Consider the following 95,017-nt stretch of genomic DNA (forward strand, 5'->3'; position numbering starts at 1 on the left):
AAATAACCGAAGTCATTTGTATTGGTCACTCAGTTCATTGAAATCAATTTTGATTCCGAAGAATCTGTTTTATCTAACGATAAAACGTTTTGATATTCATCAACGAGTGCCCACACAGATTGATAGGTTTAAATTGTTAAAGAGCTTTTCCTTTTTGAGCTTCGCTCAAATCGGACGGCCATTTTAGCGATTTAAGTTTTAGTGTCAACCACTATTTTCAAAACTTTTTTCAAGCGCTTAGCTTGGCTAATTTGACCTGCTGATTCGTTTTGGTTTCCTAAGAAGCCATCCCGTGTCAGCGAGGTGGCATTATAGAGATTTCGATCACACTGGCAAGCCCTTTTTGAAGTTTTTCTCGTTTTTTTATTCGTTCGATTAAAAAGAGCACAAAACGCCTCAAAAGTAGGCTTTTCTCTTACATATCTTGCAGTTTCTTAGAGAATAAAGAGACTTTTTCCCAGTTTGTGTATTCGACTTCCTTGGTTGTATCCGTTTCACCACCTGTCATATTCATAATGAAGCGAATCATGGTTTTATCGAACCAGTTATAACGTGGATAATAGAGTGCGCCAGCAAACACACCGATTAGAGTCGGCTGCCATGGGGACTTTAGAAGAAACTTCTTAATATAGGCGCTACCTTCAGGGGTATCTTTTCCTTGGTCTTCTTTACGCGCTGTTAAGTTAACGCAAAAGAAGGCAACCTTATTTGATTGCAGCTGAGCAAGGTTGGCATCAATGAACTGATATAGCTTCTTATTGAGATGCCCATAGCGAATAGATGCGCCAATCAACACCCTGTCGTATTGAGCAAAGTCGACATTACCAATGGTGTGCAGATCTTGAAGCTCACATTCGAACTCATTCATTTCTTCTTTTATATAGTTCAAGATTTTCTTGGTCTGCCCTTCACGGCTTGAATACAAAAATAGAGCTTTTGCCAAAATGTTGTCCTTAGCTACGCCAAAACGTAGGGGTCAATAAAATTAATAAGGTGAATATCTCTAAACGACCAAACAGCATAGATACGATCAACACCCACTTAGCCTTGTCATTCACATCGCCGAAGTGCATTGCCACTTCACCTAAGCCCGGGCCAAGGTTATTCAATGTTGCCGCTACGGCAGAGAAAGCACTCAGCTCATCCATACCGGTTGCAATCAGAGCCAACATACAAACCACAAAAACCAATGCGTATGCAGAGAAGAAACCCCAAACTGCATCCACGACACGCTGTGGTAGTGCCGAACCGCCAACCTTGATGGTATAGACAGCTCGCGGGTGGACAAGGCGCTTCATTTCACGAGCACCTTGCAAGGTAAGCAGTAATATTCGAATGACTTTCATACCGCCACCCGTTGAACCTGCACAGCCCCCTATAAAAGAAGAGAACAGAAGCAGCACAGGTAAGAATAACGGCCACTCGGAAAAACCGGTAGTAGTGAATCCTGCGGTCGTCGAGATAGAAACGGTTTGGAACAATGCTTGATCAAATGCATCGTAATAAGAGTCGTAAGAATGATGATTAAGCAGTAATAAGAAGCAGACTAAAAACAGTAGCGCTTGAATAAAGATAAAAGCGCGAAACTCAGGATCCTTCCAATAGTACTTGGGATGCACACCACCAGACGCAAACGCGGCAAAGTGAAGAGAGAAGTTACAAGCAGATATAAGAAGGAATACAACGGTAATCATGTTTATAGCAGGGCTATTGAAATATCCCATGCTGGCATCATGTGTCGAGAAACCACCAATAGCAATGGTAGAGAAACTATGACTGATTGCATCAAAGAAGCTCATACCTGCCAGCCAAAACGCCACCGCACAAGCAATCGTTAAACTGAGATAGATGTACCACAGAGCTTTTGCCGTTTCAGCAATACGCGGTGTCATCTTACTGTCTTTTACAGGACCTGGGATTTCAGCACGATATAACTGCATACCACCGATACCCAGAACGGGAAGGATGGCTACCGCCAATACGATGATACCCATACCACCAAACCATTGCAGGAATTGGCGGTAAAATAGAATTGCTTTAGGTAGGTCATCGAGGCCAACAATGACGGTTGCACCCGTGGTCGTTAATGCAGAAAACGATTCAAAAAAGGCATCAGTAACAGAAACGCTCGGATTATCCGCGATCAAAAACGGCAACGCACCTGCACTGCCGATTACCGTCCAGAACAACACCACAATGAGAAAGCCATCTCGCGCCTTCAATTCATGTTTATAGCGTCGGTTTGGAAACCAGCAAGTTGCTCCACAAAATAATAGAACGAAGAAAGTCGTCACAAATGGCACACCCGCACCATCTCTATAGATCAGTGCGACGAGCGCAGGTGCGAGCATTGATACACTAAAAAGTGCTAATAATAATCCGACGATTCGAATAATTGAGCGAAATTGCATGAGCTATTGAACGAAGCGAAATGCTTCACACTTCCTAGTTGTCTTTGACTTTCGTTACCAGTGCCTTGGCACCGCTTTTATTGATCATGGTTTGGGTAAACGAATCTACCTGAAGGAGCTCTATTTCAATAATAAGCTCAACTTGAACACCATAATCCGCTTGGACTTCAACAGCCTGATGTTGAGCCATAATGGATTGCGCGATTGGCACAAAGCCATAGTCTAACTCTAGCCGTAATTTTGTGGTTATTTTTTTCTCGATAGTTTGAAGCAGCTTGAGAGCTTGTTGCACTCCTCCACCATACGCCTTTACTAGCCCACCCGTTCCAAGCTTGATTCCGCCAGAATAACGAGTGACAACGGCAGTCAGTTCACCGACACCAGAACCAGACAGTTGCGCCAAAATAGGCTTACCCGCAGTACCAGATGGCTCTCCATCGTCACTAAAGCCCCATTTCATTGAGTCTTCAGGTCGCCCTGCAGCAAAGCCCCAACAATTATGTCGTGCTGATGAATGCTCTTTTTTTACCTGTTCTACGAACTGTTTAGCAGCTTCTACACTTGGAGTATGAGCAAGATGAGTAATGAAGACGCTCTTCTTTATCTCTTCTTCAAACAGAACCGACGCTGACGGTATTAAATAGGGCTGTTCATTCATATCGTTAACTTAATTAATAAGAGCGGCGAAGTGTATCACGCGTGAATAATAAGGGTTAGAGGATCTGTGCCATCGCACAATGTTAAACAATTGTTTAAAAAATGTATTGAAATTCACCAAGCAGAGGTACAGACTAGAATGACTGGTCTTACCAGGTATTCTACAATAATAGAAAGATAACAAGATTCTCTCAAACAATCGTGGATTGTATGTCATGGAGATAGACAATGATTTACCAAGCTAACACCTTACAGGTAAAGGAATTACAAGATGGTATTGCAGAACTTAGCTTCTGTGCGCCGGCCTCTGTAAACAAACTCGACCTTGCTACTTTAGAATCACTAGATAAAGCGTTAGATGCTCTTAATGCTCACGCTGGATTACGTGGTTTAATCTTAACTTCAAACAAAGACGCGTTCATCGTAGGCGCAGACATCACTGAATTTCTTGGCTTATTTGCTAAGCCAGAAGCAGAACTTGATGAATGGTTAAGATTCGCTAATTCAATCTTCAGCAAGCTCGAAGACCTTCCTGTCCCAACTCTTTCAATGATGCGTGGCCATGCCCTTGGCGGCGGCTGTGAATGTGTACTCGCTACCGACTTCCGTATCGGTGACAAGACCACCAGCATAGGTTTACCAGAAACCAAACTTGGCATCATGCCTGGTTTTGGTGGTTGTGTGCGCCTACCTCGTGTTATCGGTGCTGACAGCGCAATGGAAATTATCACGCAAGGCAAAGCATGCCGTGCCGATGAAGCACTTAAAGTTGGCTTGTTAGATGCGATTGTTGAAACAGACCAACTATTAGAATCAGCGATCAACACAGTTTCTTTGGCAGCCAATGAGAAGCTCGATTGGCAGCTGCGCCGTAAACAAAAAACATCAGCGCTTTCACTAAGCAAACTAGAAGCGATGATGAGCTTTACCATGGCTAAAGGTCTCGTTGCTCAAAAAGCAGGACCTCACTATCCAGCGCCAATTACTTCGGTAATTGCTATTGAAGAAGCAGCACGTAGCGATCGCGATGCAGCACTCGACATCGAACGTAAACACTTCGTTAAGCTAGCAAAATCTGAAGAAGCGAAAGCACTGGTTGGCCTGTTCTTAAATGACCAATACATTAAAGGCTTAGCAAAACAGGCTGGTAAATCTGCGAATAAAGCGACTGAACGTGCTGCGGTACTTGGTGCTGGCATCATGGGCGGCGGTATTGCTTACCAGTCAGCATTAAAGGGCGTACCAGTGATGATGAAAGACATCGCACAGGCATCTCTTGATCTTGGTATGAACGAAGCTTCTAAGCTGTTGAATAAACGCTTATCACGCGGTCGCCTAGATGGATTCAAAATGGCAGGCATTCTGTCTTCTATTACTCCAAGTCTACATTACGCAGGTGTTGAACAATCAGATGTGATTGTGGAAGCCGTTGTAGAAAACCCTAAGGTAAAAGCAGCAGTATTAAGCGAAGTGGAAGGTTTGGTTGGTGAAGACACGGTTCTTACATCAAACACCTCAACGATTCCGATCAACCTGCTAGCAAAATCTTTGAAGCGCCCAGAAAACTTCTGTGGCATGCACTTCTTTAACCCTGTGCATCGCATGCCTTTGGTTGAGATCATCCGAGGCGAGCATACTTCAGAAGAAACCATTAATCGCGTAGTCGCTTACGCAGCGAAAATGGGCAAATCCCCAATCGTTGTTAATGACTGCCCGGGCTTCTTCGTAAACCGTGTACTTTTCCCTTACTTTGGCGGTTTCAGCATGTTGCTACGTGACGGTGCTGATTTCACTAAAATCGATAAAGTCATGGAACGTAAGTTCGGTTGGCCGATGGGCCCAGCATACTTGCTAGACGTTGTGGGCCTAGATACAGCACACCACGCACAAGCAGTAATGGCACAAGGTTTCCCAGAGCGTATGGGCAAAGAAGGTCGTGATGCGATCGACGCGCTTTATGTCGCTGAAAAATACGGCCAGAAGAACGGTAGCGGTTTCTACACATACAGCGTAGACAAACGCGGTCGTCCTAAGAAGACCTTCTCTGAAGACATTCTTCCTATCTTGGCTGACGTATGCCAACAGCCACAAGACTTTGATGACCAGACCATTATCCAGCGCGTGATGATTCCAATGATCAACGAAGTGGTGCTTTGTCTAGAAGAAGGCATTATCGCGACACCGCAAGAAGCGGATATGGCACTGGTTTACGGTTTAGGCTTCCCTCCATTCCGAGGCGGCGTATTCCGCTACTTAGACAGTGTGGGTATTGGTAACTTCGTTGAAATGGCGAAAGGCTACCAAGACTTAGGTGCAATGTACCAAGTTCCTCAACTATTGCTTGATATGGCAACTAAGGGCGAAAGCTTTTACGACAGCCAACAAGCCAGTTCTCTGTAACCCACATTTGGAAAAGGAATAGCAAAATGAAAAATGTAGTTGTTGTTGATTGCCTTCGTACCCCAATGGGACGTTCCAAAGGTGGAGCTTTCCGTCACACTCGTGCTGAAGATCTGTCTGCACATTTGATGAAAGGCATTTTAGAGCGCAACCCAGAAGTAAACCCTGTCGAAATTGAAGACATTTACTGGGGCTGTGTACAACAAACACTAGAGCAAGGCTTCAACGTTGCACGTAACGCTGCCTTGCTTGCTGGTCTACCGATTGAGATTGGTGCGGTGACGGTCAACCGTTTATGTGGCTCATCTATGCAAGCTCTGCATGATGCAACCCGCTCTATCATGGTTGGTGATGCTGAAATCTGCCTGATTGGTGGTGTGGAACATATGGGTCATGTACCAATGAACCACGGTGTTGATTTTCACCCTGGCATGTCAAAACACGTAGCGAAAGCTGCGGGCATGATGGGCCTAACGGCTGAGATGCTAGGTAAAATGCACGGTATTAGCCGTGAAGACCAAGATGCATTCGCAGCGCGCTCACATGCTCGAGCTCAAGCCGCGACGGTTGAGGGTCGTTTCAAAAATGAAATCTTACCAACAGAAGCTCACGCTGCAGACGGCTCTCTATTTACCCTAGACTACGACGAGGTGATTCGCCCTGAAACCACGGTTGAAGGCCTATCTCAGCTTCGCCCGGTATTTGACCCGGCAAACGGTACGGTAACAGCAGGTACTTCATCAGCATTGTCTGATGGTGCTTCTGCAATGCTTATCATGAGTGAAGAGAAAGCCAACGCACTTGGCCTCAAGATTCGTGCTCGCGTGAAGTCTATGGCTATCGCAGGTTGCGATCCTTCAATCATGGGTTACGGCCCTGTCCCAGCAACCCAAAAAGCACTTAAACGTGCAGGCCTAACCATTGAAGATATGGGTGTGATTGAGCTAAACGAAGCGTTTGCCGCTCAATCTCTTCCATGTGCGAAAGACCTAGGTCTATTGGATGTGGTTGACGAGAAAGTAAACCTTAACGGCGGTGCCATTGCTCTTGGTCACCCACTAGGTTGTTCTGGCTCTCGTATATCTACAACCCTAATCAATCTAATGGAAGCACAAGACGTGAAATACGGTTTAGCGACCATGTGTATTGGTTTAGGTCAAGGTATTGCAACGGTATTTGAACGCCCATAGCGATCACTGACGGTAATACTTGAAGAGTAATCTTTTGTGCAGCTATATTTATATAGCTGCACTTTTTATTACTCGACATCCAACAATACATAGATTCGTTCACCGAATTTAGCGAAAGAAAATCACTACTTACATCTATGCACAAAACGCATAGATTCAATGTTGATGTTTCATTATTTTTTCTCGGATGATTCAACTACAGTTACTTCAGTTTCCTAATATTTCTCCCATGGAGCAGATCATGTTTAAAGCACTTGTACTAAACCAAGAAGACAAAAAAACTATCGCATCAGTTTCTCAAATTGAAGAGTCTCAATTACCAGAAGGCAACGTGAAGATCGATGTAAGCTACTCTTCTTTGAACTACAAAGATGGTTTGGCGATTACAGGTAAAGGACGCATTGTTCGCAACTTCCCGATGGTTCCTGGTATCGACCTTTCTGGTGTGGTTTCACAATCTGATGACCCTCGCTACAAAGCGGGCGACGAAGTAGTTCTGACTGGTTGGGGTGTTGGTGAAGGTCACTGGGGTGGCATGGCTGAGAAAGCAAGCCTAAACGGTGACTGGTTAGTGCCTATGCCTAAAGGTCTAAACGCGAAAAAAGTAATGGCAATCGGTACTGCTGGCTTCACCGCTATGCTTTGTGTGCAAGCAATCGTAGATGCAGGCATCAAGCCAGAAGACGGGGAAATCCTAGTAACAGGTGCAAGTGGCGGCGTAGGCAGTGTGTCTATCACTCTACTAAACCAACTAGGTTACAAAGTAGCAGCAGTAACAGGCCGAGCTTCAGAAAACGGTGAACTACTAAAATCACTAGGCGCGACACGCATTGTTGAACGTGCTGAACTAGAAGAACCAGCTAAACCACTAGAAAAACAACTGTGGGCTGGTGCTATCGATACAGTAGGTAGTAAAGTACTTGCGAAAGTATTGGCACAAATTGATTACAACGGTGCAGTTGCGATGTGTGGTCTAGCAGGCGGTTTTGACTTACCAACAACGGTAATGCCATTCATTCTGCGTAACGTTCGCCTACAAGGTGTTGATTCAGTAATGTGCCCTCGTGAGAAACGTATTAAAGCGTGGGAACAGCTGGCTGAGCTACTACCAGAATCTTTCTACGCTCAAGCAACCAAAGAAGTGTCTTTAGACGGTGCAATTCAAGCCGCAGAAGACATCACTAACGGTCAAATCACTGGTCGCGTTGTTATTAAACTGTAATTGTGAATTAAACTCCCGTAACCCAAAATAACAAAGGGCTGATAGTAATCAGCCCTTTTGCGTTTTTGTCATTTAGGTCGAGTGAGTCCAAACTAAGTCTCAATTAACCCAAACCTACATCCGCAATCCGTTTTTGAATCAGCTCGCCACACTCTTCTTTGACCACTCTTCTTAACCATTGCTGTGAAGCAGAAGAGTCGCAACGAGCATGCCATATCAGTGAGTAATCAAACGGCATAAACTCAAATGGCAACGGTTTAACGACTAAGTCATAACGCTCTGCTACCAAATAAGCCAAATCAGCAGGTACTGTGATCACTAATGGCATTCTATCGACAATCGCTAATGCCGCTTCAAGATGATAAGCGCGCAGCACCATTTTACGAGGCTGTTGATTAGCTAAAGCGTTGTCTAATAAAGATTTAACACCATCACTGATCGCAATCATCGCATGAGGTAAAGAAACATAATCCTCAAGGCTTAAAGGCTGTTCGGCCAATGGGTGGTTTTTAGATAACAAACACGATACACCAACCGGTCCCAAGACCTCTTGATGAAGTGGTGAAATGCTGCCACTCGGACGACAAATCGCCATATCAACACGTTCGGTACTGAGCTGCTTAAACAAATGCTCATGCTGCAGTGGTGCAAACTCCAAAGAGATATTCGGCGCTTGCTCATATATCTTAGGCAATGCATAAGGCAATATGGTTTGCATCGCGTAGTCAGTGGTCGCAATCAGGAAGCGCTCACTGCAGTAATAGGGGTCAAAATCACTCGGGCTAAGTAATTGGCGAAAAGACTCCAAAGGTTGATCAATGCGCTGACTGATCTCGAGGGCTTTCTTGGTAGGAATAAGGTGCTGACCTTGGCGTGTAAACAGCGGATCGTTAAGTAATTCTCTTAAGCGCCCTAACACTCGACTGGTTGCCGATTGACTTAAGTTAAGACGAAGCGCGGCTTGGCTAACACTACCCTCTTCAATCAATACTTTTAAGGCGACCAGTAAATTCAGGTCTCTACGATAGATGTCTTCTAATTCCACGCCACTTACCTAGCTGTATACAATTATCATTGGTCACTAAGTTGTTTATAGCATGCTTTAGATAAAAAAAATCCCGCAATTACGCGGGGAAGCCCAAGAAAATCTGGGGATAGTGTCGGAATGTTGTCGTATCGGAATTTGCTTGTTGTATCCGGGTTAGTGCTCTTGCTCCTCGGCTATGCCTTGCCAACGGCGCATCTCTACCCAAATACCAATAATCGTTGCTACTATGCCAAAGATTGGCATCAGTGAGGTCTCTGTCGATGAGCGTAGTACTAACGCACAAAAAGAAATAAAACAGAGAACCGAATAAATTGTTAATCTATCTAATCCTGTCAACATCGCCACTCCTTAGCTAGTTGCCTTTGTTTCAAGTTGTTATCAACTTGTTAACTAAGTTATAGGAAATGATTCTGTTTGCCAAGCACTTATTGCATATTTTTTCTGCAGACGTATTATTCACTCGTTAGATAGATATAGAGATACAAACCATGACATTCAAACCTGAACTGGCAACCCATACTTTAGAAGCTGAAGGCCTGCGTTGCCCAGAGCCAGTAATGATGGTCAGGAAGACAATTAGAAACATGCAGGATGGCGATGTGTTACTGGTAAAAGCTGACGACCCTTCGACAACTCGAGATATTCCGAGCTTTTGTCGATTCATGGATCACCAGTTGGTAGGCCAAGCAACAGAAACGTTGCCTTACCAGTATTTGATCAGAAAGGGATTGGAGGCGTAGCGCCCCACCGACTATCAAGTATCAAAAAAGCCGCTGGTACCTTATGTTCTTAAACAGAACTCAGAGTACCAGCGGCTTTTTGTTTATTCGCTTCTAGACTTGTTTTGCAGATGCTCCAGCTGATGCTGAATTTCTCGGATATCTTTGCGCATCGGAATAATATGCGCGACCCGAATCCAAGCCTCTACCGCAAGCGCAGTCATGATGATGGCACCCGCGACCATTGGCAGCCACATGTCCGTCAACACCATGCCTAATAATGTAAGTGCAAGACCAAAGGTAAATAGATAACTTTGGCTTTGTGGAGTAATACCCATATAACGCGTCAACATAATCATGCCCTCGTGTTCTTAACTCACAAGATTAAAATATCATGACAAGTATGACAGTTATATGTCCGTTCGCTCGATAAACCCCACAATACTGTAAGAGTATGACCTACAACACATTACTCTACTGATTGAGTATAATAAGACTCAATACCACCTATCAATAGAAAGCCGCAGCGATAGCTAAACCCACGAATAACAAGGCTGTGATCTTACGAATCAGATCAAGAGGCATCTTATCAGCAGACAGCTTACCGATGATCACCACAGGCACATTTGCCAGCAACATACCAATGGTTGTACCCAGAATCACCCACGCTAATGCATCCGCATATTGAGCCCCTAGGATAGAGGTCGCAATTTGGGTTTTATCGCCGATCTCAGCAATAAAGAAAGCGATAAAACTGGCGACAAACGGTCCTCGGTTTGAGATCTGTTCATCGTCATCTAACTTATCGGGAATCAAAATCCAGCCAGCCATCGCAATGAAACTGACCACCAGCACCCACTTTAATACTTCAGGTGAAAGATAATCAGCAACCACGACCCCGAGCCATGCTGCAAGGGCATGATTGGCAATGGTGGCAAAGAAGATAGCTGCGATGATAGGTATCGGCTTGCGATATCGACTGGCTAATAAAAGAGATAGCAACTGAGTCTTATCACCGATCTCGGCTAAGGCGACAGTTGTAATTGAAATTGCTAAAACGCTCACGACATGCTCATTTGGGATGGGGATTATTATATTTAACCAAAGACAAACCTCGCGCCCCATCCCGGTTCACGATGCTTGTCTATGGTCTTGCTAAACACCACCAAGGTGGTGGTTGCCTCGAACGCCATGATGATTTTGCATCAATTATGTTGACGAACGAACTCATTCAATAGGATATGAATAAGTAAGCTACTCCCCAAAGACCGCGAGATTTTAATAGCCCATGCTTTCAAACACAAGTGTCAAAGTTATCAAAATATCCACTTGTGCCGAAAAACAAACATTAAAGGCACAAAAATCCACTAAACGACATTTTAGACCACTAATTAAACAAGATTACCCCTACTCGCTTTACAAATATCTCGGTATACTCAGAGGTTATTTTTCTCATTCATTTAAAAGAATCGCGCGAACCTGACTATGCAAAAATACGATATCAAAACCTTCCAGGGAATGATCCTCGCGCTGCAGGATTACTGGGCACAAAACGGTTGTACCATTGTTCAACCACTAGATATGGAAGTAGGTGCTGGCACCTCTCACCCAATGACATGTCTACGTGCACTTGGCCCAGAGCCAATGTCTACGGCATACGTTCAACCTTCTCGTCGTCCGACCGATGGTCGTTACGGTGAAAACCCGAACCGCCTGCAGCACTACTATCAATTCCAAGTAGCTCTAAAACCTTCTCCAGATAACATCCAGGAGTTGTACTTAGGCTCTCTTGAAGTTCTTGGTGTCGACCCGCTTGTTCACGACATTCGCTTCGTTGAAGATAACTGGGAAAACCCAACACTAGGCGCATGGGGCCTTGGTTGGGAAGTATGGCTAAACGGTATGGAAGTGACTCAATTCACTTACTTCCAACAAGTTGGCGGTCTTGAGTGTAAGCCTGTAACAGGTGAGATCACTTACGGTATCGAGCGTCTAGCAATGTACATCCAGGAAGTAGATTCTGTTTACGACCTAGTATGGAACATAGCACCAGACGGTTCTAACGTAACTTACGGTGACATCTTCCACCAAAACGAAGTTGAGCAATCAACCTACAACTTCGAGCACGCAGACGTAGATTTCCTATTCACTTTCTTCGACCAGTGCGAGAAAGAGTGTAAAGAGCTACTTGAGCTTGAGAAGCCACTTCCGCTTCCAGCTTACGAGCGCATTCTAAAAGCAGGTCACGCATTCAACATCCTTGATGCGCGCAAAGCTATCTCTGTAACAGAGCGTCAACGTTACATCCTTCGTATCCGCAACCTGACTAAATCAGTTGCTGAGGCGTACTACGCGTCACGTGAAGCGCTTGGCTTCCCAATGTGTAAGAAGGACAAATAATCATGGCGAAGAATTTTCTAATTGAACTGGGTACGGAAGAGCTTCCACCAACAGCACTTCGTTCTCTAGCAGAAGCATTTGCTTCTAACTTTGAAGCAGGTCTTAAAACGGCTGAGCTTTCTCACGAAGGCATCAAGTGGTACGCAGCACCTCGTCGTCTAGCACTTAAAGTAACAGCACTGGCTGAAGGACAAGCAGACAAAGTCGTTGAAAAACGTGGTCCTGCTGTTTCTGTTGCATTCGATGCTGAAGGCAACGCGACTAAAGCAGCACAAGGTTGGGCTCGTGGTAACGGCATTACTGTTGATCAAGCTGACCGTCTAAAAACAGACAAAGGCGAGTGGCTTCTTTTCAAACAAGAAGTGGCTGGTAAACCTGTTCAAGAATTGGTGATGGACATCGCTGCGAAAGCACTAGCTGGCCTACCAATCCCTAAAGCAATGCGCTGGGGTAACTCAGACATTCAATTTATCCGTCCAGTGAAAACACTGACAGTACTACTAGGTGATGAACTTGTTGAAGGCGAAATCCTTGGCGTAGCATCTGCTCGTACTATCCGTGGCCACCGTTTCATGGGCGAACAAGAGTTCACAATCGATTCTGCTGACCAATACCCTGCGATCCTAGAAGAGCGCGGTAAAGTAATGGCAGACTACGAAGCGCGTAAAGCGATCATCCTTGCTGACTCTCAAAAAGCGGCAGCAGCGGTTGGCGGTAAAGCTGACCTAGAAGATGACCTTGTTGAAGAAGTAACGTCTCTAGTTGAATGGCCAGTAGTACTTACAGCGAAGTTTGAAGAAGAGTTCCTAAAAGTACCTTCTGAAGCTTTGGTTTACACCATGAAGGGTGACCAAAAGTACTTCCCTGTTTACGACGAAAACAAGAAGCTACTTCCTAACTTTATCTTCGTATCAAACATCGAGTCTAAAGAGCCTCGTCACGTTATCGAAGGTAACGAGAAAGTGGTACGTCCGCGTCTTGCTGATGCTGAGTTCTTCTTCAACACCGACCGTAAGCGTCCGCTGATCGATCGTCTTGCTGAGCTAGACCAAGCTATCTTCCAGAAGCAACTTGGTACTATCAAAGACAAAACAGACCGCATCACAGAACTTGCTGGCTACATCGCCGAGCAAATCGATGCTGACGTTGAGAAATCTAAGCGCGCAGGTCTACTGGCGAAGTGTGACCTAATGACATCTATGGTATTCGAATTCACGGATACACAAGGTGTAATGGGCATGCACTACGCGACTCACGATGGTGAAGACGAGCAAGTTGCACTAGCACTTTACGAGCAGTACATGCCTCGTTTCGCTGGTGACGATCTACCAAGCACAGGTATCTCTTCTGCAGTTGCAATGGCAGACAAGCTAGATACTATCGTAGGTATCTTCGGTATAGGCCAAGCACCAAAAGGTTCTGACCCATTCGCGCTACGTCGTGCATCACTAGGTGTACTACGTATCATCGTTGAAAACGGCTACAACCTAGACCTAACCGATCTGATCGGTAAAGCGAAAGAGCTACTAGGCGACAAGCTGACTAACGAAAACGTAGAAGCTGACGTTATCGACTTCATGCTAGGTCGTTTCCGCGCATGGTACCAAGATGCTGGTTTCAGCGTTGATATCATCCAAGCGGTACTAGCACGTCGTCCAACTAAGCCAGCTGACTTTGACCAACGCGTTAAAGCGGTTTCTCACTTCCGTGAACTGGAAGCAGCAGAAGCACTAGCAGCAGCGAACAAGCGTGTAGGTAACATCCTTGCGAAATTCGATGGCGAGCTACCAGCTGAAATAGACCTAACGCTTCTTCAAGAAGACGCAGAGAAAGCACTGGCTGAAAACGTTGAAGTAATGACAGAAGCACTAGAGCCAGCATTCGCAACAGGCAACTACCAAGAAGCCCTAAGCAAACTTGCTGACCTACGTGAACCTGTTGATGCATTCTTCGATAACGTAATGGTGATGGCTGATGACGAAGCGCTTAAGAAGAACCGTCTAACGCTACTGAACAACCTACGTAACCTGTTCCTACAAATTGCTGACATCTCTCTACTGCAAAAATAAGCACGAGTGAGACAGTTGCTCTAAGCCATACTCTGAGTAACTAACGGTAAACACCCAAAGGGAAGCGAAAGCTTCCCTTTTTGTTTTTGTGAACCAAGCATTTGTTTGTAGAGGTGTTATTGATTATCTGAATGAATCAGCGCTCAGACTGTAGAGGGCATTGTTTGCTATAACTGACCTGTTTATTCAGGGGAAGGGAACAATGAAAAAAACAGTACTCGCGCTTTCAATACTCGCACTCAGCGCATGCAGCCAAACCAGTGATGACAGCTTATTGCTGACGATTGATAACAACACTGTCATATTTGAATCGACAGGAAAAGGCACTGTTATTGCTGAACAGGAACTCGCCAAAGGTAGCTATACCTTCTCTATCAGCGATACTCAAAATACCTGTGGCACCAACTATGCGCTGGCTGAAGAAAACCGCATCAAGTTCAATAAACCCCTTCGCCTAGACGACTGTGCCGAGAAATCTGAGATCGCCATTAAAGTCTTTCGCGCTAACACCTATCAATTCACGCTCAACCCACAGACTAATGAACTCACAGTTCAGATAAAGCCGAAGCAACAGCAGGTACAAAGCTTTGCCTGTCCAGAGCCTAGTGACGAGCCAACTACCATCGACGTTGCTCAAACCTTTGATGATGGCACCGTGGTTAGAGATGCCCTTTCAGGCACACAAGCGACTGTAACTAATGGCAGCGTTACCATGCAGCCTGCAGAAAACAGCCAAGGTGTCTTGTTACTAGAAAAGGTTGAGCCCGAAACCAAAGCTGAATTTAGTTGGGATAACGCCACGGTTTACTTCGTGATGACCGACCGCTTCCATAACGGCAACCCTAACAACGACAACAGTTACGGTCGCAGTCAAGACGGACAAGACGAAATCGGCACCTTCCATGGTGGTGATTTAGCCGGCTTAACCGAAAAACTCGATTACATAGAGTCACTCGGTGCTAACGCCATCTGGATAACATCTCCGTTAGAGCAGATTCACGGCTGGGTTGGCGGTGGTGACAGAGGTGACTTCAAGCATTATGGCTACCATGGTTACTACCATCAAGACTGGACTAAGCTCGATGACAACATGGGTACCGAAGACGAGCTAAAAACCTTCATCGATACCGCGCACAGCAAAGGCATTCGCGTTGTTTGGGATGTGGTAATGAACCACACAGGCTATGCGACACTTGCCGACATGCAAGAGTTTGATTTTGGTAAGCTCAACCTAACAGATGAACAATCCAAACAAACACTTGGCGAAAACTGGACAGACTGGCAACCCGCTAAAGGTCAGAACTGGCACTACTTCAATAACTACATCTCATACAGCGATAAAGAAGCGTGGGAGAAATGGTGGGGTAAAGCTTGGTTACGCAGCGATATCGGCGCTTACGACTCTCCGGGTTACAACAACCTGACCATGTCTTTGGCGCACCTGCCCGATTTTAAAACCGAATCAACAGAGACCACTGGGCTACCGAACTTCTATAGCAACAAATCCACCAGCGCGACCGATGAGCTTAAAACACCTCGCGACCACCTAATCACTTGGTTATCTGATTGGGTGCGTGAATACGGCGTTGATGGCTTTAGGGTTGATACCGCCAAGCACGTAGAACTCGAAGCGTGGGCAGAGCTTAAAGCCAGCACCAACCAAGCGCTTGCTGAGTGGAAGCAGAACAACCCAGAAAAGGCCTTGGATGACTTACCATTCTGGATGACTGGTGAAGTCTGGGCACACAGCGTCGTGAAATCAGATTACTTCGCTAACGGCTTTGATTCGATCATCAATTTTGAATTCCAGAGCGACATCGCCCCTAAGGCGCTGAAGTGCCTGTCTGATCTCGATGCCGATTACCTCCGTTATGCAGAGAAGATCAACACTGACAGTGAGTTCAACGTGCTGAGTTACCTATCGTCTCACGACACCTCGCTATTCTGGACGCAGCACGGCAGTGACTTTGCCAAACAGACCAAAGCAGCGAATGCATTAATGCTGGCTCCAGGCGCAGTGCAGATCTATTACGGAGATGAAATCGCCCGTGACTTTGGCCCAACAGGATCGGACCCAATGCAAGGTACTCGCTCAGACATGCCATGGGATCAAATCACCGGCGAACGTGCAGAGTTGCTAGAACATTGGCAAGCGCTTGGCCAATTCCGCCAACGCCACCCTGCTGTCGCGCAAGGAAAGCACATCATCCGCAACAGTAAGGGCTACTATGCGTTCGAACGCCAATACCAAGATGACAAAGTATTGGTTGTTTATACCGGTTCTAAGTAAACGCCGAGTGACATAAAACAGCAGAAACTCAAGGAGAAGCTTAGGCTTCTCCTTTTTTTTATCCTAAGCTAGTGTAAGCTCTATGTAGTTGAATCTTATTGTATATAGGGATATTGAATGCTGGTTGTTTTGGTTGAAGATAATGAGATATTAAATCATCACCTCTCGTCTCAACTTGGTGATCTTGGCCATACCATTTACGCAGAGAAAACTGCATCAGCCTGTCTACAAACCATTCAAAAACAACCCAATACCGATGTCATGATCATCGATCTTGGCCTGCCAGATTTCGACGGCTTTACGCTGATTAAGCAGATACGCCGCAAAAAGATTACAGTTCCTATTCTGATTTTAACCGCTCGCGGTGACTGGCAGGATAAAGTTGAAGGGCTCAACTGTGGCGCCGACGATTACCTAACCAAGCCATTTCAATTTGAAGAACTACTCGCCAGACTTGAAGCACTTGTACGTCGAAATCAAGGATTTGCAGCCTCTCAAATCAAGGCGCAATCACTGACTCTTGATACTCAAGCCAAAAGCATTACCTACAATGAAATGCTGCTCGACCTCACGGCACTCGAATACCAAATCTTCGAGTATCTAATTCGTCATAGTTTGAAGATCGTCTCCAAGCAACAAATCTTGGACTCGCTATACGACCAAGGAGAAGGCATTCAGCTTAATAACATTGAAGTGATCGTTTCGCGGCTGCGTAAAAAGCTTGCTCAACATACCGAAGAAAAACTGATCAGCACGGTTCGAGGACAAGGCTATCGATTCGAAATAGAAGCGAAATGATATGAAAAGACTGTATAAAACCCAGTTTAGACGACGTACCTTTGCCACTGCTGCTTCCATTCTTTTTACTATGGTACTGACTAGCACTTGGTTCTATTACAACACCCAAAAACACCAGCTGTTTGAAGACTATTCTAAAAATACGCTCCGAGAGTTACCTTCAATTGTCAACGAACTCCTCTCCTCGGGTGAGATCCCGCCACTCACTGAGTGGAATAGCTTTTATGCCAAAGAGTCACCTAATACCAGCGTCATCTTATGTGACCACAACAGCCATCAAGTTTGGACTTCAATCGACGTTGAGCGAAGAACCAAACAGCTGGCAAAGTTAGGTATCTCACGTCCTCAAATAGACAACCTGTGTACTGATCTCAATTTTCCAATCGATACAATTCGGCTAGTAGAGAAACCGAGTGGGGCCGCGTTTATCGTCCACACAATGCTTTGGAAAGGGTTTAAAGATCAAGAAGATGGAAAGGTAATCCTTACTCAAAGAGTCGAACATAAGATGGAACCAATAAAGCAACTAAAATACACCACGATAGGTGTATTGATAGTAGCCCTGACATTAATCAGTGCCCTGCTTTTACTCTTCTATCGCATCAGCTTTGCCCCCTTTGTTCGCTTAGAAAAAGAGCTGCACGAAATAAAACAGGGTAAGCAGAACCAGCTAGCAGAAAGCTACCCAGAAGACCTGCACAATGTGACTAGTGCACTGAATGAGCTATTGTTCCAACAAAAGGAAAATCAGGAACGTTATAAACGGTCACTGAACGATCTCGCCCATAGCTTGAAGACTCGTGTTGCTGTATCCCAAGCACTACTAGACGATTCATCACCCACTAAAAACCATCAAATCAATCAACAATTACTCGAAATGGATAGCCTTATCCAAGGTCAGCTAAAGCGAGCATCATTAGGAGTGAAAGGTATCACCACCAATGACACCCTACTTAAGCCTGTATTAGATAGCTTGGTTGGTATGTTCACCAAGATTTATACTGACAAGTCGATCCAATTTGTCTCTGACTATCCAGATAACCAAACCCTGCCATTAAGTAAAGATGACCTAATGGAAATAATGGGTAACATATTAGAAAACACCTACCGTTTTGCTGATCAGTCGATCTTGTTCAAGGTTACTAATATTGATAATCAGATTATGGTTGAGATCAGTAATGATGGCCCAGCTATCGACAGTAATACTAGCCAGAGCTTATTTCAACGAGGTGTAAGAGCTGACCAACAAAACCCAGGCACAGGGTTAGGCTTGGCACTATGTGATGAGATAATTCACAGCTACAAAGGGGCAATTTGGTTTGAGACACCAGAAGACCCATCCATGGGTGTCTCACTGAGGATTTTACTTCCGCAGCCCTAGCTATAAGCCATAAATTAAAGATAGGTTAAGATTGAATATCGACTCTACGATTCAGATGACGGCCAGTCTCCAAGTCATTACTTTGAATCGGAGCTTTCTCACCTTGCGAGGTTACCGTAATTTGTTCAACAGGAACCCCATGCTCACGCAGATACGTAACAACTGACTCTGAACGCTTTAAACCCAAGCTCAAATTGTATTTCCCCGATCCTTTCGAGTCGGTGTTACCCACAACACTCAATTCGGGCACCTGTTGCTCTAACTTCGCTCCGAGCTTAAGTAACAAATAGCGCGACTGTTTATTCAGTTCATCCTTATCAAAATCAAACAACACTCTGGCAACCAGGTCACTGGTTTGATTTTCATCTTCGATGACGGCTCTGCTCAACAGAAACTGAGTACAGTTATTGCTGAGATCAGATTGAGTAAGCTTGCCTTGAATTAACTCAACCAGAGCCTGATTATCAACCGTTGCCGATACCTGCATGAAAGGCCCCTGATGGTACATAACCTTAGTACCTTGCCCAACCGTAACCGACTGCTCAAACTCGGAGCGGCCAGTATCACAATATTGGTAAAGTAACTCGTTGGTATCCAAGTTAGATGGCGATGCGATTGCTGAAAAAGGTAACGCCACTAAAAGCGCTATCAATACAAAATTTTTCATGTTCATTCTCTCGGTATTCATTCTATTGTCTCGAATCATTAACACAGGTTACTGTGCTAAGTGACCAACTTCTTCGGTGACTAGGGCTAAGATTTTATTCAAGATGTCTTGCTTATTTTCAGCCTTAAAAACGTTGTCTTTACCTACGCAATTAAGTAGCCCTGTGTTGGCATGTAAATCATAATCAAAGCCGATCACCGACATACGAGCGTTCATCGCCTCGCCCCAACTAGTAAACTTCCCTGGGCTCACTCCATCGACAACAGCGATATCATCATTAAGATTATCTGCTGAAACCTTGCCACCATTGATCATATTCTTGATGTTGGTGCACATACCTTTATTCACTAACTTGTTGGTTTGTCCAGCGTAGTGATTCCAATCCTCACCATCCGACAAGATGATAATCAGTTGGTTCGGGTTCTTCGCCAATGACGTCACAATCTGCCCTGCGCGAATAATTCCTTGTAACGAAGCAGTACCACCAGATGCCTTGAAGGTTCTGACTTTTTTCATAAACCCATCAAAATCCTCGGTATAGAAAATATCGGTAAATACCGCGTCTTCATCTCCGTTCGGAATTCGTTTGGCAGCTCCCTTCACCTTGAATTGTTGCTCAATTGTCTTGTTAAAGTTCACTACATCATCTTTGTCATACTCACCCATTTTGGTAACGATGCGTTGATCTCGAAATACCAGTTTGCCAGCAGTATTAGCGTTCACGGTACGTCGGTTATACCCTGTGAGAGAAACTCGGTGCTTTATACCTGGCGTCACCGCATTAAATTTTCCTAGTTCATCAGTCACCAGTTCTAGCGTGTCTTTGAGGTCTTCAATCTTACTTTTTTTACCGCCACTCCAGTCATCGTTCATTGATGCAGAGAAATCGACGACAAAGGTGATATCAACAATCTTGCTTTGAAACTTTCGAGCCTTTGAAGAACCAGTCACATCAAAGGTGTCACCAAATCCCACGATCACACCTTGCCCCGGAAACCACGATTGGTGCTGCGTTCGACCGGCAACTCGGTATTCAAAATAGCGAGCTCCACCTTGTTCAGCCTGCTGGGTACAATCTGCAATTTGATCGCACGATAGCTTATTAACCTCAACATCAAGCAAGGTATCCATATCGTAGAGGTAGTGATCGATATAAGACTGAGCCAATGAGTGGTTTTCACTGTCTTCTGCAGATACCGCCAATACTGCCGCTTCTGCTGCTTCTTCTAATCTCGCTTTTGTCTGTAAAGCACGTGCGCCATCAGAGCCCAACATAAACACACCAAATAACACGGGGATACATATCGCGAGCAAGATCGCAGCATGGCCAGACTGTTTAGCCAAAGATAGACTCATGTTTACCTCCCAATCACGACAGAATCTGACATCACGTCGGTAAAGTCAGTACCAACCAGTTCACCAAACCAATTATTAGTTCGATAGCAGAGCGTTACACGATAAAGAGGCATCTGGTGCCCCCAAACACTCACCACAGACAGATGCTGTAATTCACTAATGGGCTTGGCAACACTGCAGCTTAGATCTCCACGACGTTCCCGAATGCTCGGTGAAGCTTGGCCAATCCCAGTAAAGCTTTGCTCTTCAACCAACAAGCCATAACGCGAAGCGTCATAATTACCAAAGGTACGTTGTAAGGAGTGACGAGCTATCGTGTCTATTTCATCAACCTGCTTAGAGGTTAAGAGCACACTAGAGTCATAAAGCTGCGTGCGTTCTTTGACAACATTCACCAGCGAATAGGACAAACGATCCAACTTACCTTTAACGGAAAGCTTGATGATCACGTCACCACTGAATACCAACAGCAAACTAAAAAAGAACCCGACAATGGCAAACTCAATACTGAATATGCCTTGCTGACACTTTCGCGAGTTAGACTTCAAACTTAGATCTTTCATACTCTTGAACCACGACCATTTCTCGGCTTAATAATCCGTCTAGACCTAAGAAGTAACTAAAAATTGGGGTAAACGGATAGGTGAGTCGATAAATAGCCAACGACGAGTTCTGCTCATCACCACACTCTTTATATGGCTCACCCGGTGCTATCTGGCATTGATTGGTGACTTTCACCAACTCATCCACCGATGTGAGATAGTGAATGGTTACCTGAAAATCATCACCATCAATCACACTATTCCACATGCTGCCGTCTCTATGTAAAACCTGATCTACCGTAGCCAGATAATCGTGTGAGCCTTTCTTTGCTTCACGGGCAACCTCAGAAATAGCCAGATCGTTGATCGAAGAAATGTAAGACATATAACTCATTTCAACCCACGCCATGCACATCAGCCAAAACGCAAAGAAGCCCATCACAAACTCGATGCTGGCCACACCACGCTGCTTAGTTTTCATATTGGACGCTCGTTAACGCATCCATGCGACGATCAGCACTCATAGGTTCAAACTGTCGTAAAGCTCGATAGATGCTTTCGACTTGGTGTTGGCTGTATTTATCGCTAAGCACTTGCTTCACGAATGCATAGTGACCTTGCTTCGCCATACTTAACGTCAAGTTAGCCATCACCATTTCATCCGCTTGCTGGTTTTTATACAACGGCATTAAGCGCTTGGCCGCGGCAAGATAATCACCTTCAGCGATGTCCAGTACGGCAAGGTTATTGTTTACTGTGACGCCGTCATAGAAGTGATCACGAGCGCGTTCAAAGTAGCGTCTCGCTAGCGTCGTTTGAAAGCTGTAACCATAGTAGGTACCTAATAAATTCTCGGTGCGGCTGTTACTAGGATCTAACTCCAATGCCAGTTTCGCTGCAGCGATTGCTGCTGGATATTGGCCCATATCACCGTATGCCTGCGCTTGGATTTGGTAAGCTTCAAGTGAGGCTTTCTCACTCTCTATAACAGGAGTTATGTAAAAAAGAGCGGATTCTGCATCGGCCAATTTTAAATAGCTGTTCGCCAGTTTTTGCCTAATATCGGCGATATCTTCACGCTGGAGCTGAACTTTATAAAGAGCAACCAGTTTCGTGTGATTATTGGTTTGTTGGTAAATCGCTTCCTTCGATTCTTCTTGTTGCCAGTTATTGGCAGTTGAACTGCAAGCCATTAACCACAATGGCAACATACATATCAGAATTTGTTTAAACACTTTGCATTAACCTCATTACCCCTGGAGCGGCAATAACGAATACGATCGGAATCAAGATGAATACAATCAATGGTATCGACATCTTGGCGGCTAACTTCCCTATCTTTTCTTCCAGTTCTAGCATTTGTACTTCACGCACATCACTCGCTAACACGGTTAACATGCGATAAATCGACGAGCCGTGTTGCATGCTTTGAGTCAACGTCATCACAAAACTACGCATTTCACTGCTTGGCACCTGTTGATAAAGCTCTTCAAGCGCCTCTTCCATCCCAACAACTCGCGCGCGATGATTGGTTTTATTCAGTAGATAAGCCAAGTCACAATCAAAACCCTGCATTTCCTGCGCTAAATACTTCATGGATGCTTCAATCGTCATCCCGCTTTGCACACAGATCGCCGTTAGGTCAATCAAGTAAGGCAACTGACCCACTAATTTTTGATGTCGCCGCTTAGTTCGCTGAGCGAGCACCATATCGGGCAACGCAATAGAAACCATTGCCCAACCACATATCAGAGCGACAGCCTGATTAACAGCGACACCGGACCACCAGCACACACCAATAACCATCACTTTACCTATCGCAAGAACCAGATATTTTAGTGGCATATACACTGAGCTATAACGTGTTTGATAAATACCGGCACCAATAAAGCGCTGCTGCATCTGTTGGTCGGATGCATTAACCAATTGTGTCAGCGGACATAAGAGGCTATCTATTTGTTGCTGTCGTTGACTGCGTTGTTGAGTCATCGATTTAAACTGGCTGGCGATACTGGCCAGCTTTTGCTGCGCGATGTACTGAGTGATTAACCAATAACAGAGCAACAAGACGCCAAATGACAAGCAAGTCCAAATCAACAATGACTGCGACTGAGGCTCTATTAAAATCGAAATAATATTGGCCATTACTTCACCCTCTTCATCAACATCCAAATGATCGCTAAACCAATACTTTCGCTGATCAACAGGTAATACAGAACCGGACGACCCTCGTCGGTAAACATCAAGAAATCAAAATTCTCAGGGCTCAGTATTGGCAGCATTGAGATAAAGACAAACGGCGTTGCACTGACTATCTTTGCGGAAATACGCGCCTCTGAAGTCATCGCAAACTTCTTTCTTTCCATCGCTCTCGCTTCGAACATCTGACGGTTCAGACGCGACATCACCTCTTTCAATTGCCCACCACGCTGCATGTTGGCACGCAGGGTAATCACAAAGAAATGAAATGACGGATAGGGAAATCGCTGGCAAGACTTACGGAAAACCTCGTCCAGCGGCTCACCGAGCTTCAAGCGTTCTGCCATTCGTTTAAACTCTTTGCCAACCTCACCAGGAAGCTTATTGCCGACAAAACCAATTCCTCGACCAATACTCTCTCCGGCAGATAAGGAGCTAGCTAGCATGTTCAATGCATCGGGAAAGCTCTCTTCAAATTGCTTGCGGTCACGCTGCTTTAACCACAAGAAACCCCATACCCAAGTAACAACCAGCGCGCTACCAAGGACTAGCCAAGCTGGGAAACCAAATAGGTAGCGATTCACTGCACCGGCTAAAACACTCACACAACCACTAAATAAAACCACCTTCACACCAGCAAAAGAGCCCAACTGTCGCTTAACTTGATGAAAAGGGCTCACTATCGAAGACCAACCTAAGCCATTGGATATCTGACTGAGTTGAATCGCTTGGCGAGGGGCTGTTGACGCTGTTTTTGTCTTATCCTTTGATGGAAAATAATCATCAATTGAGTGACTCTTATTAGAAAAAATTACAACCAGCAGCAGGACAACGCCCCAAAACATTAATAGCCAATACACACTGCTACCCCACTAATTCGATCGCATGAATCAACTGCTGTAGTTGTTGTTCACACCCAAAAAAGCGCGCTTTTTTAAAGAGTACCGAGCGGCTCATGACCCCTGAAGTGACATAGCGTCCCGACAACTTTCCATCACTCAACGCACCTTCGATTTGGAAGGTAAATAGTTCTTCAAGAACCACGCTCTCTCCCTCAAGGCCTACAACTTCGGAGATACTGATAATTTTTCTTGAGCCATCATGCAATCGAGTAACTTGCACGATGATATCGACCGCACTCACCACAGAGCGACGAATCGCATCGATAGGTAAATTATTGGTCGCCATCATTACCATCGCCTCAACACGTGATATTGCGTCTCGAGGACTGTTGGCATGCAATGTCGACATCGAACCATCGTGTCCCGTATTCATCGCTTGCAGCATCTCAAAAGCTTCCGGGCCACGGCACTCACCAACAATGATACGATCAGGGCGCATACGCAGTGAGTTAATCACCAAGTCACGAGAAGTGATGGCACCAGTGCCTTCGGTTCCTGCGAGTCGAGTTTCCATTCGAGCAACATGAGGCTGCTGTAATCTTAATTCTGCGGTGTCTTCAATCGTGACAATTCGCTCAACCTCAGAGACATGCTGTGACAACGCATTGAGCAAGGTTGTTTTACCAGAACCCGTACCGCCAGAGATTAAGATATTCAAGCGACAACGAGCAGCCAATACCAATAATTGCGCCATCTCTTCACTAAGCGCTCCTAGCTCCGTTAACTTGTCCAAGTTAATCGCTTGATGGCGAAACTTACGAATTGAAATCAAGGTTCCATCAAGAGCAATCGGTGCGATCACGATATTAACGCGACTGCCATCTTCCAAGCGGGCATCGCATGTTGGTGATGACTCATCAATACGACGCCCTACTCGACTTGCAATACGCTTGGCAATCTCGATTAGCTGTTGTTCATCAATGAACTGCACCTGTGCACGCTCTACCAAACCATTACGTTCAATAAAGACCTGTTGATGGCCATTGATCATAATATCGCTGATGCTGTCGTCATCCATCAGCACTTGAAGTGGCCCTAAACCAACGAGCTCATTGATTAAACTGGTAACATACTCTTGCTTAGCCAATGTTGAAACAGGAAGCTGTTCACGATTAACCAACACCTCAATGGCGTGGCTCAGCTGCTTCTCTAACTCTTGAGTGGATAAAGACTCAATGGCACTCGCATCCAAAGCTTCAAATATTTGCTGACGAAGTTGAAGATAGACTTGTTTTGACTGTTGCATGCGAACTACCTCTTAAGCCAAGAGAGCCATGACGTTTTGCTTTTTTGGACGACTTGCTCACCAAGAAGTATCGCCACCAACTGCGTTAAACCCAATTGCATCTCAGATCGAGTTTCAGTGATCAATTCGCCCTGAAGAAGGTATTGATTGGCCTTGTGATCGAACTCAACGTGGCAATTAGCGGCTTGTCCAAAGTGCTTCTCAACATCGGCTTTTGATACCGAGGCGGCATTACTCGGACGAGTGTGATTCATTACCGTCACTATGGTCATTGTTGGCAATTCAGCTTGTACACTGCCAACAATTCGATTGAGCTCTCTCAACGATGAAACGGTAGCATCAAATACCAAAACTAATGAATCAACATCAGCCAGTGCTCGAGACAACTCTTGTTGGGTCAGCGCACTGTGCGAATAGTCTTCAATGATGAATGAACTGTTCTGCTCTACTTGCTTAGTCAGTGCTTGAGTGTATTCATGCAATTCGCCACGACTGAAGTCTTGGGACTCGACCGCCAAAATAGAAAGATTGTTCTCTAAGCTCTGCACCAAATTCGAAGCCAAAGCCGTATCAACCGCAGAAACTAACGTCCCTTTTTGTACGTTACGCTTTTGGAATTTTTTCAAACCGAGCATTACGTCTAGGTTGCTGCCGGTATAGGTGTGGTCAACCAACAAAGTTGGTAGTGAGTGCTGCTTGGCTAAACAACGAGAAACTTCACTCGCAATCAATGAGGTGCCCACTCCGCCTTTCACCCCAACAAAAGCAATTTGCTTGGCCTTACGGTTTCGAGCCACACCTTGACGCTGCATATGATTGTGCAAAACACTTCGGTAAAAATCGGTCACCTCAACAACACTCGCAGGCCAAAATAGATAGTAGAAACCTAAGTCCTTTAACGCACGGATAGTGGTGATCGCATCTTCACTACCAATAACCACAACCGATAAGTGTGTCGGGAGTTGTAAGGCGATCTGCTGAGCATCTCGAACCACATTGTCGCTATCGTTGAGATCAATCATCACCACTTTTAAATTCACGAATTCAGCCAGCTTTAAAGCACTTGCCGGTTGGTTTTCAAAAGCGACAGGCTCAGGCAGGCCTTCAAAACGAAAGGCTTTGTATAAATGAGCTCGGCAATCTTCACTCTGAAAAAGCACGGCACAATGGTTATCTACTTGAGGAGTTTGCTCATCCTTAGCACTCAACTTATCGACTAAATTAAACATATTCGTAAACCTAAAACTTGTTGAAGGAGCTGTAGTAAACGGAGTTACAGTGACTTTTCAGGGTTAACCATTGATTGCCAGCGGTTACCGTCGGTATAGCAACCAAGTTTGCTATACCCATAATGCCCGACCTTTTGTTGCTGACAGACCTCTAGACGAACCTGCATATCCGTTGCAATCACAGACACGCTAAAACGATTTGATGTGTTGTTAACTTGATGCTCCACCTGCGACTGAGCAATATGGTTATTGGCAAGTACCTCATCCAGCACTGACACTAGCGGCTGAGGTGATGAGCCATTCACGATAATTTGCCACTGAGCAGTACTGCCCTCTAATTGATAACGCTGAATAAAGGCTTCAAAGCGCTGCTCAACTACAGTGTGATCCTGACTCTGTGCATTAAATTGATAATGAATCGGCACCACTTCGATAGAGGTACCTTCAGGTTCAACGACATGGTCAGCGCATCCGGTGATGCCAAAGGCACATAACATTCCTAGTAAATAACGTTTCACTGTTTAAAGCCTCCGGCAGATAAAATTTCGCTCGCCCAACGCTGTTCGGCTTTGTCATATTCACTGTCTAGCGCTAAGAAGCGCTTCAAAGTACCCGTTTTTTCCATTATCGGCAGTTGGATCTGATTCGCTTTAACGGGGTGAACTAAGTTGACCGTCGCCACTATTACGAGCTCGGTCTTATTACGTTCCGTTCCTGTGTGTCGGAATAACGCACCAAGAATTGGGATGTCGCCAATAAACGGGATTCGAGTCAGCGATTCGCGCTCTTCACTATTCAGCAAACCACCCAGTACAAAACTTTGCCCATCCCCCAGCTCAACCGTCGTTTGTGCGCGTCGAGTCTTTAGAGCCGGTAAATCGTAGAGTTCGTTACTGTATTGAGCATCTAAAGAGCTCACCTCAGGGGTCAGTGCTAGCTTAATTTTGTCGTCTCTTAGCACCTTCGCCATCAACTCCAATCGAACACCAAACTCTTTATAGTCCACATTGGTGCCACCATCATTACTGGTCACGACCGGTAACTCTCCACCGACAAGAAAGCTCGCTTTCTCACCAGAGATCACCGATAGATTAGGCTCCGCTAGAATCTGACCAACCTGATCCGATCCCACCGCAGAAATCACAGAGACAATATCGCTAGCACTAAAATGGGTAAGCTGATCAACAAACATTCCTGCATTACCTGCAGTGCCCACTTTGATGCCGAAGTCTTGGATAAAAGAGTGAGATACTTCAGCAATAGTCAGCTTTACATTGACCTGCTTGGTAGCGTTCACTTCAATGTTATTCACCACCCCTCGATAGCGACGCTTGGTCATAAACTCAATGCTTAAGTCATCAACTGGCGCTTCATTTTCAGAAGAGAAGTTTTGTTCAACCTCTTCCTTTCCCAATAATTCACCGACCATCTGGTAAATATTGTCTTTCTCTAGTTCGGAAGATACAGGGCCACTCAAGATGATGTTTTCACCAATGCCATAAACAGTCACTTTGGCTTGTGGATACTGAATTTTTATCTGCTGTTCGACATCGGTATAGCTGCGATTCACAACCAGTTGCTGATTCACCAGTTCATTGCCTTGTTGATCAAAAGCGATGAAAGTCGTAGTTCCTAGATGACGGCCAAACACCACAATTTTGTGTTCATCTATCACCTGATAGTCCGCGACCTTTTGGTCAGAAATGAAGACTGAAGCCACATCACCAGTAACCTTCACGGTTGTAGCCTGCCCCTCAGCAAGGTTGATTAAGCTAGCCGCGACTACTAGAGGCGATAGCAACCAAAGCCCAGCAAAGGCTAATATTCGTTTTGTCATCATGATTCGCCCTACTTAAACCGATATTCGCGTATCTCGTCACGTTGACCAGACAAACTGATCACATCACTTGAATCTGCTTCCAGGTCGTCCGAAAACTCTTCACCAATTGATTTATGCACTTCAATCTCAGCAATGCGCTTGGCTATCGTTAATTGAGCAACCTGTCTATTGGTAACTTGTAGTACCAAGGTCACCTCGGTCACTTTTTCACTGCTTAAAGTACTCACCGAACGCTGTCGACTGACCATATCCAAAACAGGAACCAGAGCGAGCAGCGGAGTCATAGTCAGGTGTTGAATGTCATCGACTCTCTTATCATTGGCCAAGTTTTGCTTAGGTGCCGACAACACTGAAATATCGACCAAGTCTCCAACACTGATCGTGCCACCAACGACATCCTCTCCCGGAACCGTCACGTTAAAAGGCACAAACCCTGGCTCAATCACTGTATTCAAGTAATCGGCTTGACCTGGGGAGGTCAATAACTCAGGTGTCACAATGCCACCTTGTTGCAAGGCCTGTTTGGCAAACAAACTTTGCTGCCAATTAAAACGAGTATCTTCAGTTAAGCCGTGTGAACCAGCTTGTTGACGCGTAAAGTAAACGGCTTCAACGTCGCGACGGACAAGCTTGTCACCCTGAGCGACGTCCCGCTTCAATTGCCAAGCAAGTATCTTCGTTTCTACTTGATTTACTGACTGCGCAGGAATTTCTTTCGTAGCAGGCGTTTGTGTCACACCATAAAGCCCAATAGATATAGCAACAACTGCTAGACCAAGAATGATTTTTGAATTCATTGTTTAACCTATAATGATGCAGCTATAGCTAATAAGCTTGCCAAACAGATTGGTACTGCATAGGGGACGCCACGCTGTGTCCATCGAATATCGGCAGTCATTCGTCCTAACCACCACTGACTAATTGCTAATACACCACCTAAAAAGCCAATAAGCAGCAGCGTAACGGCTATAAACTTAGAGTCGATCGCTAAGCTCAGTACCGCGAATAGTTTGCTGTCGCCTGCCGCGAGTATATTCATCTGAAATAACACACCACCAGCAAGTAGCACGGCAATCGGATGTATTAGGTGTTGAGCCTCACTGTGAAACTCCAGTCGCGATAAGGTCCATAACGCCATGCACAACACCAAGCGGTTGCTGATCTCTCGGTATCGACAATCCGTGTAACAGGCGTAGATTGCCATGGCGGCTAAAATAATTAGCCACCATAAGTTTTCCACTAAAAGCCTTCAGAGCCAGCAGTAGAAAGTTCAACTGTATTTGCATCTGTAATGTTTTGAGAAATAGCAGCAACAGCATCGTTCAGAGCTGCTGTTAAACCGTCACCAAATACAGCAAGCACGATTGCAGACATGCACACACCAAGAATTGCGTATTCAATCGCAGTAACACCACGTTGGTCGTTTTTAAATGCCGCAGTAAACAATTGAGCTTTAACAAATAATTGAGTAATCATTACTTTCTCCAAAAAAGATAAATAGGTTGTTTTGTCTTCGGGAGAGAGAATATTCATTGCGCTATTTTTGAGCAATAAAAGAGTGACCAACTTCACGTTGTTCTGGCGTTTACTGTCGTTCTATTCAGTTTGGGTTCAGTTTGAGGGTGTTAAATCGTGATATTTAGCCTAGGTAACAAGAAAAGTTTTTTCCGTGTTAGAGCATTTGGCGCTATGCGTCGCAAAAACATTGCGGTATGTTCAAGGAATACACTGATGGCAGACATAAGGTCTGCCTTAATGACACGTAACAAGCAATCACAATGAATTAGGTAAAATAAGTAATGCAGTTCTCTAAGTTTGGTGAAAAGTTTAATCGTTACTCTGGAATCACTCGTTTAATGGATGATTTGAATGATGGCCTGCGCACTCCTGGCGCAATCATGCTTGGTGGTGGCAACCCAGCCGCTATCCCTGCCATGCTCGATTACTTTAACCAAGCCAGTGCCGACATGCTCGCCAGTGGAGAACTCATCGCCGCCCTCGCCAACTACGATGGCCCACAGGGCAAAGACAGCTTCATTAAGTCATTAGCTGCAATGCTAAAAGAGACCTATGGCTGGGACATCAGCGAGAAGAACATCAGCCTGACTAACGGCAGCCAAAGTGGTTTCTTCTACCTATTCAACCTGCTAGCTGGTCAACAACCTGACGGCTCACACAAGAAAATCTTGCTGCCGATCGCTCCTGAATACATCGGCTACGGTGACGCAGGGATTGATGACGACATCTTTATCTCTTACCACCCGGAGATCGAGCTGCTAGAAAACCGACAGTTCAAATACCACGTCGATTTCGAACAGCTAAAAGTCGATGACTCAGTAGCTGCTATCTGTGCGTCTCGCCCAACCAACCCAACCGGTAACGTACTGACCGACGAAGAAGTACGTAAACTGGATAAGCTGGCGCGTGAGAACAACATCCCACTGCTGATCGATAACGCCTACGGCCTGCCATTTCCAAACATCATCTTTGAAGACGTTGAACCGTTCTGGAATGAAAATACAATTCTGTGCATGAGCCTATCTAAGCTTGGTTTGCCAGGCGTACGCTGCGGTATCGTGATTGCGAGCGAAGAGGTTACCCAAGCGCTAACTAACATGAATGGCATCATCAGCTTAGCACCAAGCAGTGTTGGGCCTGCAATCGCCAACCACATGATTGAGAACGGTGACCTGCTGCGCTTAAGCAGCGAAGTGATTAAACCTTTCTATAAAGAGAAGTCTTTGCGCGCCGTTGAGCTGCTACAACAAGCGATCGATGACCCACGTTTCCGTATTCACAAACCTGAAGGCGCTATCTTCTTATGGCTATGGTTTGATGAACTGCCAATCACCACAATGGAACTGTACGACAGATTGAAAGCTCGCGGTGTATTGATTGTTCCGGGTGAATACTTCTTTATCGGCCAAGAAGACGAGTGGGATCATGCTCATCAGTGCCTACGTATGAACTACGTACAAGACGATGAAGCAATGCAAAAAGGTATTGCGCTTATTGCTGAAGAAGTGAAAAAGGCTTACAGCGAAAGCAAATAGAGATTTCCTAATCGGTCGTTCCTCCCTCTATGGAATGACGTTAGAAGGACAAACAAAAAGAGCACCTCATGAGGTGCTCTTTCACTTTTACTTCCCGATAGTTTTTAGCTCTAAGGAGCTAACAGTAATTAACCTTCTAGTAGGCTATTACCATTGATAGCAATCTTACGTGGTTGCATCGCTTCTGGGATTTCGCGCTCTAGGTCGATATGAAGAAGACCATTTTCCATGCTCGCACCTACCACTTTTACGTAGTCAGCCAGTTGGAATTTGCGTTCGAAATCGCGCTCTGCAATACCTTGATATACGAAGGTTTTCTCTGCTTCGGCTTTACGCTCACCCTTCACAATTAGCATATTCTCTTTCTGAGTCAGGTCTAATTGGTCATCAGCAAAACCAGCAACGGCCATAGTGATACGGTAGTTGTTCTCGTCTTTTTGCTCGATGTTGTATGGAGGGTAACCGCCAGAAGTGTTCTTCGATGTGTTCGCTTCCATCATGTTGAATAGACGATCGAAGCCGATTGCGTTGCGGTAAAGTGGAGTGAAATCTACAGTTCTCATAATGCTATCCTTTTAGTAAGCAATAGTCTTAGCTGCGAATTTTACTTAGATCGAACCTGTGTATGACCAAGTAAGCAGCTAAGAGATTCAATTCGTATTCCTCGGGTTTCACCTCTGTTGGCGACAACACTGGGACATGACAATGAATCAATTTTTAAGTTGTGTGCTGCTAAAGTTATCCTCTGTTGAGCGATACTTCGTCAGCGGTAATGAAGGTTCTGTTTCTTCTCTTATGAGCAAGACAGTCATCCTCTTCATAAATAGATATGTGGATTCAGCAAATCAGTTTCAAGCGTTTATTTTCAATTATTGTTCCAACCCAATATTTTTCAATCACTTAAAAACAAAAAAGACCGTCATTTCTGACAGTCTTTTCAATAATATATTGAGTTTTTTGAGACGAAGCTATTTCGTTTTAGTTCAAGGAAGAGGCGCGGAGCATACGAATGTATATGAGCACCTCTGACACAGAAATTAAGCGAAAGAGCGAAGTATCAAAGGTACTAAACGTCTAGGTTAGCTACTTTAAGTGCGTTCTCTTCGATGAAGTTACGACGAGGCTCAACTTGATCACCCATTAGCGTCGTAAACAATAGATCAGCACCAACAGCATCTTCAATCGTTACTTGCATCATACGGCGAGTTTCAGGATCCATGGTGGTTTCCCAAAGTTGATCTGGGTTCATCTCTCCTAGACCTTTGTATCGCTGTAGGCTTAGACCACGACGAGACTCTTTCACTAACCAGTTCAGAGCTTCAACGAAGCTAGACACTTCTTGAGTACGCTCACCACGCTTAATGTAAGCGCCTTCTTCAATCAAGCCATCAAGAGCTTCAGACAAATCAGCTAACTTCGCAAACTCTTTAGAGTTAATCAGGTCAATGCTCAGTACGTGTTCATGAGTCACACCATGAGTACGAACCACAATCTTAGGAACGCTTAAACCTAATTCTTCGTGTTTTTCAACTTCAAGGCTGTATTGGCTTGCACCTACTTCTTTCGCATTTAGCTGCTCAACAAGCTGCTTACCCCAAGCTTCAACTGCCGCGTCATCATGACACTGCTCAGCAGTTAGACGAGGAACGTAAATCAGTTCGTGAACCAATGCGCGTGGGTAACGGCGGCTCATACGATCAACGAGCTTGATGCCTGCATTGTATTGCTGAACAAGCTTCTCTAAACCTTCACCTGCAAATGCTGGCGCTTCAGGGTTTACGTGCAGTTCTGCATTGTCTAAAGCTAAAGATACTTGATACTGGTTCATCGCATCTTCATCTTTAATGTACTGCTCTTGCTTACCTTTCTTCACTTTGTAAAGTGGTGGTTGAGCAATGTAGATGTAGCCGCGTTCAATCAGCTCTGGCATTTGACGGTAGAAGAACGTCAATAGCAGAGTACGGATGTGAGAACCATCGACATCGGCATCGGTCATGATGATGATGTTGTGGTAACGCAGTTTATCTGGGTTGTATTCGTCACGGCCAATACCACAACCAAGGGCTGTGATTAGCGTTGCTACTTCTTGAGAAGACAGCATTTTATCGAAACGTGCTTTCTCTACGTTAAGAATTTTACCTTTCAGCGGTAGGATTGCTTGGTTCTTACGGTTACGCCCCTGCTTAGCTGAACCGCCAGCAGAGTCTCCTTCCACAATGTATAGTTCAGACAGTGCAGGGTCTTTTTCCTGACAGTCAGCAAGCTTACCTGGAAGACCCGCTAAATCTAATGCGCCTTTACGACGAGTCATTTCACGAGCTTTACGCGCTGCATCACGAGCACGTGCTGCATCAATAATTTTAGAACAAACTGTTTTCGCTTCACCTGGGTTCTCAATCAGGAACTCAGACAACTTCTCACCCATTGTAGATTCAACGGCAGACTTCACTTCTGAAGAAACCAGTTTATCTTTAGTTTGGCTTGAGAACTTAGGATCAGGCACTTTAACAGAAACAATCGCCGTCAAACCTTCACGAGCATCATCACCAGAGGTCGCAGTCTTCGCTTTCTTAGAGAAGCCTTCCTTGTCCATGAAGCTGTTCAGAGTACGCGTTAGCGCCGCACGGAAACCCGCTAAGTGAGCACCACCATCACGTTGAGGGATGTTGTTGGTGAAACAGTAGATGTTTTCTTGATAGCCGTCATTCCACTGCATCGCAACTTCAACGGTAATACCGTCTTCACGCTCAGAGTTGAAGTGGAAGATTTTTTGGATGATTGGCGTTTTGTTGGTATTAAGGTGTTCAACAAACGCTTGGATACCGCCTTCGTATTCGAAGTGATCCATTTTGTCTTCTTCGCGCTCGTCAATTAGCTTAATTGACACGCCTGAGTTCAAGAATGATAGCTCACGTAGACGCTTAGCTAAAATGTCGTAATGGAACTCGATGTTAGTGAAGGTTTCTTCACTTGGCCAGAAACGAATCTCTGTACCTGTTTTATCCGTGTCACCGATAACTGCTAGTGGCGCTTGAGGCTCACCGTGGCTGTAGGTTTGAGTGTGGATTTTACCACCACGGTGGATAGTAAGAGTAACTTGCTTAGAAAGTGCGTTAACTACTGAAACACCAACACCGTGCAGACCACCAGATACTTTGTACGAGTTATCATCGAACTTACCACCAGCGTGAAGAACCGTCATGATTACTTCTGCTGCTGATACGTTTTCTTCTGGGTGCAATTCTGTTGGAATACCACGGCCGTCATCGCTCACAGACACAGAACTATCTTCATGGATAGTTACAATGATGTCATTACAGTGACCAGCTAGCGCTTCATCAATAGAGTTATCTACCACCTCAAAAACCATGTGGTGCAGACCGGTACCATCATCCGTGTCGCCAATGTACATTCCAGGACGCTTACGTACCGCATCCAGACCCTTCAGTACTTTAATACTCGATGAATCGTAATTATCTGACATAGTTACTCTCTGACTAATTATCCTTGCTCTATTTTGCCATGTTCCACATGAAACATCCTGCTATTTTCGTCATGCATATCTGCAATCTGATCAGCGGTAATAGAGCTTACAAAAACTTGAGCCTCGGTCGCCTTTAAGCACTCAGCAAGACGTGCGCGGCGTTGGCTATCTAATTCGGAAGCGAAGTCATCTATTAAATAGATACACTGCTTACCTGTCATTTGAGTGAGGTGTTGCCCTTGTGCTACTCGTAGCGCGCACACCATCAACTTCAATTGACCTCGTGACAAGACATCTTCCACTGGAGTGCCGTTCACTTTTATCTTCAGATCCGCTTTGTTTGGCCCACTAAAGGTGTAACCAAGCTGCTGATCCCTTTCAAAATTCTTTTCTAATATCTCAGCGTATGGGGTGTCTTTGTCCCAGCCACGATAATAGTTAATCTTTATCTCAAACTCAGGAAGGAAGGTCGCACAGATTTCTTCGGCGACTTCTTTGAGCTGATCAACGTAGGTGGCACGCCACTGACTGATGCTTTCGGCTAAACGGGCTAGTTCTTGGTCCCAATAGCTCAGCTCTCGATAGTGCGTTGCCGTTTTCAATAAGGCGTTTCGCTGCTTATTGAGGCGCTTTACCCTACCCCAAGCATCATAGAAGCCCGACTCACTGTGGAAAACTCCCCAGTCAATGAATGCTCGGCGATGCTTAGGCCCATCTGTCAGTAAATCAAACCCTTCGGGGTGAATCAACTGCAAAGGTAAGACTTGAGCTAACTGAGCCAACTTTTGCCCAGTTTGACCGCTTATTTTAACCTCTGTCGTGCCATCGCGCTGCTTATTAATGCCAATTGGCAGCTCAAATTGATCCGAGGTCATAAAACGGCCATGCACAAACAGCTCACTACACTCATTTTGTATAATACGACCGGTGAGTGAACTCTTGAATGAGCGACCGTGTCCGAGCAGATACACAGCTTCAAGGACACTGGTTTTGCCGCTTCCGTTAGCCCCTATAAGAAAGTTAAAGCCTGATGACGGTTGAATGTCACAGGCTTCAATATTTCTAAACTGCTTAACGATTAAGCGCGATAAAGGCATAACGTCTTCATATTAATCTTCAATCACGACTCGATAGGTCAACATTTGGCAGCTTATAAGCGAATAGGCATAACAACGTACATCGCGCTGTCATCTTGTGCGTTTTCGATAAGAGCACTCGCATTTGCGTCTGACATTGAGATGCGAACCTGTTCACAACGCAGTGTGTTCAGAACATCCAATACGTAACTTACGTTGAAGCCAATCTCTAGTGCGTCGCCGTCGAAGTTAACATCGAGTACTTCTTCTGCTTCTTCTTGCTCTGGGTTGTTCGCTGTAATACGCATCTCACTATCAGCAAGGTTAACGCGAACACCACGGAATTTTTCATTGGATAGAATCGCAGCACGAGAAAATGCTGAACGTAATTCATCACAACCCGCTTCAAGCGTCTTGGTGGTATTTTGCGGCATTACGCGGCGATAATCAGGGAAACGACCATCAACCAGCTTAGAAGTGAAGACATAGTTGTTCACTTCAGCACGCACGTTAGAGTTACCAATTTGCAGCGTTACTGGTTGTTCAGGTGCATCCAATAACTTCACTAGCTCTTGAACACCTTTACGAGGAACAATGATCTGCTTCTGAGCAAAATCTGCCCCTAGCTGTGCTTGAGATACTGCCATACGGTGGCCATCGGTCGCCACGCTGCGCAAGATAGAACCTTCAATCTCAAACAACATACCGTTGAGGTAGTAACGAACATCTTGGTTCGCCATTGAGAATTGTGTTTTCTCGATAAGACCGCGAAGTTCAGCTTGTGTCACTGACACTTCAACTTCGCTGCTCCAGTCTTCAATATTTGGAAAATCTGCCGCAGGTAATGTTGCTAATGAGAAGCGGCTACGACCAGAGCGAACCTGAATGCGGTCACCATCCAATACCACAGTAATCACTGAGTTATCTGGCAATCCACGACAGATATCCAGAAACTTACGTGAAGGTACGGTGATACTGCCTGCTTCGAAATCACCTTCAAGCGTTACACGGCTGATCAGTTCAACTTCTAGATCCGTCGCTGTCATCGACAACACGTTATCTTCTACTTTAATCAGTAGGTTTCCTAGAATTGGAAGCGTTGGCCTGCCACCGAGTGCGCCAGATACTTGTTGTAATGGCTTAATCAGATGACTACGTTCAATGGTAAATTTCATATCTTGCTCTTACGGTCTAAATGGCACTGCGTAATAGTACGTGGCCAAGATTCTGCTTATTAAGGTTAAGAATACTGTGTATTAAGAAGAAAGGGTACGAATCAAGTTCGAATAATCTTCTTTAATGTCGTGACTCTCTTCACGCAGCTGAGCAATCTTACGACAAGCATGCAGCACAGTTGTGTGGTCACGACCACCGAATGCATCGCCAATCTCAGGCAAACTGTGGTTTGTTAGCTCTTTAGCCAATGCCATCGCCAATTGACGTGGACGAGCAACTGAACGAGAGCGACGTTTAGACAATAGATCAGCGACTTTGATTTTATAGTACTCGGCTACTGTCTTCTGAATGTTATCAATGGTTACCAGCTTCTCTTGCAGTGCAAGTAGATCACGCAGTGCTTCACGCACAAAATCAATCGTGATCGGGCGGCCAGTGAAGTTTGCATTTGCAATAACACGGTTCAATGCGCCTTCCAGTTCACGAACATTAGAACGTAAACGCTTAGCAATAAAGAACGCCACTTCATCCGCAAGGTGAATTTGGTGGTCTTCTGCTTTCTTCATCAAGATCGCAACACGAGTCTCAAGCTCTGGTGGCTCAATCGCTACCGTCAACCCCCAACCGAAGCGAGATTTAAGACGATCTTCTACCCCATTGATCTCTTTTGGATAACGGTCTGAAGTGAGGATGATCTGTTGGTTGCCTTCAAGCAGCGCATTAAAGGTATGGAAAAACTCTTCTTGAGAACGCTCTTTATTAGCAAAGAATTGGATGTCATCGATAAGCAATGCATCAACACTACGGTAGTAGCGCTTAAATTCTTCGATCGCGTTGTTTTGCAGTGCCTTTACCATATCCTGAACAAAACGCTCTGAGTGCATGTAAACCACTTTCGCATTCGGCTTATTATCAACAATGGCGTTACCCACCGCATGCAACAAGTGCGTTTTACCTAGACCAGTGCCACCGTATAAGAACAACGGGTTGTAGGCTGTTCCTGGGTTATCAGAAACCTGACGTGCCGCAGCCAAACCTAGTTGGTTCGACTTACCTTCAACAAAGTTGTTGAACTTATGTTTTGGGTTCACGTTTGAGCGGTGGTTAAGGTCAACCGCTACAGGCTCTTCATCACGCCAGTTATTATGGACAGGCTTGCGAGCTTGTAATTGCGCAGGTGCCGAAGACTCAGCGGCCACGTCGGCTGCAGTGCGAGTACGAGTCGGGGCCGGTGTCGCAGGCTTTGGTGCAATCACACGCTTGCTTCCCACTTCAAAATGAAGATGTGGGATATCGTTACCGCAATATTCTTGCAGTAAGCGGTTAATGCTATTTAGATACTTATCACGAACCCAATCGAGTACGAAACGGTTCGGGGCAAATAGAGTTAGAGTATTGTCATTGAGTTCCGCTTGTAACGGACGAACCCACATACTGAATTCTGTAGCTGGTAACTCTTCTTGAAGCTGTTGCAAACACTGCAACCAAAGCGAAGATGACACGGTGCCCTCACTCTATTTAAGTAATATGAAATGACTGCTAATTTTACCTGTTGATAAGTCAGATCACCAGCAATTGATCACAGATCCAGTGAATAAGATCCAAGTTATTCACAATAAATTTGTAATTTATCGGTGGATCCACACATCTTGCCCCTAATTTACTCACACAATGATCCACTTATGCCCGGATCCTTGCTAGTTATCCCCAAATTGGGAATTCAATCTGGTTATGGTTAATAACATCTGGTTATTTATTCTATTGAGCATTTTCCCAGTAACATCCAATCCCATAAATATAAGGAGTTACCAAATGAATAACTGGATTAAGGCTGCAATTGCGGCTATCGCACTCTCTGCTGCTACTGTTCAAGCTGCGACTGAAGTTAAAGTCGGCATGTCTGGTCGCTACTTCCCATTTACTTTCGTTAAGCAAGACCAGCTACAAGGTTTTGAAGTGGATTTATGGGATGAGATCGGTAAACGTAACGACTACAAAGTTGAATACGTAACAGCTAACTTCTCTGGTCTGTTTGGTCTTCTTGAAACGGGTCGCATCGACACCATTTCAAACCAAATTACAATGACGGATGCACGTAAAGCGAAATACCTATTCGCAGACCCATACGTAGTAGACGGCGCACAAATTACCGTTCGTAAAGGTAATGACAGCATTAAGGGGATCGAAGACCTTGAAGGCAAGACGGTTGCAGTAAACCTAGGCTCAAACTTTGAACAACTGCTTCGCAGCTACGACAAAGATGGCAAGATCAATGTAAAAACCTACGATACAGGTATTGAGCATGATGTCGCACTGGGCCGTGCCGACGCATTCGTAATGGATCGCTTATCAGCACTAGAGCTTATCAAGAAGACTGGTCTACCATTACAACTAGCAGGACAGCCATTCGAAACCATTGAAAACGCTTGGCCTTTCGTGGACAACGATAACGGCAAAAAACTGCAAGCCGAAGTAAACAAAGCATTAGCAGCAATGCGCGCAGATGGTACGTTAGAAAGTATCTCTCAGAAATGGTTTGGTGCAGACATTACTCAGAAGTAATCACTCACTTTCACCATTCAAGGCCCACTGCTTTATACAGCGGTGGGCTTTTTGCTTTTGTGCACTGATTAAAAAACCTGATAGAACAGTACTTCCAAATAGAACAACACTTCCAATAAAAATACGAGATAGATTATGGGATTTGACTTTAATTACATGCTAGAGCTGTTGCCGATACTACTGAAGTATTTAGGCACCACGATGGAGATGGCGACTTGGGGCTTGTTCTTTGCTCTGATCCTGTCTCTGATACTGGCGAATATTCGTGTATTCAAAATCCCAGTACTTGACCAATTGAGCCAGCTGTACATTAGCTTCTTCCGAGGTACACCATTGTTGGTACAGCTGTTCCTCCTTTACTATGGCTTACCACAAGTATTCCCGTGGATGGTTGGGTTGGATGCATTCAGCGCCGCTGTGATTGGCTTAACCCTGCACTTTGCCGCGTATATGGCAGAAAGTATTCGTGCCGCGATTATCGGTATTGATCGCAGCCAAATGGAAGCCAGTCTTTCGGTAGGTATGACCACCAGTCAAGCCATGCGTCGCGTGATCTTGCCACAAGCAACTCGCGTGGCACTGCCATCATTGATGAACTACTTCATCGACATGATTAAATCGACTTCACTTGCATTCACCCTAGGTGTCGCCGAAATCATGGCTAAAGCTCAGATGGAGGCTTCTTCAAGTTTCCGCTTCTTCGAGGCTTTCTTAGCGGTGGCGCTGATTTACTGGGGCGTGGTGGTTATCCTCACTCGTATTCAAATCTGGGCCGAAGTGAAACTGAATAAGGCATATGTACGATGATCAAATTACAAAATATCCACAAGCAGTTTGGTGACACCGAAGTTTTGAAAGGGATCGACCTAGAAATCAAACAAGGTGAGATTATTGTCATCATAGGCTCAAGTGGTACTGGTAAGTCTACCCTGCTGCGTTGTGTGAATTTTCTAGAGCAAGCCGATCAAGGCACGATTTCGATTGATGACATCAAGGTAGATGCTCAGAAACACACTAAGGCGGAGGTGCTTGCACTGCGTCGTAAGACCGGTTTTGTATTCCAAAACTATGCACTGTTCGCTCACCAAACCGCGAGACAGAATATTGCTGAAGGTTTAATTACCGTTCGTGGTTGGAAAAAGCAGCAAGCCCATGAAAAAGCACAACAAATACTTGATGATATTGGCTTAGGTGATAAAGGTGATAGCTACCCAGCCGCGCTCTCAGGTGGCCAACAACAACGGGTGGGTATTGGCCGTGCAATGGCACTACAACCAGAGCTTTTACTGTTTGATGAGCCGACTTCAGCGCTCGATCCTGAGTGGGTTGGCGAAGTGCTTAACCTAATGAAAAAACTGGCAAATCAGCATCAAACTATGCTGGTGGTTACCCATGAAATGCAGTTCGCTAGAGAGGTCGCAGACCGAGTGATCTTCATGGCTGACGGTCATATTGTCGAGCAGGGATCTCCACAGGATATTTTTGGTAATCCACAGGATCCTAAATTAAAAAAATTCTTAAATAAGGTTGGGATCGACTAAGGATCCTTGTGATTTTAGTTATTCTACGTATAATCCCCCGACCGGAATTTTAGTTAACCCAATCATTGACACTTTTTGTGACAGTGATTACAATTCCGCCTCTTTGTTGAGAGGCGTCGGTTTTCCTTTCTTATATAAAGAAGAGAAAAAATGCCCACGCCGGGTTTAACAAAAACCTAAAACTACTGATCAGTAAGGTAATTACAATGAAACGCACTTTTCAACCTACAGTTCTAAAGCGTAAGCGTACTCACGGTTTCCGTGCTCGCATGGCTACTAAGAACGGTCGCGCAACAATCAATGCACGTCGTGCAAAAGGCCGTAAGCGTCTTTCTAAGTAATCTTTGATTATTTTGAATAAGCTAGCCTTCGGTCGGGAGTTACGCTTGTTAACTCCCGAACATTATCAAAATGTCTTCAAGCAAGCTCATCGAGCAGGCTCCCCTCATTTCACCATCATTGCCCGAAATAACTCTCTTTCAAATCCTCGTCTTGGATTAGCCGTTCCGAAAAAGCAGATTAAAACCGCCGTGGGTCGTAACCGATTCAAGCGTCTTACTCGTGAAAGCTTTCGTAACACTCAACACAAACTTCCTAACAAAGATTTTGTTGTAATCGCTAAGAAGAGCGCGCAAGATTTAAGCAATGAAGAAATGTTCAAGCTACTCGACAAATTATGGCTTCGCCTGTCTCGCCCTTCGCGTGGATAGCGCTAATACCCATCTATTTTTATAGATGGTTTATTAGTCCACTCATCGGCCCACGCTGCCGATTTACTCCAACCTGCTCTTTATATGCGATAGAAGCGTTGAAAGCTCACGGTTTTGTAAAAGGGTGTTGGTTATCAGGCAAACGTCTATTAAAATGCCATCCTTTGAACGAAGGGGGCTTTGACCCCGTTCCACCAGTCCAAAAACAAGACAGAGATAAATAACGATGGATTCTCAACGTAATATCCTGTTAATCGCATTGGCTTTGGTTTCTTTCCTACTGTTCCAACAATGGAACGTAGCTCAGAATCCAGCACCACAAGCGGTTGAGCAGGCACAATCTGGCAGCACCCTACCAGCGCCATCTTATGCAGATGATCTAGACCCGGCTCCTGGTCAAGTTGCTTCTTCTGCTAAAACTATCACAGTAACAACTGATGTACTGACTCTGTCAATTGATACGGTTGGTGGTGATGTCGTTAAAGCAAACCTAAACGATTACTCTGCTGAGTTCGATTCTGAAGATACGTTTGTTCTTCTTAAAAATGAACCAGGTCACCAATTTATCGCTCAAAGCGGTCTAGTGGGTCCTCAAGGTATCGATTTAAGCAGCACTAACCGCCCTAGCTACACGGTTTCAGCAGATAGCTTTACGCTAGCTGAAGGTCAAGATGAACTACGCATCCCAATGACTTACCAAGCGAACGGCCTTGATTACACAAAAACATTCGTACTTAAACGCGGCAGCTACGCGATTGACGTTGAATACGATGTAATCAACAACTCTGGCAATAACGCAACATTCGGCATGTACGCTCACCTACGTCAAAACGTTATGGATGACGGTGGTAGCCTAACAATGCCAACTTACCGTGGTGGTGCTTACTCTACGGAAGATACGCGTTACAAAAAATACAGCTTCGACGATATGCAAGATCGCAACCTGTCTCTTAACCTAGCAAACGGTCAAGGTTGGGCAGCGATGATTCAGCACTACTTTGCAAGTGCTTGGATTCCACGCGACGAAGCAGGCAGCAACCTTTACACTCGTGTAATTGGTAACCTTGGCGATATCGGTGTTCGCATGCCGAACAAGACCATTGCTACTGGCGACGAAGCAAGCTTCAAAGCAACGCTTTGGGTTGGTCCTAAACTTCAAGACCAAATGGCTGCTGTTGCACCAAACCTAGACCTAGTAGTTGACTACGGTTGGTTATGGTTTATTGCTAAACCACTTCATACTCTGCTTTCATTCATTCAAGGCATCGTTGTGAACTGGGGTCTGGCAATCATCTGTCTAACTTTCATCGTTCGTGGTGCTATGTACCCACTAACGAAAGCTCAGTACACGTCTATGGCGAAAATGCGTATGCTTCAGCCTAAGCTGACTGCAATGCGTGAGCGTATTGGCGACGACCGTCAACGCATGAGCCAAGAAATGATGGAGCTTTATAAGAAAGAGAAAGTAAACCCACTAGGTGGCTGTTTACCTATCCTTCTACAAATGCCTATCTTCATTTCGCTATACTGGGCACTAATGGAGTCTGTTGAACTGCGTCACTCACCGTTCTTCGGTTGGATTACTGACCTTTCAGCACAAGACCCATACTACATCTTGCCACTTCTGATGGGTGCTTCAATGTTCCTAATCCAGAAGATGAGCCCGACAACTGTAACGGATCCAATGCAGCAGAAGATCATGACCTTTATGCCGGTTATGTTCACATTCTTCTTCCTGTTCTTCCCTTCAGGTCTGGTTCTTTACTGGCTAGTATCGAACATCGTAACTCTGATTCAGCAAACGCTTATCTACCGCGCGCTGGAAAAGAAAGGCTTACATTCTAAGTAAGTTCGATAATAGAAAGAGATAAAGAAAGGCGACCAAAAGGTCGCCTTTTTGTTTTTAGCTGATTACAATTCAGCTAATTGATTAATCGTGAGCGCCCCTTTTTGGCTTTCACATGCTAGCAGGCACAACTATGACTACAGATACGATTGTTGCTCAAGCGACTGCACCCGGCCGTGGCGGCGTCGGTATTATTCGCGTTTCAGGCCCACAAGCAGCCCAAGTTGCGCTTGAAGTTACCGGCAAAGTGCTGAAACCACGTTACGCTGAGTACACCCCTTTTAAATCTCACGATGGTTTAGAGCTAGACCAGGGCATCGCGCTTTACTTCCCTAACCCGCACTCGTTTACCGGTGAAGACGTATTAGAGCTACAAGGCCACGGTGGCCCTGTGGTAATGGATATGCTCATCAAACGCATCCTCGCGATTCCAGGGCTACGCGCAGCACGCCCAGGTGAATTTTCGGAGCGTGCCTTCTTGAACGACAAGATGGATTTAACCCAAGCAGAAGCCATTGCCGACCTCATTGATGCCAGTTCAGAAGAAGCGGCGAAATCAGCCCTGCAATCGCTGCAAGGTGAGTTTTCAAAACGCATTAATACGCTGGTGGATTCTCTGATTCACTTACGCATCTATGTTGAAGCCGCTATCGACTTCCCAGAAGAAGAGATTGATTTCCTTGCTGACGGTAAAGTAAGTGCTGACTTACAAGCTATCATCGACAACCTCGAAGCGGTTCGCCAAGAAGCCAATCAAGGTGCCATCATGCGCGAAGGCATGAAGGTGGTGATTGCAGGTCGTCCTAATGCCGGTAAGTCGAGCTTACTGAATGCATTATCGGGTAAAGACTCCGCGATTGTGACTGATATTGCTGGTACCACGCGTGATGTACTGCGTGAACATATCCATATTGATGGTATGCCACTGCACATTATTGATACCGCAGGCCTGCGTGAAGCCTCGGATGAAGTAGAAAAAATCGGTATTGAACGCGCTTGGGAAGAAATTGCCCAAGCCGATCGCGTTTTATTTATGGTCGATGGTACCACTACCGATGCAACCGACCCGAAAGATATCTGGCCCGATTTCGTTGATCGTCTACCGAATAATATCGGAATGACCGTGATTCGTAACAAAGCCGATCAAACAGGTGAAGATCTTGGAATTTGCCATGTTAATGATCCAACTCTGATTCGACTGTCAGCAAAAACGGGACAAGGCGTTGATGCACTACGTAATCACTTAAAAGATTGCATGGGCTTTGCTGGCGGTAATGAAGGTGGCTTCATGGCACGTCGTCGCCACTTAGATGCCCTAGAACGCGCATCTGAGCACCTAGATATTGGTCAGCAACAGCTCGAAGGCTATATGGCAGGTGAAATCTTGGCAGAAGAGCTACGTATAACGCAGCAACACCTTAACGAGATTACTGGTGAGTTCAGCTCCGATGACCTACTCGGCCGTATCTTCACCTCTTTCTGTATTGGTAAATAACCTTTAAAGGCTAGCTCATGCTGGCCTTTTTCTTTAGTAAGGACAGCTTAATGATCCACATTATTACAGGTAGCACCTTAGGTGGTGCTGAGTACGTTGGCGATCACCTTAATGATCTTCTTGAAGAACAAGGTCATGAGATAAGCCTTCATAATCAACCTGAATACAATGACATCCCCCAACAAGGTTTTTGGTTGCTGGTGACTTCTACTCATGGTGCTGGCGAATTTCCAGATAATATTAAGCCATTTATCGACGGACTGACCCAGCAATCTCCAGATTTAAGCCAGGTTCGCTTTGCTGTCGTGGCGCTTGGAGATTCGAGTTACGATACCTTCTGCTTGGCGGGTAAATCAGCCCACAGCCAGATGAAAGAGCTCGGTGCTCAACCTATTTGTGACTGTTTTACCATCGATGTATTGGAAACTCCGGTACCAGAAGACGCTGCAGAAGCGTGGTTTAACGATCATAGCGACCAGTTTTAACCTCTACCTTCTCTCAAAAAGCGGCTTATGCCGCTTTTTTTGTCTCTGAACAACGCGATTGTGAATAACTTTTTTTCAAAAATATCGAAAATTAGCGATCTATTTTCAATTTCTTCTGTGGATAAGATCATACATATACGGTGATTAACCTATAGTTATCCAAATAACAAGTTTTAGGCTAATTTCCTCCTGTGAATAAGTAGCTATTTTGATCCCAGCTAATCCTCATCCTGATCAAAGTTAGATCACATCATTTGATCCAAAAAAGATCCATGATCTCGTTGATCATTTTCGACTTATCCACAGATGACCTCGATCCTAATAATAGATCTAATAAAAGATCTCCTTAAAGATCTTATCTATATTAATTAAAAACAGCTTTTTCGAAAAATCCCAAAAACGTTTTCTCAGGCTATGAAAACAGGTAGAATATCGCTCCTTTTTATCAATCTAGAAAACGTTTGAATACCTGAGGTCGGTTCATGCTTTATCACGAAAAATTTGACGTCATCGTTGTTGGTGGTGGCCATGCAGGAACGGAAGCCGCACTCGCATCTGCACGTACTGGTCAAAGTACGTTATTACTTACTCATAATATCGATACATTAGGACAAATGTCTTGTAACCCAGCTATTGGCGGGATCGGTAAGGGCCACTTGGTAAAAGAGGTCGATGCAATGGGTGGATTAATGGCGCAAGCTATTGATCATGCAGGTATTCAGTTCAGAACATTGAACGCATCAAAAGGCCCAGCAGTTCGTGCTACTCGTGCACAAGCTGACCGCGCACTTTACAAAGCTTTTGTTCGTAACGTTCTTGAAAACACGCCAAACCTGACTTTGTTCCAACAGTCGGTTGATGACTTGATCGTTGAACAGGATCAAGTGGTGGGTGTGGTAACACAGATGGGTCTTAAGTTCCGCGCAAGAGCTGTGGTTCTGACTGTGGGCACATTCCTAGGTGGAAAGATCCATATAGGTATGGAAAGTTCTTCTGGTGGTCGTGCTGGCGATCCACCATCGATCGCACTGGCTGACCGTCTTCGTGATCTTCCATTCCGAGTTGATCGCCTGAAAACAGGTACACCTCCTCGTATCGATGCGCGTAGCGTTGATTTTTCTGAACTTGAGGTTCAGCACGGTGATAATCCGACGCCTGTTTTCTCGTTCATGGGTAGCCGAGCTCAACAACCTCGTCAAATTCCATGTTACATCACGCATACCAATGAAAATACGCATGACGTAATTCGCGCTAATCTCGATCGTAGCCCAATGTATGCGGGTGTTATTGAAGGTATTGGCCCTCGCTACTGTCCTTCAATTGAAGACAAAGTGATGCGTTTTGCTGACAAGAACAGCCACCAGATTTTTATTGAGCCTGAAGGTCTAACGACTCATGAGCTATACCCGAATGGTATCTCTACCAGTCTGCCTTTTGATGTACAGGTTCAAATTGTTCGTTCGATGAAGGGTTTTGAAAATGCTCATATCGTTCGCCCTGGCTATGCGATTGAGTACGATTTCTTTGATCCTCGCGACCTTAAGCTGACTTACGAAACTAAGTTTATCAAAGGTCTATTCTTTGCGGGTCAAATCAACGGTACCACTGGCTACGAAGAAGCAGCTGCACAAGGCTTAATGGCGGGTCTGAACGCGAGTTTGTTTACTCAAGGCAAAGAAGGCTGGAGTCCGCGTCGTGACCAAGCTTACATGGGCGTGCTTATTGACGACCTATCGACCATGGGTACCAAAGAACCTTACCGCATGTTTACGTCTCGTGCGGAATACCGTTTGCTGCTTCGTGAAGACAATGCTGATATCCGTTTGACTGAAAAGTCGCGTGAACTTGGCCTTGTCGATGACGCTCGTTGGTCTCGTTTCAACGAGAAGATGGAAAACATGGAGAAGGAGCGTCAACGTCTGAAAGAAACATGGATTAATCCAAAATCTGAAGATATTGATCAACTGAACCAAATTCTGAAAACACCAATGTCTCGTGAAGCGAGCGGTGAAGATCTTCTTCGTCGCCCGGAAATGACTTATTCACAGCTAACCGCACTGGATCGTTTTGGTCCTGCATTGGAAGATCAACAAGCGTCTGAGCAAGTTGAGATCCAAGTGAAATACGATGGTTACATTCAGCGTCAACAAGACGAAATTGAAAAATCACTGCGTCATGAAAACACCAAACTGCCTGCTGATATCGATTACAGCAAGGTGAAAGGACTTTCTAACGAAGTGGTTCTTAAACTAACGACAGCTAAGCCTGACTCAATTGGTATTGCTTCGCGAATCTCAGGTATTACACCTGCAGCAATCTCAATTCTGTTGGTCTACTTGAAAAAACACGGCCTGTTGAAAAAGGGTGAGGAAGCATAATGAGCGCATTACGCGAAAAACTGGATCACCTGATTGGCCAGACTGAACTTGAAGTATCTGAAAAACAACGTGGCCAATTGGTTGGCTACGTTGAGTTACTGAACAAGTGGAACAAAGCTTATAACCTAACATCTGTTCGTGACCCGCAAGAAATGATGGTGAAACATATCTTAGATAGCATCATTGTTAGCACTCACTTACAAGGCAAGCGCTTTATCGACGTTGGCACGGGACCTGGTCTTCCTGGGATTCCGCTCTCAATCATGAATCCAGACTGCGAGTTTTACTTGCTAGACAGCCTAGGTAAGCGTATTCGTTTTATCAAACAGGTGATTCATGAATTGGGTATCGACAACGTGGTACCGGTTCAAAGTCGCGTTGAGGAGTTTCAACCAGAAGAAAAGTTTGATGCAGTGCTCAGTCGCGCATTTGCGTCAATGACAGACATGGTAGAGTGGTGTCACCATTTACCTAAAGAGCAATCCGGTGTATTTTTGGCTCTTAAGGGACAACATCCTAGAGATGAAATCGACCTGTTACCTGAATGGTGTTCAGTGACAGACATTAAAGCTTTGCAAGTGCCAGAGCTTGATGGAGAGCGTCATCTAGTTACTTTATCGCGTCAGGGATAATCAGCGAGGCCATAGTGGGTAGAATCGTAGCAATTGCCAACCAAAAGGGTGGCGTAGGAAAAACAACAACTTGCATTAATTTGGCAGCATCAATGGCGGCAACAAAACGCAAGATATTGGTTGTTGACCTCGATCCTCAAGGTAATGCCACTATGGCGAGCGGTGTCGACAAGTATCAAGTTGAAGCAACTGCTTACGATTTGTTGGTTGAAGACACCCCATTTGATGAAGTAGTTTGCCGAAGTACGTCTGGCAATTATGACCTCATCGCCGCGAACGGTGATGTTACTGCAGCAGAAATCAAGTTGATGGAAGTGTTTGCTCGTGAAGTTCGTTTAAAAAATGCACTCGAATCCATTCGCAATAACTATGATTTCATCTTTATTGATTGCCCGCCCTCATTAAACCTTCTTACAATCAACGCGATGGCTGCGGCCGACTCCGTATTGGTTCCTATGCAATGTGAATACTTTGCTTTGGAAGGTTTGACTGCATTGATGGATACCATCAGTAAGCTAGCGGCTGTTGTAAACGAGAACCTGAAGATTGAAGGTCTTCTGCGTACTATGTACGATCCTCGCAACCGCTTATCGAACGAAGTATCTGATCAACTCAAAAAACACTTTGGTAGCAAAGTCTACCGAACTGTGATCCCTAGAAATGTGCGTCTGGCAGAAGCCCCAAGTCACGGCAAGCCAGCAATGTACTACGACAAATATTCCGCAGGAGCTAAGGCTTATCTTGCTCTTGCAGGCGAAATGTTGCGTCGTGAAGAAGTCCCAGTATAGGTCCAATCAAAGGAATTCGCTCAATGTCTAAGCGTGGTTTAGGAAAAGGGCTAGATGCATTGCTTGCAACTAGCTCATTGGCTCGTGAAAAACAGCAAGTTGCTTCTCATAGTCAGGCGTTGTCGGCTGATGGTGAGCTTATCGAACTGGCTGTTGGTTGCTTGAAGCCTGGTGTATATCAACCGCGTAAGGATATTGCGCCTGAAGCGCTAGAAGAGCTGGCTGCATCAATTCAATCTCAAGGCATTATCCAACCTATCGTTGTTCGCCCATTGGCGCACGACCAGTTCGAGATTATTGCTGGTGAACGTCGTTGGAGAGCGGCTCGTCAAGCTGGCCTTAAACAAGTGCCATGTCTGATCAAGAGAGTCGAAGACAAGGCTGCGATCGCGATGGCATTGATTGAGAATATTCAGCGTGAAGACCTGAATGTCATCGAAGAAGCACAAGCGCTAGAGCGCTTACAGAACGAATTTGAACTGACACACCAACAAGTCGCTGAAGTGATTGGTAAATCGAGAGCGACGGTTAGTAACTTATTACGTCTAAATCAATTAGAAAATGAAGTAAAAGGTTTAGTTTCAAATAAACAACTGGAAATGGGGCATGCTCGAGCATTGCTTGCGCTTGAAGGTGATACCCAGGTTGAAGCAGCAAACACTGCAGCGACCAAAAAAATGACCGTGCGTCAAACCGAGCAGCTTGTTAAAAAGTGTTTAAAACCAGACGTTGAGCCAGAATCGAAGCCTGAAGACACAGAAGCTATCGAACTTTCACGAAGACTCACGGAAAAATTGCAAGCAAACGTTTCAGTCACTCGTTCTGTTAGCGGTAAGTCAAAAGTAATAATTACTCTTGATGAGCCTCACAAATTAGAGCAACTTATTGCTAAACTAGAGTACTAAATGAGATAATTGATTTAGGTCAATTATGTAATAAAAAAGTGATTTCGTACAAAAGTTGTCGGTTTGTATGCAAAAATGTAAATGATTGCTGCGTTGTTGTTGCAATCAATTTGGCTGAACGTATAATTTTCGCCAATTTCTCGGCACGCTTTTAAGCGAGTGGTAAAGTGGGCTTAAAAGAGGAACGAATACATGGTAGCGGCGTTAGCAAGACCAGGACGAGTGCTTGCAAAGCAAATGTTATTGATCGAGCTTAGCGCGGTTATATTAGTGGCGGTAGGGTTAGGTTTAGCTGTTAATCCTGATTGGGGTTTTGCTGCATTAATCGGTGGCGGTATTTTTGTCATCGCGAATGTAGTGTTTTGTGTGTGTGCTTTCCTATTTTGTGGAGCTCGTGCAACTAAGTTAGTTGCGGCGTCGTTCTATGCAGGCGAAGCGCTAAAAATTCTAATCACAGTTCTACTATTCTCTATTGTCTACATGTATATGCAGGTGGAATTAATTCCCCTCAAACTGACCTATTTACTGGTTCTAGGTATTAATATCTTTGCGCCAGTGCTTTTCATTAACAATAAAAAATAGGATGAGTTATGGCTGCGCCAACAGCATCCGGATACATTGAACACCATTTACAAAACCTTTCTTTAGCTAAGTTTGGTCTTGTAGAGGAGACAAGTTTCTGGAACGTACATATAGACAGTCTGTTTTTTTCGGTGTTGACAGGGATGTTATTCCTTTGGGTTTTTCGCTCAGTCGCTAAGAAAGCAACAGTAGGTGTACCTGGTAAGCTTCAGTGTTTTGTTGAAATGGTAGTGGAATTCGTTGGTGACAACGTTAAAGAAACTTTCCATGGCCGCAACCCTCTGATTGCCCCACTAGCACTGACTATATTCTGCTGGATTATCATTATGAACTTGATGGACTTAGTGCCTATTGATTTCTTACCATATCCTGCAGAGCATTGGCTAGGTATCCCTTACTTGAAAGTGGTTCCTACTGCTGATGTTAATATAACAATGGCAATGGCTTTAGGTGTTTTTGCTCTGATGATCTACTACAGCATCAAAGTAAAAGGTCTAGGCGGATTTGCTAAAGAATTGGCACTGCATCCATTTAATCACCCAATCATGATTCCATTTAACTTGGTACTTGAGGTAATTTCGTTACTAGCGAAGCCACTATCTCTAGGTATGCGTTTATTTGGTAATATGTTTGCGGGTGAGGTGGTGTTTATTCTTATCGCGGCAATGCTACCGTGGTATTTACAATGGGTAGGTGCACTACCTTGGGCTATCTTCCATATCTTGGTTATTTTGATTCAAGCGTTTGTTTTCATGATGTTGACAATCGTTTACTTATCAATGGCTCATGAAGATAGTGATCACTAAAAAAATTTTTAAGCTTTATTCTAACTATTAATGTTAATCGGAGAACGTAAATGGAAACTGTACTAAGTTTTTCAGCAATCGCTGTTGCTATTATTGTTGGTCTTTGTGCCGTAGGTACTGCAATTGGTTTTGCTATTCTTGGTGGTAAATTCCTAGAAGGCGCTGCGCGTCAACCTGAAATGGCTCCAATGCTACAAGTTAAGATGTTCATCATCGCTGGTCTACTGGATGCTGTTCCAATGATCGGTATCGTAATCGCACTACTATTCACGTTTGCTAACCCATTTGTTGGTCAACTAGCAGGCTAATTAACTCTTAATAGTTAATTAAATTTTTGTAGTTGATTCTTAACGAGGGGTAGCTGTTGTGAATATGAACGCAACTCTGTTAGGTCAAGCAATTGCTTTTTCATTGTTTGTTTGGTTCTGCATGAAATATGTATGGCCACCAATCATGCAAGCAATTGAAGAACGTCAGAAAAAAATTGCTGACGGTCTAGTAGCCGCTGAACGCGCTGCTAAAGACTTGAACCTGGCACAAGCCAACGCTTCTGAGCAAATGAAAGAAGCAAAGCGCACTGCAACTGAGGTTATTGATCAGGCAAACAAACGTAAAGCTCAAATTATTGATGAAGCTCGCGAAGAAGCTCAGGCAGAACGCCAGAAAATCTTAGCGCAAGCTGAAGCAGAAATTGAAGCAGAGCGTACACGTGCCCGTGATGACCTGCGCAAACAAGTCGCAACTCTGGCTATAGCTGGTGCTGAGAAAATCCTTGAGCGTACAATCGATAAAGATGTACACGATGATCTTCTTAACAACATTACTGCAAAACTTTAAAGCAAGGGGCTGTATATGTCTGATTTGACTACAATCGCACGCCCCTATGCTAAAGCAGCGTTTGACTTTGCGGTAGATAAAGGTGAGCTAGACCAATGGGGTCAGATGCTTACTTTTGCTGCCGAAGTGGCACAAAATGATGATGTTCATAATTTATTAAGCGGTTCTATGACTGCTGAAAAATTAGCTGAAGTATTCATTGTAATTTGTGGCGAACAATTTGATGAATTCGGTCAGAACTTGATTAAAGTGATGGCAGAGAATGGCCGCTTGATGGCTTTTCCTGATGTTTGTAAACAGTTCTTATTGCTCAAACAAGAGTATGAGAAAGAGATCGACGTTGAAGTAACTTCAGCGGTAGAACTTTCTGAAGAACAACGCGCAGAGATCAGCAGCAAATTGGAACAGCGCTTAGCGCGCAAAGTTCAGCTGAATTGCAGTATAGATGAGACTCTACTTAGTGGAGTTATTATTCGAGCCGGAGACCTAGTCATCGATAACTCAGCGCGCAGTCGTTTAGACCGCCTGAGCGATGCATTGCAGTCTTAATGGGGATTGGAGCATGCAACTTAATTCCACTGAAATTAGCGATCTAATTAAACAACGTATTGAATCTTTCGACGTTGTTAGTGAAGCTCGCAATGAAGGTACTATCGTTTCTGTAAGCGATGGCATCCTTAGCATCCACGGCCTAGCGGACGTGATGCAAGGTGAAATGATCGAACTACCGGGTGGCCGTTACGCTCTAGCACTAAACTTGAACCGTGATTCGGTTGGTGCTGTTGTAATGGGCCCGTATGCTGACCTACAGGAAGGCATGAAAGTTACAGGTACTGGTCGTATTCTAGAAGTACCAGTAGGTCCTGAAATGCTTGGTCGTGTTGTAAACACGCTAGGTGAGCCAATTGATGGTAAAGGTCCAATCGAAGCTAAATTGACTTCGCCTGTAGAAATTATCGCACCAGGTGTAATCGACCGTAAATCGGTAGATCAACCTGTTCAAACTGGTTACAAGTCGGTTGACTCAATGATCCCTATCGGTCGTGGTCAACGTGAACTAGTAATCGGTGACCGTCAGACTGGTAAAACAGCAATGGCGATCGATGCGATTATTAACCAAAAAGATTCTGGTATTTTCTCTATCTACGTAGCTATCGGCCAAAAAGCGTCGACTATTGCTAACGTAGTTCGCAAACTAGAAGAGCACGGCGCACTAGCAAACACTGTTGTTGTTGTTGCATCTGCTTCTGAATCTGCAGCGCTGCAATACCTTGCACCGTATGCTGGTTGTGCGATGGGCGAATACTTCCGTGATCGCGGTGAAGATGCACTGATTGTTTATGATGATCTATCTAAGCAAGCTGTAGCTTACCGTCAAATCTCGCTACTACTTAAGCGTCCACCAGGTCGTGAAGCGTTCCCAGGTGATGTTTTCTACCTTCACTCTCGTCTACTAGAGCGTGCTGCTCGTGTAAGCGAAGTATACGTAGAAAAATTCACTAACGGTGAAGTGACAGGTAAGACAGGTTCTTTAACTGCTCTACCTATTATCGAAACGCAAGCTGGTGACGTATCTGCATTCGTACCAACGAACGTAATCTCGATTACTGATGGTCAGATCTTCCTACAAACTGAGCTATTCAACGCGGGCGTACGTCCAGCTGTTGACCCAGGTATCTCAGTTTCTCGTGTAGGTGGTTCGGCGCAGACTAAAATCATCAAGAAGCTATCTGGCGGTATCCGTACTGCTCTAGCTCAATACCGTGAACTTGCAGCATTTGCTCAGTTCTCTTCGGATCTTGATGAAGCGACTAAGAAGCAGCTAGACCACGGTCAAAAAGTTACAGAACTGATGAAGCAGAAGCAGTACGCTCCTATGTCTGTATTTGACCAAGCTCTAGTAATCTTCGCTGCAGAGCGTGGATACCTTCAAGATGTTGAACTTTCTAAAGTTCTAGATTTTGAAGCTGCTTTACTGTCGTTTGCTCGTGGTCAATATGCCGATCTAGCAACACAGATCGACACAACGGGTGCTTTCAATAAAGAAATCGAAGCTGAGCTGAAGAAGCTTGTTGACGATTTCAAGGCAACCCAGACCTGGTAATTGGTAGGTGGTCTTAGGGCCACCTCATACCATTAACGGAGAGTAACGATGGCCGGCGCAAAAGAGATACGTAATAAAATCGGTAGTGTTAAAAGCACACAGAAGATTACGAAAGCAATGGAAATGGTAGCAGCTTCAAAAATGCGTCGTTCTCAAGACGCAATGGAAGCTACTCGTCCATATGCAGAAACAATGCGTAAAGTGATCGGTCATTTGGCTAATGGTAGCCTCGAGTATAAGCATCCTTATCTTGAGGAACGTGAAGCCAAACGTGTTGGTTACATCATCGTTTCTACAGACCGTGGTCTTTGTGGTGGTTTGAACATTAACTTGTTCAAAAAAGCCATGAACGACATGAAAGATTGGTCTGAGAAAGGTGCTGACGTTGAACTTGCAATTGTAGGTTCAAAAGCGACAGCATTTTTCAATAACAGCGGCGCGAAAGTAGCAGCTCAAGTTTCTGGTCTGGGCGATCGTCCAAGCCTTGAAGACTTGATTGGCTCTGTAAGCGTTATGCTGAAGAAATATGATGAAGGCGAATTAGATCGCCTGTTCGTAGTGTTCAACAAGTTTGAAAACACTATGGTTCAAGAACCAACGATCGATCAATTACTTCCTTTGCCTAAATCAGACAGCGAAGAAATGAAACGCAGTCATTCTTGGGACTACATTTATGAGCCCGAGCCAAAACCACTACTAGATGCACTATTGGTTCGCTATGTCGAATCTCAAGTGTACCAAGGTGTGGTTGAGAACCTTGCTTGTGAGCAAGCGGCTCGAATGATTGCAATGAAATCAGCAACAGATAACGCTGGTGACATTATTGATGACTTAGAACTTGTGTATAACAAAGCGCGTCAAGCGGCGATTACACAAGAACTTTCTGAGATCGTTTCAGGCGCAGCTGCGGTTTAAGCTTAGGTAAAACTAAATAGTTAGAGGATTAACGATGGCTACAGGTAAGATCGTACAGATCATCGGTGCGGTAGTCGACGTAGAGTTCCCACAGGGTGAAGTACCTCGTGTATACGACGCTCTGAATGTTAATGAAGTACAAGAACGTCTAGTTCTTGAAGTTCAGCAACAACTTGGCGGTGGCGTAGTTCGCGCAATCGTAATGGGTAGCTCTGATGGTTTACGTCGTGGTTTGACAGTTGAAAATACTGGCGCTCCAATCTCAGTACCAGTAGGTACTAAGACATTGGGTCGTATCATGAACGTCCTAGGTGACGCGATTGATGAGTGTGGTGAGATCGGTGCTGAAGAGCATTACGCCATTCACCGTGAAGCTCCAAGCTACGAAGAGCAGTCTAACGAGACAGCTCTTCTAGAAACTGGTGTTAAAGTAATCGACTTGATTTGTCCGTTCGCTAAGGGTGGTAAAATCGGTCTATTCGGTGGTGCTGGTGTAGGTAAGACCGTTAACATGATGGAACTTATCAACAACATCGCACTTCAACACTCAGGCCTATCTGTATTTGCAGGTGTAGGTGAGCGTACTCGTGAAGGTAACGATTTCTACTTTGAGATGCAGGAAGCAGGTGTTGTAAACATCGAAAAACCTGAAGAATCAAAAGTAGCGATGGTTTACGGTCAGATGAACGAGCCACCAGGTAACCGTCTACGTGTTGCACTGACTGGTCTAACAATGGCAGAGCGCTTCCGTGACGAAGGTCGTGACGTTCTACTGTTCGTTGATAACATCTACCGTTACACACTAGCAGGTACTGAAGTATCAGCACTTCTAGGTCGTATGCCTTCTGCGGTAGGTTACCAACCTACACTAGCTGAAGAAATGGGTGTTCTACAAGAGCGTATCACGTCAACTAAATCTGGTTCTATCACGTCTGTACAGGCGGTATACGTACCAGCGGATGACTTGACTGACCCGTCTCCAGCAACAACGTTCGCTCACTTGGATGCAACGGTTGTACTTAACCGTAACATCGCATCTATGGGTCTATACCCAGCGATCGACCCGCTAGATTCTACTTCACGTCAACTGGATCCATTGGTAGTTGGACAAGAGCACTACGACATCGCTCGTGGCGTTCAGTCTACTCTTCAGCGCTATAAAGAGCTGAAAGATATCATTGCTATCCTAGGTATGGACGAGCTATCTGAAGAAGATAAGCAAGTTGTATCTCGTGCTCGTAAGATTGAGAAGTTCCTAACTCAGCCTTACCACGTAGCGGAAGTATTTACAGGTGACCCAGGCGTTTACGTACCTCTTAAAGAGACTCTACGTGGCTTCCAAGGTCTTCTATCTGGTGAATACGATGACATTCCAGAGCAAGCGTTCATGTACTGTGGTGCAATTGACGAAGCTATCGAGAATGCTAAGAAGCTATAAGGCTAACTAGGAGGCGATATGGCAGCAATAACCTTTCACCTAGACGTTGTAAGTGCAGAGAAACAAATTTTCTCAGGCCTTGTTGAGACGTTTCAGGTGACCGGTAGTGAGGGTGAGCTTGGTATTTTCCATGGTCATACTCCACTGCTGACCGCTATCAAGCCTGGTATGGTGCGTATTGTTAAGCAGCACGGCCACGAAGAAATCATTTATGTTTCTGGTGGTATGGTAGAAGTTCAGCCTGGTACAGCGACTGTACTGGCTGATACAGCTATCCGTGGTGAAGAGCTAGACGCAGCAAAGGCGGAAGAAGCTAAACGCAAGGCTGTGGAGAATATCCAAAATCAGCATGGCGACATAGACTTCGCACAAGCGGCCGGTGAACTGGCTAAAGCCATTGCTCAGTTACGAGTTATCGAACTGACAAAACAGCGTCGCTAATCTTTTATAAGATTATAGACTCTGAGATAAAGGCGACCTAAGGGTCGCCTTTTTGCATTTCTAGATTCTCAAAAATGCCTCTTTTACGTATCACTACTGGTTAAATGGTTATTGCGATTTAATTTTTTGGCCAAAAACGGTTACAATATCGGCTTAATAAAAATAACGTTGGATAGGTTTACAATGAAGTTTAGCGCGGTAATTCTCGCGGCGGGCAAAGGCACTCGCATGTATTCAAACACACCAAAGGTTCTGCATACGCTTGCAGGTAAGCCAATGGTGAAGCATGTTATCGATACATGTAATGGTTTAGGCGCTCAAAATATCAACCTGGTTTACGGCCACGGTGGTGATCAGATGAAGGCTACTCTAGCTGAAGAATCTGTAAATTGGGCACTGCAAGCTGAGCAGCTGGGTACAGGCCACGCTGTGGATCAAGCATCTGCACATTTCGCTGATGATGAAAAAGTATTGGTGCTATACGGTGATGTTCCACTGATTTCACCTGAAACCATTGAAAACCTATTAGACGCTCAACCAAACGGTGGTATCGCGCTACTTACGGTCGTGCTAGACAACCCAATGGGATACGGTCGCATTATTCGTCGTAATGGACCTGTTGTGGCTATCGTTGAGCAGAAAGATGCAACGGATGAGCAGAAGCTTATCAAAGAGATCAATACTGGCGTTATGGTGGCGACTGGTGGTGATCTGAAGCGTTGGTTGTCTGGTTTAAGCAACGACAACGCACAGGGTGAATATTACCTGACTGACGTTATCGCAGCCGCTCACGATGAAGGTCGTGCGGTTGAAGCTGTGCACCCAGTAAGCCCAATTGAAGTAGAAGGTGTTAACGACCGCTCTCAACTGGCTCGTCTAGAGCGTGCTTACCAAGCAGAACAAGCTGACAAATTATTGAAGCAGGGCGTTATGTTACGCGATCCTAGCCGCTTTGATCTACGTGGCGAACTGCAATGTGGTATGGACGTTGAAATCGATACCAACGTTATCATCGAAGGCAGCGTAAGCATTGGTGATAACGTGGTTATCGGTACCGGCTGCGTGTTGAAAGACTGTGAGATTGATGATAACACCATCATTCGCCCATACAGCGTAATTGAAGGCGCAACGGTCGGTGAAGACTGTACGGTTGGTCCATTTACTCGCCTACGTCCAGGTGCAGACATGCGTAACGATTCGCACGTTGGTAACTTTGTTGAAGTAAAGAACACTCGCCTTGGTGAAGGTTCTAAAGCGAATCATTTAACGTATTTAGGCGATGCTGAAATTGGTCAGCGTGTAAACGTGGGTGCGGGTGCAATTACTTGTAACTACGATGGTGCGAATAAGTTTAAGACCATCATTGGCGACGACGTATTCGTTGGTTCAGATAGTCAATTAATCGCGCCTGTTACGATTGGTAATGGTGCAACTGTTGGTGCTGGCTCTACAGTAACACGTGATGTTTCTGAAAATGAGTTGGTTATCAGCCGTGCGAAAGAACGTAAGATTGCTGATTGGAAACGTCCAACTAAGAAGTAAACTCTAACGTTCAAAATATATTTTTATGAAAGCCAGTAGCATCGCTACTGGCTTTTTTGTATCGGCCACTCACTGCTAACAAAATAATCAATTTGGCAATTGTATTTTTTTAATAGATTGTTAATATTCGGGCTGTGGTTCGGTATAAATAGGTTGATGTACGGTGATATTGGTTGAAAAGAAATGGCAAACATTGCCGATCATTATTTTGTCTTTTTCAATGTTAATAGGTCTCTATGGCTTTTATGTAACGCTGGAAAAGTTGGTTGTTGAAAATGAGCGTGATCATCTTGTCTCTTTGATGTCAGATGTCGTGTTCGAGGTCCGTGAAGATAGTCGTTTATTCTCGGAAGGCGTAGATGTTGATGATTATATTGGTAATCTTACCCAAGCTAGTACACGATTAAGAATTCAGGTTATTAATCCTGATGGTGTTGTGATTGGGGATACGGACCTTTCTGATCATGCGCTTGCAGGCGTTGAAAACCACAGCGATCGACCTGAATTTCAACAAGCTCTAAAAACAGGCTTCGGCAGTGACGTGCGTTTTAGTACGGTCACTTCGGTTGATCGTATCTATTACTCCCATAAAGAATCTATGAACGGTAGCAGTTTCGTTATCGTTATCTCTTCACCGATGCATCAACTGAAACAGATGAACTTCCAATTGATGGGGATTCTGGTTGGTATGGTTGTGTTGAGTTTGAGCTTCTTGATTGGCACCTCATACGTGAGCAATCGCCAAATTGTTCATCGAGTGGAAGAAGAACAGAAAAAGCAAGACGAGCGCATTCGCCAACGAACCCATGAAATCGAGTTGATGCACCGCCTCGCGAATATGCTTGCCGCATGTAATAACATGGTCGAGGCACAACAGATCGTTTCGGATATCTTGCCGCGAATTCTCGGTAACGTGAACGGCAGTGTTTCTTTGATGCGTGCATCGCGTAACCAGTTGATCACTCAGCTCGATTGGGGAGAGACTTGGCCGGGAAGCGCGAGCTTTGCTCCAGAAGAGTGTTGGTCACTGCGTAAAGGACGTGCACATCAATCGAATGATGATTTCCACTCGTTAACCTGTGGTCACATGCATGAGATGGAAAACAACCAAACCTTGTGTATTCCGTTGACGGCACATGGCAACACCATCGGCATCATGCACCTTTATTTCGGTGTTGGTGACATCAAGATTGATCCCATTACCGAGCAATTAGCCTTCAGTGTTTCAGAGCATTTAGGCTTAGCATTAGCTAACTTGAGCTTACAAGAGAAGCTTCGCTCACAAGCATTGAGCGACCCTCTTACTGGCTTATTCAACCGTCGTTTCTTTGAGCAGAAACTGGAAGAGCACTCAATGAATTCGGCCACCAGCGAACAGCCATTATCGCTATTGATGCTCGATTTGGATCACTTCAAACGTTTTAATGACAACTTTGGTCATGATGCAGGTGATTTCGTATTAAAAGAGATCAGTGCGCTACTTAAACAGAGCGTCAGTGAAGATGAGATTGCTTGCCGATTAGGTGGTGAGGAGTTGGCGGTACTGCTTCCACATTATTCAATGCAAGAAGCGACTGAGTTTGGTCAAACCTTGTGTGATGCTGTGCGTTCGATGCACCTTGAACATAAAGGTTTGTCATTAGGTCAGTTGGGTGTTTCGATAGGTGTAGCTACTTACCCTAAGCCAGCCTCTGATACCGAGTCTTTGGTTAAGATGGCCGATAACGCTTTGTACATGGCGAAAGACATGGGCCGCAGCCGAGTGGTTAACTATGATGAATATAGCCGCCATAAAGCGCCAGCGTTAGAAATTGTCGACGGTGAAGCTGCTTCGAAATTGTCTTAAACTGAGACTGAATTTAGATATAAAAAAAGAGCGAGTAACCTCGCTCTTTTTTGTTTTCGTTAAACGAGGAACTAGTCTTGTTTCTCGTCTGCTACTACTCGAGAGTTGTCTGGCGTAGCGAAGTGTTCTGAAAGCTCTTTGTTCGAAACAATGTAGCCAACCCACAATGCACCCAAACAAATCACAACTGCGATACCTGTTGCGCTTAATGCTTGGCTAGCCATTGCCGCTACCAATGCACTTGATAAGCCACTGATGCTGATTTGCAGGCTGTTTTGTAGACCAGCAGCTGTTGCTGGGCTCTGTTTAGCGCTTGATAGGGCACGGTTAACTACGATTGGGTAAAGTGCACCATTTGCTACAGCAATCAAACAGAAAGGCGCAAGTAGAGGCCAGATGGAAGTCAGTTCCCACTGTGATGCGATAAAGATAAGCATCGCTGCTACGCTGAACAAACCAATAAGGTTTCTTAGTACAATACTATCGCCATACTTCTTCACCGCTTGCTTACCGAAGTAACCACCCGCCATGAATGCGATTGTTTGTGGGATGAAACTTAGGCCGATGTCTTTTGCTTCATAACCTAGTTGAGCCATGATCTCTGGCATACCCGTTAGGTAAGCGAAGAACGCCGCAGATGCCGAAGCAAACATTAAAACATTACCCATGTAAGGTTTTGATTTAAGCAACATCTTGATGTCTGTCTTAATCGATGTCTGCTTTACTTCAGGCGCTTCTTTTGGCTGAGCCATTGTTGTCGCCACTAGCAGTGCACCCATCAAGGTTAATGTGATGAAGATACTATGCCAGCCAAAGCTATCCGCAAGTAAAACACCTAGCTGAGGTGCTAGTGCAGGAGATAGTGCGACCAAAGGCATGATGGTTGCAAAAATTTGCTGGCTACTGCTTTGTGAGTAACGCTTGATAACCATGGCTTGCCAGATTACCGCCGGAGCACATACACCGATTGCTTGAATGAATCGTAGTGTCAGTAGGTGCCATACCTCGGTGCTGAATGCTAAGCCGAATGAAGCTGCCGTAAAGATTACAAGACCAACCGCTAGCGTATTGCGGTGACCATACTTGTCACTTGCCAGACCCCAAAGAAGCTGACCCATTGCCATACCGCCAAGGAATACGGTTAGAGATAGAGCAATCTGCTCCGGGCCGGTTGCGAAATCAACTTCCATTGCCTTAAATGCAGGAAGGTACATATCGGTCGCAATAAAGCCAAGCATTGAAAGAACTGCAAGGTAGACCAATTGAAATTTAGAAATATTCATAAGATGCCATTAAGCTAAAGGTAGTGATGTTTTTATCATCAAAAAAATTGTTTGATATACAGAAGTTAAAGCCCCTGTTTATTTATGCTGACATTCTATTTTTCAGACCTGATAAAATAAAACGCTAAAATATGTAGTTATCAATCAAAAAATTTGAAGGCTTATGTTCTCTAAATCCTCTTTAGAAATGCTCGATACTGTGGCTCGCTTGGGTAGTTTTACCGCAGCTGCTGAACAGTTGCACAAAGTACCGTCTGCGATCAGCTACGGTGTTAGACAGGTTGAGCAAGAACTGGATGTTCTACTTTTCAGACGGTTACCGAGAAAGGTTGAGCTGACACCTGCTGGTGAGTTGTTCATTGAAGAGGCTCGTGCGTTGTTGAGACAGATGGAAGAGGTCAGTGCCCAGACTCGCCGCGCGGCTCGTGGTTGGAAGAAAACCTTGCGCCTAACGCTCGATAACGTGGTTAAGCTCGATAAGATGAAGCCGATGATTGAAGAGTTCTACCAAACCTTTGAGTTTGCAGAGCTCCAGATCAACATGGAGGTGTTCAACGGCTCATGGGAAGCCATTGCACAGGGTCGAGCGGACATCGTGATTGGCGCAACCTCTGCGATTCCGGTCGGTGGTGACTTTGAGGTGAAAGATATGGGACGGTTAGATTGGGCGTTTGTAATGTCGCCGAGTCATCCGTGTGTGCGAGAGCAAAACCTCAATGAAGAATTTGTTAGCCAGTATCCCGCAATATGTTTGGACGATACCTCTAGTGTGCTCCCTAAGCGACACACAGGGCACTACTCTAATCAAAGACGCCTATTGTTACCTAACTGGTATAGCGCGATTGAATGTCTTAAAAATGGAGTAGGGGTGGGTTATATGCCAAGACACATTGCTGCACCTATTATCGAGCAAGGCTTGCTGGTGGAGAAAATACTGCCTGAACCGAGCCCGCAGAGTCATTGTTGTTTAGTGTGGCGAAAAGACGATAACCATAAGCTGATCGAATGGATGGTCAAGTACCTAGGATCGAGTGAACAACTTCATCAAGATTGGCTGGATCATCGCAAGGCGATCTAATGATCTTAGCGAGAAGATCCTTTTCAAGTTTGAGCTGAATCTTCACCCACAAAAAGAGCGAGTAAATACTCGCTCTTTTTGATTCGGTCGTTAACTCTTAAGACAAGAAGAACTTGTAGGAAGGGTTATCGGTTTCATCTTTACATTGATAGCCAAGCTCTCGTAGATGTGTTGAGAACTGAGCTAAATCATCATCACCAAGTTCGAAGCCACACAATACGCGACCGTAATCGGCACCGTGGTTACGATAGTTGAACAGGCTGATATTCCAGTGAGTACCTAAGGTATCAAGGAATTTAATCAATGCACCTGGGTATTCTGGAAACTCGAAGCTGTACAGACGTTCTTTCAGTGGTTTCGATGGTTTACCGCCAATCATGTAGCGAATGTGCAGTTTTGCCATCTCATCATCAGACAGATCGACAACCGGGTAGCCACCGTCACGTAGGTCATTGATGATGTGCTCGAGTTCTTCTTGTCCACCTTGTAGACGTACACCAACGAAGATATTCGCTAGGCTTTCGTCGTTTTGGCGGTAGTTAAACTCAGTCACCGCTCGACCACCAATAATATTACAGAACTCTAGGAATGCCCCTTGTCGCTCAGGGATAGTGACCGCAAGCAGGCCTTCGCGCTTCTCACCCAACTCACAACGTTCAGACACATACCGCAGGCCATGGAAGTTGGTGTTAGCACCTGACAGTACCGTTGCCAATTGTTTGTCTTGCAGTTGGTTCTGCTCAGCAAACTTCTTCAAGCCAGCCAGAGCAAGCGCTCCTGAAGGTTCGGCAATCGCACGAGTGTCTTCAAAGATGTCTTTTACCGCCGAGCAGATCTCATCACTAGACACGGCAATGTGACCGTCGATGTACTGCTGACACAGACGGAATGTCTCTTCACCAATGCGTTTAACCGCCACACCATCAGCAAACATGCTGACCTGATCCAGTACTACTGGTTCACCAGCATCCAGTGCTGCCTTCAAGCAAGCCGAATCTTCTGGTTCTACTGCAATGACTTTAATCTCTGGCATCAGCTGTTTTACTAACACAGCAACACCTGCCGCTAAGCCACCACCACCAACAGGCACAAAGATATAATCCATGTGACCGTTTTGCTGCAGCATCTCCATGCCCATGGTGCCTTGACCAGCGATCACCAACGGGTGATCGAATGGAGGAACAAAGGTGTAACCATGTTCAGCAGAAAGGCGCTCGGCTTCAGCCTTAGCTTCATCAAAGTTGCTGCCGTGCAGAACGACGTTACCGCCAAATCCACGCACCGCATCGACCTTGATATCTGGAGTGGTTTTTGGCATCACAATTGTGGTTTGAATACCAAGCTTTGAACCGGACAGCGCCATACCTTGAGCATGATTACCCGCCGATGCAGCAATCACACCTGCGGCTTTTTGCTGCTCAGAAAGGCTTGATACCATGTTGTAGGCACCACGTAGCTTGAACGAGTGCACCGGCTGGCGGTCTTCTCGCTTAAGCTGCACCTGATTTCCAATGCGCGCGCTTAAACGTGGCATATCCTGTAGAGGTGTCACGATTGCCGCTTCGTAAACCGGCGCTCTCAGGATCTGACGCAGATAATCTGCGCCAGTTTGTTTTTGGGGACTGGAGGTGTCATCACTCATAGTTAGCCCTCAAGTTTAGACTTATCGCGCACTGCGCCTTTGTCGGCACTGGTCGCCATGCTTGCGTAAGCTTTCAGTGCGAAAGATACTTCACGCTGACGGTTTTCTGGTTTCCAGCCTAGTGCATCTTGTTTAACACGACGCGCTTCTAGCTCTGCTTCTGGCACATCAAGTGTGATTGAGCGGCTAGGGATATCGATAGTGATGATGTCGCCAGTGTTTACTAGACCAATCACACCTCCACTTGCTGCTTCTGGAGAAGCGTGACCGATAGATAGACCTGATGTACCACCAGAGAAACGTCCGTCAGTTAGAAGAGCACAAGACTTACCTAGCCCCATAGATTTTAGGTAAGTGGTTGGGTAAAGCATTTCTTGCATACCCGGACCACCCTTAGGTCCTTCGTAACGAATAACAACTACTTCGCCCGCTTTCACTTTGCCACCTAAGATGCCATCAACAGCACTGTCTTGGCTTTCAAATACGATAGCAGGGCCTTGGAATTTAAGGTTTTCTTCATCAACACCCGCGGTCTTAACGATACAACCATCAACCGCGATGTTACCTGAAAGTACCGCTAGGCCACCTTCTTGGCTGAATGCATTCTCTTTAGTACGGATACAACCTTCTTTGCGGTCGTCATCAAGACGATCCCAACGGCAATCTTGCGAGAAGGCTTTAGTAGTACGAATGCCTGCTGGGCCAGCGCGGAAGAACTTAAGTATCGCTTCGTCTTCTGTCTGCATGATGTCGTATTGAGCAAGCTGCTCTTGCATGCTTAGGCCAAGTACTGTACGAGTTTGGTTGTTCAGTAGGCCAGCACGGTCTAGTTCACCTAGGATAGCCATTACACCACCAGCGCGGTGAACGTCTTCCATGTGATATTTCGGTGTTGAAGGAGCCACTTTACATAGGTGTGGAACGCGGCGAGACATCTCGTCGATATCACCCATATCAAAGTCAATTTCACCTTCTTGAGCTGCCGCTAAAAGGTGAAGAACGGTGTTACTTGAACCACCCATCGCGATATCTAACGCCATTGCATTATCAAAGGCTGCGCGATTTGCGATGTTGCGTGGCAGTGCTGATGCGTCGTCTTGCTCGTAGTAACGCTTGGTTAGATCAACGATGCGCTTACCGGCATTGATGAACAGCTCTTCACGGTCTGCGTGCGTCGCCAGCATAGAGCCGTTACCTGGCTGAGATAGGCCAAGTGCTTCTGTTAGGCAGTTCATTGAGTTGGCTGTGAACATACCTGAACATGAACCACAGGTTGGACATGCAGAACGCTCTACTTGTTCGCTTTGCTCATCTGAAATCGTTGGATCGGCACCTTGGATCATTGCATCAACAAGGTCGAGCTTGATGATCTGATCTGAAAGCTTGGTTTTACCTGCTTCCATTGGGCCGCCTGATACAAAGATCACAGGGATGTTGAGGCGCATTGCAGCCATCATCATTCCCGGAGTGATTTTGTCACAGTTCGAGATACATACCATCGCATCCGCACAGTGTGCATTGACCATGTACTCTACTGAGTCTGCGATAAGCTCACGTGATGGCAGTGAGTACAGCATGCCGCCGTGACCCATTGCGATACCATCATCAACTGCGATGGTGTTGAATTCTTTAGCGATACCGCCCGCTTTCTCGATTTCACCCGCAACCAATTGACCCATGTCTTTAAGGTGAACGTGGCCTGGAACGAATTGAGTGAAAGAGTTTACAACTGCGATGATTGGCTTACCGAAGTCATCATCTTTAACACCAGTTGCACGCCATAAAGCGCGCGCACCAGCCATGTTGCGTCCGTGGGTAGTCGTTGCTGAACGATAGATTGGCATTGCTTAAATCCTTATAAAATATTTGGCTGTTGCTTACTTAGTTGTTTGTGTTTGGTTTTCTGAAGTTTGGTATGCTGGGTACACATAGTCTAACCAGCCCCACTTATCTTCAGTGGTTCCATTGAATAGACCAAAGTAAGCCGCTTGAACCTTTTCAGTGATAGGGCCGCGTTTGCCTTCACCTACTGTAATTTTGTCTACACTGCGAACCGGAACGATCTCTGCAGCTGTGCCTGTCATGAATACTTCATCGGCAAGATATAACGCTTCGCGAGCAATGTTCTCTTCACGGATCTCATAACCCATGTCTTTTGCTAATGTCATGATCGAATCACGCGTGATGCCCGGCAGAATTGCACTGGTCGCTGGTGGTGTCGATAGCACGCCGTTACGTACTACAAAGATGTTTTCACCTGCGCCTTCAGAAAGGTAACCATCAACACTTAGTGCGATACCTTCATCGTAACCATGACGACGTGCTTCACCACCAACCAGTAGTGAAGATAGGTAGTTGCCACCCGCTTTAGCTGCGGTTGGGATGGTGTTTGGTGCTGCACGGTTCCAACTTGAGATCATCGCGTCTACGCCATTTTCTAGTGCTTCTTCACCTAGGTAAGAGCCCCAAGGGAAAGCGGCGATGATCAGCTCCATCTCAGTGTTTTCTGGTGGGCATACACCTAAACCAACGTTACCAACGAAACCTAGAGGGCGGATGTACGCTGACTCTAGCTTATTTTGACGTAGCGTTTCGCGAGTCGCTTCCATAATTTCTTCCTCAGTGTAAGGAATCGGGAAGCGGTAGATTTTTGCTGAGTCTTTTAGGCGCTTAGCGTGTTCAGGGTGACGGAAAATCACCGGACCCTTTGGTGTGTTGTAGCAACGAACACCTTCAAACACAGAAGTACCGTAGTGCATTGCGTGAGTCAGGACGTGAACGTTCGCCTCTGCCCAAGGAACCATCTCACCGTTAAACCAAATATAGTCTGCCGTTTTAGCTGTCATGTTTGCGGTTCCTTATGCGTTTATCTTTTGTTGTAAGTTATTGTTTGGCAATTCATTACGACTGATAGAGATAACGTCAACGGTACGCACATCCCACAGCTTTTCGATTTGATTGACCAAGAAAGAGATCGGACGGTCACTGTCGACAATGATCTCAACACTCGCCACTTTGCTTTCGTGGTTTTGAGTGCCTGCGACTTGCTTAACAATAAAGCCACGGTGGCGGATAACACGAAGAACACGCTCTAGTAGTACAGGCTTATCATCGGCTTTGATGTCTAATAGGTATCTTTTCATGTTATGTGTTCTCCAACATCTCACTGTTTGAAGCACCTGGCGGTACTAGTGGCCATACGTTCTCTTCTTCATCGATAAGAACATGAAGTAGGTAAGCGGTTTTGCTCTCAAGCATCTCTTTCAATGCTGGTTCTACTTCTTCTTTACGCGTGATGGTTTTACCCGGGATATCGAAGGCTTTCGCTAGCATCACGAAGTCTGGGTTGTCATCTAGGATGGTTTCACTGTGGCGGCCATCGAAGAACAACGATTGCCATTGGCGAACCATACCCAAGCGAGAGTTATTTAGAAGCACCATCTTCACTGGGATTTGGCGGCGTTTCAGCGTGCCAAGTTCTTGCACGTTCATCATGAACGACCCATCACCAGAGATAAGTATAGATTGGTCATCAGGACGCCCAACCGACGCACCCATAGCGGCTGGTAAGCCAAAGCCCATGGTGCCTAAACCGGCAGAGGTGATGAAGTTCTGTGGATCGCGAGGTTGAATGTGTTGAGCTGCCCACATTTGGTGTTGGCCAACATCGGTCGAAACAATAGAGCTTGCTGGCATCATGTCTGACAGTTGCTTCAACAGTAGCGGAGCAAAGATCAGATCACCTGGGTGGTCGTAGCGCCATTTGAATGAGCTACGAAGTCCTTCAGAGTGGTGAACCCAAGATGAGATGTCTTGGCTTAGTTCCAACTGAGGCATGATCTTGTTGATGTCACCACGAATTGGCGCATTAGCAAGACGCAGTTTGCTGAACTCAGCGGCATCAATATCGATATGGATAACTTTCGCGTGTGGTGCAAAGGTATCAAGCTTACCGGTTACTCGGTCATCGAAACGAGCGCCAACAACAATCAGCAGGTCACTCTCTTGAACCACTAGGTTAGCGGCTTTGGTGCCGTGCATGCCCAACATGCCAAGGTAGTGTGGGTCGTCACGTTCGATAGTACCCAAGCCTTTCAATGTACTTACTGCAGGCATCGGGTTAAGGCGTAAGAACTCACGAACAGCATCGGTCGCTTTAGCGAGTTGAACACCACCACCTACGTATAAAACAGGGCGGGTAGCTTGAGACAAAAAGTACTGTGCCTGTTCAATAGCATCGGTTGTTGCAACAGGAATCGCTGGTGGAGTAAATTCTGGGAGAGTTTTAACAGGAGCTTCTGCTAGTTGAACATCTTTAGCAATATCGACGATAACTGGACCTGGGCGGCCAGACTTCGCTACTACAAAGGCTTCAGCTAGGGTTGGAGCCAATTCTTCAATGTCGGTAACTAGGTAACTGTGCTTGGTACATGACAGAGACATACCAATCACATCCATCTCTTGGAATGCATCGGTACCAATGTGGGAACTTGCAACCTGACCTGTGATAGCAACCAATGGGATTGAATCCATAAAGGCATCTGCAAGGCCAGTGACTAGGTTCGTTGCACCTGGTCCCGAGGTTGCCATACAAACAGCGACATCTTGTGTTGCACGAGCCATCCCGATCGCGGCCATTGCAGCGCCTTGCTCATGACGACATAGGATATGCTCAACCCCGCCATCATAAAGTGCATCGTAGATTGGCATGATGGCACCGCCTGGGTAACCAAATACGGTCTCAATTCCTTGTTGCTTGAGTGCGGATACGACTAGTTCTGCGCCTTTCATCGGAATTCTCCCGTATTACCTTTATTTTGGTAACTGTTTCCTTTGTCTCTGCACATCTTGTGCTCCCATTCTTCCTGTAAATCGGCAAAGCCGAAAATGCTCAAAAATATAAAAATCGAATGTTTAAATTAGAAAAAACCCCCGGACTTGTCAGTGCGGGGGTTTTTTCTAATTCGTGGTTACTTTCTTCCCACTCGCCCCCGCGCAGTCTTAATAATGACTACGATAATCAGGTTAATCAGTGCGTAAATGCGAGCGTTAAAAATCATAATATTCGAGTTTTCTCGTTTATTGTCTTCAGTAAAAGTCTATATCTCTAGTGTTATCACACAAATCTGCCGCATGACAAGGAAAATGTCATTCTTTTTTCACATTAAAACACCATTCCATCAAGCTATATAACAACCTTATAGCTTTGGTGAGCAACGAATATCCAGAGCGAATACTTTTAAATCAAAGACAAAGGAAAGTTATGGGACTCGCGATAATTCATAGTCGAGCTAGTGTTGGTGTAGAGGCGCCAGAAGTGACTGTTGAGGTGCATATAAGCAATGGAATGCCTGGCTTTACGTTAGTGGGTCTACCTGAAACAACGGTTAAGGAATCTAAAGATCGAGTAAGAAGTGCGATCATCAATTCTCGCTTTGAATTTCCATCAAAAAGAATCACGGTCAACCTCGCTCCTGCCGATTTACCCAAAGAAGGAGGTCGTTTCGATTTGCCAATCGCGCTTGGGATTTTAGTGGCATCTGATCAGCTTCCGACATCAAAGATCGCACAGCATGAATTCATCGGTGAGTTGGCGCTGTCTGGAGAGCTGCGTTCAGTAAAGGGCGTGTTGCCTGCGACGTTAGCTGCCGATAGCGTCGAACGATGCTTAGTTGTTCCACACCATAACGGTGATCAGGCTGCGCTAGTGGGCAAGGGAGCCCATAAATCTGCGCAAACCTTGTTGGAGGTTTGTGCTGACATGTGTGGACAGACTCAGCTTGGCCTATATAGAACGGAACATCATCAGGCTGATGTTTCAGTGCTTCGCGACCTACAAGATATTATCGGCCAACAACAAGGCAAGCGAGCTCTGGAGATAGCAGCCGCTGGAAATCACAACTTACTTTTCCTTGGCCCTCCAGGAACTGGCAAGACTATGTTGGCGTCTCGTCTGCGTGATTTGTTACCTGAAATGAGTGATGACGAGGCGATGGAAACTGCATCGGTCGCTTCGTTAACGCAGCAAGAGATCAATCAGTACAACTGGAAGCAACGACCTTTTCGATCCCCTCACCATTCAAGCTCAATGGCGGCATTGGTGGGAGGAGGCTCAGTGCCTCGCCCCGGAGAGATCTCTTTGGCGCATAACGGCTTATTGTTCTTGGATGAGATGCCAGAGTTTGAGCGTAAGGTGCTCGATTCATTACGTGAGCCACTAGAGTCGGGCGAGATTATTATCTCCCGTGCTGCGGGCAAGACGCGTTTCCCTGCGCGCTTTCAGTTGGTCGGTGCACTCAACCCAAGTCCAACAGGTTACTACGAAGGTAATCAAGCGCGGGCTAACCCACAGATAATCTTGCGCTATCTCAACCGCTTATCTGGCCCCTTGCTAGATAGGTTCGATATGTCATTGGAGATACCTCTATTGCCCAAGGGAATGTTGGCCGAAGGAGGTGACCGAGGTGAAACCACCCAAGTCGTAAAGCACAGGGTCAAACAGGCTCGTCAAACAATGTTATCTCGCAACCATAAATCAAATGCTTTACTCGGCAGTCGAGAAATTGAGAAGTATTGCCCACTGCGACGTGAAGATGCGGAGTTTCTTGAGACAGCACTCCATCGATTGGGGCTGTCGATTCGTGCCTATCACCGAATCATTAAGGTAGCGCGAACCATTGCTGACCTTGACGGTAACGAGCAGATAGAAAAGAAACACCTATCGGAAGCGCTGGGCTATCGAGCGATGGACCGATTGTTGAAGCAACTCACGGCTCAAGCTGTTTAGTAGTAAATAGAAAGCCTGCTTGTGTGCAGGCTTTAGTTTGATAATTTATTGGCGCTGGCTGGAGTTAGAACTTGTAGTTCAGGCCGAGTGAGACGATGTATTGAGACTCATCATAGAAGGTAATGTTCGAGTCACTAGTACCGTAGCCTGCAAGAGAAACAAACGACCAGTTTTCCCAATCCATGAATTGATCATATTCATACGCGGCGAATAGATTGATGTTATCGTCACTGCGTTTCTTTTGGAAAGTAATGCTGCTCGCATCGTAAGAGCGTTGGTTGTAACCCGCCGTTAGTGCGTATTGATGACGTCCCATGCCGCCAAATAAGCTTACCTCACCGCCAAACTGTTCATAAGAGGCAGCTTTGCCATCCGCAGAACTTGATTGGTAGATCAGTGACGGTACTAACATCATGGTACGACTGATTGGCTGACGATATTGACCTTTCAGGTAGAAAGTATCGGCGTCGCGTTTTAGCGCGTCTTCAACTCGATCATCTTTCACATCTTTGGTGGCGTAGGCCATGTCTAAAGAGAAAGCAGAGTCAGCGATGCTCTCTAGTGTTAAACGAAAGGCATTACCCGTCTCGTCGGTTTTGCTGCGAGCTGACGTCGTGTTGTACGGATCGGCCCAAGTCTCGCCAGACATAATAGTTGGCAGAATCGAAGCATCGATGGTCATGCCTGACTCTAGTTGGTATTTATAACCAACCTCAAGCACAACAGTACCCGTCGCCACATCATCACGCGCGGTACCTGTGTAAACCTGATGGTTCAGCTTTTCACCAAAGGTGTAAGCAATGCTACCGAGAGGCGCAACTAAAAACGAGCTCTCAGACGAAGCTTTCTGGTTAGTCGATGAGATCTTACTGTCAGCGTCGGTATTAAAATTTGAGGTTGAAGAAGTGACACCGGCGTTGATAGATATCTCACCACTGAAACCTGGCTCATCAGCAAGCTTGGCTAACGCGGGCGCAGCGGCAACGCTTAACGCTAATAACGTATATTTGATTTTCATTCAGAGGCTCCTTGCCCCAGTGATTGGTAGCAATAAATAGCTGTTAATAAAAGGTTATAGAAAACAACAGAATATAAAGGTTCACTTTATCGTACACCTTATAAAGGTTAATTGGATAAATGGGAAACCGAACAGCATCCCAAGATAGTGTCTCTTGCAAGAAGTCATTAAAAAGCGTCAGGTACAAAAAAGGAAGCCGAAGCTCCCTTATTTTGTATTTTTGATTGTTTTTTTACTTTTTCAGTAAGAAGTTAACCAATTCAAAGTACTCGTCTAGGCTGCTGATGCCTTGCGCTTCTACTAAGTAACGGTTGTTAACTACAACAGCAGGTACACCAGAAAGGCCGCTGTCTTTGAATGCTTTGTCGAAGCGACGAACCATCGAATCTACTGCAAAGCCGTTGTATGCCGCATCGAATTTCTTAGCATCAACACCTTCGTCTAGGAAGATTTGACGCAGTTCGGCTTCATCACGTGGTGGCTTGTTCATGGTGTGGATGCGATTAAACATCACTGGCACCATTTTGTCTTCAACTTTCAGTGCAATCATGGTCGCGTAAGCTTTGCTCATTGGCAGCCCCATGTTGCCACCCATGAATGAAACATGGTTCTTCTGTAGCTTAGCGTCTTTAGGTAGCTGTTGTTTTAGCTGCTGGATGATTGGCTCAAAGCTATTACAGTGTGGGCAGTAGAAAGAGAAGAACTCTGTCACCATTGGTTTTTTTGATGCTTCTAGATCGAGAACTTTGTAGTGTTCACCTTCGTTAAATTTCGCAGCGTGAGCTGAAAGGCTCAACATGATCAATGAGAAAAATGCGAATAGCTTTTTCATTTATCCAATCTCCATTATGTTTGAATTTTTATCTAGTTGTATGTTGCGATTGCGTTTACCACTGAGGCATTAACGAAAGTGGTGGCTCTTGCAGGGTAGCAATTTGCTCTTTACAAGCAAGTACTTGTTGCTCCCAATATTTCGGGTCATTAAACCATGGGAAGGCTAAAGGAAACGCCGGATCGTGCCATCGCTTCGCCAACCATGCCATGTAATGCACCATACGTAGACCGCGTAGCGGTTCGATTAGTTTCAGTTGTGCGGTATTAAAATCGCAAAACTCTTGATAACTCTCTAGCAGAATATCCAGTTGCATCAGCTTATCTTGGCGCTCGCCATTGAGCAGCATCCACAGATCTTGTATCGCAGGGCCGTTACGTGCGTCATCAAGATCGACGAACATTGGCCCATCGCGCCACAAAATATTGCCAGGGTGGCAGTCACCGTGCAGGCGGATATTCTCAATGTTGCTCGGCCACTGGCTCTCTAGCTCTTTTATCAGAAGGTCAACGTCATTGAAGAACGCGTTTTCTAGGTGCGTCGGGATAAACTGAGAATTCTCTAGAATCTTACGTGGCTGATAAAGGTATTCATCTAAGCTGATTGTCGGGCGATGTTGGAATGTTCTTCCCGCGCTGGCTTTATGAATACGACCAAGAAAACGGCCTACGCCTTCCAGTTGGTCTAGGTTATCCACTTCATACTGTCTGCCGCCGACACTTTCAAACAAGGCAAATAGGTAGCCTTGGTATTCATGTAAGGTTGCACCGTTGATTCGCATTGGAGGTGCAATTGGCATCTCTTGTTCGATAAGCTCGAGTGCGAAGTCATGCTCTTCTTGGATCTGTGCTTTGTTCCAGCGTTGCGGACGATAAAACTTAACGACGTAGCGCTTACGATCTTCATCGGTGAACTGATATACACGGTTTTCGTAACTGTTGAGAGCGAGAAGCCCGGATTCAGCGCGAACTCCGATGCTCTCCAGGGCGTACCACATGAAGTCAGGAGTCAGGTTATCAAAGTTAAAGGCTTGCATCGTCATAGAATAAAAAAGGCTCATTACTGAGCCTTTTTCCATTTATTGGGTTGTTATACCAAGCACTAAAGTGCAGGTATCAGAGCTTCTTGATAAAGCGGCTTTCGACTTCCATCGTAAACTCTTCATTATCCGAGAGTATAAACTGAATTGTCGAAACTGGTGAGCTCAGTTTTTCTGGGTCGGCGCCTAAACTGATAGGTAGGTTCAAAACCTCGCCTGGATCGACAGTAATCGTCTGTTTGCCATACCAGATCGAATCGGGCAGTCCGCTAACATCGAGTTTGTACTCTTGCTCTTGTTGAGTCTTGTTGATCACTTTCAAGGTGTAGGTGTTTTCAACCAACCCTTGGCTATTGACCCTAAACAGCTGATTTCTGTCACGTAGAACACTTAGGCCAGCAGGATCAACACTCGCGATTTGCACGAAGAATAGGCCCAGCATCACGATTAAGATGGCTCCATAGCCCAACAGCTTAGGACGCATTACCTTGGTTGAGTGGCCTTCAAGTCTGTGCTCGGTGGTGTAGTTGATCAGGCCTTTTTCATAGCCCATTCGTTCCATGGTGTTGTCACAGGCATCAATACACGCGCCACAGTTAATGCATTCGTATTGTAGACCGTCACGGATATCGATACCCGTTGGGCACACTTGAACGCATAAATTACAGTCAATACAGTCGCCTAGACCAAGTTCTTTTGGATCGGCTTTACGAGAGCGAGGACCACGGCTTTCACCACGTTCTGTGTCGTAGCCTACGATGAAGGTGTCTTTATCGAACATTGCCGATTGGAAACGCGCGTAAGGACACATATGCAGACAAACAATTGAACGCATCCAACCTGCATTAGCATAGGTGCAGCCTGCAAAGAACAGTACCCAAAAAACCGGCCAGAACGATGAATTAAAGGTAAAGAAGCCAACCACTAACTCTTTGATTGGGATGAAGTAGCCAACAAAGGTTAAACCGGTCGCAATGGCAATTGCCCACCACGCAATGTGTTTGAGGGTTTTTCTGAGGATTAAATTGGTTGTCAGTTTGCCTGAGTCTTGTTTTCTTCGCTTATTGGCAGCCCCTTCTAGTTTCTCTTCGAACCAAATGTACATGAAGGTCCAGACGGTTTGCGGACATAAATAGCCACACCAGACACGGCCTAAGAAGGTGGTTATGAAGAATAAGCCAAACGCGGCAATCATAAATAGGATCGCGAGTAGGGTCAGATCTTGTGGGTATAAGGTGGTGCCAAAGAAGTTGAACTGTTGGCTGCCGATATCGAGCAAGATCGCTTGGCGTTCACCAAATGGAATCCATGGGATAAGCGCAAAAAGTAAAAGTAAGAACCAACCGCCATAGCGACGCAGTTGTTGGAATTTACCTTTGCTTTCTCGAACATAGATTCGGTTACTTGGGTTAAATCGATCTCCATTACCTTTATGTGTTTTCGGGTTAAAGGTTTTAGGAGTCACATCTTTGATATCGATTTTATCCTGACTCATGGACTATCCTTTTTGTGGCTTGTTTGCCCGGTTAAGTTGGGCATGACGACATTACTTGAAAGTATGGTTTAGAGAACCTGTTGAAATAGAGCTTGGTGCATTTGTTGTTATCGCACTCACTCTTATTATTTTAGAAGATTCTTATGGATGGCGATTATAGCGACAATCTTGTTCTCATTTCTTTAACGCTATCAACCTTTAACAACAAAAGTCATAACAGTTGTGACGAAAAAATAGCGAACAGAAACAAAAAAGCGACCGAGTGGTCGCTTTTTAAAATTGAGTGTTTTATCTATAACAGCAATTGAGTTCTAAACAAATCGGCGACTAAAGAAGGCCACGCGCTTTTAGAATTGCGGTTTTGAAATCATCTTCTTGGTCTTTTTTCAGACCCGGGATCATTTCATCTTTTTCGCTGTTACGCATTTTAAGATGGTAGATAAGAACATCGTCAGTCAGTTCTTCAAGTTTGCCTTGGTAGCCTGCTTCTTTTGATAGCTTAATGATGAACTCTAATAGGTTAAGCTCTTGATCTTTTTGCCACTCAGGCTCCATCAGTTCAAGCAGTTCTTCAATGCGGTGACACTTCATACTTTACTTCTCCACAAATTTTATAATGATTTGTGGTTAAGGTATCAAATTGGATAGGGAATACCAATGTGTAAACACATTTCAAGGCGGGTCTGGGCAAGAAAAAAGCGCAGTAAAAACTGCGCTTTTTGTTAAGCGGCTCTAATCACTTTTGTTGTAGTCGGTGCTAATAAAGCAGTCTTCTCAACTAGAGTCATTGTAGGAGCCAATTTCTTAGCCGTTGGAGCAGCAGCAAAGCCACTACGACGACGCATCGCACTACGGTTGGTGTGCGAGAACCTGACAGCTGTTGGGCGCATTAATTTACCTAACGGTCAGGCATATCCATTGCCAATCTAATGGCCTGATTTACCATGAGCTCTACCTCAATTGCTTGAAGCGTCACTCGTCTGGCTTTCGCCAATCCGAAGAATAAATCAGGATAATGACATGCATGCATATCAAGGCTTAGATTATCACTATCTAAGTTATCGATCGACGTCTGAGTGATAATTAAACGATATTAGAGCTAAAATAGTGTGAGCAGTATATTTGAGTTTGAACCTCTTTCAGGCTTAAGATGATGCTTTAAAGGAGGTGCATATGTCGTTCTTAAAGAAAACGTTAGCAAGTTTTGGTATTGGGTCGGCCAAGGTCGATTCTGTGTTGCAACAGGAAGTGCTGTATCCAGGGCAGAAGGCGAGCATTATTGTGCATGTGTATGGTGGCGCTCAGCCACAGGAGATCGACAATATCGATCTTAATCTGTGTTGTCGTTACGTAAAAGAAGTCACCATGAACTCACAAAGGCAAGAGGGCGGTCAAACACGCCGTATGCACCAGACCTATTCATTAGCAAAATGGAGTCTGCCGTATGCCTTTGTTATTCAGCCGGGTGAAACCCGTGATTTTGAATGTGAGTTTGATGTCCCGCTGAATACACCGGTCACGATTGGTGACTCAAAGGTGTGGCTTGAAACCGGGCTGGACATTGCGATGGCGATTGATCCATCGGATAAAGATATCTTAACGGTTCGTCCTGATGCACTCCTCGATGGTATTTTTAACGAACTTGAAGCTCAAGGCCTGCGCATTCGCCAAGTGGAATGTGAAGCGGTAGAAGGCTTTGAACTGCCGTTCGTTCAAGAGTTTGAGTTTGTCCCGACGACGGGGCCTTATCATGGCCGCTGGCGTGAGCTTGAGGTTGTTGCCCATCGTGATAAAACTGAGCTGAAGTTGTGGTTTGAGATAGACCGTAATCGCGACGGTGCCAAAGGCATGTTGGCGAGTTTATTGGGAGTGGGCCAGCTACAGCGTCAATTGAGTGTGCCATTGGATACCTCACCGGAAGAAGCCGGCAAGATGGTGCTTGAGTATCTAGATAGCGCCTCTTAGTCAGCTCTTTGGTTCTTTAGCTTTAGAGAGCCTAGCCTCATCACACAGTTTAGGCGTTATTAATACCATAAAAGATGTCATAAAAATTTAAGCTTACACGTGTAAGCTTAATGTGTAATACTAGGTCAATTGAACATATACTCTAGTAGGATACTCATGTCTGCATCATCAGTCAGCGAATACAGCGACATCGAAGAACGCGCTAATGCGATAACCCATGGCTTGGGCGTCGTGCTTGGCGTGGTTGGTCTGATCTTGTTGCTGGTTCGCGCGTTTGATTACCAAGCCGACATGTTGACTGTTGCTAGTATGGCAATCTATGGCAGCAGCATTATCCTGCTCTTTCTTGCTTCCACGCTCTATCACTCGATCACCACAGAGAAGACCAAGCGTTTATTGAAAACCCTCGATCACTGTGCGATTTATTTACTGATCGCAGGTAGCTACACCCCGTTTTTATTGGTTGGTTTAAGAACCCCACTGGCGATGGGCTTGATGGCGGTTATTTGGGGAATTGCGCTGGTCGGTATCACCATGAAGATTGCCTTCGTCTACCGATTTAAGCGCTTATCGCTGTTCATTTATTTAGCTATGGGCTGGCTGTCGTTGATTGTGGTGTATCAACTGGCTATGAATATCGATATAGGCGGCTTGGTGTTATTGGCGCTCGGTGGCGTGATCTACTCGTTGGGTGTTATTTTCTATGTGACAAAACGCATCCCTTACAACCACGCCATCTGGCACTTGTTTGTTTTGGCGGGCTGCGCTTGCCATTTCTTCGCTATTTATTTGTACGTGACTCCGGTTTAGCGAGCCAGTACCTCAGTAATCTCAGCTTTAATCTGATATTCAGGGTGTTGTTCTAGGTCAAGTTTGATTAGTTTGCCTTCTTCACCCGTCTTTGGTCGTAGGTATGTGTCGGCCATTCGTTTGATTGACTTCCACACTGCAACTTCTTCTTCTGCCAACAACTCACCTTCTGCAGTAAATACGCTGATGTTAAGTGATACCAAAATGACAGCTTGAGTGCCTTGGTTGGTGATAGCTGTCGGAATGATAAGCTCACCATCTTCATAGCGACTTGCACCCAGTACAACATCCACTCCTGATTGAGAGAGCTGTAAGCTTGGCTTCTTACTATTAACCACAATCGTAGTGCCACGCGTGTTCGTTGAGACAGGTACGGCTACGACAGGTGCTGCTGCAATAGGCGCTGCTGAAACAGGCACTGCAATCTCTGATGTTATCGCTGCTGCTTCCGTTTGCTTTGGTGCCACGTATTGCCAAGTAAAATCATCTTTGAGTAACACTTGTTTGCCATCTGGCAGTGTGACCATTTGCTCAGCAAAGGCAGAACTTACGAATACTGAGTTTGCGAGCAATGCGCTTGCGATAAGTAGGTATGATTTCATCTCTGTTTCCTTAAATATTCGTGCAATTAGCGTCGCCAGAAGGCTGGGAAGAATAGAACGATCAGCGTCAGTATCTCGAGTCTTCCCATCAACATGCCAAGGCTTAATAACCACTTAGCAGCGTCTGGCAGCGGCGCAAAGTTCCCCGTTGGACCGATCACACTGCCCATGCCTGGACCAACGTTGGCAACGGCTGTGATAGCGCCAGATATACTGGTCACGGGATCAAGTCCCATCGCGCTCAAGCCACCTGCAATTAAGATAATCGTAATAAAGAACATCAAACCAAATGCGACCAGTGAACGCACAATGTCGTCATTTACTGGTCGTTGGTTATAGCGTTGAACAAAGACACCCGACGGGTGAATCAGCTTCATCATTTGTTTATGAAGCATGGTCATCGCGATCTGGAAACGGAAGATTTTGATACCGCCAGAGGTTGAACCTGAGCAAGCGCCCGCCATCATTAGAAACGCAAATAAAGTGGTTGGTAGTGCGCCCCACGCGGTGAAGTCTTCTAAGCCAAAACCGGTTGTGGTGACCACGGATACGATATTGAACATCGAAACACGCATCGCATCCATGACTGTGTAGCCATCTCTAACCACCAACCATGTCGATATTACGGCACTGGTGACCAAGAATAGATACGTGAACCCTTTCACTTGCGCATCTTTGTAGAGGATTGAGAGCTTTCTACCACGCAGTGCGCTAACGAACAATAGGAAAGGCAGGCCGCCAAGGAACATGAACAGCGTTCCCACCCAGTGAGCACTGTTAGAGAAGTGGTTCATCGAGCCATCGGATGTTGAGTATCCCCCCGTCGACAGTGTTGTGAAGGCGTGATTGATCGCGTCAAAGATGCCCATGCCTGCAAACAGGTAGCTAATAATGCACAAGCCAGTCAGAACCAGATAAACCGCCACGATGTTCTTCGCGACCGTTTTCGCTCGTGGGCTGCTTTTATCTGACCAATCGGATGATTCGGTTTGGAACAGGCGCATACCACCGACGTTGAGCATTGGCAGAACCGCTACCGCCATAACGATGAAGCCGATGCCACCTAACCATTGCAGTATGGAACGCCACAACAGAATGCTTGGTGCCATGCTGTCTAAGCCGCTTAATACGGTTGAGCCTGTCGTGGTGATACCAGACATGGTTTCAAAATAGGCGTCGGTGAAGCTGATGTGGTTGATGAAGACAAACGGCAGTGCAGCAAAGGCACTGGCTATAGTCCATACCAGAGAGGTGATCAGGAACATGTCCCGCACACCAAGCCGGAACTTAGCTGAACGGCCTAAACTCAAGCAGATGAACGCCACTATGTGCGTGATCACTACCGACTGACCAAACTCGAGGAAGCCACCGGTGCCTGTGAAAAATGCAACCAATGTAGGGATGTACATGAACAGGGCCAGTTTTGATAACACTAACCCTATCACTAATAATATCGGACGAAAGTTGACCATAGCTTAATAGACCATCGCTTTGTGCCGGAGCGTCGCTCTCACAACGAAGAAGGTTGTGAGAAGAAGCTTACGAGAACAAGGCTATAAGAAGAACGGACTCGGTTGGAAAAGAGACTCAACATCAGGCACGTATTTCTTGTCCACTAGGAACATTACTACGTGGTCATCTTGTTCGATTACAGTTCTATCGTGCGCGATAAGTACCTCTTCTCCTCGAACAATCGCACCAATAGTGGTGCCCGGTGGTAGTTTGATGTCGCCAATCGCTCGGCCAACGACTTTAGATGTGGTTTCGTCACCGTGAGCAATGGCTTCGATCGCCTCTGCAGCGCCGCGACGTAGGGATGATACGTTTACAATATCAGCACGACGAACGTGAGTAAGCAGCGCAGAAATGGTCGCTTGCTGTGGAGAGATCGCAATATCAATCACACCACCCTGAACAAGGTCTACGTAAGCACCGCGCTGAATCAGTACCATTACCTTCTTGGCACCCATTCGCTTAGCCAGCATGGCTGACATGATGTTGGTTTCATCTTCATTGGTTAGGGCAATGAACACGTCGACCTGATCGATGTTCTCTTCAGTCAGCAGTTCTTGGTCGGCTGCATCACCACAGAATACGATGGTGTTTTCTAATTCTTCAGACAGCTTCTCGGCGCGAGTGTAGCTGCGCTCGATAAGCTTTATGCTGTAGCTTTGCTCAAGGCGTTTTGCCAAGCTTGCACCAATGTTACCACCGCCAACAATCATGATGCGACGATACGGTTTCTCTAGGCGTTGCAGTTCACTCATTACTGAGCGGATATGGTTACTCGCCGCGACAAAGAAAACCTCATCATCGGCTTCAATGATGGTAGTACCTTGTGGGCGAATAGGGCGACCTTGACGGAAGATAGCGGCAACACGAGTATCAATGTGCGGCATGTGCTCACGCAAAGCAGACAGTGCGTTACCAACCAATGGTCCACCGTAGTAAGCTTTTACTGCGACTAGGCTAACCTTCTGTTCAGCAAAGCTCACAACCTGCAGTGCGCCTGGGTATTGAATCAAGCGCTCAATGTAGCTGGTCACTAACTCTTCGGGTGCGATAAGGTGATCGACTGGGATCGCGCCTGATTTGAATAGCGCTTCTTTCTCTTCCAGATATTCTGGAGAACGAATACGGGCAATTCGGTTCGGTGTATTGAAAAGAGAGAAGGCAACCTGACATGCAGCCATGTTGGTTTCATCCATGTTGGTTACTGCAACCAACATGTCGGCATCTTGCGCACCCGCTTCACGTAGTGTGTTTGGGTGGCTGGCATAACCGTTTACAACCCTAAGGTCGTACTTATCCTGAAGTTCACGCAGTCGGTCAGCATTACGGTCGACAATGGTGATGTCATTGTTTTCACCAACCAGGTTTTCAGCAAGGGTACCGCCAACTTGTCCAGCACCTAGGATAATGATCTTCATAGCCTTTCTCTTTTCTTTACCGTGGTAATTCTAGTTATCTAACTTTGTTTTGATAATGCACTAGAAAGAAACAGCGGCTAAGAAATAAATTCTTAGCCGCTGTTAGTTGTTATGCCTGTTTTACTAGAACTGCATAGTAGAAGCCATCCATATCTTCTTCTCCAGGTAGTATTTGACGACCCGGATTTTCGATATCAGACCCAACCAGCGTTGCGTTCTCAGTACGCTCTAGGAATGCTTTCACTTGCAGCACGTTTTCTTGCGGCGTGATAGAACATGTCGCATAAACCATGGTGCCGCCTTCTTTCAGCTGACGCCACATGGCATCCATAATTTCGCTTTGCAGTTCAGCCAGCGCATCAATGTCAGATGCACGACGTAGCCACTTGATGTCAGGGTGACGGCGAATTACGCCGGTCGCTGAACAAGGTGCATCAAGTAGGATACGGTCGAACTTATCACCCATCCACCACTCTTCAGGGTAGCGAGCATCACCACAAATTACGTCGGCACGCAGTTGTAGACGTTCAAGGTTATCGTAAACACGGTCTAGGCGTTTAATGTCGCAGTCAATCGCAACCACTTCAGTGTCGTTGGTATGCTCAAGAATGTGTGCCGTTTTACCACCTGGCGCAGCACAACAATCTAGGATTAGCTCACCATCTTTTGGTGTTAGATAATCAACTGAAAGCTGAGCGGCAGCGTCTTGTACTGATACCCAACCTCTGTCGAAGCCAGGAAGTAAAGTAACATCACAAGGTGCAGCTAATTTTATGGCATCTGCTGCTTCAGGGTGCAATGTGTATTCAATGTTTTCGTTTTTAAGCAGTTCAACATACTCGTCACGAGTGTGGTGTTGGCGGTTAACGCGCAGCCACATTGGTGCCTTGCTGTTGTTTGCTTCAACCAGTTGCTCCCATTGATCTGGGTAGCTCTCTTGAAGCATTTTTAGGATCCAGCTTGGGTGGCCATATTTGCCTGCATTGTGGCTAACGGCTTTCTCGTCTAGTTCTTCTTGGTCACGTAGGTAGCTACGTAATACCGCGTTGATCAAACCACTTAGGCTTGGACCGCGCAGTGTTTTGGTGCCCTCAACTGTTTCCGCAACGGCAGCATGCGAAGGGATACGCATGAAGCTCAGTTGGTAAATGCCCACCAAAATCAGGTGGTGGAATACACGCTTTTTACCTTTAAGCGGGTTTTCCATTAGTTCGTTAGCGATTGACTCTAAACGAGGCAGGTAACGAAGTGCGCCGTAGCAAATCTCTTGCAGTAGAGCATGGTCTCGCGGGCGGATCGTTTTTTGAGCCGCAGGGAGAGCGTGTGAAAGAGAGTGGCCTTTATCGACAACTTGAAATAGGACATTTGCAGCAGCAGCGCGAACATTCATGAGGGGTACCGAATATTTATTTGAATACATGAGGGCATCTCTGCCCTCGTAAAGGTTTTCTAAGCTGCGCTTATGGCAGCTTTAAAAGCGGTTAAGAAAGTTGAGTTCCAACTTCAAACCAGCTTGCACGAGAGTTCAAGATATCCTGAACTGACATGGCTTTTTTACCAGGCACTTGCAGCTGTTCAAGAACAAGTACACCTTGTCCTGTTGCTACGTAGATACCCGTTTTATCGGCTTGCAGAATAGTACCTGCAGGCTTATCAGAGGTTTGCTCTGCTACACGGCTTTGCCATACTTTGATGCTGTTTTCCGCAGCTTCAAAGTGGCTCATTGGCCATGGGTTGAAAGCACGAACGCAGCGCTCAATATGAGCTGCGTCATCACTCCAGTTGATACGCGCTTCTTCTTTACTTAGCTTCTTCGCGTAGTTAGAAAGTTCGTCGTCTTGTTTTTCAGCCACCGCTTTACCAGAAGCGATGTCAGACAAACACTCAACAAGCGCATCAGGGCCAAGACCAGCTAGCTTTTCGTACATTGAAGCACTGGTATCAGTCGCTTCAATTGGTAGTGTTGCGATACTGAGCATGTCACCCGTATCTAGGCCGATATCCATCTGCATGATCGTCACGCCTGTCTCTTTATCACCCGCCCAAATAGAGCGTTGGATAGGAGCAGCACCACGCCAGCGCGGCAGGATAGAGCCATGCACGTTGATACAACCTAAGCAAGGCGTATCTAAAACCACTTGTGGAAGCAATAAGCCGTACGCTACAACCACCATGATGTCAGCATTCAAATCCGCTAGCTCTTGCTTAGCTTCATCTGACTTGAAGTTTTCAGGTTGGTAAACCGGAATATTGTTTTCAAGTGCGATGTTTTTTACTGGGCTCGCAGTCAGTTTTTTACCGCGGCCTGCTGGACGATCTGGCTGTGTGTAAACAGCAATAACTTCATGCTCCGAAGACAACAACGCCGCCAAGTGACGGGCGGCGAAATCCGGAGTACCTGCGAAGACAATTCTTAAAGACTGACTCAAGGTAGGCTTCCTTCTAATTTAGTAATAGCAGCGGTGATTAACCTTGTTTCTCGTTGAAACGTTTAATCTTCGCTAGCTTATCTTGGATACGTTTACGCTTTAATGGCGATAGGTAATCAACAAACAACTTGCCTTCTAGGTGGTCAAGTTCGTGCTGAACACAGATAGCCAGAAGGTCATCAGCGTCGAATGTGAATTCGTTGCCGTCACGGTCTAATGCTTTAACCGTTACTTCTGCAGCGCGAGGTACTAGAGCTCGAGCGCCAGGTACAGATAGACAGCCTTCTTCGATACCATCTTCGCCGCGCTTTTCAGTGATTTCAGGGTTGATCAGAACCATAGGCTCATCACGCGTCTCTGAAATATCGATAACAACGATGCGCTGGTGGAAATCTACTTGCGTTGCCGCAAGGCCGATACCTTCTTCGTCGTACATGGTTTCAATCATGTCATCAACGAACTTTTGAATCTCTGGGGTAACTTCTTTTACCGGTTTCGCCACGGTACGTAGACGATCATCTGGTAATGTTAATACTTGTAATACAGACATATACACTCGAAATATTGAACTGTGCCGAAACAGCTTAAACCTTGTTGGCTCAATTCTAGACATTTTAGAGGCCAAATGACAGCATCCTGAAGGTAATTCTCCAATCAGATGTCATATATTCAGACCAAGGAACCTAGGTCATGCGTCATTTATTCCCTGCTTTATCTCTTGTTTGTGCCTTGATTTCGTTCGCCGCTACGGCGGAAAATAGTGAGCAACCTTTAACCATTAAACAGGGCGCACCTGAGGCGTATGTGGTGGTTAAGGGTGATACCTTGTGGGATATTTCTGCGATGTATCTCGATAGTCCATGGTTGTGGCCAAGGTTATGGCAGGTGAATCCAGAGATTGAAAACCCTCATCTTATTTACCCCGGAGATAAACTGTCTTTGGTTTGGATTAATGGCGAGCCTGTATTGAGCCTCAAGCCTGTTATCAAGCTGAGCCCTAAGATTCGTGTCTCTGAGAAGAAAGCAGTACCTACCGTCAATGAGGGGCTAGTTTTGCCGTATTTACAGTCTGATCGCTTGGTAGAGCAGCAAGATATCGAATCGGCGCAACGGGTATTAGGAACCAGTGATGGAAAGAGATTCTTATCGGGTGCAGACCGGTTATTTATCTCAGGTAACCAGCAGCATCAAAAATGGGGTATCTACCGCGCCGTTGAAACTTACCAACGGCAGCAACCCCAAGCGACTATTACCTCGTTGCGCTTGGTTGCCACTGCGCGCTTAAAAGAAGTGGATGCTGAGTTCAGTAGCTTGCAGATAGACACTCAATTGCAAGAGGTATTGCTTAACGACCTGGTGCTCCCTGAACTTGGTGTTGATCAGGTGAAGCTCTCTACCACGTTTTACCCTGCACCTAGTGCGGCGGGTCAGTTTGCTAATATCTTGGGTTCGTTAGATGGCAGCCAATACAGCGCGAAGAATCAGGTGGTAGTGATCAACAAAGGTTCACAGGATAACCTTCGCCAAGGCTCTATGTTTACCCTCAGCGAAAGCGGTGCAGTGGTGTTTGGTAAGCAAGGTGAATACAGCTATAAAGAGTCGGCGGCGAGCGATAAGGTGCAATTGCCAAGTACCTCGCTGGGTAGCTTGATGGTTATTCGTCCCTATCAATATTTTAGCCTCGCGTTGATTACTCAGAGCTCTAAGCCTGTTAGTAATGATATTCTGGCGGTATCGCCTTTGGACCTTGCTTTGACGGAAGAGATTAAGGGTACCGAGTGAATGAGCAACAACTGAGTGCTTGGTTAACTCTAAGTTTTGTTCCGCAATTGGGTGGCAAACGCCTTTCTCGCCTGCTGAGTATCGATTCCCCTTCGAACATTGTTGGCTACTCAAGTCAGCAGCTGCAAGCGATGGGTTTGTCAGCTAAGCAAATATCCTATCTAAGAGAGCAAGCCCCAAGAGAAGTGGAGGCTTGCTTATCATGGCAAGCAAAACAGCCTAACCATCACATTATTACCCCGAATTGCTCATATTATCCCAAACTGCTCAATGAGATTGCCTCTGCGCCCAGTGTTCTTTTCGTTAAAGGTCACGTCGAAAAGCTGATTGAACCTCAAATCGCTATGGTCGGCAGTCGCAATGCCAGTCTTGAAGGGCTGCAGACAGCGAAGTCCTTCGCCAAAGAGTTTGTCCAAAACGGTTTGATTGTCACCAGTGGCTTAGCTTTAGGTATCGATGGCTATGCTCATGATGGTGCTCTGGATAAAGGAGGGGAAACTTTTGCAGTGTTGGGTTCTGGCTTGGACTCCATTTATCCTGCCCGCCACCGAAATCTAGCGGAGAGGATCTGTGAGAATGGCGCGCTGATTTCAGAGTTTCGCCCAAGTGCTAAACCGAGACCTGAACATTTCCCCCGTCGTAACCGTATTATAAGTGGCTTGTCTTTGGGAACTCTCGTTGTTGAAGCGGCAGAAAAGAGTGGTTCTTTGATTACGGCTCGTTATGCGATGGAGCAAGGTCGAGAAGTGTTTGCGCTTCCCGGTTCTATTCATAGCCCAACCAGCCGCGGAGGTAACAGTCTCATCAAAGCTGGAGCATGTTTAGTGCAAAATGCTCAAGATGTTCTGATTGAAATAAAGAGTCTGTTAAACTGGTCTATAGAGCAGCAGCCGAGCTTATTCGAACCTACGCAGAATAAGGGTGAAAATGAACAATTGCCATTTCCACAGCTGTTAGCTAACGTAGGATTAGAGGCGACACCCGTTGATATTTTGGCACAGAGAACCCATATACCTGTGCATGAAGTCATGATGCAGCTTTTAGAGCTTGAGCTCTCAGGGCATGTTGTTGCAGTTTCCGGTGGCTATATTCGAAAGGGGAGAGGCTAAGCTATGATGATGGACATACTGATGTACTTGTTTGAAACCTACATCCATAGCGATTCTGAATTGCAGGTGGATCAAGACGAGCTGGAAGATGAGCTTCTTCGAGCAGGGTTTCACCAAGACGATATTTATAAGGCCCTCCATTGGTTAGAAGATCTTGCGGCACTGCAAGATACCGACAACCAAGCGGCGATTACTATGTGCTCCAATACCTCGATGCGTGTTTATACCAGTCGAGAGATTTCACGTATTAATATGGAGTGTCGAGGTTTCCTACTATTCCTAGAGCAGATCAACGTGCTCACGACAGAGATTCGTGAAATGGTGATTGATCGTGTAATGGGGCTTGAGACCAACGAATTTGAATTGGATGATCTGAAATGGATTATCTTAATGGTGCTATTCAATGTACCGGGTAATGAAAGTGCTTACACGCAAATGGAAGAGCTGTTGTACACCAAAGAGCAAGGTATCTTGCATTAATACAGGCTTGTCATGAGTAGTAAGATTGATAATCAGCTTTTTTCAGCACATGAACATGCGTTAGAGCATGAACCTTGTCCACAGTGTGGTGGGGAGCTTCAGCTTCGCCATGGTAAGCACGGCCCATTTTTAGGCTGTAAGCAGTATCCGAGCTGTGATTACATCAAGCCTCTTCATCAAAATGATGGTCATGTGGTGAAAGAGCTGGGCGTACCGTGCCCTAAATGCCAAAACGAGTTGGTATTAAGGCAAGGTCGCTTTGGGATGTTCATTGGTTGTAGTAGCTACCCAACGTGTAATCACATCGAATCTTTAGATCAACCGAAAGAACAACCTGAAGAGCAGCCACTTGTTGCCTGTCCTGAGTGTGGCCGAGGTCATCTGGTTGAGCGTAAATCTCGCTATGGCAAAATCTTTTATGCTTGTGATAACTACCCTAAGTGTAAGTTCGCCGTTAATCAGCCACCAGTTATAGGTCGTTGTGAAGAGTGCCAGTTCCCGTTGTTACTTGAGAAGAAAACAGCTCACGGGATGAAAAAGCAATGTGCGGACCGCAAATGTCATCACATTCAATCTGAATAGCCTCAGGTTATAGAAATAAAAATGGCGCTCACTGAGCGCCATTTTTGTATCTAAACTAACAAAGCCATGCTGGTCTATTTCATCTGATCAGCAAATTCATGAATAGCTGGATAAGCTTTTTTGTCGAGGATATTAGCCAGAGAACATAATGTTCTTTGCAGTTCGGCGTTGTAGTCTGCGCTCACGTTAATGTGACCCATCTTACGGCCTGTTCGTTTTTCTTTACCATACCAATGCACATGACAACCGCCTTGAGCCAAAATAGCGTCAGGTAGAGTATCTTCACCAAGGATGTTAATCATTGCGGTTGGACGAATCAGCTTGGTACTGCCTAGTGGCATTCCACAGACCGCACGAAGGTGATTCTCAAACTGACAAGTCTCAGCACCTTGCTGTGTCCAGTGACCTGAGTTATGAACACGTGGTGCAATCTCGTTAACCAACAATGAACCTTGAACGTCAAAGAACTCAAGTGCTAGCACACCAACGTAATCCAAGCGCTCAGCAACCGCAGTAAACATGGCTTTCGCTTGTTCTTGCAACTCAATATCATCAATTGCGGTCGATAAGCTCAATACGCCATCGGTGTGAACATTTTCTGCCAATGGGTAAACTTGAACCTCTCCATTAGTTCCACGAGCACCAACCAGTGATACTTCACGATCGAACGGAACAAACTTTTCTGCCACAATTGCTTGATTGTCGGTTGCAGCAATGCACTCGGCCATTTCTGTCCAAGTTGCTTCAACGCTGTCTAATGTTTTTAAACGCCACTGGCCTTTGCCATCGTAGCCGCCAAGTGTGCTCTTCAACACCATCGGTAGGCCAACATGAGCAATTGCAGCGTCAAAGTCTTCGCGAGAGTTAATCACATAGTACTTAGCGTTCTTCACGTTCGCTTCGTCTAATAGCGCTTTTTCGAGGCGACGGTCACCGCCAGCTTTGATTGCTTCTGTGGTCGGTAAGAACTTACCGCTGCGCTCACATACTTCAAGCACATCATGAGGGATGTGTTCGAATTCAGCAGTAATCACGTCCGCGCGCTCAATCGCATTTTCTAAGCCGTTGCCTAGAATCGCTTGCGTTAATGGATGAACAATATTTTTGCTGCCAACATCAAAAGCAGAAATTTCAATATTCAGCGGTGCCCCAGCTAGGGACATCATGCGAGCAAGTTGGCCCGCGCCTAACACAAGAACATGCATGGGAATTAGTCCTCTGCAGGGTTTGGATTAGCAAGTACCGTTTCTGTTTGCTCAGAGCGGAATGCTTCTACTTTTGCCATTACTTCTTCATTGTGTGTACCAATGATTTGAGCAGCTAGGATGCCAGCGTTCGCTGCACCCGCTTCACCGATAGCTAGAGTACCTACAGCAATACCTTTTGGCATTTGCACGATAGAAAGCAGAGAATCCATTCCTTTCAGCGCTTTAGACTGAACTGGAACACCAAGTACAGGTACGCTTGTGAAAGCAGCTGCCATGCCTGGTAGGTGAGCTGCACCGCCAGCACCAGCAATAATGACTTTAATACCGCGCTCTTTTGCACTGGTTGCGTAGTCTGCAAGCAACTGAGGTGTGCGGTGAGCTGAAACCACTTTTGTTTCGTACGCTACGCCAAACTGATCCAACATGTCCGCAGCTAGCTTCATTGTTGGCCAATCAGATTTAGAACCCATGATAATACCGACAGTCATCTCAAACTCCTTCAGGTACGATTTAATTAGTGATTAGATATTTTGCGCGCATTATACGGGTAAAATTGCTTTAGGAAAACGTTTGCGTCAGTCTAAATTGCCATTTGATACATTTTATAAACAAATAGCTTTAGTAACAGTGAGTGATAATTTGTACACTTAGCGAGTTCGATAACTGACTTAATGAGGCAACCCGTGGATAACTTTCAACATACATTGCAGGCATTACAACAGGGCGAAGTCATTGCTTACCCGACCGAAGGCGTTTTTGGGGTTGGTTGTGATCCTGATAATCCACATGCCATCAAGAAATTACTCGAGTTAAAACAGCGTCCAGTTGAAAAGGGCTTGATCTTGATTGCGGCAAGTTACGAGCAGCTGCTTCCTTATATTGATGAAAGCCAACTGACCGATGAGCAACTAGCGACGGTTAAAGCAACATGGCCGGGACCGGTCACTTGGATCATGCCAACCAGTGCTAAAGTGACTGATTGGGTGAGTGGTCAGTTTGATTCAATCGCTGTGCGAGTGACGGATCACCCTTTGGTTCAAAGAATGTGTAATGAATTCGGTAAGCCGTTAACCTCTACCAGTGCTAACCTGTCGGGCGAACCGCCTTGTATGACGACTGAAGAAGTACAACAGCAACTTGGTCAACACTTGGTTGCGATTCTTGAAGGGAAAACGGGTGGTCGAGATAAGCCAAGCGAAATCAGAGATGCAAAAACGTCGAAAATATTAAGACAGGGTTAAACCCTGCAAAGGAAAGTAAAATGTCAGCAATTGATAAAGAAGCAGTAAAGCAGTTTTTACTGAGCCTACAAGATTCGATTTGCCAACAGCTTGAACAAGCTGATGGTAGCGCACTATTTAAAGAAGATGCATGGGAACGCGAACCTGGCGATCGCCTTGGTGGCGGTGGTCGTACTCGTGTTATGACTGACGGTGCGGTCTTTGAACAAGGTGGTGTAAATTTTTCTCACGTTGCAGGTAAGGCAATGCCCGCTTCAGCAACGGCTCATCGCCCTGAATTAGCCGGACGTAAGTTTGAGGCAATGGGCGTATCGTTAGTTATCCACCCTAAAAACCCTTATATCCCAACCTCTCATGCTAACGTTCGATTCTTTATTGCCGAAAAAGAAGGCGAAGACCCTATCTGGTGGTTCGGTGGTGGTTTCGATTTAACACCATTCTATCCTTTCGATGAAGATTGCCAATCTTGGCATCAAATTGCTAAAGATCTGTGTACGCCATTTGGTGATGATGTGTATCAAGAACACAAAGAGTGGTGCGATAAGTACTTCTATTTACCTCACCGCGATGAAACGCGCGGTGTTGGTGGCTTGTTCTTTGATGACTTAAACGAGTGGGGCTTTGAAAAGAGTTTTGCTTACATGCAGGCTGTTGGTGAAGGCTATGCTGCGGCGTACTTACCTATTGTTGAGCGTCGTAGAGAGACACCTTATGGTGAACGTGAGCGTGACTTCCAGCTTTACCGCCGTGGTCGCTACGTTGAATTCAACCTAGTCTATGACCGTGGCACCTTGTTTGGCCTACAAAGTGGCGGGCGCACAGAGTCTATCTTGATGTCTATGCCGCCATTGGCTCGCTGGGAGTACCGTTACGAACCTCAAGCAGGGTCACCAGAAGCGTTGCTTTATAGTGACTACCTAAAACCTCGAACTTGGTAGTTCTTCCTTCCTTATAGGGATAGTGATAGGGTCATCTATATAGATGACCCTTTTTATTATTTCTGTTAGGTAAGGATATGACACAGCAAGTAGATCGTTATGCCGTTTTCGGTAACCCTATTGGGCAAAGCAAATCGCCATTCATCCACACGTTATTTGCTCGCCAAACCAGCCAACAACTTACCTATATAGCATTACAGCTAGAGCATGGTGAATTTATCACTGCTGCCAAAGCCTTCTTCAGTGAAGGTGGTCGAGGATGTAATGTCACAGCACCTTTTAAAGAAGACGCCTATCAGTTTGCTAATCGCCTAACTGAGAGGGCTGAACTGGCCGGTGCCGTAAATACCCTTAAGAAATTAGATGACGGAGAAATCATTGGTGATAACACCGATGGTGAGGGCTTAGTTCAAGACCTGCTTCAACATCAAGTTGCTCTAAAAGGAGCACGTGTTCTTCTTCTTGGCGCTGGTGGTGCTGCAAGAGGAGTGATTCAACCTCTTCTCGACCAAAAGCCACAACAGTTGGTGATCGCTAACCGAACCAGTTCAAAGGCTGAACTTCTGGCCGAGATGTTTTCTTCACATGGAAACATCAAAGGAATGGGGTTAAGCGATGTTAATGAAGGGTTTGATGTCATTATTAACTCGACTTCGTCTGGCCTAAGTGGTCAGCTTCCTGAAGTTTCTGAGATTATCTTCAATTCTAATAGTGCCGTTTATGACATGGTTTACGGATCGGGTAACACGGTATTCAATCAGTGGGCATTAGATAATGGTGTTCATGCTGCTTATGATGGTTTGGGTATGTTGGTAGGACAGGCCGCTGAGAGCTTCATGCTATGGCGTGGCCTTCGTCCGGGAACAAAACAGATTTTAAGAGAACTACGTAAAAACCTAGAGATGTAATGAGGTATTTATAAAAAATGAATCAATCAATTCTATTTCCTGATATCCAAGATTGGGATGAAGAAGATCAATCAATCATCTTCCCAGCACAGCAGTCTGGCGCACTGATTGAGTGTGTTATGTCTATTGAAGAGCTGTCTCGATTGGCAGGTAAAGATATAGAAGAAGGCGATCAAGCTTTAGTTATCTTTTCAGAGTTACGTTTTGATATTGAAGAGCTAGCTGAAGAGTTAATAGAAGAAGAGGAGTATGACTCCTCTAATCGGATTCAGATCAAAGTGTTTTAGACTGGCGACACAGAGTCTAGATAGTCGTTTTTATTCTGAACATAGTTGTCAGCTGACTTCTGTAAAAAGGCACGCTCTTTATCATTTAATGGGCGTGCTTGTTTTACTGGGCTTCCTACATAGAGATAACCGCTTTCAAGTACCTTATTAGGCGGAACCAAGCTACCAGCACCAATCATCACATCTTCTTTAATAACCACGCCATCGAGCACGATAGCTCCCATACCAACAAGTACACGATCTTCAATGGTGCAGCCATGCAGCATTACTTTATGCCCGATAGTGACATCATTACCTATTAGTAGAGGATAACCCTCTGGGTTTTCTGCATTCTTATGGGTGACGTGCAAAACGCTGCCGTCTTGGATATTTGTTCTATCTCCAATATGAATGTGGTTCACATCTCCTCGAGCTGCAACTAAAGGCCACACACTAGAGTCGTCACCGATTTTGATATCCCCAACCAGTACCGAACTTGTATCTATATAGACACCTTGTCCAATCTGAGGGGATATTCCTTTATAACTGCGCATTGAACTCATAAATCCTCCTTTATATAGGCACCTTAAGCCCTTAATTAAGGGGAATACTAGTGAAAATGGGGTGTTTTGAACAAAAAACGCTCGAACAATCAAAAAAGTAAGAAAAACTTTAAAAAGGGCTTGCCAGTGTGATCGAAATCTCTATAATGCGACCTCGTTGAAACGGGATGGCTTCTTAGGAAACCAAAACGAATCAGCAGGTCAAATTAGCCAAGCTAAGCGCTTGAAAAAAGTTTTGAAAATAGTGGTTGACACTAAAACTTAAATCGCTAAAATGGCCGTCCGATTTGAGCGAAGCTCAAAAAGGAAAAGCTCTTTAACAATTTAAACCTATCAATCTGTGTGGGCACTCGTTGATGAATATCAAAACGTTTTATCGTTAGATAAAACAGATTCTTCGGAATCAAAATTGATTTCAATGAACTGAGTGACCAATACAAATGACTTCGGTTATTTGGCACAGTCAATTCATTAYCATTCTGTTGGAATGRTAATAGCTTTAGAATTACATGTTCATGTTTACATGAATATTAGTTTTGAAGTCAGTATTCGTTGAGTCACACCTATTAGTTTAGGTAATCAAAACTTTAAATTGAAGAGTTTGATCATGGCTCAGATTGAACGCTGGCGGCAGGCCTAACACATGCAAGTCGAGCGGAAACGACACTAACAATCCTTCGGGTGCGTTAATGGGCGTCGAGCGGCGGACGGGTGAGTAATGCCTAGGAAATTGCCTTGATGTGGGGGATAACCATTGGAAACGATGGCTAATACCGCATAAYGCCTACGGGCCAAAGAGGGGGACCTTCGGGCCTCTCGCGT

General features: G+C 45.4%; 93 protein-coding genes, 1 rRNA gene and 1 riboswitch. Of the genes, 47 read left to right on the forward strand and 47 right to left on the reverse strand.

Translation table 11 applies throughout. The annotated features are described in order from the left end of the window. Positions 1-415: 415 nt before the first annotated feature. The 3 genes from hemG to L4C44_RS20595 are packed head-to-tail and all read right to left on the reverse strand — an operon-like array spanning position 416 to position 3,069. Positions 416-943: a menaquinone-dependent protoporphyrinogen IX dehydrogenase gene (gene hemG, locus L4C44_RS20585; protein ID WP_060983437.1), complete on the reverse strand. Its 528-nt coding sequence runs from the start codon at positions 941-943 to the stop codon at positions 416-418. A 10-nt stretch (positions 944-953) separates the two neighbouring features. Next, positions 954-2,411 (reverse strand): TrkH family potassium uptake protein, encoded by a 1,458-nt coding sequence (locus L4C44_RS20590; protein ID WP_048657784.1) that lies wholly within the window; start codon positions 2,409-2,411, stop codon positions 954-956. A gap of 34 nt (positions 2,412-2,445) precedes the next feature. Then, complete coding sequence (locus tag L4C44_RS20595; protein WP_428805642.1) at positions 2,446-3,069, reverse strand: YigZ family protein; 624 nt, start codon at positions 3,067-3,069, stop codon at positions 2,446-2,448. Between the two features lie 227 nt (positions 3,070-3,296). Between L4C44_RS20595 and fadB the strand changes: the two genes are divergently transcribed. The 3 genes from fadB (at position 3,297) to acuI (ending at position 7,880) form a co-directional block, all read left to right on the forward strand. Further along, on the forward strand, positions 3,297-5,468 hold the full coding sequence (gene fadB, locus L4C44_RS20600; protein ID WP_146492805.1) for a fatty acid oxidation complex subunit alpha FadB: 2,172 nt from the start codon (positions 3,297-3,299) through the stop codon (positions 5,466-5,468). A gap of 26 nt (positions 5,469-5,494) precedes the next feature. After that, on the forward strand, positions 5,495-6,658 hold the full coding sequence (fadA, locus tag L4C44_RS20605) for an acetyl-CoA C-acyltransferase FadA (RefSeq protein ID WP_017058821.1): 1,164 nt from the start codon (positions 5,495-5,497) through the stop codon (positions 6,656-6,658). A 241-nt stretch (positions 6,659-6,899) separates the two neighbouring features. Further along, positions 6,900-7,880: an acrylyl-CoA reductase (NADPH) gene (gene acuI, locus L4C44_RS20610; protein ID WP_086712375.1), complete on the forward strand. Its 981-nt coding sequence runs from the start codon at positions 6,900-6,902 to the stop codon at positions 7,878-7,880. A 103-nt stretch (positions 7,881-7,983) separates the two neighbouring features. Here the strand turns inward: acuI and L4C44_RS20615 are convergent, their stop codons facing one another. Together L4C44_RS20615 and L4C44_RS20620 are read right to left on the reverse strand one after the other, a co-directional pair. Beyond that, positions 7,984-8,925, reverse strand: coding sequence for a LysR family transcriptional regulator (locus L4C44_RS20615; protein ID WP_428805643.1), 942 nt, complete (start codon positions 8,923-8,925; stop codon positions 7,984-7,986). A gap of 156 nt (positions 8,926-9,081) precedes the next feature. Further along, positions 9,082-9,267: a hypothetical protein gene (locus tag L4C44_RS20620; RefSeq protein WP_004736674.1), complete on the reverse strand. Its 186-nt coding sequence runs from the start codon at positions 9,265-9,267 to the stop codon at positions 9,082-9,084. Positions 9,268-9,416: 149 nt separating this feature from the next. Between L4C44_RS20620 and tusA the strand changes: the two genes are divergently transcribed. After that, positions 9,417-9,668: a sulfurtransferase TusA gene (tusA, locus tag L4C44_RS20625; RefSeq protein WP_004736675.1), complete on the forward strand. Its 252-nt coding sequence runs from the start codon at positions 9,417-9,419 to the stop codon at positions 9,666-9,668. Between the two features lie 83 nt (positions 9,669-9,751). Here the strand turns inward: tusA and L4C44_RS20630 are convergent, their stop codons facing one another. Together L4C44_RS20630 and L4C44_RS20635 are read right to left on the reverse strand one after the other, a co-directional pair. Then, positions 9,752-10,006: a hypothetical protein gene (locus tag L4C44_RS20630; RefSeq protein ID WP_017058818.1), complete on the reverse strand. Its 255-nt coding sequence runs from the start codon at positions 10,004-10,006 to the stop codon at positions 9,752-9,754. A gap of 151 nt (positions 10,007-10,157) precedes the next feature. Further along, positions 10,158-10,712: a TMEM165/GDT1 family protein gene (locus L4C44_RS20635; protein WP_017058817.1), complete on the reverse strand. Its 555-nt coding sequence runs from the start codon at positions 10,710-10,712 to the stop codon at positions 10,158-10,160. Between the two features lie 34 nt (positions 10,713-10,746). Next, a riboswitch (yybP-ykoY riboswitch) is annotated at positions 10,747-10,922 on the reverse strand. Positions 10,923-11,132: 210 nt separating this feature from the next. On the opposite strand from L4C44_RS20635, the gene glyQ reads away from it, so the two are divergent. From glyQ to L4C44_RS20660, 5 genes are all read left to right on the forward strand, one after another. Then, entirely contained in the window at positions 11,133-12,047 is a 915-nt protein-coding gene (glyQ, locus tag L4C44_RS20640) for a glycine--tRNA ligase subunit alpha (protein ID WP_285953983.1), read from the forward strand. A gap of 2 nt (positions 12,048-12,049) precedes the next feature. Next, positions 12,050-14,116: a glycine--tRNA ligase subunit beta gene (glyS, locus tag L4C44_RS20645; protein ID WP_285953984.1), complete on the forward strand. Its 2,067-nt coding sequence runs from the start codon at positions 12,050-12,052 to the stop codon at positions 14,114-14,116. Between the two features lie 202 nt (positions 14,117-14,318). Continuing rightward, entirely contained in the window at positions 14,319-16,406 is a 2,088-nt protein-coding gene (locus L4C44_RS20650) for an alpha-amylase (RefSeq protein WP_285953985.1), read from the forward strand. Between the two features lie 117 nt (positions 16,407-16,523). Further along, entirely contained in the window at positions 16,524-17,204 is a 681-nt protein-coding gene (locus L4C44_RS20655) for a response regulator (RefSeq protein WP_428805644.1), read from the forward strand. Between the two features lies 1 nt (position 17,205). Continuing rightward, positions 17,206-18,585, forward strand: a complete 1,380-nt coding sequence (locus L4C44_RS20660) for an ATP-binding protein (protein WP_048657795.1) — start codon at positions 17,206-17,208, stop codon at positions 18,583-18,585. 25 nt (positions 18,586-18,610) lie between these two features. On the opposite strand, the gene L4C44_RS20665 is transcribed toward L4C44_RS20660, so the two are convergent. The 14 genes from L4C44_RS20665 to L4C44_RS20730 are packed head-to-tail and all read right to left on the reverse strand — an operon-like array spanning position 18,611 to position 30,042. Next, positions 18,611-19,252, reverse strand: coding sequence for an OmpA family protein (locus tag L4C44_RS20665; RefSeq protein ID WP_428805645.1), 642 nt, complete (start codon positions 19,250-19,252; stop codon positions 18,611-18,613). Between the two features lie 48 nt (positions 19,253-19,300). Beyond that, on the reverse strand, positions 19,301-20,608 hold the full coding sequence (locus L4C44_RS20670) for a pilus assembly protein TadG-related protein (RefSeq protein WP_428805646.1): 1,308 nt from the start codon (positions 20,606-20,608) through the stop codon (positions 19,301-19,303). A gap of 2 nt (positions 20,609-20,610) precedes the next feature. Beyond that, positions 20,611-21,171, reverse strand: coding sequence for a tight adherence pilus pseudopilin TadF (gene tadF / locus L4C44_RS20675; protein WP_048657798.1), 561 nt, complete (start codon positions 21,169-21,171; stop codon positions 20,611-20,613). Further along, complete coding sequence (locus L4C44_RS20680) at positions 21,146-21,631, reverse strand: TadE/TadG family type IV pilus assembly protein (protein WP_428805647.1); 486 nt, start codon at positions 21,629-21,631, stop codon at positions 21,146-21,148. The genes tadF and L4C44_RS20680 overlap by 26 nt, the downstream gene beginning before the upstream one ends. Further along, positions 21,621-22,385, reverse strand: a complete 765-nt coding sequence (locus tag L4C44_RS20685; RefSeq protein ID WP_192889670.1) for a tetratricopeptide repeat protein — start codon at positions 22,383-22,385, stop codon at positions 21,621-21,623. The genes L4C44_RS20680 and L4C44_RS20685 overlap by 11 nt, the downstream gene beginning before the upstream one ends. After that, positions 22,378-23,295: a type II secretion system F family protein gene (locus tag L4C44_RS20690; RefSeq protein ID WP_428805648.1), complete on the reverse strand. Its 918-nt coding sequence runs from the start codon at positions 23,293-23,295 to the stop codon at positions 22,378-22,380. The genes L4C44_RS20685 and L4C44_RS20690 overlap by 8 nt, the downstream gene beginning before the upstream one ends. Next, complete coding sequence (locus L4C44_RS20695; protein WP_428805649.1) at positions 23,295-24,209, reverse strand: type II secretion system F family protein; 915 nt, start codon at positions 24,207-24,209, stop codon at positions 23,295-23,297. Before L4C44_RS20695 ends, L4C44_RS20690 begins: the two co-directional genes overlap by 1 nt. A gap of 4 nt (positions 24,210-24,213) precedes the next feature. Then, on the reverse strand, positions 24,214-25,497 hold the full coding sequence (locus L4C44_RS20700) for a TadA family conjugal transfer-associated ATPase (protein WP_428805650.1): 1,284 nt from the start codon (positions 25,495-25,497) through the stop codon (positions 24,214-24,216). 5 nt (positions 25,498-25,502) lie between these two features. Next, a complete protein-coding gene (locus L4C44_RS20705) occupies positions 25,503-26,726 on the reverse strand; it encodes a CpaE/TadZ family protein (protein WP_428805651.1) in 1,224 nt (407 codons plus the stop codon). 44 nt (positions 26,727-26,770) lie between these two features. Then, positions 26,771-27,244: a hypothetical protein gene (locus L4C44_RS20710; RefSeq protein ID WP_143691556.1), complete on the reverse strand. Its 474-nt coding sequence runs from the start codon at positions 27,242-27,244 to the stop codon at positions 26,771-26,773. Next, positions 27,241-28,566, reverse strand: coding sequence for a type II and III secretion system protein family protein (locus L4C44_RS20715; RefSeq protein WP_428805652.1), 1,326 nt, complete (start codon positions 28,564-28,566; stop codon positions 27,241-27,243). The genes L4C44_RS20710 and L4C44_RS20715 overlap by 4 nt, the downstream gene beginning before the upstream one ends. Positions 28,567-28,574: 8 nt before the next feature. Further along, a complete protein-coding gene (locus tag L4C44_RS20720; RefSeq protein ID WP_428805653.1) occupies positions 28,575-29,363 on the reverse strand; it encodes an RcpC/CpaB family pilus assembly protein in 789 nt (262 codons plus the stop codon). Between the two features lie 8 nt (positions 29,364-29,371). Further along, positions 29,372-29,806, reverse strand: coding sequence for an A24 family peptidase (locus L4C44_RS20725; protein WP_239716959.1), 435 nt, complete (start codon positions 29,804-29,806; stop codon positions 29,372-29,374). Then, positions 29,806-30,042 carry a Flp family type IVb pilin gene (locus tag L4C44_RS20730; protein ID WP_048662701.1) on the reverse strand — a complete coding sequence of 79 codons (237 nt, stop codon included), beginning with the start codon at positions 30,040-30,042 and terminating at the stop codon, positions 29,806-29,808. The genes L4C44_RS20725 and L4C44_RS20730 overlap by 1 nt, the downstream gene beginning before the upstream one ends. 323 nt (positions 30,043-30,365) lie before the next feature. Here L4C44_RS20730 and L4C44_RS20735 point away from each other — a divergent pair, with 323 nt between their 5' ends. After that, positions 30,366-31,619, forward strand: coding sequence for a valine--pyruvate transaminase (locus L4C44_RS20735; RefSeq protein ID WP_428805654.1), 1,254 nt, complete (start codon positions 30,366-30,368; stop codon positions 31,617-31,619). 128 nt (positions 31,620-31,747) lie between these two features. Here L4C44_RS20735 and L4C44_RS20740 read toward each other — a convergent pair whose 3' ends face one another. The 5 genes from L4C44_RS20740 to dnaA all read right to left on the reverse strand — a co-directional run bounded on the left by L4C44_RS20740 (position 31,748) and on the right by dnaA (position 38,857). Further along, on the reverse strand, positions 31,748-32,182 hold the full coding sequence (locus L4C44_RS20740) for an Hsp20 family protein (protein WP_017080845.1): 435 nt from the start codon (positions 32,180-32,182) through the stop codon (positions 31,748-31,750). Between the two features lie 503 nt (positions 32,183-32,685). Continuing rightward, on the reverse strand, positions 32,686-35,103 hold the full coding sequence (gyrB, locus tag L4C44_RS20745; RefSeq protein WP_057622113.1) for a DNA topoisomerase (ATP-hydrolyzing) subunit B: 2,418 nt from the start codon (positions 35,101-35,103) through the stop codon (positions 32,686-32,688). Positions 35,104-35,120: 17 nt separating this feature from the next. Beyond that, a complete protein-coding gene (gene recF / locus L4C44_RS20750; protein WP_017632663.1) occupies positions 35,121-36,200 on the reverse strand; it encodes a DNA replication/repair protein RecF in 1,080 nt (359 codons plus the stop codon). A 53-nt stretch (positions 36,201-36,253) separates the two neighbouring features. Beyond that, the gene (dnaN, locus tag L4C44_RS20755) at positions 36,254-37,354 is read right to left on the reverse strand and encodes a DNA polymerase III subunit beta (RefSeq protein WP_017058809.1); all 1,101 of its coding nucleotides are present in this window, start codon (positions 37,352-37,354) and stop codon (positions 36,254-36,256) included. An 81-nt stretch (positions 37,355-37,435) separates the two neighbouring features. Then, positions 37,436-38,857 (reverse strand): chromosomal replication initiator protein DnaA, encoded by a 1,422-nt coding sequence (dnaA, locus tag L4C44_RS20760; RefSeq protein ID WP_086712393.1) that lies wholly within the window; start codon positions 38,855-38,857, stop codon positions 37,436-37,438. 310 nt (positions 38,858-39,167) lie between these two features. Here dnaA and L4C44_RS20765 point away from each other — a divergent pair, with 310 nt between their 5' ends. The 24 genes from L4C44_RS20765 (at position 39,168) to L4C44_RS20880 (ending at position 61,208) form a co-directional block, all read left to right on the forward strand. Next, entirely contained in the window at positions 39,168-39,917 is a 750-nt protein-coding gene (locus L4C44_RS20765) for an amino acid ABC transporter substrate-binding protein (protein ID WP_146492798.1), read from the forward strand. Between the two features lie 135 nt (positions 39,918-40,052). Then, positions 40,053-40,724 carry an amino acid ABC transporter permease gene (locus L4C44_RS20770; protein ID WP_009848134.1) on the forward strand — a complete coding sequence of 224 codons (672 nt, stop codon included), beginning with the start codon at positions 40,053-40,055 and terminating at the stop codon, positions 40,722-40,724. After that, a complete protein-coding gene (locus tag L4C44_RS20775; protein WP_060983465.1) occupies positions 40,721-41,458 on the forward strand; it encodes an amino acid ABC transporter ATP-binding protein in 738 nt (245 codons plus the stop codon). Before L4C44_RS20770 ends, L4C44_RS20775 begins: the two co-directional genes overlap by 4 nt. 206 nt (positions 41,459-41,664) lie before the next feature. Next, positions 41,665-41,799: a 50S ribosomal protein L34 gene (gene rpmH / locus L4C44_RS20780; RefSeq protein WP_004735800.1), complete on the forward strand. Its 135-nt coding sequence runs from the start codon at positions 41,665-41,667 to the stop codon at positions 41,797-41,799. 45 nt (positions 41,800-41,844) lie between these two features. Continuing rightward, positions 41,845-42,168 (forward strand): ribonuclease P protein component, encoded by a 324-nt coding sequence (gene rnpA / locus L4C44_RS20785; protein WP_017055478.1) that lies wholly within the window; start codon positions 41,845-41,847, stop codon positions 42,166-42,168. Continuing rightward, the gene (yidD, locus tag L4C44_RS20790) at positions 42,135-42,392 is read left to right on the forward strand and encodes a membrane protein insertion efficiency factor YidD (protein ID WP_004735802.1); all 258 of its coding nucleotides are present in this window, start codon (positions 42,135-42,137) and stop codon (positions 42,390-42,392) included. The genes rnpA and yidD overlap by 34 nt, the downstream gene beginning before the upstream one ends. A gap of 2 nt (positions 42,393-42,394) precedes the next feature. Beyond that, positions 42,395-44,017 carry a membrane protein insertase YidC gene (gene yidC / locus L4C44_RS20795; RefSeq protein ID WP_060983466.1) on the forward strand — a complete coding sequence of 541 codons (1,623 nt, stop codon included), beginning with the start codon at positions 42,395-42,397 and terminating at the stop codon, positions 44,015-44,017. 130 nt (positions 44,018-44,147) lie between these two features. Beyond that, positions 44,148-45,509 (forward strand): tRNA uridine-5-carboxymethylaminomethyl(34) synthesis GTPase MnmE, encoded by a 1,362-nt coding sequence (gene mnmE / locus L4C44_RS20800; RefSeq protein WP_029235098.1) that lies wholly within the window; start codon positions 44,148-44,150, stop codon positions 45,507-45,509. Between the two features lie 50 nt (positions 45,510-45,559). Further along, positions 45,560-45,994, forward strand: coding sequence for an FMN-binding protein MioC (mioC, locus tag L4C44_RS20805; RefSeq protein ID WP_146492797.1), 435 nt, complete (start codon positions 45,560-45,562; stop codon positions 45,992-45,994). A gap of 482 nt (positions 45,995-46,476) precedes the next feature. Continuing rightward, positions 46,477-48,372: a tRNA uridine-5-carboxymethylaminomethyl(34) synthesis enzyme MnmG gene (mnmG, locus tag L4C44_RS20810; protein WP_146492795.1), complete on the forward strand. Its 1,896-nt coding sequence runs from the start codon at positions 46,477-46,479 to the stop codon at positions 48,370-48,372. Continuing rightward, a complete protein-coding gene (gene rsmG, locus L4C44_RS20815; RefSeq protein WP_017058801.1) occupies positions 48,372-49,004 on the forward strand; it encodes a 16S rRNA (guanine(527)-N(7))-methyltransferase RsmG in 633 nt (210 codons plus the stop codon). The genes mnmG and rsmG overlap by 1 nt, the downstream gene beginning before the upstream one ends. Positions 49,005-49,018: 14 nt before the next feature. After that, positions 49,019-49,792: a ParA family protein gene (locus L4C44_RS20820; RefSeq protein ID WP_019825554.1), complete on the forward strand. Its 774-nt coding sequence runs from the start codon at positions 49,019-49,021 to the stop codon at positions 49,790-49,792. Positions 49,793-49,815: 23 nt separating this feature from the next. Then, the gene (locus L4C44_RS20825; protein ID WP_146492794.1) at positions 49,816-50,697 is read left to right on the forward strand and encodes a ParB/RepB/Spo0J family partition protein; all 882 of its coding nucleotides are present in this window, start codon (positions 49,816-49,818) and stop codon (positions 50,695-50,697) included. Between the two features lie 192 nt (positions 50,698-50,889). After that, positions 50,890-51,279, forward strand: a complete 390-nt coding sequence (locus tag L4C44_RS20830) for a F0F1 ATP synthase subunit I (protein WP_060983471.1) — start codon at positions 50,890-50,892, stop codon at positions 51,277-51,279. A gap of 8 nt (positions 51,280-51,287) precedes the next feature. Further along, entirely contained in the window at positions 51,288-52,085 is a 798-nt protein-coding gene (gene atpB / locus L4C44_RS20835; protein WP_009848124.1) for a F0F1 ATP synthase subunit A, read from the forward strand. Positions 52,086-52,135: 50 nt separating this feature from the next. Then, the gene (gene atpE, locus L4C44_RS20840; RefSeq protein ID WP_004411110.1) at positions 52,136-52,393 is read left to right on the forward strand and encodes a F0F1 ATP synthase subunit C; all 258 of its coding nucleotides are present in this window, start codon (positions 52,136-52,138) and stop codon (positions 52,391-52,393) included. Between the two features lie 58 nt (positions 52,394-52,451). Beyond that, positions 52,452-52,922, forward strand: a complete 471-nt coding sequence (atpF, locus tag L4C44_RS20845) for a F0F1 ATP synthase subunit B (protein WP_010433231.1) — start codon at positions 52,452-52,454, stop codon at positions 52,920-52,922. 15 nt (positions 52,923-52,937) lie between these two features. Then, entirely contained in the window at positions 52,938-53,471 is a 534-nt protein-coding gene (gene atpH / locus L4C44_RS20850) for a F0F1 ATP synthase subunit delta (protein ID WP_086712399.1), read from the forward strand. A 13-nt stretch (positions 53,472-53,484) separates the two neighbouring features. Beyond that, entirely contained in the window at positions 53,485-55,026 is a 1,542-nt protein-coding gene (atpA, locus tag L4C44_RS20855; RefSeq protein WP_076654330.1) for a F0F1 ATP synthase subunit alpha, read from the forward strand. A gap of 48 nt (positions 55,027-55,074) precedes the next feature. Then, positions 55,075-55,941: a F0F1 ATP synthase subunit gamma gene (gene atpG / locus L4C44_RS20860; protein ID WP_016794171.1), complete on the forward strand. Its 867-nt coding sequence runs from the start codon at positions 55,075-55,077 to the stop codon at positions 55,939-55,941. Between the two features lie 34 nt (positions 55,942-55,975). Next, positions 55,976-57,379: a F0F1 ATP synthase subunit beta gene (gene atpD, locus L4C44_RS20865; protein ID WP_048610850.1), complete on the forward strand. Its 1,404-nt coding sequence runs from the start codon at positions 55,976-55,978 to the stop codon at positions 57,377-57,379. Positions 57,380-57,397: 18 nt separating this feature from the next. Continuing rightward, positions 57,398-57,820, forward strand: a complete 423-nt coding sequence (locus L4C44_RS20870) for a F0F1 ATP synthase subunit epsilon (protein ID WP_004735742.1) — start codon at positions 57,398-57,400, stop codon at positions 57,818-57,820. Positions 57,821-58,003: 183 nt separating this feature from the next. Next, entirely contained in the window at positions 58,004-59,362 is a 1,359-nt protein-coding gene (gene glmU / locus L4C44_RS20875) for a bifunctional UDP-N-acetylglucosamine diphosphorylase/glucosamine-1-phosphate N-acetyltransferase GlmU (RefSeq protein WP_017631548.1), read from the forward strand. Between the two features lie 220 nt (positions 59,363-59,582). Continuing rightward, a complete protein-coding gene (locus L4C44_RS20880) occupies positions 59,583-61,208 on the forward strand; it encodes a sensor domain-containing diguanylate cyclase (protein ID WP_128644386.1) in 1,626 nt (541 codons plus the stop codon). Between the two features lie 71 nt (positions 61,209-61,279). On the opposite strand, the gene punC is transcribed toward L4C44_RS20880, so the two are convergent. After that, positions 61,280-62,491: a purine nucleoside transporter PunC gene (gene punC / locus L4C44_RS20885; protein WP_146492792.1), complete on the reverse strand. Its 1,212-nt coding sequence runs from the start codon at positions 62,489-62,491 to the stop codon at positions 61,280-61,282. 163 nt (positions 62,492-62,654) lie between these two features. Here punC and punR point away from each other — a divergent pair, with 163 nt between their 5' ends. After that, positions 62,655-63,569 (forward strand): DNA-binding transcriptional activator PunR, encoded by a 915-nt coding sequence (punR, locus tag L4C44_RS20890; protein ID WP_017058788.1) that lies wholly within the window; start codon positions 62,655-62,657, stop codon positions 63,567-63,569. Between the two features lie 97 nt (positions 63,570-63,666). On the opposite strand, the gene ilvA is transcribed toward punR, so the two are convergent. From ilvA to ilvG, 5 genes are read right to left on the reverse strand one after another with little or no spacing between them, the layout of a single operon-like run. Continuing rightward, entirely contained in the window at positions 63,667-65,211 is a 1,545-nt protein-coding gene (ilvA, locus tag L4C44_RS20895; protein ID WP_146492791.1) for a threonine ammonia-lyase, biosynthetic, read from the reverse strand. 2 nt (positions 65,212-65,213) lie between these two features. Beyond that, positions 65,214-67,055 (reverse strand): dihydroxy-acid dehydratase, encoded by a 1,842-nt coding sequence (gene ilvD, locus L4C44_RS20900; protein WP_428805655.1) that lies wholly within the window; start codon positions 67,053-67,055, stop codon positions 65,214-65,216. A 33-nt stretch (positions 67,056-67,088) separates the two neighbouring features. Next, complete coding sequence (locus tag L4C44_RS20905; protein ID WP_210447661.1) at positions 67,089-68,057, reverse strand: branched-chain amino acid transaminase; 969 nt, start codon at positions 68,055-68,057, stop codon at positions 67,089-67,091. Positions 68,058-68,069: 12 nt separating this feature from the next. Further along, complete coding sequence (gene ilvM / locus L4C44_RS20910) at positions 68,070-68,354, reverse strand: acetolactate synthase 2 small subunit (RefSeq protein ID WP_017055442.1); 285 nt, start codon at positions 68,352-68,354, stop codon at positions 68,070-68,072. A 1-nt stretch (position 68,355) separates the two neighbouring features. Continuing rightward, positions 68,356-70,002: an acetolactate synthase 2 catalytic subunit gene (gene ilvG, locus L4C44_RS20915; RefSeq protein WP_146492788.1), complete on the reverse strand. Its 1,647-nt coding sequence runs from the start codon at positions 70,000-70,002 to the stop codon at positions 68,356-68,358. A 472-nt stretch (positions 70,003-70,474) separates the two neighbouring features. On the opposite strand from ilvG, the gene L4C44_RS20920 reads away from it, so the two are divergent. Next, positions 70,475-71,998, forward strand: coding sequence for a YifB family Mg chelatase-like AAA ATPase (locus L4C44_RS20920; protein ID WP_019825526.1), 1,524 nt, complete (start codon positions 70,475-70,477; stop codon positions 71,996-71,998). Positions 71,999-72,062: 64 nt separating this feature from the next. On the opposite strand, the gene L4C44_RS20925 is transcribed toward L4C44_RS20920, so the two are convergent. The 6 genes from L4C44_RS20925 to L4C44_RS20950 all read right to left on the reverse strand — a co-directional run bounded on the left by L4C44_RS20925 (position 72,063) and on the right by L4C44_RS20950 (position 77,272). Then, a complete protein-coding gene (locus tag L4C44_RS20925) occupies positions 72,063-73,016 on the reverse strand; it encodes a DUF2860 domain-containing protein (RefSeq protein ID WP_428805656.1) in 954 nt (317 codons plus the stop codon). A 232-nt stretch (positions 73,017-73,248) separates the two neighbouring features. Further along, positions 73,249-73,848, reverse strand: coding sequence for a thiol:disulfide interchange protein DsbA/DsbL (locus L4C44_RS20930; RefSeq protein ID WP_055318939.1), 600 nt, complete (start codon positions 73,846-73,848; stop codon positions 73,249-73,251). A 55-nt stretch (positions 73,849-73,903) separates the two neighbouring features. Continuing rightward, on the reverse strand, positions 73,904-74,890 hold the full coding sequence (locus L4C44_RS20935) for a serine/threonine protein kinase (protein WP_146492808.1): 987 nt from the start codon (positions 74,888-74,890) through the stop codon (positions 73,904-73,906). Positions 74,891-74,963: 73 nt separating this feature from the next. Next, complete coding sequence (gene ccoG, locus L4C44_RS20940; protein ID WP_428805657.1) at positions 74,964-76,382, reverse strand: cytochrome c oxidase accessory protein CcoG; 1,419 nt, start codon at positions 76,380-76,382, stop codon at positions 74,964-74,966. Between the two features lie 327 nt (positions 76,383-76,709). Beyond that, positions 76,710-76,973, reverse strand: a complete 264-nt coding sequence (locus tag L4C44_RS20945; RefSeq protein ID WP_009848104.1) for a YihD family protein — start codon at positions 76,971-76,973, stop codon at positions 76,710-76,712. 131 nt (positions 76,974-77,104) lie between these two features. Beyond that, a complete protein-coding gene (locus L4C44_RS20950; protein WP_179946936.1) occupies positions 77,105-77,272 on the reverse strand; it encodes a hypothetical protein in 168 nt (55 codons plus the stop codon). A gap of 283 nt (positions 77,273-77,555) precedes the next feature. On the opposite strand from L4C44_RS20950, the gene L4C44_RS20955 reads away from it, so the two are divergent. Then, on the forward strand, positions 77,556-78,347 hold the full coding sequence (locus L4C44_RS20955; RefSeq protein ID WP_146492785.1) for a sporulation protein: 792 nt from the start codon (positions 77,556-77,558) through the stop codon (positions 78,345-78,347). 156 nt (positions 78,348-78,503) lie between these two features. Continuing rightward, positions 78,504-79,157, forward strand: a complete 654-nt coding sequence (trhA, locus tag L4C44_RS20960) for a PAQR family membrane homeostasis protein TrhA (protein ID WP_146492784.1) — start codon at positions 78,504-78,506, stop codon at positions 79,155-79,157. Here trhA and L4C44_RS20965 read toward each other — a convergent pair. From L4C44_RS20965 to def, 6 genes are all read right to left on the reverse strand, one after another. Then, a complete protein-coding gene (locus tag L4C44_RS20965; RefSeq protein ID WP_210447659.1) occupies positions 79,154-79,759 on the reverse strand; it encodes a DUF3157 family protein in 606 nt (201 codons plus the stop codon). The genes trhA and L4C44_RS20965 overlap by 4 nt on opposite strands. Before the next feature lie 26 nt (positions 79,760-79,785). Beyond that, positions 79,786-81,231: a TrkH family potassium uptake protein gene (locus L4C44_RS20970; protein ID WP_210447658.1), complete on the reverse strand. Its 1,446-nt coding sequence runs from the start codon at positions 81,229-81,231 to the stop codon at positions 79,786-79,788. Positions 81,232-81,312: 81 nt separating this feature from the next. Further along, positions 81,313-82,689: a Trk system potassium transporter TrkA gene (gene trkA, locus L4C44_RS20975; RefSeq protein WP_004739332.1), complete on the reverse strand. Its 1,377-nt coding sequence runs from the start codon at positions 82,687-82,689 to the stop codon at positions 81,313-81,315. A 109-nt stretch (positions 82,690-82,798) separates the two neighbouring features. Continuing rightward, complete coding sequence (gene rsmB, locus L4C44_RS20980) at positions 82,799-84,079, reverse strand: 16S rRNA (cytosine(967)-C(5))-methyltransferase RsmB (protein WP_017631532.1); 1,281 nt, start codon at positions 84,077-84,079, stop codon at positions 82,799-82,801. A 91-nt stretch (positions 84,080-84,170) separates the two neighbouring features. Next, positions 84,171-85,118: a methionyl-tRNA formyltransferase gene (gene fmt, locus L4C44_RS20985; RefSeq protein ID WP_428805658.1), complete on the reverse strand. Its 948-nt coding sequence runs from the start codon at positions 85,116-85,118 to the stop codon at positions 84,171-84,173. A 37-nt stretch (positions 85,119-85,155) separates the two neighbouring features. Then, positions 85,156-85,668, reverse strand: a complete 513-nt coding sequence (gene def, locus L4C44_RS20990; RefSeq protein WP_017058772.1) for a peptide deformylase — start codon at positions 85,666-85,668, stop codon at positions 85,156-85,158. A 140-nt stretch (positions 85,669-85,808) separates the two neighbouring features. On the opposite strand from def, the gene L4C44_RS20995 reads away from it, so the two are divergent. The 4 genes from L4C44_RS20995 to L4C44_RS21010 are packed head-to-tail and all read left to right on the forward strand — an operon-like array spanning position 85,809 to position 89,071. Beyond that, a complete protein-coding gene (locus L4C44_RS20995; RefSeq protein ID WP_428805659.1) occupies positions 85,809-86,900 on the forward strand; it encodes a LysM peptidoglycan-binding domain-containing protein in 1,092 nt (363 codons plus the stop codon). Continuing rightward, entirely contained in the window at positions 86,897-88,009 is a 1,113-nt protein-coding gene (gene dprA / locus L4C44_RS21000; RefSeq protein WP_428805660.1) for a DNA-processing protein DprA, read from the forward strand. The genes L4C44_RS20995 and dprA overlap by 4 nt, the downstream gene beginning before the upstream one ends. Positions 88,010-88,012: 3 nt before the next feature. Continuing rightward, entirely contained in the window at positions 88,013-88,489 is a 477-nt protein-coding gene (locus tag L4C44_RS21005) for a DUF494 family protein (RefSeq protein ID WP_029235873.1), read from the forward strand. A gap of 12 nt (positions 88,490-88,501) precedes the next feature. Next, positions 88,502-89,071: a DNA topoisomerase family protein gene (locus L4C44_RS21010; RefSeq protein WP_428805661.1), complete on the forward strand. Its 570-nt coding sequence runs from the start codon at positions 88,502-88,504 to the stop codon at positions 89,069-89,071. Between the two features lie 74 nt (positions 89,072-89,145). Here the strand turns inward: L4C44_RS21010 and L4C44_RS21015 are convergent, their stop codons facing one another. Both L4C44_RS21015 and purE read right to left on the reverse strand, forming a co-directional pair. Beyond that, the gene (locus L4C44_RS21015) at positions 89,146-90,276 is read right to left on the reverse strand and encodes a 5-(carboxyamino)imidazole ribonucleotide synthase (protein WP_428805662.1); all 1,131 of its coding nucleotides are present in this window, start codon (positions 90,274-90,276) and stop codon (positions 89,146-89,148) included. A gap of 5 nt (positions 90,277-90,281) precedes the next feature. Next, positions 90,282-90,767 carry a 5-(carboxyamino)imidazole ribonucleotide mutase gene (gene purE / locus L4C44_RS21020; RefSeq protein WP_004739348.1) on the reverse strand — a complete coding sequence of 162 codons (486 nt, stop codon included), beginning with the start codon at positions 90,765-90,767 and terminating at the stop codon, positions 90,282-90,284. 195 nt (positions 90,768-90,962) lie between these two features. On the opposite strand from purE, the gene tsaC reads away from it, so the two are divergent. The 4 genes from tsaC to L4C44_RS21040 all read left to right on the forward strand — a co-directional run bounded on the left by tsaC (position 90,963) and on the right by L4C44_RS21040 (position 93,653). Next, positions 90,963-91,520 carry an L-threonylcarbamoyladenylate synthase type 1 TsaC gene (tsaC, locus tag L4C44_RS21025; RefSeq protein ID WP_428805663.1) on the forward strand — a complete coding sequence of 186 codons (558 nt, stop codon included), beginning with the start codon at positions 90,963-90,965 and terminating at the stop codon, positions 91,518-91,520. Between the two features lie 20 nt (positions 91,521-91,540). Then, positions 91,541-92,458 (forward strand): oxygen-dependent coproporphyrinogen oxidase, encoded by a 918-nt coding sequence (gene hemF / locus L4C44_RS21030; protein ID WP_268664316.1) that lies wholly within the window; start codon positions 91,541-91,543, stop codon positions 92,456-92,458. A 77-nt stretch (positions 92,459-92,535) separates the two neighbouring features. Next, on the forward strand, positions 92,536-93,366 hold the full coding sequence (aroE, locus tag L4C44_RS21035; protein WP_428805664.1) for a shikimate dehydrogenase: 831 nt from the start codon (positions 92,536-92,538) through the stop codon (positions 93,364-93,366). A 17-nt stretch (positions 93,367-93,383) separates the two neighbouring features. Next, on the forward strand, positions 93,384-93,653 hold the full coding sequence (locus tag L4C44_RS21040) for a DUF1488 family protein (protein WP_102308434.1): 270 nt from the start codon (positions 93,384-93,386) through the stop codon (positions 93,651-93,653). Here the strand turns inward: L4C44_RS21040 and L4C44_RS21045 are convergent. Next, positions 93,650-94,195, reverse strand: a complete 546-nt coding sequence (locus L4C44_RS21045; protein ID WP_428805665.1) for a gamma carbonic anhydrase family protein — start codon at positions 94,193-94,195, stop codon at positions 93,650-93,652. The two genes, L4C44_RS21040 and L4C44_RS21045, sit on opposite strands and share 4 nt — an antisense overlap. Positions 94,196-94,784: 589 nt before the next feature. On the opposite strand from L4C44_RS21045, the gene L4C44_RS21050 reads away from it, so the two are divergent. Beyond that, positions 94,785-95,017: ribosomal RNA gene (locus L4C44_RS21050) — 16S ribosomal RNA — on the forward strand; the annotation flags it as partial.

This window comes from Vibrio satsumensis (assembly GCF_050337435.1).
GTDB classification, from domain to species: domain Bacteria; phylum Pseudomonadota; class Gammaproteobacteria; order Enterobacterales; family Vibrionaceae; genus Vibrio; species Vibrio satsumensis.

Bases quoted from the DNA above. Each gene is read 5' to 3' on its own strand.
- L4C44_RS20970 (WP_210447658.1), bottom strand. From the start codon at position 81,231: ATGGTCAACTTTCGTCCGATATTATTAGTGATAGGGTTAGTGTTATCA.
- atpD (WP_048610850.1), top strand. From the start codon at position 55,976: ATGGCTACAGGTAAGATCGTACAGATCATCGGTGCGGTAGTCGACGTA.
- def (WP_017058772.1), bottom strand. From the start codon at position 85,668: ATGTCTGTATTACAAGTATTAACATTACCAGATGATCGTCTACGTACC.
- L4C44_RS20995 (WP_428805659.1), top strand. From the start codon at position 85,809: ATGCGTCATTTATTCCCTGCTTTATCTCTTGTTTGTGCCTTGATTTCG.
- fadB (WP_146492805.1), top strand. From the start codon at position 3,297: ATGATTTACCAAGCTAACACCTTACAGGTAAAGGAATTACAAGATGGT.
- L4C44_RS20705 (WP_428805651.1), bottom strand. From the start codon at position 26,726: ATGTTTAATTTAGTCGATAAGTTGAGTGCTAAGGATGAGCAAACTCCT.
- L4C44_RS20925 (WP_428805656.1), bottom strand. From the start codon at position 73,016: ATGAAAATCAAATATACGTTATTAGCGTTAAGCGTTGCCGCTGCGCCC.
- L4C44_RS20945 (WP_009848104.1), bottom strand. From the start codon at position 76,973: ATGAAGTGTCACCGCATTGAAGAACTGCTTGAACTGATGGAGCCTGAG.
- L4C44_RS20770 (WP_009848134.1), top strand. From the start codon at position 40,053: ATGGGATTTGACTTTAATTACATGCTAGAGCTGTTGCCGATACTACTG.
- L4C44_RS20765 (WP_146492798.1), top strand. From the start codon at position 39,168: ATGAATAACTGGATTAAGGCTGCAATTGCGGCTATCGCACTCTCTGCT.
- fadA (WP_017058821.1), top strand. From the start codon at position 5,495: ATGAAAAATGTAGTTGTTGTTGATTGCCTTCGTACCCCAATGGGACGT.
- mnmG (WP_146492795.1), top strand. From the start codon at position 46,477: ATGCTTTATCACGAAAAATTTGACGTCATCGTTGTTGGTGGTGGCCAT.
- gyrB (WP_057622113.1), bottom strand. From the start codon at position 35,103: ATGTCAGATAATTACGATTCATCGAGTATTAAAGTACTGAAGGGTCTG.
- atpE (WP_004411110.1), top strand. From the start codon at position 52,136: ATGGAAACTGTACTAAGTTTTTCAGCAATCGCTGTTGCTATTATTGTT.
- mioC (WP_146492797.1), top strand. From the start codon at position 45,560: ATGATCCACATTATTACAGGTAGCACCTTAGGTGGTGCTGAGTACGTT.
- rsmG (WP_017058801.1), top strand. From the start codon at position 48,372: ATGAGCGCATTACGCGAAAAACTGGATCACCTGATTGGCCAGACTGAA.
- L4C44_RS20870 (WP_004735742.1), top strand. From the start codon at position 57,398: ATGGCAGCAATAACCTTTCACCTAGACGTTGTAAGTGCAGAGAAACAA.
- L4C44_RS21005 (WP_029235873.1), top strand. From the start codon at position 88,013: ATGATGATGGACATACTGATGTACTTGTTTGAAACCTACATCCATAGC.
- atpH (WP_086712399.1), top strand. From the start codon at position 52,938: ATGTCTGATTTGACTACAATCGCACGCCCCTATGCTAAAGCAGCGTTT.
- L4C44_RS20935 (WP_146492808.1), bottom strand. From the start codon at position 74,890: ATGACGATGCAAGCCTTTAACTTTGATAACCTGACTCCTGACTTCATG.
- punC (WP_146492792.1), bottom strand. From the start codon at position 62,491: ATGAATATTTCTAAATTTCAATTGGTCTACCTTGCAGTTCTTTCAATG.
- L4C44_RS20880 (WP_128644386.1), top strand. From the start codon at position 59,583: ATGTTAATAGGTCTCTATGGCTTTTATGTAACGCTGGAAAAGTTGGTT.
- L4C44_RS21045 (WP_428805665.1), bottom strand. From the start codon at position 94,195: ATGAGTTCAATGCGCAGTTATAAAGGAATATCCCCTCAGATTGGACAA.
- ilvD (WP_428805655.1), bottom strand. From the start codon at position 67,055: ATGCCAATCTATCGTTCAGCAACGACTACCCACGGACGCAACATGGCT.
- atpA (WP_076654330.1), top strand. From the start codon at position 53,485: ATGCAACTTAATTCCACTGAAATTAGCGATCTAATTAAACAACGTATT.
- L4C44_RS20720 (WP_428805653.1), bottom strand. From the start codon at position 29,363: ATGAATTCAAAAATCATTCTTGGTCTAGCAGTTGTTGCTATATCTATT.
- purE (WP_004739348.1), bottom strand. From the start codon at position 90,767: ATGACTGTCGGTATTATCATGGGTTCTAAATCTGATTGGCCAACAATG.
- L4C44_RS20620 (WP_004736674.1), bottom strand. From the start codon at position 9,267: ATGTTGACAGGATTAGATAGATTAACAATTTATTCGGTTCTCTGTTTT.
- L4C44_RS20680 (WP_428805647.1), bottom strand. From the start codon at position 21,631: ATGAAAACTAAGCAGCGTGGTGTGGCCAGCATCGAGTTTGTGATGGGC.
- tadF (WP_048657798.1), bottom strand. From the start codon at position 21,171: ATGAAAGATCTAAGTTTGAAGTCTAACTCGCGAAAGTGTCAGCAAGGC.
- acuI (WP_086712375.1), top strand. From the start codon at position 6,900: ATGTTTAAAGCACTTGTACTAAACCAAGAAGACAAAAAAACTATCGCA.
- L4C44_RS20700 (WP_428805650.1), bottom strand. From the start codon at position 25,497: ATGCAACAGTCAAAACAAGTCTATCTTCAACTTCGTCAGCAAATATTT.
- rpmH (WP_004735800.1), top strand. From the start codon at position 41,665: ATGAAACGCACTTTTCAACCTACAGTTCTAAAGCGTAAGCGTACTCAC.
- atpB (WP_009848124.1), top strand. From the start codon at position 51,288: ATGGCTGCGCCAACAGCATCCGGATACATTGAACACCATTTACAAAAC.
- L4C44_RS20730 (WP_048662701.1), bottom strand. From the start codon at position 30,042: ATGATTACTCAATTATTTGTTAAAGCTCAATTGTTTACTGCGGCATTT.
- L4C44_RS20735 (WP_428805654.1), top strand. From the start codon at position 30,366: ATGCAGTTCTCTAAGTTTGGTGAAAAGTTTAATCGTTACTCTGGAATC.
- L4C44_RS20740 (WP_017080845.1), bottom strand. From the start codon at position 32,182: ATGAGAACTGTAGATTTCACTCCACTTTACCGCAACGCAATCGGCTTC.
- L4C44_RS20595 (WP_428805642.1), bottom strand. From the start codon at position 3,069: ATGAATGAACAGCCCTATTTAATACCGTCAGCGTCGGTTCTGTTTGAA.
- ilvA (WP_146492791.1), bottom strand. From the start codon at position 65,211: ATGAGTGATGACACCTCCAGTCCCCAAAAACAAACTGGCGCAGATTAT.
- rsmB (WP_017631532.1), bottom strand. From the start codon at position 84,079: ATGAATGTTCGCGCTGCTGCTGCAAATGTCCTATTTCAAGTTGTCGAT.
- L4C44_RS20950 (WP_179946936.1), bottom strand. From the start codon at position 77,272: ATGCGCCCAACAGCTGTCAGGTTCTCGCACACCAACCGTAGTGCGATG.
- L4C44_RS20830 (WP_060983471.1), top strand. From the start codon at position 50,890: ATGGTAGCGGCGTTAGCAAGACCAGGACGAGTGCTTGCAAAGCAAATG.
- L4C44_RS20775 (WP_060983465.1), top strand. From the start codon at position 40,721: ATGATCAAATTACAAAATATCCACAAGCAGTTTGGTGACACCGAAGTT.
- L4C44_RS20670 (WP_428805646.1), bottom strand. From the start codon at position 20,608: ATGAGTCTATCTTTGGCTAAACAGTCTGGCCATGCTGCGATCTTGCTC.
- L4C44_RS21040 (WP_102308434.1), top strand. From the start codon at position 93,384: ATGAATCAATCAATTCTATTTCCTGATATCCAAGATTGGGATGAAGAA.
- L4C44_RS20715 (WP_428805652.1), bottom strand. From the start codon at position 28,566: ATGATGACAAAACGAATATTAGCCTTTGCTGGGCTTTGGTTGCTATCG.
- glyQ (WP_285953983.1), top strand. From the start codon at position 11,133: ATGCAAAAATACGATATCAAAACCTTCCAGGGAATGATCCTCGCGCTG.
- L4C44_RS20650 (WP_285953985.1), top strand. From the start codon at position 14,319: ATGAAAAAAACAGTACTCGCGCTTTCAATACTCGCACTCAGCGCATGC.
- L4C44_RS20955 (WP_146492785.1), top strand. From the start codon at position 77,556: ATGTCGTTCTTAAAGAAAACGTTAGCAAGTTTTGGTATTGGGTCGGCC.
- tusA (WP_004736675.1), top strand. From the start codon at position 9,417: ATGACATTCAAACCTGAACTGGCAACCCATACTTTAGAAGCTGAAGGC.
- L4C44_RS20630 (WP_017058818.1), bottom strand. From the start codon at position 10,006: ATGATTATGTTGACGCGTTATATGGGTATTACTCCACAAAGCCAAAGT.
- L4C44_RS20590 (WP_048657784.1), bottom strand. From the start codon at position 2,411: ATGCAATTTCGCTCAATTATTCGAATCGTCGGATTATTATTAGCACTT.
- L4C44_RS20965 (WP_210447659.1), bottom strand. From the start codon at position 79,759: ATGAAATCATACCTACTTATCGCAAGCGCATTGCTCGCAAACTCAGTA.
- ilvM (WP_017055442.1), bottom strand. From the start codon at position 68,354: ATGAAAAGATACCTATTAGACATCAAAGCCGATGATAAGCCTGTACTA.
- recF (WP_017632663.1), bottom strand. From the start codon at position 36,200: ATGCCTTTATCGCGCTTAATCGTTAAGCAGTTTAGAAATATTGAAGCC.
- ilvG (WP_146492788.1), bottom strand. From the start codon at position 70,002: ATGAAAGGCGCAGAACTAGTCGTATCCGCACTCAAGCAACAAGGAATT.
- punR (WP_017058788.1), top strand. From the start codon at position 62,655: ATGTTCTCTAAATCCTCTTTAGAAATGCTCGATACTGTGGCTCGCTTG.
- dnaN (WP_017058809.1), bottom strand. From the start codon at position 37,354: ATGAAATTTACCATTGAACGTAGTCATCTGATTAAGCCATTACAACAA.
- L4C44_RS20930 (WP_055318939.1), bottom strand. From the start codon at position 73,848: ATGAAAAAGCTATTCGCATTTTTCTCATTGATCATGTTGAGCCTTTCA.
- trhA (WP_146492784.1), top strand. From the start codon at position 78,504: ATGTCTGCATCATCAGTCAGCGAATACAGCGACATCGAAGAACGCGCT.
- yidC (WP_060983466.1), top strand. From the start codon at position 42,395: ATGGATTCTCAACGTAATATCCTGTTAATCGCATTGGCTTTGGTTTCT.
- aroE (WP_428805664.1), top strand. From the start codon at position 92,536: ATGACACAGCAAGTAGATCGTTATGCCGTTTTCGGTAACCCTATTGGG.
- L4C44_RS20665 (WP_428805645.1), bottom strand. From the start codon at position 19,252: ATGAAAAATTTTGTATTGATAGCGCTTTTAGTGGCGTTACCTTTTTCA.
- glmU (WP_017631548.1), top strand. From the start codon at position 58,004: ATGAAGTTTAGCGCGGTAATTCTCGCGGCGGGCAAAGGCACTCGCATG.
- hemF (WP_268664316.1), top strand. From the start codon at position 91,541: ATGTCAGCAATTGATAAAGAAGCAGTAAAGCAGTTTTTACTGAGCCTA.
- L4C44_RS20690 (WP_428805648.1), bottom strand. From the start codon at position 23,295: ATGGCCAATATTATTTCGATTTTAATAGAGCCTCAGTCGCAGTCATTG.
- L4C44_RS20655 (WP_428805644.1), top strand. From the start codon at position 16,524: ATGCTGGTTGTTTTGGTTGAAGATAATGAGATATTAAATCATCACCTC.
- L4C44_RS20660 (WP_048657795.1), top strand. From the start codon at position 17,206: ATGAAAAGACTGTATAAAACCCAGTTTAGACGACGTACCTTTGCCACT.
- ccoG (WP_428805657.1), bottom strand. From the start codon at position 76,382: ATGAGTCAGGATAAAATCGATATCAAAGATGTGACTCCTAAAACCTTT.
- mnmE (WP_029235098.1), top strand. From the start codon at position 44,148: ATGACTACAGATACGATTGTTGCTCAAGCGACTGCACCCGGCCGTGGC.
- glyS (WP_285953984.1), top strand. From the start codon at position 12,050: ATGGCGAAGAATTTTCTAATTGAACTGGGTACGGAAGAGCTTCCACCA.
- trkA (WP_004739332.1), bottom strand. From the start codon at position 82,689: ATGAAGATCATTATCCTAGGTGCTGGACAAGTTGGCGGTACCCTTGCT.
- L4C44_RS20825 (WP_146492794.1), top strand. From the start codon at position 49,816: ATGTCTAAGCGTGGTTTAGGAAAAGGGCTAGATGCATTGCTTGCAACT.
- yidD (WP_004735802.1), top strand. From the start codon at position 42,135: ATGGCTTCGCCTGTCTCGCCCTTCGCGTGGATAGCGCTAATACCCATC.
- L4C44_RS20920 (WP_019825526.1), top strand. From the start codon at position 70,475: ATGGGACTCGCGATAATTCATAGTCGAGCTAGTGTTGGTGTAGAGGCG.
- atpG (WP_016794171.1), top strand. From the start codon at position 55,075: ATGGCCGGCGCAAAAGAGATACGTAATAAAATCGGTAGTGTTAAAAGC.
- L4C44_RS21010 (WP_428805661.1), top strand. From the start codon at position 88,502: ATGAGTAGTAAGATTGATAATCAGCTTTTTTCAGCACATGAACATGCG.
- L4C44_RS21015 (WP_428805662.1), bottom strand. From the start codon at position 90,276: ATGCATGTTCTTGTGTTAGGCGCGGGCCAACTTGCTCGCATGATGTCC.
- L4C44_RS20905 (WP_210447661.1), bottom strand. From the start codon at position 68,057: ATGACAGCTAAAACGGCAGACTATATTTGGTTTAACGGTGAGATGGTT.